The organism is Nocardioides sp. NPDC127514 (assembly GCF_040302125.1).
Taxonomy (GTDB): Bacteria; Actinomycetota; Actinomycetes; order Propionibacteriales; family Nocardioidaceae; genus Nocardioides.
In genome coordinates this window covers 55,348-170,226 of sequence record NZ_JBEORF010000008.1, presented here as the reverse complement: position 1 = coordinate 170,226, position 114,879 = coordinate 55,348, and the positions used below count along the sequence as shown (strand labels likewise).

Sequence of the window (114,879 nt, the reverse complement as noted above, 5' to 3'; positions counted from 1 at the left end):
TGGCCACCTACGACCCGGATGCGCGGGAGTTCGTCATCGAGACGACCCGGGAGGACGCGTACAAGGACTACATCGGCAACGCCGCGGCCCATGGTGAGCTCGCGGTCGTCTTCGCCCAGCTCGTGGTCGGCGGCGAGGAGCGCGGGGTGCACGCGTTCGTGGTGCCGATCCGGGTCGGCGGGGCGCCCGAGCCCGGGGTCCGGATCGCGGACGACGGGCCCAAGATGGGGCTCAACGGCGTCGACAACGGACGGCTGTGGTTCTCGGGCGTGCGGGTGCCGCGTACGTCCCTCCTGAACCGCTTCGCGGACGTCACCGAGGCCGGCGAGTACGTCTCCGAGATCGAGTCGGCCGGACGGCGCTTCTTCACCATGCTCGGCACGCTCGTGCAGGGACGCGTCTCGGTCGGCGGCGCCGCGATCCGGGCGTCGGAGGTCGCGCTGACGATCGCCGTCCGCTACGCGCTGCGGCGCCGGCAGTTCGAGGCGTCGGCGGACGCCGAGGAGTCGCTGCTCCTCGACTACGGCCAGCATCAGCGGCGCCTGCTGCCGCTGGTCGCGCGGACCTATGCGCTGCGCTTCGCGCAGGAGGTCGTACGCGACGACCTGCACGACGTCTTCTCCGGCGTGACGACCTCCGAGCACGCCCGGCGCGAGCTCGAGTCGCGAGCCGCCGGCACGAAGGCCCTGGCGACCTGGCACGCGACCCGGACGATCCAGGAGTGCCGCGAGGCGTGCGGCGGGGCGGGCTACCTGGCCGCCAACCGGTTCGCGGCCCTGAAGGCCGACACCGACGTCTTCACGACCTTCGAGGGCGACAACACGGTGCTGCTGCAGCTGGTCGCCAAGGGGCTGCTCACCGGCTACTCCAGCGAGTTCGAGGAGATGGACCAGCTGGATCTCGTACGCTTCGTGGCCGGTCTCGCCGTCGAGACGGTCCTGGAGCGCACCGCCGTGCACAAGCTGCTCGAGCGGGTCCGCGACGTCGTACCGATCGCCGGGGAGCGCGAGCCGGACATCCTCGACTCCGACTACCACCTGGCGATGCTGCGCTTCCGCGAGGAGCACATGCTCGCCGGCGTCGCCCGGCGGCTCCAGTCCGGCGTCAAGGCCGGGCGCTCCCCGGGCGAGGTGTTCTCGATGGTGCAGGACCACGTCATCGGGGTCGCTCACGCGCACGTCGAGCGGCTGATCCACGAGGCGTTCCGGGAGAAGGTCCGCGTGCTCCCCGAGGGTCCCGTACGCGACCTGATGGACCTCCTCTGCGACCTCAGCGCCCTCTCGGTCATCGAGGCCGACCGCGCCTGGTTCATGGAGCACGGCCGCCTCTCCTCCGAGCGCTCCAAGGCCATCACCGCCGAGGTCAACCGCCTCTGCCGCCAGCTGCGCCCGGACGCGCGGCTGCTCGTCGACGGTTTCGGTGTGCCGGAGGAGCTGCTGCGGTCGGAGGACCTGCTCGGCTGAGGCGGGGCGGCTGGATGCTCACCGAGGTAACTCGGTCGGGTGTCACTTCCTTCGTGGAGTTCCGCGAAGGAAGCGCGCGACTACTGAGTTACCTCGGTGAGCATCCACCGGCGCATCGCGCAACAGCGGGCCGCTGACTATCCACAGGCAACGTTCGGGCCGGAGTTATCCACAGCGAGCCGATTTCTGGTCGGCAATCTCGGCGTCGGGACGAACCCTGGATCGCATGGACCCACTACGAATCATCACCGCCTCTGAAGGCTTCTTCACCCGCCGCGAAGCCAAGAACGCCGGCTACGCAGATCGCGAGATCACCGCGGTCGTCCGTCAGGGTGCATGGCATCGGATCAGACGCGGGGCATACGTGTTCGCCGACGAATGGGCAGCGCTCGACCCGGTTGGACGCCACCGCGTGCATGCCCGGGCCGTGCAGCGTTCGCTGGGCGGCAAGATCGCGTTGAGTCACGCGTCCGGCATGGTCGCTCACGGCATCGACCTGTGGGGTGTGGACCTCGCCAAGGTGCACGTGACCAGGCTCGATGGCGCAGGAAGACCGCTCGAGGGAGACGTCGTCCATCACCTGGGGGCGGTCAGGGACGACGAGGTCGAGACACACGACGGGCTGCGTACGCTGCCTGCGGTGCGATGCGCACTGGAGACGAGCCTTCAGGCCGACGACGAGGTGACTCAGTGTCTTCTCGATGCCGGCCTTCGAGCGAAGGCGTTCACGAAGGAGGAGCTGATCGCCGAATACAAGCGGATGAACCAGTGGCCCTTCAGCCATCCGCTCGGAGTCGCCGTCGCACACGCTGATCCGCTGTCGGGCTCGATCGCCGAGTCGCGATGCCTGTGGCTCTTCCGCGTCGGAGGTCTGCCGCGCCCGGAGCTGCAGGTGCCGGTCTACCGGGCTGACGGTTCGCTGGTGGGCATCGTCGACTGGGCCTGGCCCCAGTTCCGGTTGTTCGGCGAGTTCGACGGCAAGGTCAAGTACGGAAAGCTGCTCAAGCCCGGCCAGTCGCCCAGCGACGCGCTGTTCGAGGAGAAGCGACGCGAGGACGAGATCCGAGAGATCACCGGCTACGGGTTCGTGCGCGTCATCTGGGTCGACCTGGACACTCCGCAGCGGACCTTGGCCCGGTTCGAGTCCCGGATGCGGGTCGCCAGCTGAACAACGCCGGGTGGTTGACTTGCCACGTGGCCAGGCTGATCCTCATCAACGGAATGCCCGGAGTAGGAAAGTCGACGCTCGCCAGGCGCTTCGCGGCCGACCACCCCGGCACGCTGGTCTGCGACATCGATTTGCTGCGCACCTTCGTCAGCGGGTGGAGAGAGGACTTCATCGGTGCCGGCGTACGGATCCGGCCCGCGGCGCTGGGGCTGATCCGTGGTTACCTCAGCGAGTCCGGCGACGTCGTGCTTCCACAGCTGTTCGCCCGAGTCAGTGAGCTCCAACGTTTCGAGAGGGCGGCGCACGACATCGGAGCCGAGTTCGTCGAGGTCATGCTCGCGACCGTCGAGGACGACGCGGTACGCCGCTTCCACGGACGCGATGACGGCGACGACCCCTGGCATCCGATCGTGAAAGAGATCGTGGCGGAGTCCGGTGGCGACGAGCACCTCCGTGCGTACGCTGCCAAGCTCGCCGACCTGGTGGCCCAACGCCCCGCGACGAAGGTCGTCCCGACTGTCGCGGGCGAGGTGGACGCGACGTACGCCTCCTTGCGCGCCGCGCTGGCTGAATGCTGACCGAGTTACCTCGGTAAACGAACACTTCCTTCGCGGCACTCCACGAAGGAAGTGACACTCGACCGAGTTACCTCGGTCAACATTCGCGAGCCCAGACCGAGTTACCCTTCGACAAGCTCAGGACATCGCCTCGGTCAGCAGGCGACAAGCCTCAGTGAGCGGTGTTCTTGAACCGGTCGATGGACGCGGCGATCTCCGACTCCGCAGCAGCCTTGCCGACCCAGTCGGAGCCCTTGACGGACTTGCCGGGCTCGAGGTCCTTGTAGTGCTCGAAGAAGTGCTTGATCTCGTTGAGCGTCCACTCGTCGACATCCGCGAGGTCCTGGATGTGGTCGAAGCGGGGGTCGCAGGGGACGCAGAGGACCTTCTCGTCCTGGCCCTGCTCGTCCTCCATGACGTACATCGCGACAGCCCGGGCCTCGACCAGCACACCTGGGAAGAGCGGGTAGGGGGTGAGCACCAGCGCGTCGAGCGGGTCACCATCCCCACCGAGGGTGTCCTCGATGTAGCCGTAGTCTGCGGGGTACATCATGGAGGTGAACAGCACGCGGTCGAGTCGAAGCCGGTTCGACTCGTGGTCCACCTCGTACTTGTTGCGGGATCCCTTGGGGACCTCGATCAGTACGTCGAACTCCTGCGTCACTTCTCTGCCTCCAGACAAACCCAAAAACGGAATGCCGGACAGTCTGACACCGATCTGCGTCGGATCCGGCATCGAGGAGGATATCCGTGGAGCCCGACACCCCGCCGAAGTGGCCATCAGAGGAGCCCGAGGAGAGCCGCGGAAAGCTCGTGGTCGTGCTGCCGCTGGTGCTCGCGCTGCTGGTGGGAGTCGCGGCTGCGGCGTACGCCTTGGGGTGGGTCCGCTACGCGCGTGGCAACGTCGCGTCGACCCCTCCGCCGGCCCCGCTGAGCATCGCCGCGGTCAGTCCAGCAGCGGTCGCGGGCCAGCAGACCAGGGCTCCGGGAAAGCCTGATCAGGCCGCGCTGGAGCAGGTGATGCGGGAGATGGTCGGCGACAAGCGGCTCGGCAAGCACCTCAAGGCGGCGATCGCGCCGCTCGAGGGCGCGCCGCTGGTGACCCACGGCAGCGGGGCCGCGACCCCGGCGAGCGTCACGAAGGTGCTGACCAGCGTGGCGGTGCTGGAGGCGTACGGCCCGGAGCGCCGCTTCGAGACCAGCGCCACGCTCCAGGGGAGCACCGTCACCCTCGTCGGCGGAGGTGACGCATCTCTCACCACCAGCGACCTCGACGAGCTCGCCGCGGAGACGGCGCGGGAGCTCGGCACCACCAAGTCGGTGACCCTCGCCTTCGACGACACCCTCTTCGGTGGCCCGACCCTGAGCCCCACCTGGCGACGCACCTATCTGGGTGAGGAGGTCGGCGGGATCACCGCGCTGCTGGTCGACCACGGCGGCTCCCAGTCGACCGGCTACAGCCGGGATCCGTCCCTGCAGGCCGCCGAGCAGTTCAAGAAGGCCCTGGTCAAGCGCGGTATCAAGGTGAACGGCAAGCCCGCGCGGGGGACGAAGGCCGGCACCCAGCTCGCCGTACGTCAGGGCGACACCCTGCGCGAGATCGTCGAGTACACCCTGCAGCACAGCGACAACCAGCTCGCCGAGGTGCTCGCCCGCCAGGTCGGGCTCGCGGCGGGCACCCCGACGTTCGACGGCTCCACCGCGGCGATCACGGCCACCCTGAAGGAGCTCGGCATCGACACCACCGGCCTGGTCCTCCGCGACGGCTCCGGCCTCTCCCGGCAGAACCAGATCCCGCCGACGCTGCTGGTGAGCACGCTCCAGACCGCCGCCAGCCCCAACCGTCCCGAGCTCGCCCCGGCGATGACCGGCCTTCCGGTCGCCGGCTGGGTCGGCTCGCTCTCGCGGCGGTTCAACTTCGACGCCGAGCCGGGTCGCGGCCGCGTCCGGGCGAAGACCGGCACCCTCACCGGCGTCTCCGGCCTCTCCGGCATCGCGATCGACGCCCGCGGCACGCCGTTCGTCGTCGTACTCATGGCCGACGGGTTCAAGCCCGAGCAGACCCTGGACGTACGCGACGCCCTCGACGACGCGATCACGGCTGTCGCGACGTGTCGATGCTCGGCATAGGGCAGCCTGCATAGGTTCGGTCGGCTACGGTCGTACGCATGACCCATCGTGCTGAGGACCCCGCCCCGTCCGGAGCGACCATGGTCGACTGGGACCTGGCCGTACGCCTTGGTGCGACGGTCGGTGGAGATGGCCCGATCGTCTCGCGCAGCGAGGCCCAGCACGCCGTCGAGGAGCTGCGCGCGGACGCCGCCAAGGCGACCGAGTTCGTACGCGCCTTCACCGGCCTGGACGCGCCGCGTGACACGGCGCCGGTCCTGGTGGTGGACAGAAGGGGCTGGATCCAGGCCAACGCCGACACCTTCGCCCATGTGATCTCGCCGGTCGTCGACCGGATCACCGCGAAGCGCGCCCCGGGAGCCCTCACCCAGGCAGTGGGCTCCAAGATCAGCGCGGCCGAGGTCGGCGGCCTGCTCGGTTTCATGTCCTCGAAGATCCTCGGCCAGTTCGACCCGTTCTACGGGCCGTCGGGCCGGCTGCTGCTGGTCGCGCCCAACGCCGTCCACGTCGAGCGCGAGCTCGGCCTGGACCCGACCGACTTCCGGCTGTGGGTCTGCCTCCACGAGGAGACCCACCGGGTCCAGTTCACCGCCAGCCCGTGGATGCGCGACCACCTCTTCGCCCAGATCGAGGGCCTCTCCGAAGCGATGGACCCGGCCTCGCTCTTCGACGGCGGGCTGCAGCGCGTCACCGAGGCGCTCAAGGGCAACGGCAGCATCGTGGACGCGTTCGCCAAGCCCGAGCAGAAGGAGATCATCGACCGGGTCACCGGGATGATGTCGCTGCTCGAGGGCCACGCCGACGTGGTCATGGACGATGTCGGCCCCGGCGTGATCCCGAGCGTCACCACGATCCGCAAGGCGTTCAACAAGCGCCGCCAGGGCATCGGCGTCCTCGACCGCCTGCTTCGTCGCCTGCTCGGGCTGGAGGCCAAGATGGCCCAGTACCGCGACGGCGCGAAGTTCGTACGCCACGTGGTCGACCGGGTCGGCATGGAGGAGTTCAACGCCGTCTTCGCCGGCCCCGAGAACCTCCCGACCAAGGCCGAGATCGTCGAGCCGGACACCTGGGTGACCCGGGTCCTGTGAGCCTGCACCCCTCCCTCGCAGCCGTACGCCGCCCCGTCCGCGCCACGCTCGAGCGGCTCGAGCCGGGCGAGAAGGTGATGGTGGCCTGCTCCGGGGGAGCGGACTCGCTGGCGCTGGCTTCGGCCGCGGTCTTCGAGGGCCACAAGCTCGGGCTGCACATCATCGGCGCGACCGTCGACCACGGGCTGCAGGACGGCAGCCAGGCACAGGCCGCGAAGGTCGTGGGTCAGCTCGCCGAGATGGGCGTCGACGAGACCGTGACCGCGACGGTGGAGGTCAAGGCCGACGGTGAGGGTCCCGAGGCCGCGGCGCGGCAGGCCCGCTACGCGGTCCTCGACCAGCTCGCCGAGCGCCTCGGCGCGAGCGTGATCCTGCTCGGCCACACCCGCGACGACCAGGCCGAGACCGTGCTGCTGGGTCTGACCCGGGGCTCGGGCGCGCGCAGCCTCTCCGGGATGCGCGCCAGCTTCGACCGCTATCGCCGTCCGCTCCTGGCGACGACCCGGATCGACACCGAGACCGCCTGCCAGATCGAGGGCCTCGACGTCTGGCAGGACCCGCACAACCGCGACTTCGCCTACACCCGCGCGCGCATCCGCCACCGGGTCCTGCCCACGCTCGAGGAGGACCTCGGCCCGGGTGTCACCGAGGCCCTGGCGAGAACGGCCGAGCAGCTGCGCGAGGACGCCGACTTCATCGACGACATCGCCGAGGCGATGCACCGCGAGCTCGGCGGTTCCCTCCCGGCCGAGACCCTCGCCGGTTACCCGTCCGCCGTCCGCACCAGAGTCCTCCGGATCGCGGCGATCGAGGCCGGCAGCCCGCCGGCGGAGCTCACCCGTGAGCACGTCAAGGCCGTCGACGAGCTGGTCACCGGCTGGCGCGGCCAGCGTTGGATCGACCTTCCAGGACACCTGCGCGCGAGGCGTACGGACGGTCGGATCGTCTTCGAATCGGGACCGTTCACACCGAGCGCTTAGAGTGACGGACATGGACACCGAGTACGTCGGCGACGACCTCGTGAAGACCCTGTTCACCCACGACGAGATCCAGGCCAAGGTCGAAGAGCTGGCCCGCAGGATCGAGAAGGACTACGAGGGCGAGGAGCTGCTGATCGTCGGCGTCCTGCGCGGCGCGGTGATGATCATGGCCGACCTCGCGCGCGCCCTGAACCGCCACGTCGAGATGGACTGGATGGCCGTCTCCTCCTACGGCTCCGGCACCAAGTCGTCCGGTGTGGTGAGGATCCTGAAGGACCTCGACACCGACGTCACCGGAAAGCACGTGCTCGTCGTGGACGAGATCATCGACTCCGGCCTGACCCTGACCTGGCTGACCTCCAACCTCACCAGCCGCGGCCCGGCGAGCATCGAGATCGCCACCCTGCTCCGCAAGCCCGAGGCGGTCAGCATGCCGGTCGACGTGAAGTACGTCGGCTGGGACATCCCTGACGAGTTCGTGGTCGGCTACGGCCTCGACTTCAACGAGAAGTACCGCAACCTGCGCGACATCTCGACGCTCGCGCCGCACATCTACAGCTGAGGCTGGAACTGAGCCGGCGAGCGCCTGCTGTTACGCCAACAGCGGAACCGTGCAGATGGGGTGGGCACGATTTGGCGTGTACCGTCGTTCTAAATGACGTGCACGCTGCCCTGCGTGCGTGTCTGACCCCGTAAACGGTTGAAAGAAGCCTGTGAAGCGCATATTCAAAGGTCCCTGGCTGTGGATCATCGTGGCAGTGCTCGGTGTGATCCTGGCGCTGCAGTACCTCGCCCCCCGCAACGGCGGCGACGAGATCACCACGAGCCAGCTGACGTCGTACATCCAGGACGACAAGGTCAAGGAGATCACGTTCGTCGACGGCGACCAGGAGATCAAGGCGACCTTGGTCAAGGGCACCCGTGATGGCGGCTCCGAGGTCACGACCTCCTGGGTCGACGGTGACCAGGAAGCGCTCATCGAGATGGTGCGCAAGACCCAGGCCGAGGGTGAGAACCTCGAGAAGTTCAACTCCGAGGTGGCCAAGCCCTCCGTGCTCGGCTCGATCCTGAGCTTCCTGCTTCCGTTCGTGCTGATCATCGTGCTGTTCCTGTTCCTGATGAACTCGGTCCAGGGCGGTGGCGGTCGCGGGGTCATGCAGTTCGCCAAGTCCAAGGCGAAGCTGATCACCAAGGACATGCCCAAGACGACGTTCGCCGACGTCGCCGGTGCTGACGAGGCGGTCGAGGAGCTCCAGGAGATCAAGGAGTTCCTGCAGGAGCCCGCGAAGTTCCAGGCCGTCGGCGCCAAGATCCCCAAGGGCGTGCTGCTCTACGGCCAGCCAGGCACCGGTAAGACCCTGCTCGCGCGAGCCGTCGCGGGCGAGGCCGGCGTGCCGTTCTACTCGATCTCCGGTTCGGACTTCGTCGAGATGTTCGTCGGTGTCGGTGCGAGCCGTGTCCGCGACCTGTTCGAGCAGGCCAAGGAGAACGCTCCCGCCATCGTCTTCATCGACGAGATCGACGCCGTCGGTCGTCACCGTGGTGCCGGCATGGGCGGTGGCCACGACGAGCGCGAGCAGACCCTCAACCAGCTCCTCGTGGAGATGGACGGCTTCGACGTACGCGGCGGGGTCATCCTGATCGCGGCGACCAACCGTCCCGACGTGCTCGACCCGGCGCTGCTGCGCCCGGGCCGCTTCGACCGCCAGATCCAGGTGGACGCTCCCGACCTCGCCGGTCGCGAGAAGATCCTGCAGGTCCACGCCCGCGGCAAGCCGCTGGCCGGCGACATCGACCTCGACTCGGTCGCCCGCCGGACCCCCGGGTTCTCCGGTGCCGACCTGGCCAACGTGCTCAACGAGGCCGCGCTGCTGACCGCCCGCAGCGACCAGAAGCTGATCACCAACAAGGCGCTCGACGAGGCCATCGACCGAGTCATCGCCGGCCCGCAGAAGCGCACGCGTCTGATGAGCGAGCAGGAGAAGCTCATCACCGCCTACCACGAGGGTGGCCACGCGCTCGTCGCCGCCGCCCTGCCGGGCCCGGACGTGGTCCAGAAGATCACGATCCTGCCGCGCGGCAAGGCGCTGGGCTACAACCTGGTCATGCCCGACGACGACCAGTACTCGCAGACCCGGTCCTCGATGCTCAACAAGCTCTCCTACATGCTCGGTGGCCGTGCTGCGGAGGAGCTCATCTTCCACGACCCGACCACGGGTGCCGGCAACGACATCGAGAAGGCGACCAACCTCGCCCGCGCGATGGTCACCCAGTTCGGTATGACCGAGCGGCTCGGTGCGATCAAGCTGGGTGAGTCCAACGGGGAGCCGTTCCTGGGCCGCGACATCGGTCACCAGCGCAACTACTCCGAGGAGGTCGCCGCCGTCGTCGACGACGAGACCAAGAAGCTCCTCGCCACCGCGCACCAGGAGGCCTTCGACATCCTCGAGGAGAACCGGGACGTCCTCGACAACCTGGTGCTGCAGCTCCTCGAGAAGGAGACGCTCTCCAAGCACGAGGTCGCCGAGATCTTCGAGCCGCTGCGTCGCCGCGACCCGCGTCCGGCCTGGACCGGCTCCGACACCCGCCGTCCTTCCGACCGCCCGGCGGTCGAGATCCCGCGGTGGATCGTCGAGCGCGACAAGGAGAACCTCGCCAAGGCGATCCGAGCCGCCGGGAAGCAGTCCGGCGCCCAGGCCGGGGCCCAGTCCGCCAACGGTGTCGACCTCGCCAAGCCGACCGAGGCCGGCTCGCCCGAGGGCACCCCGCCCGCCTGATACTGAAGACATGTCCGACAACTTCGATGACGTAGCGCCCGTCCATGTCCCCGAGCGGGACGTGGCGGACGTACCGGTGTTCGACCAGAAGCGGGCCGAGGCGGCCGTGCGTGAGCTGCTCTACGCGATCGGGGAGGATCCCGATCGCGAAGGGCTGCTCGAGACTCCCGCTCGGGTCGCCCGCGCCTACCAGGAGGTGACCCGCGGGCTGCACCAGACGCCCGAGGAGGTCCTCACCACGACCTTCGATCTCGGCCACGACGAGATGGTCCTGGTCCGTGACATCGAGCTGTGGTCGATGTGCGAGCACCACCTGGTGCCGTTCACCGGTGTCGCCCACGTCGGCTACATCCCGGCCTCCTCCGGCAAGATCACCGGCCTGTCGAAGCTCGCCCGGCTGGTCGACGTCTACGCCAAGCGACCGCAGGTGCAGGAGCGGCTCACCACCCAGGTCGCCGACGCGCTGATGGAGCTCCTCGAGGCACGTGGCGTCATCGTGGTGGTCGAGGCCGAGCACCTGTGCATGACGATGCGCGGAGTCAAGAAGGCCGGCGCCCGCACGATCACCAGCGCCGTACGCGGCACGATGCGCTCCAACGCCACCACCCGGGCCGAGGCCATGGCCCTGATCCGGGGCGGGACCCGCTAGCCCGCAGAGCGACCCAGCCGGCGGCGAACCCTCCGGACGAAGCCGCGCAGGCCCGCTCGTTCCTGGTGACGAGCGAGGTCTGCGCGCAGCTCGTCGATCAGGGCTCGCTGGCGGTCCAGGCGGCCGGCCTGCCGTTCGATCCGGGTCTGCTGCTTGCGCGTGGTCGCCTCGAGGGCTGCGATCCGCTTCGCCTGGCTCTTCGCTGACGCGGTGAGCTTCTTCTCGAGCTCCCGCTCGCGACGCCTCGCGGCGGTGTCGGCGTGCTCGGAGGCGGTCTTGAGCGCGTGGATCCGGTCCTCGATGCGCCGGATGGCGTCATCGCCCGGTCCGCGGAGCGTGGCGACAGGTGCCGCGGGCTCCAGCGCGGCGAGCTCGGCGTCGTAGGCCGCACTCGTCTGGCCGGGCTGCGCGACGTTCGCCAGGCCGGCGTCGTCCAGGAACGAGGTCAGCCGCTTCCAGCCGTCGGCCAGGCGGTTGTGGAAGCTGGTGAAGTCGGCCGCCTGGTACAGCTCGTCGACCGTGGTCTCGGCCCTGAACGAGTCGAGCATCCGGTAGGGCAGGCCGTGGTAGTCGCACAGCTCCAGCACGCGTGAGTCATGCGCGACGACCATGGCTGGGGTCCCGGCGAGCACCGCGGCGACGTTGCCGTGGATACGCGTGCCGAAGGCGAACCGCTGGGTGGCCAGGAACCGCATCCAGGAGCCGGCGTCGAGGAACATCCGGGTCCGGTCCTCGGTGTAGAGCCGGTGGTCGCGGTCGATACCCATCTCGGGCTGACGGTGCCGTCCCCACTGGAGCATCGCGAAGTCGTGGTGGGTCTGGCCGACGTACGTCATGTGCGGGTGCCGATCGGCGAAGGCGTCGACGTACGTCTCGAACCAGGGCGCGGTCAGCGGGCTCATCGAGACGGCGATCGGGTCCTCGTCGGCGATCGGGGTGGAGCGCTCGTCGCGGACGGTGAGGTCGGGGCCGTTGAGATAGATCGACGGACAGCCGATGATCTCGACGTGCTCGTCGCCGTAGCCGAGCCGCCGCAGGTAGGCGGCGGTGATCTCGCCGCGTACGCCGACCTTTGAGGACCGCTCGAGGACGCTGTTCATGAATCGGCGGTGGAGGGCGGCCAGCTCGTCGCCGGGAGCGGTGTCGAGGTCGTCGAGGGAGAGCTGTGCGCCGATGCCGACGATGGTGGTCGGGATCGAGAGCTGTTCGATGAAGGCGGTCAACCGGGTCAGCGGGCGGGTGAACTCCGGCCGGAGGGCGTTGGCCAGCGGCACCACGAAGTGGTCGTACTCGTCGTTGGTCGCCGCGACCTCCTCGGCGGTGAACGCGCGTCGCTCATGGACGAAGCCGTTCGGGACGATCTCGGTTCCGGGCACGCTGAGGAGCCGGTGTGTCGAGTCGGCGAAGAGGAGGTTGCCGACGTTCGTGCCGTAGAACCCGATGCCCCACGCACGCGGGTCGCCCGCCTCGATCACGTCGAACGGGTCCCTCGCTGAGCGGAGCAGGATCTTGGCCACGATGCCTCCCTGGGTACATGAGATGCCGGGCAGCCTGGCTGAGCGGGCCCGCCTGGTCAAGTCTGCCCTTCCGGTGTCGCCGGATAGGGTCGTGGCGTGCAGGTCATGGGAATCGTCAACGTCACGCCCGACTCGTTCAGCGACGGCGGACGTTTCTTGGCGACCGATGACGCGGTGGCTCACGGTCACGCGCTCCTGGAGCAGGGGGCCGACCTGCTCGACATCGGTGGCGAGTCGACCCGTCCGGGGGCGACCAGGCCGCTGGTGGCCGACGAGTTGGCCCGGGTGGTGCCGGTCATCGAGACGCTGGCCGAGGAGGGCGCGACCCTCTCGGTCGACACGATGCGTCCCGAGGTAGCCGAGGCGGCGGTGAAGGCCGGGGCGAAGATCATCAACGACGTCTCGGGCGGTCTGGCCGACCCGGGGATCCTCCAGGTCGCGGCCGACCACGGTGCGACGTACGTCGTGATGCACTGGCGCGCGCACGGCGCGGAGATGCAGCACCAGGACCACCTCGTCTACGCCGACGGCGTGGTCGCCACGGTCAAGGCGGAGCTGGAGCAGCGGATCGAGGCGGCGCGGGCGGCGGGGATCCAGGACGACAACATCGTGGTCGACCCCGGCCTCGGCTTCTCCAAGACGGCCGACGACAACTGGCGGCTGCTGGCGGGCGTGGAGGAGTTCCACAAGCTCGGCTTCCCGGTGCTCGTCGGAGCCAGCCGCAAGACCTTCCTCGGCCGCCTGCTGGCCGCCCCCGACGGCACCCTGCGTCCGGTGACCGAGCGTGAGAACGCTCACGACGCGATCACCGTCTTTCTCGCGCAACGTGGTGTCTGGGCCACGCGTGTTCATGACGTACGTGCCGCCAAGGACGCACTCGCGGCGGCAATGAAGTTGGAGACTATTCGGTGAACATCACAGAACCTGCGGACGAAATTCAGATCCTCGGCCTGGAGTGCTACGGCCATCACGGAGTCTTCGACTTCGAGCGCCGCGAGGGGCAGAAGTTCATCATCGACCTGGTCATCGGCACCGACTCCCGCAAGGCGGCGGAAACAGACGACTTGCATGACACCGTGGATTACGGAAGTCTCGCGATGGCGGTCAAAACCAATGTTGAGCGCGACCCGGTGGACCTCATCGAAACGCTTGCCCAGCGGATCGCGGACATTTGCCTTGCAGACATCCGCGCACTTTGGGTACGTGTTACGGTTCACAAACCGGGGGCGCCTATCGAAGCGACGTTCAAAGACGTCACCCTGACGATCACCCGGAGGCAGAGCACGTGACAGAGGTACCCAACCCGTACATCATCGACGCCGACACGCTCACCGGGGAGATGCGGCCGATCCGGCGGGCGGTGCTGTCTCTGGGCTCCAATCTCGGGGACCGGTTGGCAAACTTGCAGGACGCGTTGAACACCCTCGCCGAGACCCCGGACGTCTGGGTGACCACCATCTCTCCGGTCTACGAGACCGAGCCGGTCGACTCGCCCGCGGATGCTGAGCTCTACCTCAACGCCATCGTCCTCGCCGACACCACGCTCACCCCGACGCGCCTGCTCGAGCGTGCGCTCACCATCGAGGATGCGTACGGCCGCTCGCGCAGCGGCATCTTCAACGAGCCGCGCACGCTCGACATCGACGTCATCTCGGTCGGCGACAAGATCCTCGAGGAGGAGTCGCTGACGCTGCCGCACCCGCGTGCGCACCAGCGCGCCTTCGTGCTCAAGCCGTGGCTCGACCTGGAGCCGAGCGCCGATCTTCCGGGCGTGGGTCCGATCGCCGAGCTGCTGGAGCAGTCCGACCAGTCCGGCATCACCCGCCGCGACGATCTCAGCCTCGAGCTCTGAGCGGATCTGAGCACAGCACCCGAGGACCCCGACCAGGGTCCTGAGAAGGATCCCGCCGACGACGAGCGCCGGCTCCACCCGATGTCGGGCGGAGCCATCACGGCGTGGGCCGTCATCGGGATCGTCGGTGGCTGGCTGGCTCACCCCGTGCTGGAGTCCTGGCGCGGGGTGGCCCCGGTCATCACCTGGGCGCAGCCGGTGGTGCTGCTGCTGATCGCGGCGGCCCTGGGCGTGACCGCCTGGATCACCCACCGCCAGCTGCAGGTACGCGGCGAGCGCATCGAGGCTCATCAGGCGGTCAACCGGCTGGTGCTCGCCCGCGCCTGCACCCTGGTCGGCGCGCTCCTCGCCGGCGGCTATCTGGGCTACGCGGTGAGCTGGCTGGGCTACGACGCCAACACCGCGGCAGGGGAGCGGCTGGTCCGTTCGGCCCTCGCGGCCGTGGCCGGGACCGCGATCCTCGTCGCCGCTCGACTCCTCGAACACGCGTGCCGGGTCCGCAAACGCGATGAAAACTAGCCGTACCGTGGAAGCATGCCTTCCCCATCCGCAACTTCAGTCACACGCAGGCGTCAGCGCAGCACACGCCTGACGGTTGCTGTAGGCCTGCTGGCGCTGGCCGCCATCACGATCACCGCCGCGGTGGCCTCCGGGTCCTGGCTGGTCGTCGTGCTCGCAGCCGTTCTCGGGCTCGCCTGTGGCGCTGCCGCAACCAAGATCACCCACTCCGAGCTTCTCCAGACCCGCCGCGACTGGGCGCGTGACCGGGCCGAGCAGGCCCAGGCCTACCGCGTCGAGTCCGAGAAGCGGGCCGAGGAGAACGCCGAGTTCCGCGAGCACATGGATGCCAAGCTCGCCGAACGAGTCCAGGCCGTCGAGGAGCTCGAGGCCGCTCTGGCCGCCGCGCACCAGCGTGCCGCCGAGGCCGTCCGTCGCCGTGGCGAGGAGGCCCGCCGGGCAGCTCAGGCCGAGATGCGCGGCGAGCAGCTCGAGGCGATGCTCCAGGCCGTCGAAGCCGACGCCGCCGAGGCGGCCATCCGGGTCGCCGAGCTGGAGTCCGAGCTGGACGCCGTACGTGCCGAGCTCGAGGCCGAGCGTACGAGCTGGACCGGGGCTCAGTCCGCCTGACCAGCGAACGACGCACAGATGTATGGATGGTGACGAGGCGCCAACAGCGTCATGGCACTTTGCGTCGGCGCGCGTGAAAACGCGCCGCGACGCTCAAATCGATACTCGGGTGGGTAACTGTCGGCGGTCTGGCTCGTTATGATTTTTCCGAACGGGTAACGCGCCTACCGCGTCCCTGCGATCTGTGACGACGCTGCGACGAGGGTCGTTGGAAAGGGGAAGCCGGTGACGTTGATCGCCGAACGGGCAGTCACGATCACTGAAGGCTTCGCCTACCTACGCGACCTGATGACCACGTACGCCAGAAGGGCGCCGGTGAGGTCGGTCGCCGTGCTCGGGAATGCGCCGCTGGGGCCCAGCGACGACCGGGCGCAGGCCATCGACGACTCGGATCTGGTGATCCGGGTCAACAGCTTCGTGCTGGACGTCCCGGGTGGGCCGCGCGCCCAGGGATCGCGGGCCGACGTGGTGATCTGGAACCGGATCACCCGCCCGACCCGGTTCACCTTCGACCGCTACCGCGAGCGCCTCTACCTCCTGGCCGAGCCGATGCGCTTCCACGGCCGCCTCGAGGTGTGGCCGATGTCGTGGCCGCCCGATCTGGGCTTCGTACCCATCCCGAACGGGGAGCTGCTCACCGGCACCGGGAACGACCTCGACATCCCCTGGCGCACCGAGAAGCTGGCGCCGACCACGGGCTTCACCGCCGCATGGCTGGGGGTCAACCTGTTCCCGGAGTCCGACATCCTGCTGTCCGGGTTCTCGTTCGTCGACAACCCCGGGCAGACGGAGTGGACCTATCAAGCCGGCGGCTCCTCGCCCGTGGCGCCGGAGCATCGGATCGAGGCGGAGGCACGCGTCATGACCGGCTGGCTCGAGGAGGAGCGCGTTTCCCTATGGCGATGAACCGACTGCGCGGCAAGGTCAACAGATTGGCCGGCTCCGCGGCCGACCTGGACGAGGCTCGAGCCACCATCGAGGAGCTGCGCGCGATCACGGACCGGCAACGCGTCCGGATCGGTGACCTCGAGCGCGAGCTCGCTCGGGTCAGCCCGCAGGTCGCGGCACTCGAGGCGCGTCTGGAGACCCTGCGTGACACCGTCGAGCGCGGCAACCTCGCGGCCGGAGCGCCGTCGGAGGGCCACGTCGACGCCTCCTCGATCTGGGCCGAGATCCAGCGTCAGCAGGAGCAGGTGCGCGCTCGGATCACCGCGGCCACGCGTTTCGAGGAGCGGTTGCGAAGGCTCGAGGACGGAGCGACTTAAGGTGAGAATGTGCCGCATCCCGCTCTGAGCATCGTCATCCCGTTCCACAACGTGGAGCCCTTCCTGCAGACGTGCCTGGAGTCGCTTCGCGCCCAGACCTTCTCGGATTTCGAGGTCGTCATGGTCGACGACGCGTCCACCGACGGGTCCGCGACGGTCGCCGACCGGTTCGCGTCCAGCGACGCGCGATTCCGGGTGGTCTCCTCGGAGAAGGTCGGTGTCGGGGTGGCCCGAAACATCGGGATCGAGGCGAGCAGGGGTGACCTGCTCGCGTTCGTCGACGCCGACGACTACGTCCCGGAGTACGCGTACCAGCTCATGACGGACACGTTGGCGCGCTCGGGGTCCGACTTCGTGGCCGGCAACGCCCGCCGTTTCGACTCGGTGTCGGTCTGGCAGTCGTGGTCCCACCGGCGCCCGTTCGTCACCACCCGCATCGCCACGCACTGCAGCCGGACCCACATCCTGGGCATCGATCGCTACATCTGGAACAAGGTCTACCGGCGCGACTTCTGGGACTCCGCCGGCCTCGGCTACCCGGACATGCTCTACGAGGACTACCCGGTCGCCCTCGCGGCCCACATCCGCGCCCGCCAGGTCGACATTCTCGCCGAGCCGATCTACTACTGGCGGCACCGCGACGGTGGCGAGGCCTCGATCACGCAGAGCCACTGGAATCTCGACAACCTCAGCGACCGCGTACGTTCGGCCGAGATGCTCTTCGACATGGTCGAGGAGCAGGCTCCCTACCTGTCCGACCTGGTCAAGTCCCACCTCGCGGCGACGGACGTCCAGGTGCTCGCCCGGTCGATCGAGGACCATCCGGCCGACGAGTCCGGGCGCATCTTCGACCTGGCGGAGCGCTACCTGGCGCGCGTCGACGACGCGATCCTCAACCGTCAGGGACCGTTCGAGCGCCTCGTGTTCGACCTGCTGAAGCGCCGGCAGCGTGACGCGCTCACGACGCTGACCCGCTATCGGGCCGAGTACGGGACCCAGGCGCCGCTGGCCCGCCGGCGGGATGGCTGGTACGCCAAGCTGCCGTCCTTCGAGGACGCCGCGGTCGGCGTCCCCGACTCGGTGTTCCGCCTGGCTCCGGCGTACATGAAGGCCAAGGCGGTGGCGACCGAGGCCTGGTGGGACGGATCCCGGGTTGCGGTCCGGATCAACATCGGCATCAACACCCTCGCGCTCGCGCCACGGACCCGCTTCAAGGTGTGGCTGGAGAGCCCCGCCGGCCGCCGGGTGCCGGTGGATCACGTCGCTCGGCCGCGGGCGATCCCGTTCGGCCAGGTGGACAGGTCCACGCTCGAGCTGAGCCTCGACCCGTCGCAGCTGGCGGGCGATCGCCAGTGGCGCCTCATGATCGGCATCCGCAACCGCGACGTGCGCGACGTGATCCAGGTGACGACGTCGGGAGACGGACGTGAGCGGTGGCAGGGCTGGCGCCGCATCGGCAACCGCTGGTGCCGCCCGGGTCGTCTCCCGGGTGGCTTCGGGGTCACCGTTCGGGACCTTCCGGACGCCTGGGTGGATCACACCACCGACCTCGGCGACGAGATCGAGATCCGGGGCGCGTTCCGGGGCGCTGCTCCCGAGCATGCGGAGCTGACCCTCACCGACCGCAGCGGTTCGGTGGTGACCCATCCGTTGACGATCGGCGAGCGGGGCGAGCGAGGCATCACCCCGTGGCGGCTGACGGTACCGGTCGAGGCTGTCCTGGAGAAGTCCGGACTGGACATGCCCATGGAGGAGATCGTGCCGACGCGGGTGAAGCTGTCCCGGAAGGGACGTACGTCTCCGCTGCCGGTGCACCCGGACTTCCTCGGGTCTAGGTCGCTGATGAAGGGGCGCGCGGTGAACGCCACCCGCGACCCGAACGGTTCCTTCGTCATCACCGCGACGCCCGACCGTCCCGTCGTCCACGACGCCTGGTGGCAGGGTGAGGACCTGATCCTGCGTGGTCCGGACGGTCCGCGGCTGGAGTCCACGGGAGCGGTGCTTCGGACCTGGCCGACCCCGGAGAAGCCCCTCGACGTCGCCCTCGACGTGACCGACCGTGACGGGGTCTTCCTGATCACCGTTCCCGTGGGCGCGTTGCGCAGCACCGTGGTCGAGCACGGGGCCGGTGAGAAGTCGCAGTGGTCGTTGCTCGACGGCCGCGAGCACAAGCCGATCGTCGTGGCTCGTGAGCTCTCCGAACGGGTTCCTCAGCCGACCGCCGCCGAGGCGGCGAAGCTCGAGTTCGGCTGGTCCGACGAGATCCACCTGCGGCTCGCGCCGGTCCCGCCCGCCGACGCGTGACCGGCTGAAGCCGCTAGCGCCTGGCCACGCGTCGCATCGCGCGGAGAGCCCTTCTGAGCAGGCGGGCCGCGCGCCGGGCCCCGGGCACGCGTCCGAAGCCGGACCGCGCCTTCCCGGGGACGGATGATGCGCGCTTGGCGACCCGGTTGACGGTCGGGGCCTGCCGAGCGCTCAGCTGGTCCTCCAGCTCCTTGATGCGATCGTTCAGTGCCGCGACGTCGCGCCGGGCCGCCGTGCGTACCTCGTGGGTCATCGTCTGACGCTGACGCATCTGCTGCTTGAACCAGGTCACCTGGCCGCGCAACGCCTCGTTCTCGTCCGCCAGCTTCCGGAGCTCGCTCGGATCGGCCTCCTGCGGCGCCTGCCGTCCGGCGACCACGGGTGTCATGCCGGTCGCGGAGAGCGCGGCCTCTCGCCGTCGGCGTACCTGGTGGACGTCCGCCGGAGTGACCGCGACATCGATGGTGGCCGCGAGCAGGATGGTGAGCTCCTCCCTGCCGCGGCCTGCGGGCCAGGGGTGGCGCCACCCCGTCGCGCAGAGGTACGCCGCGAGCTCGTCCAGCAGCCCCAGGAGGATCTCGTCGGCGGACTCGCCGAGCTTCACCGTCGACTCGTGGACCGGGACGACGTGGCCGGCGTCGAGGCCGATCTCGTCGACCTGAAGACCGCACCAGCGCTCGGGAGCGGCGGCGACCGCGTCGCGCAGCCGGCGCACGTGCTGGCGAAGCCCCGAAGCGTCGCGGCGTGCCGAGTCGTGCAGGGCTTCGATCAGCCAGGACCGCTCGGCAGCGGTCCAGGACGTCTCGTCACCGGTCCGATCGACACCGACGACCGACGAGATCGGGGCGAGGCCGCGGGTGACCAGCCAACCGCCGGCGGCTCCCGCGGCGCCCAACGTGTCCAGCGCCTGGCCCAGCGCCGGCTGGACCTCGCGCAGCGTGGGGGTCTCGGAGGGACGGCCGTGAGCGACCGCGAGCGCCACCGAACAGGCTTCGGGAGCCGCGGCCAGGGTCGGCGCGGCGACGTCGGGCCACAGCGTGTGACCGCGACCGCGGAACCGCGCCCTCGCGTCCGCGAGGCTTCGCGGGTTCGCACGATCATGGACGGGGAAGGACCAGTCAGCGTTCTCGTTGGATGCCTCCGGGTTGACGGCCCGGAGCTGTGCGAGCGGGGATCCCGGGTTGGGAACGACCAGCGCCAGCCGCGAATCGCCTGTCGCGAGGACGGCGAGGTGCTCGGCGATCGCGTGCCAGTCCGCCGGGTCGGCGTCGATCGATGCGACCCGTCCGAACCCGTCCAGCGCGAGCACGGCGTCGGCCGGCTGGTCGGGGGTCCAGGCACGCAGGTCGCCGCAGACGACGTCGACAGCCTGGTGGGCGTACCGCTCGGAGACGAGCTCCGCGTCGGTGTGGGTGCGGAGGACGACGGTCGTGGTCGCGGCCACGTCGACGACCGCGTCGAGCAGGTCGAGGTCGTGCGGGCCGACGACGAGCAGGTGGGAGGCGCCGGTCGCCGTCGCAACGGCGAACCGGGTCAGGACCGGTCCGCGCGGGAGCGTCCGGGCGCCGGCCATGTCGGACCAGTCGTACATGTCTCCCGAGACGACGCGGTAGGCGGCGACCGTCGAAGCCGTGTCGATGTCGTTCATCCTGTGATCTCCCATCCGAAGAGCGCGCGCAGCTCAGCGGGCGACGCCATGGCATCCAGCCCGAGCTCGCGCACGGTCGTGGCGCGTACTTCCTCTGCGTCGGTCTCGACCCCGTGGAACTCGGGGAACAACCGTTTGGCCTGCTCGTTTCCGTCTCTCACGCTGGCGTCCCTGACGTCGGCGAAGGTCATCGGGTCGCCGTAGACAGCGACCTCGGCGCCGACCGAGGCGCCGTAGAAGATCGCCGTGGTCAGACGGTTCGAGGCGACCCGACGGTGGCGGATCTGCTCCGCGTACTGCTTGTGGAGGAAGCGGATGTCGGTGCCCTGACGCAGCGTGCCGCGCTTGCCGTGACAGATGACCCGGAAGCCGGCGTCCTCATAGCGGCGACGGATCTCCGGCATGTCGTACTCGATCCAGTAGAGGCAGACGGTCACCGGACCCTCCTCGGTGTCCCGGATCTCCGCGATCAACCGGTCGTGATCGCCGCTGACCTCACCGTGGTCCCAGGTGTGGAACGGGTAGAAGATCGTTCCCTCGCGCTCGTCGGCCGGGGGTATGGGCTCGACGTCCTTCTTGAGGTCGAGCAGGTAGTTCCACGGAGCGCCGATCACGGCATAGTCGCGCCAGCCGACGGCCTGGCCGCGGCGCAGGTTCGCGTGGGACCAGACGAACTTGGGGAAGCCGTACGGCGGCTCGTGGCCCGGGCCGAACCCGTGAAGGAGGTTCCAGCCGTGCTGGAGCACGCCCCAGATCGGGCGCGGCTGCTCGAACGGGAGTCCGCAGTACTCCGAGAGGATGTGGGCGTGTCCGTACCAGTGATTGCTCGTGTCCACGTCTTCAGTCTCCTTCGACCTTGACCGCGGCGACCAGCACCGAGGACCCGAACGGCAGATCGAGTCTGGGCAGCAGCCGCTGGTCGATGCGGGTGGCGCCGAGCAGGACCTTCTCGATCGCGGGCGAGACCTCGGGGAGCGGTGCGACGCCGCCGTCGGCGAGCTGCTGGGCGCTGGCCGGGCCGCGCTCCTTGACCCGGGTGACCAGGCGTTGAGCGGCGAACATCGGAAACGTGCCGGTGAAGCCGTACGTCGCTCGCACCGGCGAGAGCCCGGCTGCCCTGACCGCCGCCACCGCCCGCCGCAGGGTGTAGCGCCGATAGTGATGGTTGTGGTCGTCGTGGCGGGTCCAGGCCCAGTTGTACGCCGGGACCGACATCAGGAAGCGACCGCCGGGGGCGAGGACGCGCTCGATCTCGGCGAGGGCGGTGGCTTCGGGGTCGCAGTGCTCGATGACGTCGAAGGCGGCGACCACGTCGAAGGAACCGTCGGCGAACGGGAGCCGGATCGCGGAGCCGCAGACGCCGCCGTCGGCGAGGCCACGCGGGTCGACGTCCAGCGAGACGTGATGCTCGGCGGTGCCCTCGAGCCAGGTGACGCTCGGCCCGTCGGCGCTGCCGACGTCGAGGAGGCGGCGGGGGGTCCCGACGTACGGCTTCATGACGGTCTCGAGGATCTGGGTGCGCGCTCGGTACCACCAGTAGTCGCTCTGGGCGATCGAGGGAGAGCCTCCCGTCGTGGTGCCCAGCAGCATGTCCGTTTCGGTCATCGGATCGAGATCTCGCTCACGTGCGTCGGAAGTGCGGAGGTACCAGCAGCGTAGGCCAGTGCGATCTCATCGGCGATGCGACGCACGCCGACCGAGAAGGGTGTTTGGGTCCGTTTGTCGAGCTCCGGCCAGACGACGCTGCGGACCCGCAGATCGCGTGCCTGGCCGGGCGTGCCGGCACCCGGGATGCGCAGTCTCGACCGCCGCCGGAAGACCCGGTTGGTCTCGCCGATGACGGCCGAGAGGGTCGCTCCGGTGCCGGTGGCCAGGATCTTGACGACGGCGTTCGATCCGGCACCGCGGACGTGCTCGTGGAGCCCGTCGAGGGCGTCGACGATCATCTCGGCGCAGTCGCCGACGTAGAGATAGTCCCGGATGGTGTCGAAGGAGACCCAGACCGGCAGCGGCGTGCCGCGCAGCTGGGCCAGGCACAGCTGAGAGACGAGGCCCTGGGGCTTGGAGAGCTTCTGGCCGGGTCCGTAGAGGTTGGTGATCCGGCCGAGCAGCGCCACCGATCCGGTCTCGGCGCAGAACGCGGTCAGGGCTTCCTCCATGGCCAGCTTGGCCCTGCCGTACGCCACCAGCGGGCGAGGTTCGGAGAGCTCGGTGAACGGGGGATCGGCCGAACCGGCGTAGACGCCACCGACGGAGGAGGCGAAGAAGAACGCGAGCCGGGTGGTGGGGCGCAGGGCTGCACGCAGGTCATCGAGTACGTCGCGGAAGAGCGACACCTCGGTCTCGAGCTCGTCCGACGGGGTGGACACCACGCCCGCGCCGGCGCACCAGGCGATGTTGACGCGGCCGTCCGGCGAGGAGTCGACGAAGGCGGCGAGCTCGGATCTCAGGGCGGCGCGGGCCGCGACCGGGTCGTGCCAGGGCACGCTCGTCGTCCGCACGGACGCACCGGAGCGCTCGAGGGTGCTGCGTACGTGGCGGCCGAGCAGACCGCCGCTGCCGACGACGAGCGTGGGCGGTCGGGACGGGCGCTGAGCGCCGGTCACTCGCGGTGACCCGGCTGGGCTGACTCGCGAAGCGGGCCGTTCGCGGGGTCGCTGACGATGACGTAGAGCGGCTTGCCCATCGCCATGTTGACGGAGACGCCGAGGTATTCGGCGATCACTCCGAGGGTGAGCATGATGGCGCCGGAGCAGACCAGCACGGCCGCCATCAACGAGGTCCAGCCCTGCACCGGGACCCCGCCGGCGAGACGGGCGACGACCAGCACGACCGCGAGAACGACGCCGGAAGCGGCGAGCAGGGCTCCGCAGATGCTGACCGCCCGCAGCAGGCGGGTGCCGCCGGTGAGCACCATCCGCCAGAAGTGCGACATCAAGGAGCGGTAGTTGTAGCCGGAGGGCCGCTCACCCTCCTCGCGCAGCTCCACCGGGCACGTGGCCACGTCCGAGATCACCCAGCTCAGCGCGACGTCGAGGTAGACGCCGTTGGCGGCGTAGGCGGACACGCTCCGGCCGTACTCGCCCAGGATCAGCCGGAAGCTGTTGAACTGCCGGGCGCTGCCACCGGGCATGAGGCGGTCGATGACCACCTTCGAGCCGCGCGAGGTCAGGTTGCGCAGCGGACCGTGGGGCGCCGCGTTGGTCGGGCGGGCATAGACGAGGGCGGCACGCTCCCTGAGGGCCGTGTCGAGCATCGGCCCGATGTAGGCCGGGTCGTGCTGGCCGTCCTCGTCCATCGTGACGATCCAGTCGGATCCGGACGAGGCCAGGCCGGCGAGGGTCGCGGCGTGCTGGCCGAAGTTACGGCTCAGCCAGATCGGGCGAACGATGTCGTACTTCTCGGCGAGCTGTCGCATGGCGAGGTCAGAGGTGTCCGGGCCATGGTCGTGGACCAGGAGGATCTCGGTGACACGTCCCTGGTGCCCGTTCGGGGTGACGAACGGTTCGGCGAGGTCGACGACCTCGCTCACCACGTCCGGAAGCGTCTCGGCACCGCGGTAGACCGGGATGACGACGGAGACGGTGTGGGTGGGGGACATTGCAAGGAAAATAGCGCATTCGGAGGGGGTTCGGTGTACTCCGTGTAGGCGTTTTGTTGGCATGATCTCCCGGGTGACTGCAGACCAGGCAACCGTGGGCGCCGCGCCCGACGCGAAGCCTTCCTCGGACCGCATGTTCTCGATCTCCGGCGGGTCCTGGTCGGGACTCCTCCCGGGCGCGCTGGTCGTGGGCGTGACCCTCGTTCTCGCGGTGCGTGTCGCCGGGGTCGGACTCGGTGACGCGCTGCTCTTCACCGGGTACGTCCTGGCGTTCCTCACCTTCCCGGGGACCGTGGTGTGGCGGGCGGTCGCGAAACCGGGACCGACGATCGGCAACGACCTGGTGCTCGGCACCATCCTCGGGCTCGTCCTCGAGCTGCCGCTCTATCTCCTGCTGCGTCTGTTCGATCTCACCCAGCTGATCTACGCCTACCCCGTCGCGGTGCTCGTGGCTGTGGCGGTCGTCGTCTGGCGCCGCCGGCGGATCGCGCCCGTGGTGATCGGTCGGGCGAGCCTGTGGTCGTGGGCCGGCGCGGCGGTGGTGTGCGTACAGCTCCTGCTGGTCGCGAAGCGGGTGTGGTCTCACCGGCCGATCGACGCGTTGCGGTCGCCCTACGTCGACGAGCCGTTCCACCTCGCGATCGCCGGCGACCTGCTGCACCACTTTCCGGCCCAGATGCCGTGGGTGGACGGCACCCCGCTCTTCTACCACTGGCTGGTCTACGTCCACCTCGCCTCGGCGGCGACGGTCACCCACCTCGAGCTCGTCGTGCTCCTGCGCAGCCTGTCGATGGTGCTGCTGGTCGTGCTCGCGGTCGCCGGAGCGTACGCAGCGGCCACCCGTCTCACCGGACGGGCATGGCCCGGCTTCGTCGCCGCTCTCGTCCTCATCACGGGAGCGACCCCCGACTTCTTCGGCTGGACGAGCCTGGTCAGTCCCGCGCAGCTGGCCTTCGACTCCGTCGTCCGTATGTTCAACAGCCCGACGCACGCCTTCGTGATGCCGCTCCAGATGGTCCTGATGGTGCTGATCGTCGAGGTGATCCGGGGCGAGCAGCGGCGATGGCCGGTGTGGCCGCTGATGATCCTCGTCATGATCGCTGTGGCCGGGGCGAAGTCGTCTGCCCTGCCGACGATCATCGCGGGCCTGCTCCTGGCACTCGTGATCTCGGCCGTGCTGCGCCGCAAGCAGACGGTTCTCACCCTGGGCGCTCTGCTCGGCTCGGCTGTCGTCGTCTTCCTGGTCGCGCAGCAGGTGTTCTACGGCGGCGGCACCCGGGCGACGACGATCGATCTCAACGGAAGCACCGTCCAGCGACTGGGCATCCTGATGCTGCCGGAGGGGGAGACCCTCCCCGGGTCCGCGCCGGTGTCGATCTGGATCTCCTTCACCGTCGGCTTCGTCCTCGTCACGGTGCCGCTGATCGTCGGCCTGGTGCGTGGCGGCTGGCGACGGCCCGAGTTCGTGTTCCTGGTCGGTCCCTGGGCCGCTGCTGCCGGCGCGTTCATGGTCCTGAGCCATCCGGCGCTGAGCCAGGCCTACTTCCTGCTGGGAGCCAGCGGGTTCTTCGCCGTCGCGACGGCTGTCGCGCTGTCGGACATCAACCCCGGCCGCCTGTCGCGTCGCGATGGCGTCTGGATCGTCGGCTGCGCCGCGCTCGGCTGGCTCGCGCTCGTGGCGGCGAGACTGTTGGTGGGCGATGAGATGCCGGCGAACGGCTCGGTCTTCACCTCGACCTTGCTGACCCAGCTCGTCGTCGGGCTGCTGGTACTCGCCGTCGCCGTCGTCATCGTGCTCCTCTACGCTCGGCGCTCGGCGCTCGCGGCGCTCCCGGCCGTCGCGGCGTTGATGCTGGGCGTCGTGGTCGCCGGCGCTCCGCAGACCGTCGCTCTCGCGGGAGCCGGCCCCTCGATTCCCCGAGGTGCTCCCACGGACATCATCGGCCCGGGCGGAATCGCCGCCGCACGGTTCGTCCGCGCGCACTCACAGCCGGACGAGCTGATCGCGACCAACGCCCACTGCATCGGGCTGCCCGTGCCCGACTGCGACCGCAGGAACTTCTGGATCGCGGCGTACGCCGAACGTCGGGTGCTGGTGGAAGGGTGGGCCTACATCGACCCGCTGGTGGTCGGGCTGCCGTCCACGGATCTCAACAACTCGGCCTACCTGCCGTTCTGGGACCCCGAGCTGCTCGAGGCCAACGACGCCGCCATCACGCGTCCGTCACCGGAGACGATCAGCACGTTGCGTGACGAGTTCGACGTCGACTGGCTTGTCGTCGACCGCCGCTATCGCGCTGACCTCCCCGGCATCCGCCGCGAGCTCGGTCAGCCGCGCTTCAAGCGCGGGCTGTACTCCGTGTTCGATCTGCGCTGACCGATCACACCTCGGTCAGCGGCGCAGGAGGCGCCGGAGCCGGCCCCGCTGCGAGGCCTCCGCTTCCCGTCGACGGGCGCGGGCGTCCTCGACCTCCTGCTGGATCTCCTCCGGGATCGTGTGCAGGCCCTGCATGACCAGCTTCACGACCGCCATCACCTCGTCGCCGGGGATCTCGGAGTAGTCGCCGATGTTGTAGTCGGGGAAGCTGCTCTGCTCGATCATGTCGGTGAACGAGAAGCCGCCGAGCTTGCCGATGAGGAGGTTGTCGTCGCGGTAGTCCTCGAGCAGCTCCTGCCGGAACTCGGAGGTCATGTAGACCGCGCTGGTGTCGTTCCAGCCGAGCTGGGTGGCCTTGGTGACGAACTCGCCACGAAGGATCTGGATCCACTTCAGACGCGTGGCCTTCCAGGAGTCGGCGCCTCGGAGCCGGCCACGCATCGGTGCGGCGGCCACGATCGGAGCCAGGTGCCGCGCGGTCTCGACCGTCCGCCAGCCGGATCCGACGTTGGTCGACCCCGCCCCCTCGCCCTGGATCGGGAGCTCGCACGTGCTGAGGAAGTCCGCGACCGCGTTCCCATGACGCAGCTCCTTGCGGATGAAGGGGCGAAGCCGCAGGTCGACGTCCGGGATGGCAGTGGTGATGGTGTCCGCGAACTCTCCGTAGCGCAGGAAGCTCATGTCGAGCGGCGACCACTCGCGGAACTCCTCGAAGGGGAGATCGACGAGCTCGGCGTGCTCCGGCCTCATCACCATCAGCCGCTCGACGTAGAAGGCGTTGTAGAACGTGGCCTGATCGCGGACGTAGTGGACCCAACGCACCTTCGCGCCCGCCTGGCGCGCGTACTCGCCGATCGCGCTGATGTGCTCGGGCTTGAGTAGCGAGAACGACTCGCACGAGATCACCGTGGTCTCCGCGGTGCCCGAGGCGATCGACTCGACGAGCTGCTCCCAGGTGCCGAGGGCGGGCGTGAAGAGCACCTCGCCGAGGAGCTGGGAGTAGAGGTTCTGGTGCTGGACGCTGTGCGTGCCTCGGCCGATCGTGGGATAGGCGATCTCCGGAGGGAGCTTCCCCTCGCGGCTGGCGCGGGCAAGGAAGGTCTGGATCGCCGTGCTCCCGGTCTTGAAAGTGCCGGAATGGACGATCAGAGTCTTCTGCATGCAACGCTCCAAGTGTCGCTGCTGGAATGGGGTGCGGCGCGACGTCCCGCGTGGCACGGATCTTACCGGCCGGGGCTTATTGACCGAGCTTCTTCTGCTCGATCTGGGCGTTGATCTCGACCAGCTCGGGATGGGCCTCCAGGAGGGAGACGAGGCCTTGGGTGTCGAGACCGTGCGCGTCGTGGTCCTCGATGAGGATCTGCAGGAGCCGCAGGTCCTCGGGGGTGTCGAGAGTGATCCGGTACGCCGAGGCATCCCGCTCCCACGGCAGGTTGCGCTTGGGCCGGGTGTCGTCGGTGTAGAGCCACGGGGTGACGTGCTCGCGGTGGGGCGTCTCGGTCGCGAGCCGGTCGGCCTCCAGCAGCGCCGCCGCGGAGAAGACCTCGAAGTCGAGCCCTCGCGGGTAGGTGCGCTCCAGGGCGTTGCTGGCATAGAGCGCGGGATCGTCGGCGGCGACCCACGCGTCGATGCCGCGGCGTACGACCTCGCCGTCGATCAGGGGGCAGTCGCTGGTCACCCGGACGACGACGTCGGGCTCGAACTCCCGCACCGCCAGCGCGAAGCGCGACAGCACGTCGGGCTCGCTGCCGCGGACGACGCCGACGCCGAGCTTGTCGGCCAGGACGGCGACCGGGTCGTCGTCGAAGTTGGTGGTCGTCGCGACGATCACCGGGAGACCGGCCGCGGTGAGCCGGGTGAGGTGGTGCTCGAGCATGGTGATGCCCGCCGCCTCCCGAAGCACCTTGCCGGGGAGGCGGGTGCTGGTCATGCGTGCCTGGGTGATGACCGCGGTCTTCACAGGGTCCCGATCAGCGTCTCGACGACCTGGTCGACCTGGTCGTCGGTCAGGTCGGGGTACAGCGGCAGCGAGAGCTCCTCGGCGTAGAACGCCTCCGCGTTGGGGCACATCCCGCGCTGGTAGCCCAGGTCCGCGTAGACCGGGTGCCAGTAGACCGGGATGTAGTTGACCTGTACGCCGATGCCGGCCGCCCGCATCTTCTCGAACACCTCGCGCCGACGGTCCTCGAGGATGCGCACCGGATAGAGGTGCCAGGCCGGGTCGACGCCCTCGCGCTGGACCGGCAGGCGCAGCCCGTCGACGTCGGCGAGCGCGGCGTTGTAGCGCGCGGTGATCTCCGCGCGGCGCTGCTTGAACCCGGCCAGTCTGTTGAGCTGGGAGAGCCCGAAGGCGCACTGCAGGTCGGTGAGCCGGTAGTTGAGCCCGAACTCGTGGACCTCCTGGTGCCACGGTCCCTCGTCCTTGATCCGGAACCGGTCGGCGTCACGCATCAGCCCCACGAAATGGAACTCGTGGGCCCGCTGCGCGATGGCGGCGTCCTTGGCGACGACAGCGCCACCCTCGGCGGTGGTGAGGTTCTTGGTCGGGAAGAACGAGAGTGTGGTCAGGTCGGCCAGGTCGCCGACCGGGCGCCCGCCGGAGGAGCCACCGATCGAATGGGCGGCGTCCCCGAGGGTCAGCGCGCCGACCCGGTCGGCGATCGGCTGCAGCGCGGCGTAGTCGGCCGGGTGGCCGGCGTAGTCGACGGCGGCGATCACCTTGGTGCGGTCGGTGACGAGGGCGTCGACGGCGGCCGGGTCGAGGAGGGCGGTGTCCTCCTCGACGTCGGCGAAGACGACCTTCGCGCCGAGCAGCGAGGCCCCCGATGCGGTCGCGACGAACGTCATCGGCGTGGTGACGACCTCGTCACCGGCACCCACCCCGGCAGCGGCGTAGGCGATGTGGAGGGCAGCGGTGCCGGAGGTGCACGAGACCGCCCGGTGGCCACCGACCAGGTCGGAGAGCGCCTGCTCGAACGCGGCGACCGTCGGCCCGGTGGTGAGCCAGTCGCCACGCAGGATCGCCGTGACTGCCTCGATGTCCTCCTCGGAGACCGACTGGCGGCCGTAGGGCAGCATGCTCAGATCCCCGACTCCAGAACCTTGCGGAGGTCCTCGGCGTCGTACCAGATGTCGTTCTTGTCCGAGGCGCAGTGGAAGCCGTCGGGGACCGGCACGGCGTCCATGATCGGCTTGTAGCCCCACTGCGGGTTCTCGGGCTCGATCACGTAGTACTTCCCGTCGCGGATGCTCACCGCGCGGCGGCCCTCCTCCGGGCTGATCATCTCCTCGTGGAGCTTCTCGCCGGGGCGGAGCCCGATGTCGACGAGCTTCGCTCCCGGCGCGACCGCCTCCGCCAGGTCGACGACCTTGTGGGAGGGGATGTGGGGGACGAGCAGCTCGCCGCCCTGCATGATCTCGAAGGTGTCGAGCACCATCTGCACCGCCTGCGGCAGCGTGATCAGGAACCGGGTGCACCGCATGTCGGTGATGCCGAGCGCCTCGCCGCGCTCGGCCATCGCCTTCCACTTCGGGATGATCGAGCCGCGCGAGCCGGTCACGTTGCCGTAGCGCACCACGGAGAACCGGGTCTCGTAGGAGGAGGCGTAGTTGTTGCCGAGGATGAAGATCTTGTCGGCCGTCAGCTTGGTCGCGCCGTAGAGGTTGATCGGCGAGGAGGCCTTGTCCGTCGAGAGGGCGACGACCTTCTTGACGCCCGCGTCGATCGAGGCCTCGACGACGTTCTGCGAGCCCAGGACGTTGGTCTTGATGAACTCGAACGGGTTGTACTCCCCGGTGTCGACCTGCTTGAGCGCAGCGGCGTGGACGACGTAGTCGACGCCGTGGAGCGCCCGGTGCAGGCGGTCGCGGTCACGGATGTCTCCGATGAACCAGCGGAGCCTCGGGTCGTTGCCGAACAGCTGGCGGCACTCGTACTGCTTCAGCTCATCGCGCGAGAAGACGATCACGCGCCGCGGGTTGAAGGTGTCCAGGAGGTGGCGGATGAACGCCTTCCCGAACGAGCCGGTCCCGCCGGTGACCAGGATGCTGGCGCCATCGAGAGGATGGTTGATCGGGGCGTCGGACTCTTGAACGTCCGAATTGGGCACGGTCACAGGGATGCTCTCTACTCTGGGCCTCACTGGTGCGCCAACGACACGGCGCGCAAAAGGTGACACATGCCGTGCCGTCCGTCGAAACGGACGAATCCGAGAGGTTGCGCATACATGTCCGTGGGATCGGTCGAGGCCGAAGGTCTGTGCGTGGCCATGGTGTGCGATGCCGGTCCCGATGTCGGGATCGGGCACGTCATGCGCTGCCTGGCTCTCGGGGAGGAGCTCGTCGCCCGAGGCGTACGTGTCGTGATGGTCGCGGAGCTGGACCGGGTGCCGTGGGCAGCGGAGCAGGTGCGGCGCCGGGGGATCGAGATCGCGTCGCCGGGACCGGGCGACGTCCGCGACGTTCTCACCCGCCTCGAGCCGTCGTCGGTGGTCGTGGACTCCTATCTCCTCCCGGCCGCGGTCTACACCGACATCCGGGATCGCTGGCCGCTGCTCGCGCTCACCGACGGTGATCCGCGCGGGCGGGTCGCCGACCTCTACCTGGACCAGAACCTCGGCGCGGAGGCCTCCACCTGGGCGCTCCCCGAGGGGTCCAGGCATCTCGGTGGGCTCGGCTACGCCCAGCAGCGACGTGAGATCGTCCGGCGGCGTCCGAGCGCGCCCAAGGCCGCCGCCGACGAGCACACGCCGCTGCGTGTGCTGGCCTTCTTCGGCGGAACGGACGCCTTCGGGGTCGCGCCACGCGTCGTGCGCCTGGTCGCGCGAGCGGGGATCGCCGTGGAGCTGACCGCCATCGCCGCCACCCCGGAGCTGGCCGCGGAGCTCGCCGGCATCGAGCTCGCGCCGGGCCAGGCCGTGCACGTGATCGGGCCGACCGACACCCTGGCCGAGCTCGTCGCCGACGCTGACGTGGTGCTCAGCGCCGCCGGCACCTCGGCCTGGGAGCTCTTCTGCCTCGGAGCGGCAGTCGGGTTCGTCTGCGTCGCCGACAACCAGAAGGACGCGTACGTCCGGATGGACCAGGAGCAACTGGCCGTCGGGATCGCCACCATGGCCGAGCTCGACGGCGACTCCGCGGACGCGGTGGCCCGGATGCGCGACCTGCTGGGCGACGTACGTCTGCGGGAGAGGCTTCGCGCCGCCTGCTGGGCCATGGTCGACGGCCGAGGGGCGGAGCGCGTCGCCGACGCGTTCCTCGCCCTCGACCGCGATCGGGTCCAGACCGCGTTCGGCTCTAGACGAGGTCCCAGCTGAGCGGTGTTCCAGCCGGGGCGTCCTGGGTGAAGGTGCGGCCGAAGACGATGTCGACGTCGGCCGGCGGTAGCCCGTCGGCGGGGCGGACGGAGCGTACGTTGTCCGGCCCGACCTTCTCCCCGGCACGCACGTCGCGGGTGACGAAGAGCGAGCGGCGGAAGCGCAGGCCCTCGCGCTCGGCCGACTTCGGCCCGATCCGGGCCTCGCCGAGCGCCTGCCAGGCGATCTTGGTCTCGCGGACGAGCGAGGCGAACTCGTCCGGCTCGAGGGAGAAGTCGGAGTCGACGGCGCCGTCCTCACGCGAGAGCGTGATGTGCTTCTCGATCACGCAGGCGCCGAGGGCGACGGCGGCGACCGAGGCGCCGATGCCGAGCGTGTGGTCGGAGAGGCCGACGGCGACGTCGAGCCCGTCACGAAGCACCGGGATCCCGCGGAGGTTGGAGGCCTCCGGAGGAGCCGGGTAGGACGCGGTGCACGCCAGCACGACGAGGTCGTCGTTGCCGGTCGCCCGTGCCGTACGCACCGCCGCGTCGATCTCGGCGAGCGTCGCGGTGCCGGTGGAGATGATCATCGGCAGCCCGGTCTCGGCGATCGCGCGGACCAGCGGCAGGTCGGTGATCTCGGAGGAGGCCGACTTCAGCATCGGGACGCCGAGCCCGACCAGGAAGTCGACCGCGGTCGGGTCGAACGCGGCGCTGAACGGCACCATCCCGAGCTCGCCGGCCAGCGAGAAGATCGGCTCGTGCCACTCCCACGGCGTGTGCGCCTCCTCGTAGAGCTCGTGCAGGCGACGGTTGGGCCACAGCGGGTGGTCGGCCGAGAGCCGGAAGGCGGGGGTGTCGACGTCCAGGGTGATCGTGTCGGCGGTGTAGGTCTGGATCTTGAGCGCGTGCGCGCCGGCCTCGCCCGCGGCGCGCACGATGTCGAGCGCCCGCTCCAGGTCGCCACCGTGGTTGCCGGACATCTCCGCGATCACGAACGGCTCGTGGCCGGGACCGATCGCGCGGTCCCCGACGGTGATCTCGTGGTCGGTCATCACTGCTCCTTGCCGGAACGTCGGGTCGGTCGGTCGTCGCGGTGCAGGCTGACCGGGATGGTGGTCACCACGCCGTTGTCGGTGGTCTGCTCGTAGGGCTCGCCCTCGGTGAAGCCGAGCCGGCGGTTCATGGCGCGTACGGATTCGTTGTGCGGGAGGACCTCGCCTTCGAGGAGGTCGATGTCGAGCCCGTCGGGCTCAGGGGCGAAGGCGTACGCCACGGCCTCGCGCATCACCTTGGTCCACGCCAACAGCGCGGTGCCGTCGGCGGTGGTGCCGTCGTGGTCGAGAAAGAAGCCCCAGGAGGCCGACCTGGCGGCGGGATCGTGGTCGAAGAAGGTCACCACGCCGAGGGGGCGGTCGGCGTACTCGAACATCAGCACCCGCCGGGTCGGATCCTGGGCGACCCGGGACCACCAGGCGGCGTGCTCCTCGGCGGTGATCAGATGCTGGTTGATGCTCACCGACCGGTTCGCCTCCTGGTTGCGCCATGCCAGCATGCTCGGCAGGTCGGCGTCGGTCGCCGGTCGTAACATCGGTCTCCTCGGACGTCATGGGATGCGCCCTCACGTTATATGGTCCGAGGCCATGGAGACTCTTGACCGACCGGCGGTCCGCAAGCTCATGGGCGAGGTGCTGGCCGTGCAGGGAAAGACCCTGCCCGCTGACGACACCGCGAAGCTGGCCGACATCGGCTTCCGCTCCCTCGACTTCTCCGAGCTCGCGCTCCGGGTCGAGGACGAGATCGGCGACGAGCTCAACTTCGAGGCGGCCGGACTTCGCTCGATCGAGACGATCGGTGACGTGCTGGACCTGCTCGTGGAGATCCAGGGGCAGTGATCGCCGACAACCTCGTCGTCGATGCCCGGACGGGGAAGCGAGCGACCTGGGGTGAGCTCGCCCAGCAGCAGGCCGCGCCACGGTCGGTGCCGACGGCCCGCGTGGTGGAGCACAGCGTCGATGCGCTGCCGGCGGTCGCCGGTCTGAAGGACGGCGGCGAGCTGCTCGTCGTCGCCGCCGGACGGCTCGACGACGCCCTCGCTGCGGAGCTGCGCGGGGCCGGGTTCGACCTCGTCGCCGGCGACGGCGTGCAGGACGCGACCGATCCCCGTGCCGCCGAGGACGGCCGGGTCTGGTTGCTCACCTCCGGGTCGACCGGCCGGCCCAAGCGGGTCGGTCACACCCTGGAGTCGCTCTCGACGGTGACCGGCGAGCTGGCTCCGCGCACCTGGCTGTGCCCCTACTCGCCTGGCACCTACGCGTGGTGGCAGGTGGTCACCCTCGGCCTGGGCGTGCCCGGTCAGGACCTGGTGCTCGTCGACCCCGCCGACCTGGACGACTGGGTGGCGCCCGCGCTCGAGCACGGCGTCACCGCCGTCTCCGGGACCCCGACGTTCTGGCGACGCACCTTGATGCGCCACGGTGCCGAGCTGCAGAAGCTGCCGCTCGAGCAGATCACGCTCGGTGGCGAACCGGTCGACCAGGCGGTGCTGACGCAGCTCGGCGAGGCCTTCCCGGACGCGCGCGTCTCCTGGATCTACGCCTCTTCCGAGGTCGGCGCCTCGATCGTCGTCCACGACGGCCGGGCCGGGTTCCCGGTGGAGTGGCTGGACCGCGACGTCCCCGGTCGCCCGCGGCTGTCGGTGGTCGACGGCGAGCTGGTGATCACCTCGCCGCACCACGGCACCGACGCCTCGGGCGCGGAGCTGGCCGGGGCCGTACGCACCGGCGATGCCGCCCGCATCGAGGACGGCCGAGTCCTGGTCACCGGTCGCCTGGACCGCGACGAGCTCAACGTCGGCGGCTCCAAGGTGTCGGCCGGTGCCGTACGCGACCTGCTGCAGTCCCACCCCGCGATCGCCTGGGCGGCCGTACGCGGCCGGAAGGCACCGCTGGTCGGCACCATGGTCGTCGCCGACGTGGTCGCCGACCACGACTCGGGCGTGACCGCCGACGACCTGACCCGTTGGGCCGCCGAGCGGCTGCCCGAGTACGCCGTGCCGCGGCGCATCAAGATGCTTGCCGAGATCCCGGCCAAGGAGACCCTGAAGAGCGATGTCTGATTCTCGACCTGTCCCGCCCGCCTCCGTGGTGCTGGTCTCCGGTGCCTCCCGCGGCCTCGGCCTCGCGATCGTCGCCGACCTGCTCGATCGCGGCGTGAAGGTCGCGGCCTTCGCACGCACGGTGACGCCCGAGCTCGAGGCGCTCGCCGCGAAACACCCCGACGCCACCCACTTCGGCTCGGTCGACGTGACCGACGAGAAGGCGGCCCAGACGTTCGTCAAGGAGGTCGAGGCCAGGCTCGGCGTCATCGACGGCCTGGTCAACAACGCCGCGATCGGCCAGGACTCGCTGCACGTGCACACCTCGTCGGACCGGATCGCGCAGATCGTCGAGACCAACCTGACCGCGCCCCTGGTGCTGACCCGGTTCGTGCTGCGGCGCCTGATCGGCAAGGGCCTGAAGGGCCGGGTCGTCAACGTGACCTCCATCTGTGGCCAGCGCGGCTACCAGGGCCTGGTGGCCTACTCGGCCACCAAGGGAGGACTCGACGCGGCGACCCGTTCGCTGGCCCGTGAGCTCGGTGGCCGGGTGCTGGTCAACTCGGTCGCCCCCGGGTTCTTCGCCTCCGAGATGTCCGCGGTGCTCGGTGCGAACCAGCTCGAGTCGATCGCGCGGCGTACGCCGTCGGGTGCGATGACCACACCCGAGGACGTCGTGCCGACCGTACGGATGCTGCTGCTCGAGCAGACCAACATCAACGGTCAGGCGATCGTCATCGACGGGGGCGGCTCGATCTGATGTCCCGGCTTCGCGTCGGCAGCGATGCCGAGCTCGCCGGCTATCGCGCCCGCAGCCACCTCCACGACGGGCGGGTGGTCGCCTGGGCGGGCTCCTACGACGTCCCGGTGGCGGTCGACGCCGAGGTGGAGCGTACGGTCCCGGCGGCGCTCGCGAGGCGGTTCGGCACCGACGGGTTCTGGGAGCGATGGACCCGGGCGGAGTGCGTCGTGAAGCTCACCGGTCGCGGCGTCGCCGATATCGTGGACCTGATGGCAGCCGACCCCGACCGGGGCGGCAGACCCGGTGCGGCGGTGTCCCTGAGCACCGTACGTCTGCCGGGCGCCATCGTGGTGTCGATCGGCACACTCCACCGCGAAGGTTCCCCGAGGGGTATCGGCCGGAGTGCGGGAGACTGTTCGTTCGCCTGTAACCTCTGAGTTCGATCAGATTCGCGGGCGCGTCATCCGGGACGCCCTCGGACCGAGAGGGAATGTGCATGGGTCAGGGAATCGTCGACGTCTTGCGTCGCGCCGAACGAAGGATGCCTCAGGGTGTCCGTCGACTGGCTCGTGACGCCGGGCATCGCGTTCTCGGCCACGAGCGCGGCCCGCTCGTCTCGGTCGTGGTCACGGTGACCGACCAGGACAAGCAGTATCTGGCCGAGTCGCTGCTCTCCGTGCGCGAGCAGACCCACACGACCCTCGAGATCCTCATCGCGCCCTACGGCGAGGCCAGCGTGGTGAGCGACCAGATCCTCGCCGACCTCCCCGACGACTACCGCCTGCGGCTGCTGGACAGCTCCGCGACCCAGGCAGAGGCCCGCGACCGTGGTGGTCGTGCCGCGCGCGGATCCTACGTCTGCTTCCTGCTCGCCGCCGACCTCCTCACCCAGAACGCGATGCGTACGCTGGTGACCTCCCTGGAGGAGAGCGGCTCCGACCTCGCGGTCGGTCGCATCGAGAGCCGCCAGCGGCTCTCCCCGCCGGTGGTGCCGGCCTACGACCTCGTGCACGCCGAGAACCGCTCCGGCCTCACCCTCGACGAGTTCCCGCTGGCACTGAGCGATGTCGGAGTGAGCAACCGGCTCTTCCGCACCTCGTTCTGGCGCCGGAACGGCTTCAGCTTCGGCGGCCGCGGCGGCGCCGACGCGGTCGGTTTCGACGGCTACCTGAAGGCCAACCGCTTCGACGTGGTCACGGCGCCGGTGTGCGTCGACATGGACCGCGCCGATGGCACCCCGGTCGAGCAGCTCCACGACCAGACCCTTGGGATGGAGGAGTGGATCGCGCAGACCCGCTCCACCTGGATCGCGATCGGCGAGCTGGCCTCCGACCTGCGCGACCACTGGGCGCTCGGCGGGCTCGCCGGCCGCGCCAACACCATCCTCGGCGACGTCGAGCGGATGAGCGCCGAGCAGTGGACCGCCCTGCGTGACCTCGTCGTCGAGATCGAGCGGGACGTCTCTCCGGAGGTGTGGCTCAAGCTCCCGGTCGAGGTGCGGGCTCGGCTGACCTACCTCATCGCCGACCGGCGCGTGGAGCTGACCGCGTTCGTCGCGTCGCGCTGGTTCGAGCGCGGCAACCTGCGCACCCGGGTCGTCGGCGGCCAGGTGCGCGGGATCTTTCCCGACACGGACCTGCCCGAGGCCGTGACCACGCTCAACGAGCACGAGACGCCGGCGCGGGTGCTGGTGCGGGACGTACGCCCTCTCGACTCCGACCGGGTCGTGGTCGACCTGGTGGCGCGGATCGAGCTCGTCGACCTCGCCGAGACGACCCCGTTCTTCACCGCCCGCCTGGTGCCGGACTTCGTCAGCACCGCCGACGAGGACGGCGTCGCGAGCGATCCTGACACGGCGCTGCCGGACCCGATCGACCTGACCGTCACGCCGCGGCGCGACCCGCAGGCCAACATGACCATCGGTCACAAGTACCAGGACTACCGCCCCGGCGGCTGCCGCACCGAGATCGACCTGACCCGGCTCACCGCCGGGCGCTGGCACCTCGAGGTCACCGTCGCCGTCGACGGCGTCGTCCGCACCACCAGCGAGGTCCAGATCGACACCCGCGGCCCGGCGGGCAACCTGGCGACGCGCTACCGGCCGCGGGTCCACACCTCCGCCGGCCTGTCGGTGGCCTGCGACCGCTACCTCGATCAGCTCAGCTTCCGCGCGGTCCCGACGACGGCGACCTCCCTGGAGAAGGCGGAGGTCGACGGCCGCACCGTCTCCCTGACCCTCGCCGGCGAGCTGCCGCAGGCCGTGCGGGCGATCGGTGGCGGCGTACGCATCGAGGCGCCCGTCAAGGACGGCAAGGTCACCCTCAGCCTCCCCGCCCACGGTGCCGTCGAGCCCGGGGCGCCCGCCGCCTGGCGGCTGGACACCCTCCAGGACGGGACCTCGGGCCGGATCGTCTGGACCGACCCGATCGGCTCGCCGTGGACCGGCGAACGCGGAGGCAGCGTGCTGGCCTCGCGAGACGGCCGTGGCTACGCCCAGATCATCGAGGTGGCCGACACCGTCGCGATCGACCGCGTCGAGCTCGGCGACGGCCAGATCACGGTGCGGGGCGAGTGGCTCAGCTCGATCCCGAAGCACGCCCGGCTGACCCTCGCCGGATCGCGCCACAGCGAGACCGTCAAGATCGACACCGCTGCCGCCGAGTTCGAGGTCGTCTTCACGCTGCACTGGGACGAGTGGGGCCTGGGCGAGTCCGTCCTGCCCAGCGGCGTCTACCAGTTCCAGCTCACCTGCGGGGCCAAGCGCCGCGGCAACGTACGTCACACGACCGCGTTCCTCGAGCACCAGGCCGAGTTCCAGACCAGTGACGAGGTCCGGCTGCGTCCGGTCAACGGCAACGGCCCGGGAGTCACCCTGCAGCCCCCGATCCCGGTCGACCACGCCGGCAGCTACGCCCACAACCTCGCCCGCGAGCGCGTGCTGGCGGCCGAGGAGCCGCTCGACGAGTCCGCGGTCTATCTCTCGACCTACGCCGGCTCGACCGCTACCGACTCCCAGCTCGCGATCCACGAGCACCTGCGTCGCACCCGGCCCGACCTCACCCTCTACTGGGGCGTTGCCGACCACGCCTCCCGGGTCCCCGAGGGCGGCATCCCGGTCGTGCTGCAGAGCCCGGAGTGGTACCGGGTCATCGGCACCGCGAAGTACCTCGTCCAGAACATCGACTTCGACCGCTGGTGGCGCAAGCGGGAGGGGCAGCGGTTCCTGCAGACCTTCCACGGCTACCCCGCCAAGTCGATGGGCCTGCGGATGTGGCGCGCGAAGATGTTCTCGCCGCTGCGCTGTGACGCCGAGCTCGACCGCACGACCGCCGGGTGGGACCTGATCCTGACCCCGACGCCGGAGATGGACCGCTACTACCGCGAGGAGTACGCCTACGACGGCCCGATCCACAGCGAGGGCTACCCGCGCGACGACGCGCTGGTGCTCCCGTCGGCGGCGGAGGACCGCGAGCGTACGCGCAACCTGCTCGGCATCGGCTCCCACCAGAAGGTCGTCCTCTACGCCCCGACCTGGCGCGACCACCTGGCGCTCAACTACCGCTCGGCGAAGATGGTCGAGCACCTCGACGTGGTCGCGGCCAGCGAGGCGTTGGGCGACGAGTACGTCATCCTGCTGCGCGGTCACCGGTTCAACTCCAAGGGCAGCGAGCGCAGCGAGCGCACCGCCCGGATCATCGACGTCACCGACTACCCGGAGATCAACGACCTGATCCTGGCCTCCGACGCGGCGGTGCTCGACTACTCCAGCCTGCGCTTCGACTTCGCCCTCACCGGCCGGCCGATGGTGTTCCTGGTGCCCGACCTGTCCGACTACACCGGCGGCATCCGCGGCTTCCTCTACGACTACGCCGACACCGCCCCCGGGCCGATGCTCGACACCGCCGAGGAGGTCGTCGCGGCCCTGTCCGACCTGGACCGGCTCGAGGCCGAGCACCACGACCGGATCGCCGAGTTCAACGCCAAGTACCAGTACACCCAGGACGGCAAGGCGACCGAGCGGGTCGTCGAGGCCTTCTTCGACAAGCCCAGCTTCGACAAGCCCTGACGGTCACCAAAGCAGCGATGGCGCGTCCCCTTGCGGGGGCGCGCCATCGCTGCTTGCTACAGCCTCAGGCCAGGATCACGGCAGCCGGGCGAGAGCCGGCTTGGCCACCGAGGTCTTGCCGGGGATCGCGTTCCAGCGCTCCGGCAGGACCGCGCGGTGCGGGCCGACCTCGAGGAGGACCACGTTGCGGTAGGTCATTCCGTACGTCTCGACGTAGGGCGCCAGCGAGGTGAGCAGGTCCTTCGCGCGCCACTGAGCGGCGTCGAGGACGAGCACGTCGATGTCGAAGGCGTCGAAGTCGAAGGCGTGCCGCTGGTGGCCGTCCCGACGCAGCTCGGCCGCCTCGGTGGTGCGCTCGGCCTGCTTGTTGGCGGCGGCGTGGATCTGCTGGAAGCCGCTGACCGCGCGGGTGCCGACGACGTCGGAGGCAGCCAGCAGGTTGCCCTTCAGGTCGGTGTCGGCGAGGCCGGCGATGTCCTCGGTCAGCACGGCCGAGACCGGGAGGATGACGAGCTTGTCGACGTCGGGGAGCAGGTCGGCGACCACGAGCCGCTCGACCTGGCCGATCGGGAGCGTGCTGCCGTCGGGCTGCTTGATGCCGTCGAAGCCGGAGACGTCCAGCGCGCTGAGCGTGATCCCCGGCCGGGCGAGCTCGTCGAGCCGCAGGTCGGTGCCACCGGTCTGGACCCACAGGTGGACCGGACGGGACGAGTAGGCGGCGATGGACTTGATCAGCCGGCGCAGCTTCGGGCGCTGCTTCGGACGGGCCGAGACGGCGACGTGGATCGCGTCGGCCGGGACCTGCTCCGGGGTGCTGACCGTGTTGCTGCGTACGTCGTCAGCGATCGAGCTGACCAGGTCGCCCACCTTGCGGGCGCCGGCCCGGCGCTGACGGGCGATCTCGACGTCGGCGGCGTTCATCTCGCGCCACTGCGTGTAGACCTCCTCGACGCTGGCGCCGGAGAAGATCTTGGTGAGGATCGTCTCGAGCCGGTCGTTCATGCTCTCCCGGATGCCGTCGAACTCGGCAGGGGTGAGCGGGTTGAGGCCGGCGAAGCGCGGGTCGGAGAGGTTCTTCGGGCGGAAGTCGATGTCGATGCCGATGCTGCGACCGGGCAGGTAGCAGTGCAGGCGGCTGGTGACCAGCTTGCGGTGGTCGCGACGGTAGCCCTCGAGCATCGTGATCGCGTCGTCGATGTTCTGCACGAACGGCCGGAAGCGGACCTCGTCGAGGCCGCCCTGGGCGTAGGTCGGGGCGCCCTCGGGGATGCTGCCGTCGAAGACGTCGACGTAGCCGACGGGCGCGTCGGGACCGGGCAGCTCGTCCGCGTCGGGGAAGACGGTCGAGACCGTGGTGGTGAGACAGCCCGAGAAGAAGGCGGGCACGCCGACGGAGAGCAGGATGTCGACGGTCGTCCAGTCGCGGCAGCCGATCGGGGCGTACTTCTTGAGGTACTCGATCGTCTCGTCGGTCATCATGGCGCGGGTGCTGCAGTGGAACGAGACGAAGATCGGGCGCAGGTTCTTGTGGAACGGCATCCCATAGCGCATCTCGAAGATCGGGTGCATGTACCACCCGAAACCGAGCATCCAGGTGTCCTTCGGGACGGGCTGGTACATCGACGCGTCGCGCTGGAGGGTCATCAGCTGGACCTTGGCGGACAGGCCCTCGCGGACGCGCTCGGGGCGGACCCGCTCGCGCAGCCGGTTGGCCAGGTCGTCGAGCTCGGACTCGCCGGTGAACTCCAGGTCCTTGTGGCGCACCACGTGACCGAGCGAGGCGACCGTCTGGACGTGGTCGCCGATGTTGGCCGACGCGCGGGAGCGTCCGGGGTGGCCGTAGTCGACGACGGCGTAGGAGACGGTGCCCTCCGGCGCGGCCGGGGCGTCGGGCTCGTCGTTGTCGGCGGCGACCCACGGGCGCAGCCAGTCACGGCTCTCGACGACCCACTTGGTGTCGCCGTTGGTGCCGTCGCCGACGGCCTCGTCCAGCCGGGCGTAGAGGCTGCGGGCCAGCTCCTGGTCGCCGAAGCCGAAGACACGGCTGGTCATCGCGAGCCATGCGCGGCCCGAGACGTACGACGCACCGGACTCGGCGAGCTCGCGCAGGGTCGCACGGGTCGCGTCGGGGTCTACGTGGAGGCCGGACATGACGTACTCGTCGGCGGCCTTGGCGGCCCACTCCTCGACCGGGATGCCCTGGAAGAGGGCCCAGGCGCGCTCGTAGAAGCCGCCGCCGGCTGCGTTGACCGCACCGTCGAGATCAGCGGCGACGACGAGCGGCTCGACCTCGATGGAGATCGGCGCCGGCTTAGAGTCCTGTGGCGCACCCTCCGAGATGGACGGGACGCGAGCGGTCAGGCTCTGACGCAGGCGCTCGGGAAGCAGCTGGCGAGCGAGTCGTCGAGCTGGGCTGGCCATGGGACTCCTTCATTGATGGTTCGACGCAGTGTCGTCGGGCGGAGCCGCGATGTTCGCGGTCCGTTCACACGTTTCCCCCTATGATCCAGGCCGGATATCCTGCCCGAAGAATCGGCAATCCCCAAAGACGCCGACTAATCTCTGCGCATGCCGATCCCCAACCCCCACGAGCAGGTCGCGTTCCCCGAGGGCCGCTACCTCACGATGTGCAACGAGATCGCGACCAAGTTCGGCGGTCAGACGCGGGCGATGATCATGCGCAACCGCCTGATCACGCAGCACACCGGGATCCCGACCACGCTCCTGACGACCGAGTCGAAGCCCGTCTACGACGAGGTGCGCGAGGTGCTGCGCGACTCGGGCCAGCTGGTCGAGGGCATGGACCTCCTCAACCTCTACGAGTGGTACCGGCTGAACACCCCCACCGACGCGCCGGACGAGTCCGTGGCCGCGCTCGGTGGCCGGCTGGGCGAGGTCGCCGGCACGACCACCTCGGACGTACTCCACCCCGACGGCACCGTCTACTACACCGCCCACTCGCAGTCGGGGAAGGACCTGGCGCGTGACTACCGTCGCGCCGACGGGTCGATCTACCTGCGGGCGCCGGGTCCGGGTGCCCCGGCCGCGTCCCGGGTGCCCTTCATCCTCACCGACGCCGAGGGGCGTCCGATCCGGTCGTGGGAGACCATCGGCGGCTGGCTGTGGCACTGGCTCGAGCTGCTCGCCGGCGACGCCGAGCGGGTCTTCTTCGTGACCGACTCCCGGTTCGCGCTGCGTGACGTCATGCCCCGCCAGGACGACCGCTTCTACTTCCTCCACCTCATGCACAACAACCATGTCGTGAAGGAGCGTCGCTGGAACTCCCAGCTCTCGGGCAAGTACGCCCCGCTGCTCGACAACATCCACGAGTACGACGCGCTGGTGAACCTGACCCACCGTCAGTCCGAGCACATCGCGATGCGCTACGGCTCGACCTCGCACCGGTTCGTGGTGCCCAACCCGGTCGAGCTGCCGGAGCTGCCCGAGACGATGCCCCAGCGGGAGCCGGCGACGTTCGTCACCGTCGCCCGGCTCGAGCCGCAGAAGCGCCTCGAGCACGCCATCAAGGCCTTCGCGAAGGTGATCGAGAAGCGGCCGGAGGCCAAGTTCCAGATCTACGGTGACGGCAAGCTCTACAAGCCGCTCGCCGACCTGATCGAGACGCTCGACGTCGGCAAGAACGTCCAGCTCATGGGTCACGACCCGCGAGCCAAGGAAGCGCTGCTGCACGCCACCGGTTTCATCATGACCAGCGTCAACGAGGGCTACCCGCTGGCGACCCTCGAGTCGCTCTCCTTCGGCTGCCCGGTGATCAGCTACGACATCAACTACGGTCCGCGTGAGCAGATCACCGACGGTGTCGACGGCTTCATCGTGGAGGCCGAGGACATGGACGCGGTCGCCGAGCGCTGCATCCAGATGATCGACGCCCCCGAGAAGGTGGCCGAGATGTCCCGCAAGGCGCTGGAGAAGGCGAGCAAGCACGACTGGCGCGCCTTCCTCGACGACTGGCGCGTCGCCTTCGAGGGCGCCGTCGCCCAGCGGCCGGGCCGGATCGAGAAGGCACGCGCCCGGCTCGACGTCCACGCCCTCGGCTGGGCGCGGCCGATGCCCGAGGGCGTCGCGACCCGGCTGCCGGGTCCGGCCAGCCGGCTGGGTCGCACCCAGGCCAGCTCCGCCGCGTTCCGTGACTCTCGTACGCTCCGCTTCGACGCCATGCTCACCGTGATGGGCGAGTGGCCGAAGGGCGTGATGGCGGACCGCATCGTCACCCTCGACGCCGTCTGCAACGAGACCGGCGAGGTGGCCTCGCTGCCGCTCGAGGTCTCGCCCGAGGGCCGAGGTGAGTTCCGGCTCGCCTCCAGGTTCGACCTCGCGGAGGTCTTCGAGGAGTTCTCGGACAAGGCCCGCAACCTCGACCTACGGCTCCGGTTCACGGTCCACAACTGGAACTGGGAGACCAAGCTCGGCCGGCCCCGCGAGGTGCGCCCGAACTTCGAGGTGTCGTTCGGTCCGAACGACGTCCTTCACCTGCAGCGACGCTGACCGTCCGAGCTGACGGGATACCCGGTTAACCGGGTATCCCGTCACTTCTCAGGCAATGCAATGCCAGAGAAGTGCAGGTTTCACCGGTTAACCGGGTATTCCTACACGTACGACATGCAGCTTCGTACGCCGCTCCAGCCGGAAGCCGGGACGGTCCTGGAAGTACTCGTCGACCGCGTCGCGGCACCCGCTGTAGTGGAAGTAGTCGTCGAGCACGATCCGTCCCCCCACGACCAGGTGGGGGGCGATCCGCTCCAAGCACGTCATCGTCGACTCGTACCAGTCGCCGTCGAGGTGGGCGAAGGCGACCGGCTCGTCGACCTTCAGCGTGTCCTGGAACAGGCCCTGCACCAGCTCGACGTTGTGCTCGGCCGGCTCGATCCCGTGCCTGGTGAATGAGTCGCTCACCTCGTCGTAGAGGTTGTCGCGATAGCCGTAGTAGGTCTCTCCGCCGATGCCCTTGGACGTGCCGCTGACGATCTTCTGGTAGCGCTTGTGCACGTCGTCGCCGTCGCGCTCGGACGGCTCCGGGATCATCCCGAAGACGTCGTAGACCCGCATCGGCCGCTTCGGGTCCTTCGCCGCGGCCATCACGATCGCGGAGCCACCGAGCGCCGCCCCGGTCTCGATGATCAGGCCGGGCCGGTCCTGGATGTCGGCGTCCAGCACCTGGCGGGCGAGCACCTGCAGGTTCTCGGGCTTGAGGTAGGTCAGGTGCTCGGCACGGACACCGTCGAGGACGGTGCGGACCTCGGCCGGAAGCGCGAGATCGACCAGCGGGTCGCGCAGGGACTCCCGGGTGCGTACGGTCTCCATCCTCAGTCTCTCGACCTCGGCCTGGAGCTCCGCCATGGTCGGGGCGGGCTTCGTCCCGGTCTTGGTCCCGGTCTTCGTCTCGGCCTCGGGCTGCTTCGATGCCGGTGACGTCCCGTCGGCGGGCTTGCTCGCGACCACGACGTAGTTCTTCGGCATCCCGCGCTCGAAGCGGCGACCGGAGACCTCCAGCCGCGCATAGAGGCGGCTGAGTCGGACCGCGAGCTTCCGGTTGAGGAGCACGATCGGGGCGACGTAGGCGAGCTTCCAGCGCAGACCGCGCCCGCGGAGCTCACCGACGCTCGCGGGGAGGTTCTTCGCCATCATCTGGTAGCTGTAGGCGACCGTCCCGAAGTAGCCCTCGAGCCAGTTCATCCTGGCGATCTCGAAGCCGGCCTCCTCGAACATCTTCCGCAGCGAGAACTGGGTGTAGCGGAAGAAGTCGTAGGGCTTCTGGTGCTCGGCGAAGAAGAGGGGGGCGGAGAGGAAGATCCGGCCGCCCGGCTTGAGCACGCGGAAGAGCTCGGCGATGGCCTTCTCCGGCTCGGGCACGTGCTCGAGGACCTGGTTGCAGATCACCCGGTCGAAGCTGCCGTCGTCGACCGGGATGTCGGTGATGTCGCAGACGTAGTCCAGCGGCGCGTACGCCGAGCTCAGCTGAGCGAAGTCAGCGGCCTCGTACTGGGCGTGCTTGAACAGCTTCCGGTAGGGCGAACGGCCCGCCCCGGCGTCCAGGACACGCATGCCACGCTTGGTGCCTTTGGCGAAGCGTGCCATCTCCTGACGGAGACGAACGCGGGAGGGATTGATGTGTCGGGGCTGAACCGCAGCGCCGCGATTCTGCCGGCCTCGAGTCAGCATGGAGAGACATTAGCGCTGTTGGAGCGGAGTCTCCCGTAAACCACGCAAGACGGCGTCGCGGACCGGGTCGTGGAGCCGGCGCTCGATGAGGTAGTGGAGCGCGATGGCGAGCACGAGGGCGGTCGAGACGGCAGCGGCCAGGACGACGTACTCGTCGTAGCGGCCGTGGAACTCGTCGATGATCCAGAACGCGAACTGCGCGTGGATCAGGTAGAGCGGGTAGGTCAGCGCCCCGAGCGTGGTCAGGAAGCGCGCCTCGACCCGGCCGAGCGGGCCGGCCGAGACCAGCCAGACGAGCGCCGCGAACCCTACGATCGCCCACCCGGTGATCACCGGCGAGACGGTGGCGCCGACCAGCTCCGTGGCCCGGTCGGCGTACTCCGTCGCCTGGCGGATGCCCAGGATCACGTTGTAGGCCACCGCGAGCCAGGCGATGAACGAGTTGCCGAACCGGTAGATGAGGAACAGCGCCATGCCCATCGCGAAGAACGGGGCGTACTCGGCGAACAGGAGCGAGTTGAGCATGCCGGAGTCGGTCGCGCGGGCGATCTGGGCCAGCAGCGGCCACAGGAACACGACAGCGATCACCCGCTGCTTGGTGATCCCGACGAGCAGGAAGACGCCGATCAGCAGGTAGAACTTGAGTTCGATCCAGAGCGTCCAGAAGGCGCCCTGGGCACTGAGTACGTCCCAGGCGTCCTGCGTCATCGTCATGTTGATCAGGCCGCCGACGAACCCCTGGTCGCGGCCGCCCTTCCAGTACGCCTGGAGGATCAGCGTGATGATGACGGCGACCCAGTAGGCCGGGAACAGCCGGGCGACGCGGGAGGAGACGAAGCGGGGCAGGTCACGACCCCACGCGGTCATCAGGATCACGAAGCCGCTGATGATGAAGAAGAGCTCCACGCCGAGGTAGCCGTAACGGGTGACGTGGTTGAGGGTCGGGAAGACCTCGCGGGGGTCGACGCCCCAGTAGGGGGTCGCGATGCCGGTCAGGTGGTAGCCGACGACGACGGCCGCCGCGATGAAGCGGAGCGCGTCGAGCGCGCCGAGCCGGGAGCGGCGTACGGCCTTCTTCGGCTCGGGGGCGGGCGCGGGGGCGGGGGCGGTGTCCTCGGGGACGGTCGGGGCGCTGGTCATCGGGTCAGTTCCCCGCCGCAGCGTCCAGGGCCTCCTGGATCGGGTCGATGCGGCGCAGGTCGATGACGTGGCCGGTGCTCGAGGCGATCAGGGTGTCGAGCGACGCCCGCGCGACCGCCTTCGACTCCAGCAGCGTGTGGGAGGGCTCCTGGCCGAACGCCTTCGTGCGCATCGGGGTGCCGGTGCGCTCGGGGTTGATCGCGTTGACGCGTACGCCCTGGTCGGCCCACTCGTCGGCGAGGGCCTGGGTCAGGTTGACCGTGGCCGCCTTCGCGGAGGAGTAGAGCGCGTAGCCGCGGCGACCGCGGGTGTAGGAGCTCGAGGTGAAGAAGAGCAGCGAGCCCTTCGCCCGGGCGAGGTAGGGGAAGAACTCCTGAGCGATCAGGACCGGCGCGATGTAGTTGATCTCGGTCGCGCTGTAGATCGTCTCCTCCGAGACCGTGGCGAGCTCGCCGCGCGGCAGCACACCAGCGGTGTTGACCACGAAGTCGATCGAGCCGAAGCGCTTGCCGGCGTCGGCCGCCGCGGCGACGATGTCGGCCCGCTTGGCGACGTCGGTGTTGGTGGCCGAGCGGCTGTAGGAGGCGACGTTGGCACCGTAGGACTCGGCCAGCTCCGCGATGTCGGCACCGATGCCGTAGCTGCCGCCGAAGACCACCATGTTCTTGCCCTCGAGGGCGGCCCGGTAGTCGGCCTCCGCCTTCTGCGGGAACTGCTGGTGAGCGGTGAGCTGGAAGAGCTTGTCGGCGATGTAGACGTCGATCGGCTCGGTGACCTTCATGTTCTGCTCGTGACCGTCGACCACCCAGATCTTGGTGTCGGGCAGGTACTTCAGCACGACGCTGCAGTCGTCGGTCGCCTTGAACTTCGGGTCCTGGTCGGCGATCTCGTAGGCCCGCTTCAGCGTCGAGGCGAGGAAGGCCTGTGGGGTCTGGCCGCGGCGCAGCCGCGAGCGGTCCGGGATCTGCGAGATGGTGTTGTCGTCGTTGAGCTCGATGATCGTGTCCGCGGACGGGATGGCCACGTCGACGGCCTGGTAGGTCACCAGCGCCTTGAAGCAGTCGGTGATCACGTCCTCGCTGAGCAGCGGGCGCACGGCGTCGTGGAGGAGTACGTTGCAGTCCTCGCCCTCGGGGAGGGCGGCCAGGGCGAGCTTGGTCGTCTCGTTGCGGGTGTCGGCGCCCTCGAGGATCTTGGAGACCTTCGGGTAGCGGCCGTCGCGGGTCATCGCGTGCACGGCGTCGAGGTGGCCGGGGGCCATCAGGATGATGATCTCGTCGATCTGCGGGTGGCGGTCGAGCACGCCGAGGGTGTGCTCCATGATCGGCATCCCAGCGATCTTGATGAGCTGCTTCGGGATGTCGAGACCCACGCGGGAGCCCACACCGCCGGCAAGCAGCACGGCAACGTTACGAAGCACTGAACACAAACCCTTAGGTAGATGACGAGGAGGGGTGGATTCTTCCATGTCGCGCGCTGCGGACTCCAATGCTGGGGGTGAGGCGATACCGAGCCGTTGGTTCGGCGTGGGGTCGATGGCCGCCGGGGCTCGTGTGATCGCAGTCACGTCTTCGTGATGTTTCGGAAGAGTGACCGGCGGCGTACCTTTGTTTCGTCTCGGTCACCGTGGCCGAGCTCGCAGGCACAACGTCTGGTACCCATCCCGGCTCCGCTCACAAGGGGGAGTGGTCGGAGGGACTGGAACGAAAGGTCTACCACCATGAACCCACTCAGGGTGGGCGTCGTCGGCGCGGGTCGCGTCGGGGCCGTCCTTGCAGCAGCACTGCGTTCCGCGGGCCACTCGATCGTCGCCGTCGCAGGCGAGTCGGACGCCTCTCGCGGGCGGATCGCCGACCTTCTCCCGGGTGTCCCGGTCGAGAAGCCGACCGCTGTCGCTCGCGCGTGCGACCTCCTTCTTCTCACCGTCCCCGACGACATGCTCGGCAACGTCGTCAAGACGATGACGGACGCCGGTGCCATCCGGCCCGGGATGTACGTCGCCCACACCTCCGGCCGCCACGGTCTGGCGATCCTCGAGCCGGCCGCCGCGATCGGCGCCCACGTGATGGCCGTCCACCCGGCGATGACCTTCTCCGGCACCTCGGTCGACCTCGCCCGGCTCGCCGGCTGTGTCTTCGGTCTGACCGCCGCCACTCCCGCCGACCGGGCCTTCGCCGAGGCGCTGGTCCAGGACCTCGGCGGCAAGCCGATGTGGGTGCCCGAAGAGATGCGGACGCTCTACCACGCCGGCCTCGCCCACGGCGCGAACCACCTGGTCACTCTGGTCACCGAGGCGATGGAGATCCTCGCCGCCGCTGGTGCCACCGACCCCGCGGGCACGCTGCGGCCGCTGCTGACGGCGGCCCTCGACAACGCGCTGGACCACGGTGACGCCGCGCTGACCGGCCCGATCGTCCGCGGCGACGCCGGCACGGTGGCAGCCCACCTCGACGACATCCGCACCAACGCGCCGCAGACCCTGGCGTCGTACGTCTCCATGGCGCGGGCCACGCTCGACCGGGCCGTCTCCGACGGGCGGCTGCTGCCCATCCGGGCGCTCAAGATCAAGAACCTGCTCGACGAGGCGGATCGCGCTGCCGTGCAGCCCCTCCCGCGTCCGATCCACACCTGGAACCAGTGATGACCGTTCTCGCTTCCACGCGCGAGGAGCTCTCCAAGCTTCTCGACCCCGCCCGCCGCGACGGCGTCTCCGTCGGCTTCGTGCCGACGATGGGAGCGCTGCACGAGGGGCATGCGTCGCTGATGCGCGTCGCCCGCGAGCGGGTCGGCGACGGTCCCGTCGTCGTGTCGATCTTCGTCAACCCGCTGCAGTTCGGTGCGGGGGAGGACCTCGACCGCTACCCGCGCACGCTCGATGCCGACCTCGAGGTCTGCGAGCGTGAGGGCGTCGACGTCGTCTTCGCGCCGTCGGTCGACGAGGTCTACCCGGGTGGCGACCCGCAGGTCACCGTGGCCCCCGGGCCGCTCGGCGACGTGCTCGAGGGCAAGACCCGGCCGGGCCACTTCGGCGGCGTGCTCACCGTTGTCGCGAAGCTGTTCGGGCTGGTCAAGCCCGATGTCGCCGTCTTCGGTCAGAAGGACTACCAGCAGCTCGCGCTGATCCGCCGGATGTCGGCCGACCTGTGCCTCGGCGTCGACGTCGTCGGCGCGCCGACCCAGCGTGAGGCCGACGGTCTGGCGCTCTCCTCGCGCAACCGCTACCTCTCGCCCGAGCAGCGGGAGGAGGCGACGACGCTGTCGCGGGCGCTCTACGCCGCACAGCACGAGGCCACCCACGGAGTCGAGGCCGCGCTCCACGCCGCCCGTGCCGAGCTGCGCCGGGCGAAGGGGGTCGACCTCGACTACCTCGTGGTCACCGACCCCGCGCTCGCCGAGCTGCCCGCCCACCCGGAACCAGGCACCGAAGCCCGGATCCTCGTCGCCGCCCGCGTCGGCACCACCCGACTCATCGACAACATGAGCCTCACGATCGGAGCATCCCGATGACCCGTCTGCGCACCATGATGACCGGCAAGATCCACCGCGCCACCGTCACCCAGGCAGACCTCCACTACGTCGGCTCGGTCACCGTCGACGCCGACCTCCTCGACGCCGCGGACATCCTCCCCGGCGAGCTGGTCTCCATCGTCGACATCACCAACGGTGCCCGCCTGGAGACCTACGCGATCGCGGGCGAGCGCGGCAGCGGCGTACTCGGCATCAACGGCGCCGCCGCCCATCTGGTCCACCCCGGCGACCTGGTCATCCTGATCGCGTACGCGCAGATGACCACCGAGGAGGCGAAGGCTTTCGAGCCGCACGTCGTCCATGTCGACGAGGCCAACCACATCGTCGCGCTCGGCTCCGACAGGAGCGAGCCGGTTCCAGGGACCGACCAGATGCGTGGGCCGCTCGTTCTCACGCAGTAGCGTGCGGGCATGAACATGCAGCTGCTCTCCGCTCGCGATCCGGGCTGGACCGAGTGGGCGGACGTGATCGTGGTGGGCTCGGGGATCGCCGGGCTGACCGCGGCGCTGCGGCTGAAGGACCAGGTCGAGCGGGTCGCCGTCGTCACCAAGGACGAGCTCAAGGCCGGCTCGACGCAGTGGGCCCAGGGCGGCATCGCGGCGGCTCTCGGCGAGGGCGACACCCCTGCTCAGCACGAGGTGGACACGCTCGTGGCCGGTGCCGGGGCGTGCGACCTGGAGGCCGTACGCGTCCTGGTCGGTGAGGGCGCCGAGGCGGTCCGCGAGCTGATCGAGTGGGGCGCCGAGTTCGACAAGGACCCCGCCGGCAACCTCTCGCTCACCCGCGAGGGTGGACATCGGCGGGACCGGATCGCGCACGCCGACGGCGACGCGACCGGCGCCGAGATCCAGCGCGCGCTGATGGAGGCCGTACGCCGCGCCCCCGAGATCCTGGTCTTCGAGCACGCGATGGTCGTCGACCTGCTGACGGCCGCCGACGGCGGCGTGGCCGGGCTGACCATCCACGTGATGGGCGAGGGCGACGCCGACGGCGTCGGGATCGTGCGTACCCGTGCCGTCGTGCTCGCCTCCGGCGGCCTCGGCCAGGTCTTCTCGCAGACCACCAACCCCGCCGTCGCCACCGCCGACGGGATGGCGATCGCGCTGCGGGCCGGTGCGACCCTGCGCGACCTCGAGTTCGTCCAGTTCCACCCCACGGTGATGTATCTGGGCGAGGACTCCCGCGGTCAGCAGCCGCTGATCTCCGAGGCCGTACGCGGCGAGGGGGCCTTCCTGGTCGACTGGGACGGCAACCGGCTGATGGAGGGTGTGCACGAGCTCGGCGACCTGGCTCCGCGCGACATCGTCTCCAAGGCGATCATGAAGCGGATGCTCGAGACCGGACACCCCAACATGTGGCTCGACGCCCGTCACCTCGGTCGGGAGTTCTGGGAGAAGCGGTTCCCCAACATCCTCGCCTCGTGCGAGCAGCACGGCGTCGACCCGTCCGTCGATCTGATCCCGGTCGCTCCGGCGTGCCACTACGCCTCGGGCGGCGTACGCACCGACCTGTGGGGGCGTTCGGACGTACCCGGGCTCTACGCCACCGGCGAGGTCGCCTGCAGCGGCGTCCACGGCGCCAACCGGCTCGCCTCCAACTCGCTGCTCGAGGGGCTGGTCTTCTCGCGCCGGATCGCCGAGGTCCTGCCCGGCGAGCTGCGGCAGCTGGAGGACCCGGCCCCGGGTCTCGGCGCCGGGCGCGCGCTGGTCCCAGGCACCGCGCTCAAGCAGCTGCAGGAGACGATGACGACCAAGGTCGGAGTCCTCCGCAACGCGACCGGCCTCGCCGAGGCGATCGACGAGCTCGAGCAGCTCGGGAGCACCCCGGCGACCGAGATCGACCCGGCCGCCTGGGAGACGACCAACCTGCTGACCGTCTCGCTCGCGCTGGCGACGTCCGCGCTGCTGCGGGAGGAGACCCGTGGGTCCCACTGGCGCGAGGACTTTCCCGAGCGTGACGACGCCGGGTTCGCCGGCCACTTCGACCTGAGACTCCGGGACGGCGAGACTGTCGCCATCTTCACCCCGGCCCCAGCGACCGACCCGACCCAGAAAAATTCAACGCAGTCCACCATGGCAGGAGCCTGATGACCATCCGACGCGTGCCCTTCGACGAGATCCCGCAGCCGCTGCGCGACGAGCTGACCAACGCCGGCCTGGACGCCGGCGAGGTCTACGACGCCGTCGAGCTCGCTCTCGACGAGGACCTGCCCACGTCCGCTCCCGGTGAGATGCCCAGCGAGGACGTCACCTCGGTGGCCACCATCGCCCCCGACTCGACGGGGATCGGCGTCTTCGCCGCTCGGGAGGACGGCGTCGTGGCCGGCCTCGGCGTGGCCGAGCTCGTCTTCGCGTACGTCATGGGTGACTCGGTCACGGTCACCGACCGCGTCAAGGACGGCTCGAAGGTGAAGGCCGGGGACGTCATCATGCGGATCGCCGGGCCGACCCGCGGGCTGCTGACCGCGGAGCGTACGGCACTCAACTACGCCTCCCACCTCTCCGGCGTCGCCACCGGTGTCGCGGCCTGGACCGAGGCGCTGGAAGGGACCGGCGCGCAGGTCCTCGACACCCGCAAGACGCTGCCCGGCTTCCGGGCGCTCGAGAAGTACGCCGTACGTTGCGGCGGCGGCGCCAACCACCGGATGTCGCTCTCCGACATGGCGCTGGTCAAGGACAACCACATCGTCGCCGCGGGTGGCGCGGTGCAGGCGTACGAGGCCGTGAAGTTCGCCTACCCGGACGTGCCGATCGAGGTCGAGGTGACCACGCTCGAGGAGCTCACGGCGCTTCTCGACGCGGGCTGCGGCCGGATCATGCTCGACAACATGTCGACCGTGATGATGAAGGAGGCCGTCGAGATCACCGCCGGGCGTGCGGTGCTCGAGGCCTCCGGCGGACTGACCCTGGACCGGGCCCGCGAGGTCGCCGAGACCGGAGTCGACTATCTCTCCGTCGGTGCGCTGACCCACTCGGTGAAGGTCTTCGACATCGGCTTCGACCTGTCCGAGGGCTGAGGCGGCCCGCCATGTCCCTGCTCGCTGTCAACATCGGCAACAGCCATACGGTTCTCGGGCTGATCGCCGACGGCGTCGTGTCCGCGGACTGGCGGGTCTCCACGCTCGAGCATCGCACCGCCGACGAGTGGTGGGCGCTGCTGCGGGGGATTCTCGGCGACGCGTTGGTGGCGAGCGTGGACGGTGTGGTCGTGTGTGCGACGGTGCCGTCGGTCCTGCACGAGTGGCGCGAGATGATGGCCCGCCATCTCGGCTCGGTCGAGAGCGTGGTGGTCGAGCCCGGCGTACGCTCCGGCATCCCGATCCTGATGGACAACCCGCGCGAGGTCGGCACCGACCGGATCGCCAACGCGGTCGCGGCGGTGGCTCTTCACGGCGGCCCCGCGATCGTGGTCGACTTCCGCGGCACGGCGACGACCTTCGACGTGGTCAACGCCGCGGGGCAGTACGTCGGTGGCGCGATCCTGCCCGGGATCGAGCTGTCGCTGGAGGCGCTGGGTCGGCGCGGTGCGCAGCTGCGCAAGGTCGAGCTCGCCCGCCCGCGGTCGGTGATCGCCAAGAACACGGTCGAGGCGCTGCAGTCCGGAATGGTCTTCGGAGTCGCCGCGCAGGTCGAAGGTCTGGTCGCTCGGATCATCGCCGAGCTGGGTGCCTCCGCCGAGGAAGTGACCGTGATTGCGACCGGCTATCTGGCGGAGTTCGTTCTCGACGAGAGTAAATGCTTCTCGTTGCATTCTCCGTGGCTGACGATGCAAGGACTGGAACTCATATTCCAGCGAAATGCCGTTCGTTAGTCTTTTCAGTATGGCGACCTGTTGATTCATCCGGATCGTATGTAATGCTATGGGCATCTCGCTTAACGGCGATGGCTATATTCGGCCCGTTTCCGGGTGAAGAAGAGCAGTGAAGGTAGGAACATGGCTAAGAAGGTTCAGATCATCCTCGAGGATGACATCGATGGCTCGGAAGCTGCTGAGACGGTGTCTTTTGCCCTGGACGGCACGTCCTACGAGATTGATCTCAGCGATGCCAATGCGGCAAAGCTTCGTGATTCTCTCGCGCTCTTCATCGGTCACGCCCAGAAGGTGAGCGGCCGTCGCGGCGGCGCCAAGAAGGCGCCCGCCGCCGGTGGCTCGACCCCGAAGGTCATGCGCGAGTGGGGGAAGGCCAACGGTTACACCGTTCCCGACCGTGGCCGCATTCCGGCCGACGTCCGAGCGGCTTTCGAAGCGGCTCACTGACAACTGGTCTCACCGCACCGAACGTCCGGCTGTCGCGCCCTCCGGGGCGCGGCAGCCGCCTTTGTGTGAGGTCGGCTGTGACCAGGCGTCTGTCCGGCGTACGGAACGCGTGTTCGCTCTCAGCGCACGGATCGCGTTGTGTTGTCGGGAACGCGTAGGCTGTCTGCGGGGTTGAATCTTGGTGACGCCCCAGAATTCTTAGGAGAGATGCGTACATGTTCGAGCGGTTCACTGACCGAGCCCGCCGGGTGGTCGTGCTGGCCCAGGAAGAGGCCCGCATGCTCTCCCACAACTACATCGGGACCGAGCACATCCTGCTCGGCCTGATCCACGAGGGAGAAGGCGTCGCTGCCAAGGCCCTCGAGTCCCTCGACATCTCGCTCGAGGCGGTGCGCAACCAGGTCGAGGAGATCATCGGCCAGGGCCAGCAGGCACCGTCCGGGCACATCCCGTTCACGCCGCGTGCCAAGAAGGTGCTCGAGCTGTCCCTGCGCGAGGCGCTGCAGCTCGGCCACTCCTACATCGGCACCGAGCACATCCTGCTCGGCCTCATCCGTGAGGGCGAGGGCGTCGCCGCCCAGGTGCTGCAGAAGCTCGGCGCCGACCTCAACCGGGTCCGTCAGCAGGTCATCCAGCTGCTCTCGGGCTTCCAGGGCAAGGAGGGCCAGGCCGGCACCTCCGGCGCGACCGCGTCGACCGGCACGACCTCGACCGAGGCGCCGTCCTCCAGCCTCGTGCTCGACCAGTTCGGCCGCAACCTGACCCAGGACGCCCGCGAGGGCAAGCTCGACCCGATCATCGGTCGCGAAGGCCAGATCGAGCGCGTGATGCAGGTGCTGTCGCGGCGTACGAAGAACAACCCGGTCCTCATCGGCGAGCCCGGCGTCGGCAAGACGTCGATCGTCGAGGGCCTGGCCCAGGACATCGTCAAGGGCAACGTTCCCGAGACGCTCAAGGACAAGCAGATCTACACGCTCGACCTGGGCGCGCTCGTGGCCGGTTCGCGTTACCGCGGTGACTTCGAGGAGCGCCTCAAGAAGGTGCTCAAGGAGATCAAGACCCGCGGCGACATCGTGCTGTTCATCGACGAGATCCACACCCTCGTCGGTGCCGGTGCGGCCGAGGGCGCGATCGACGCGGCGAGCATCCTGAAGCCGATGCTGGCTCGTGGTGAGCTGCAGACCATCGGTGCGACGACGCTGGACGAATACCGGAAGTACCTCGAGAAGGACGCCGCTCTCGAGCGTCGTTTCCAGCCGATCCAGGTGCCGGAGCCGACGATCGCGGTCGCGATCGAGATGCTCAAGGGCATCCGCGACCGCTACGAGGCCCACCACCGGGTCACGATCACCGACGAGGCCCTGGTCGCCGCGGTCACGATGGCCGACCGCTACATCTCCGACCGGTTCCTGCCGGACAAGGCGATCGACCTGATCGACGAGGCCGGCTCGCGCCTGCGCATCCGCCGGATGACGGCCCCCGCCGACCTGCGGGAGTACGACGACAAGATCGCCGACGTGCGCCAGCGCAAGGAGGCCGCGATCGACGGCCAGGACTTCGAGGCCGCGGCCCGTCTGCGCGATGAGGAGAAGCAGCTCATCGCGAAGAAGGCCGAGCGTGAGAAGGCTTGGCGTGCCGGCGACATGGACGAGGTCGCCGAGGTGGATGAGGAGCTCATCGCCGAGGTTCTCGCTGTCGCGACCGGTATTCCGATCGTGCAGGTCAACGAGGAGGAGTCCCAGCGCCTGCTGCGCATGGAGGACGAGCTCCACAAGCGCGTCATCGGCCAGGACCAGGCGGTCAAGGCCCTGTCGCGTGCGATCCGGCGTACGCGTGCCGGCCTGAAGGACCCGAAGCGCCCCGGCGGTTCGTTCATCTTCGCCGGTCCGTCCGGTGTCGGTAAGACCTGGCTGTCCAAGACGCTCGCCGAGTTCCTCTTCGGCGACGAGGACGCGCTGATCCAGCTCGACATGTCGGAGTTCGGCGAGAAGCACACCGTCTCGCGACTCTTCGGTTCGCCTCCGGGCTACGTGGGCTACGAGGAGGGCGGCCAGCTCACCGAGAAGGTGCGGCGCAAGCCGTTCTCCGTGGTCCTCTTCGACGAGGTCGAGAAGGCTCACCCGGACATCTTCAACTCGCTGCTGCAGATCCTGGAGGAAGGTCGCCTGACCGACTCCCAGGGCCGCGTGGTCGACTTCAAGAACACCGTCATCATCATGACCACCAACCTCGGCACGAGGGACATCGCGAAGTCGGTCAACCTGGGCTTCTCCCAGGCCAGCGACGTCGCGGGCTCCTACGAGAAGATGAAGTCGAAGGTCTCCGACGAGCTCAAGCAGCACTTCCGTCCTGAGTTCCTCAACCGTGTCGACGAGGTCATCGTGTTCCCGCCGCTGTCGCAGGAGCAGATCATCGCGATGGTCGACAACATGATCGCTTCCGTCGAGACCCGTCTCAAGGACCGCGACATGGGCATCGAGCTCACCACGGCTGCGAAGAAGGTGCTCGCCGAGCGCGGCTTCGACCCGGTCCTGGGCGCTCGACCGCTGCGCCGCACGGTCCAGCGCGAGCTCGAGGACGTGCTCGCCGAGAAGATGCTCTACGGCGACATCGGCCCGGGCGAGATCGTGCTGGTCGACGTCGACGGTGAGGGTCCTGCCGCGCAGTTCACCTTCACCGGCCAGAAGCGCTCGGTCGTCCCGGACGTACCGCCGCTGGAGGGCGCGACCGTCTCCGATATCGAGCTCCCCGACCAGGACGAGCCGACGAACATCGAGAAGCCCAAGCCGGACTCCGAGTAGTCCGACAAAAGCAACGCCCCGGCCGCTACGGCCGGGGCGTTGCTTTTCTTTTCCTCGAGTAGTGGGAAATGGCGGCCGAGTCGTTAGTTGTGGCGGACGAAAGTAGAGTTTCGTCCGCCATTTCTGCGGTTTCGGCGGTTGGTTAGGGGAGGGCGAAGAAGTCTGGTTCCACCTCGGTGGCCAGATTGTCTTTCAGGAGGCCTTCCAGAGCCCGTCGTCGTTGGGTGTCGTCGGACCAGACGACATCGAGAAGGCTGCGGTGGACGGGGGAGTCGGCGTCGCGGAGAACGGCCATCAGGCGGCCGCGGCACTGGCGGTCGGTGCCGGCCCAGGTCTGGACCTTGCGAGGCGGTCCGTCGTACGCCGGGTGGCCGGCCGCGCGCCAGGCGCACTGGTCCGCCACCGGGCATCGGGTGCAGGACGGGTTGGCGGCGGTGCAGACGAGGGCGCCGAGCTCCATGACCGCGACCGACCACGTGGCGGCGGTCGGCTCGTCCTGGGGGAGTACGCCGGCGGCGAGCTCGCGCTCGGCCTTGTTCACCGACTGCGCGGGGAACTCGACGCCGCTCAGGGTCCGGGCGAAGACGCGGCGTACGTTCGTGTCGAGGACCACGTGGCGCTTGCCGTAGGCGAAGGTCGCGATCGCTGCCGCGGTGTAGTCGCCGACGCCGGGGAGCGCGATCAGCTCGTCGTACGTGGCCGGCACCTCGCCATCGTGCTGCTCGACGATCGCGGTGGCGGCCGCGTGCAGCCGCAACGCCCGACGGGGGTAGCCGAGGCGGCCCCAGGCGCGTACGGCCTCGCCGGTCGGCTCCGCGGCCAGGTCGGCCGGGGTCGGCCAGCGCTCCATCCAGGCCTCGTGGACCGGGAGCACGCGGGAGACCGGCGTCTGCTGGAGCATGAACTCGCTGACCATCACCGACCACGGTGTCGCGGTCGCGGAGCGCCACGGGAGGTCGCGGGCGTTGGCGTCGTACCAGTCCAGGACGGCGTCGTGGAGAACTGTCACACCCAGATTGTGCCGTGCGACAGGTATTGCCACGGAGTGGCACCCCGAAACCTGGGCACGGGATCATTACGGTGTCGCCTATGGCCCGCTCGAGAAGGACTGGAGGACGGCTGCCGGCCTCGGTCTACTGGCGCCGGCGGCTCGCGGTGCTCGGCATCGTCCTGCTCCTGATCGTCGGGATCTCGCGGTTCTTCCTCAGCGGTTCCGACGGCGCGGACGACACCGCGACCCCCGTGGCCGACGAGCCCACGGCGACCGTGACGGTCACGCCGACGCCCAGCGCGAAGCCGTCGAAGGAGGCGGGCAGCGCGGGCGGCAACAACAAGCCCAAGAAGCCGAAGAGCAGCGCACCGCCGGAGCCGACCGGCGAGTGCTCGCCCTCCGACATCGTCGTCGAGCCTGCGGTCACCGACGCCTACTCCTACGACAACGTGACCATCCCGCTGCAGCTGCGCACCGTGAAGGCGTCCGCGTGCACCTGGAAGCTGTCCGCGGACGCGCTCCAGGTGCGGATCTCGCAGAAGGGCGGCGACCTGGTCTGGTCGACGGTCGACTGCGCCAAGGCGGTGCCGACCAAGGAGATCGTCGTACGTCGCGACGTCGTCACCACGCTGCCCCTGACCTGGAGCGGCCGCCGCGTCGTCGCCGGCGAGTGCACCGGCCACGGCCCGTGGGTCAAGCCGAACTTCTTCGTGATCGTCGCCGCCGCCCTCGGTGGCGAACCGTCATCGGCCACCTTCGGCCTCTACAAGCCGGGCACCGCCCTGTCGCGTACGGAACCGGACACCCCGGCCCACTGACCCGAGGCGTCGCTCCCGTCGGCCGAGATGGCACCGGCGTGCCGACTCGGCCGACCTAGCTGACGCCTCGGCAGAGGTCAGACGTAGCGCTCGAGGATGGTGGACTCCGCGAGGCGGGAGAGGCCCTCGCGTACGGAGCGGGCGCGGAGCTCGCCGACGCCCTCGACGGCCTGGAGGTCGTCGACGCTGGCGGAGAGGAGCTTCTGCAGGGTGCCGAAGTGGTCGACCAGGCGGTCGACCACGGCGGGTGGGAGGCGGGGGACCTTCGCCAGGAGGCGGTAGCCGCGCGGGGCGACGGCGCCGTCGAGAGCGTCGGAGGTGGTGAGGCCCAGGACCCGGGCGGTGGCGGCGGGGTCGACGAGCTCGGCGGAGTTGAGCGCCTCGAGCTCGGCCAGCAGCTCCTCGGGGCTGCGGGCGCGGCGGCCGCGGGGAAGGTAGTCGCGGATGACCATCTCGCGCTCAGCGTCGACGCCGGTGATGAGCTCCTCCAGCTGGAGGGACAGCAGCCGGCCGTCGGTGCCGAGCTCGAGCACGTAGTCCTCGATCTCGCGGGCGATGCGGGTGACCATCTCCAGGCGCTGGGCCACGACGGCCACGTCGCGCACGGTCACCAGGTCCTCGATCTCGAGCGCGGACAGGGTGGAGGCCACCTCGTCGAGGCGCAGCTTGTAGCGCTCCAGGGTCGCCAGCGCCTGGTTGGCGCGGGAGAGGATCTGGCCGGAGTCCTCCAGGACGTGGCGGGTCTCCCCGACGTACGCAGCGATGATCTGCATCGACTGGGAGACCGAGATCACCGGGTGACCGGTCTGCTTCGCGACCCGGTCGGCGGTGCGGTGCCGGGTGCCGGTCTCGGTCGAGGGGATGGTGTGGTCGGGCATCAGGTGGACTGCGGCCTGCACGATGCGACTCAGCGAGTCGTCGACGATGATCGCCCCGTCCATCTTGGCGAGCTCACGCAGGCCGGTGGAGGTGAACGGAACGTCGAGCGTGAAGCCACCGGTCGATATCCCATCGACCATCTTGTCGTAGCCGAGCACGATCAGTGCGCCGGTGCGGCCGCGGAGGATGCGCTCGAGCCCGTCACGCAGCGGTGTCCCGGGCGCGATCAGAGCAAGCGTCTCGCGCAGTCGGATGGAGTCCGCGGTGCGGTCGGCGGGCACGAGATTCCTTTCGGAGTGGGATGGGGTGATTCTAACCGTGGATCCAACCGTAATGCCGAGAACGTTCGGCCACGAGTCACCAAGCCGATCACACCAAGCGGAGGAATTCCAGCGCAGCACTGATGCTGTGCACCTCAAAGACACGCATCCCGTCGACTTCGCGCTCATTGGGACGGTTGGGCACAGGGGCTCCCGGATCGGCCGGGACGACGGCCACGGTGAACCCGAGTCGTGCCGCTTCGGAGAGCCGCTGGTCGAGATCGCGCACCCGGCGCAGCTCGCCCGCGAGGCCGATCTCGCCGAGCGCGACCACCCCGCGCGGCGTCGGCGTGCCGGTATGGCTCGAGGCGACCGCGAGCGCCATCGCCAGGTCGGCGGCCGGGTCACTGATCCGGGCCCCACCCACGGTCGAGGCGAACACGTCGCGACCGGAGAGACCGACCCTCGCGTGGCGCTGCAGCACGGCGAGGATCATCGCGAGCCGAGAGCCGTCCAACCCCGAGGTCGTACGCTTCGCCCGCTCCTCCGCGCCCAGCACGGTCAGCGCCTGGATCTCGGCGAGCAGCGGTCGGCGACCCTCCATCGTCACGGTGACGCACGTGCCGGGCACCGAGACGTGATGGGTCTCCACGAAGAGCCCCGACGGGTCGGTGACCGCGACGATGCCCTCCGAGGACAGGTCGAAGCAGCCCACCTCGTCGACCGGGCCGAAGCGGTTCTTCATCGCCCGCACCATCCGGAACCGTGAGTCGCGCGCGCCCTCGAAGTGGAGGACGACGTCGACCAGGTGCTCCAGCACCCGCGGCCCGGCGATCGCCCCGTCCTTGGTCACGTGGCCGACCACGACGGTCGTGATGTTGCGGGTCTTGGCCACCCGGATCAGCGCCGCCGCCACCTCGCGCACCTGGGTCACTCCGCCCGGTACGCCCTCGACGCCGGAAGCGCCGATGGTCTGCACCGAGTCGACCACGATCAGCTCGGGCCGGCTCTCCTCGATGTGGGTCAGCACGGCGCCGAGATCGGTCTCGGCGGCGAGGTAGAGCTCGTCCTGGATCGCGTTGGTCCGGTCGGCCCGCAGCCGCACCTGCGACGCGGACTCCTCACCCGTCACGTACAGCGCCCGGCGTCCGTAGCGCGCCGTCTGCGCCGCCACCTCGAGCAGCAACGTCGACTTCCCGACGCCCGGCTCGCCGGCCAGCAGGATCGCGGCGCCCGGCACCAGCCCGCCACCGAGGACCCGGTCGAGCTCCGGCACTCCCGACGTACGCCGCTCCGACTCGGTCACCGACACGGTCCCGATCGGCACCGCCGCGGTGGAGACCGGGGCTGCCTGCGTACGTCCGATCGGGGCCGCCGCCTCGGCGACCGACCCCCACGCCTGGCACTCGCCGCAGCGGCCGACCCACTTCGCGGTCTCCCAGCCGCACTCGGAGCAGCGGTAGGTGGCGCGTTTGGACGAGCGAGCGGTAGCCATGCCCAGCAACTTAGAGCACGGCACCGACATTCGAGCCTGCGTCGCCGCGAGGCACGAGCGGCGGCGCAACGCGAGAAGGTCGAGCGAGCGCAGGGGGTGAGCTCGCGAACCCGCGAAGCGGGTCGAGACCGACATAGGGGTGAACGCATCATGCGGGGTCAGGCTTCGTTACCATGGCTTGGAACGATCCAGAGTTCCACATCGGCATCAAGGGAGGCAGAGCGTGGCGGTGCCGCGTTCCGGCGGTCATATCTCGGCCGCTCCGCCGACCCTGGCGGACGTCGCGGAGCTGGCCGGCGTGTCCCGGCAGACGGTCTCGAACGCGGTCAACAACCCCGATCTGTTGCGTGCCGACACGCTGGCCAGGGTGCAGGACGCGATCGACAAGCTCGGCTACCAGCCCAACCGCGCCGCGCGCAGCCTCCGGACCAGAGCCAGCCATCTGATCGGACTCAGGATGCCCGCCCTCCAAGAGGGCACGGCCAACGCGATGATGGACCGGTTCGTGCACAGCTTCGTCGAGGCCGCGGCCGAGACCGGCTACCACGTGCTCCTCTTCTACGGTGACCCCGCCGACCCGCTCGACGGCTACGACGAGCTGCTCAGGTCGACCGCGGTCGACGCGTTCGTCGTGACCGACACCCACCTCGGCGGGCAGCAGACGACCTGGCTGCAGTCGCGGCGGGCGCGGTTCGTCTCCTTCGGGCGGCCGTGGACCCAGCCCGACGCGAAGCATCCCTGGGTCGACGTCGACCTCGCCTACGGTGCCGAGATCGCCACCGAGCACCTGATCGAGCGCGGCCACTCCAAGATCGCCTGGATCGGCTGGCACAAGGACTCCCTCCTCGGTGAGGAGCGGAGGAGCGGCTGGATCCACGCGATGCACACCCACGGCCTCTCGACCACCGGCCTGGCCTCGCGCACCGAGGACTCGATCAGCTCGGGCAAGGCCGCCGCCGACGCGATCCTCGACGAGACCGAGCCGACCGCGCTCGTCTGCGCCTCCGACACGCTCGCCATGGGCGTGCTCCACTCCCTCTTCGAGAGGCGTCTCCGCCTCGGTGAGGACATCGCGGTCGTGGGCTTCGACGACTCCCAGGTCGCGCAGACGGTGCCGCCCGGAATCACCTCCGTACGTCCTCCGCTGGAGGAGGCCGCGCGCGAGCTGGTCAAGGCACTCGAGGAGCTGCTCGCCACCCCGTCCTACGCCGCGCCCGGCGTGATGCTGAAACCCGCCCTGACGGTGCGAGGGTCTTCATAGAAGCCGAGATCCGCGCGACGATGGCGTCATGGGAACTGAGGAGATCGTCGTCATCGGTGCTGGTCTCGCAGCGGTCAGCGCCATCGAAACCCTTCGTGACGAGGGGTACGCCGGCCGCCTGACCCTGGTCGGGAAGGAACCGGAGCTGCCCTACGAGCGACCGCAGCTCTCCAAGGACTTCCTGGCCGGCGCCAAGGAGTTCAAGCTCTCCCACGACGAGGCGTGGTACGCCGAGAAGGACGTCACCGTCCTCACCGGCACCACCGCGACCGCCCTGGACCTGGACAACGGGACCGTCACGCTCGACAACGGCGAGCGGCTGCCCTTCGGCACATTGCTGCTGGCCACCGGCGCCGAGCCGAAGACGCCGCCGATCCCCGGCATCGAGCACGCGACGACCCTCCGCACCGTCGAGGACGCCCGCCGCCTCAAGGATGCGATCGCACCCGGCACCCGGGTCGTCACGGTCGGTGGCGGCTGGATCGGGCTCGAGGTCGCCGCGTCGGTGACCGCGCTCGGGGGAGAGGCGATCGTGCTCGAGGCGGCCGCACAGCCGCTCCTCAACGTCCTCGGCCCGGTGCTCGCCGAGCACGTCGCCGTTCTCCACACCCGCCACGGCGTCGAGATCCACACCGGGACGACCGTCGAGGCGATCGAGCCGGGAGCCGTACGCACCAGCGACGGCGAGATCCCCGCCGACATCGTCCTGGTCGCCGTCGGTGCGGCACCGGCCACGGAGCTGGCCGCTGACGCCGGCCTCGAGGTCGGTAACGGCATCGTGGTCGACGAGGGGCTGCGTACGTCTGATCCTCGGGTCTTCGCCGCGGGCGACGCCGCGCTCGCGACGCACACCGTGCTCGGCCCGCTGCGCGTCGAGCACTGGGACAACGCGATCAAGCAGGGCCGGCTGGCGGCGCGGTCGATGCTGGGCAAGGGCGGCGCCTACGATTGGCAGCCCTACTTCTTCACCGACCAGTTCGAGTTCTCGATGGAATACGTCGGCCACTCCGCGCCCCAGGACGAGGTGCTCCTCCGCGGCGACACCGACGGTGACGAGTTCATCGCCTACTGGCGGCGTGGTGCGACCGTGACCGCCGGGATGAACGTGGGCATCTGGGACGTCAACGACAAGCTCCGCGAGCTGGTCGGGACCGACGCCGATCCCGACCAGCTCACCGACATGTCCTGAGGACTCAGCCGAGCGCCCTCACCAGCGCATCGGTCGTGGTGCGGACCACGCCTCCTCTGCGGGTGCCGGCGTACAGCCATCTGCCGTCCTGGCTGACCGCGAGATCACGGATGTCCAGCGCGGTGAGACCGCCCGATGCAGGCTGCCAGGTCTTGCCCGCATCGGTGCTGACGAAGGCCCCAGCGCCTGAGGCGAGCACTCCGTCGCGGACGAGATCGGTGCTCCCGGCGACGAGCACGCGACCGGCCTTGCCCGGCCTGCCGGAGGAGTCGGCTGCGACCTGGACCGAGACCGAGGCGACCGCGCCGACCGCCGCGCGCAGGTTCGGGATCACCGACCTGCGGAAGCTCCTCCCGCCGTCCGTGCTGACCAGCACGCCGCCATCGGTGCCTGCGATCACGACGTCCTTCTCGACGGACAAGGAGCGGACGGGACCGTCGCCCACCTTCACGAGCGTCGCACCGAGGTCGTCCGATCGGTACAGGCCCTCGCTGGCGGCGATCCACAGCCGCTCGGGCCGGGACGCGTCGAACTCCACCGTGCGGACCGCTAGGTCGTACGGGTGTGTGGTCCACGTGGCGAACCCGTCGGTCGAGACGAGGATGCCCGTCTCGGGCTCTGCGCCGTACGTCATCGCGACGGTGCCCTCCCGCACCGGTGACACCGCGACGTCTCCGACCTCGACGTGGGGGCCGACACGCGTGTCGGTGCCATCGAGCGTGCGGCGGATCAGCTGCGTGCCGAGGAAGCCGTCCTGCCGGACCCACCACACGTTGCGTGCGCCGACGGGCGACTGCTCGACGTCCAGGGCCGACAGGCCGATCCAGCCCTCGTCGCCCGTCAGGCCCCAGTCGAGTGCCGGGCCGGTGCCGAGATCTCCCTGCCGGCGCTCCTTGATCCCTTCGGCGTCGCCGGCGCGCAGCACGGGCTCCTTCGCGGCATCGGCGCCGACCGCCAGGCTCCACGAGTTGCCGCCCGCCAGCGGGTACCTCGTCCAGGTGTCGCGGTCGCCACCCCAGACGCCGGCGCTCGTGGTCACCACCAGCCCGTCCCCGCCCTGCCAGACGTCGACGTCGCGTACGTCGCGCGTCCCCTCGGGCAGCGCGACCGGCTTCGCGGTCGCGCCGTGGTCGGTGCTGGCGTACACACGGCCGAAGAAGCGCAGGTACGTGGTGTCGCCCGCCACCGACAGGCCGAGGGAGTAGGCGCCGGGCACCGGCTGCGACGACTTCCAGGTGGCTCCGGCATCAGACGACCGCAGCACGGTCGCATCCTCGGCGTTCCATACGGTCGCGATCACCGTGTCTCCCGCGACCGCCACGTCGGAGAGCGAGCTGATGCTGCTGTCCGGCGTGACGACCTGCGTGACCGTCCCGGGCGTCTGACCGGTCAGATCGACCCGCCACAGCCCGTCGAACGTCTGCACGTACACCCGTCCGTCAGCCACCGCCAGGTGATCGACCGATCCTGACCAGCCGGTCGGCACGAGGTCCCAGGTCCGGCCGTGGTCGCGGCTGAACCGCAGCCCTGCGGCGGTCGCGACGGCGACCGTGGAGCGATCGGCGCCCAACGCCTGGATGTTCTCGTCCGGCAGCGACTGCACGTCCCAGCTCTTCCCGCCGTCCGCGCTGTGCAGCAGGCGGCCCTGGTACGTGGCGTCGAGCACGTCGCGCCCGGCCATGCCGTTGACGGCGAGCCAGAAGCCGCCGGGTACGGCCGGGTCAGCCGCGGGCAGGCCTACGCCGGCAGCGACGGGCATCGAGCGCACGCGCGTCCAGGTCTTGCCGCCGTCGCTCGTCCAGAACGGGCTGATGCCGTCTTGGACGACATGGATCGCCGTGCCGGCACGATCCGGTGAGGTCACCGTGAGCCCGCCTGTGAAGATCGGGCCCACCTGCTCCCAGTCGCCGCGCCGGTCGGCCCCCAGCGACACGAGGGACCCGGTCCCGCCGAGTCGCCGTCCTTCGGCAGTGGTGCCGGTCGCATCGATCCGGTGGACCCCTGCCTCCCGCACCTCGAGGTCAGCGGCGTACCAACCGGGGCGCCCGTCCTGGGGCGACAGCTGCACGGTCGTGCGCCGGCCCGAAGGGGCCACGACGTCGGCGGACGGACGCTCGAGCGCCGCGGGCGCCTGCACGACGACGCGCGTCGCGCCGTCGGCGACATCCGGTGTGGCGCGTACGACGAGCGGGCGCACCAGCAGTGCGTACGGCACGCGCACGCGCGCGGCGTCCTTGCCGGTGCCGGTGGCGACGAGCACACCCGACACCTCGCCGGGCCGGTCGCGGTGAGCGGGGGTGAGGGTGATCGTCACCTCGGCCCGGCCACCCGGTTTGAGGGTGGCCGACCTGGCCGACAGATCGATGCGGCCGTCGCTGACCTTCGACCCCTCGACGTGCAGCTTCAGCTTCTGCGTCGTCCTGCCCGAGTTGGTCAGCGTGACGGTGGCAGTGCGCGAGCGGGCGTCGCCCACCGTGTCGGCAAGGCCCAACGAGAGTGCGTCGGGCGAAGCGGTGACGTCTTGAGCCACTGCTCGGTCGACCGCGAGCGCCCCGGCGCCCTGCGTGAACGGGCTGACGCCGGCATCGGTGCTATCGAGCTCCCGCGCCGAGCCGATCAGCCGGGCGCGGACCTTCAGGGCCGTCTCGTCGGGGTGAGCCTGACGTACCAGTGCCGCGGCACCTGCGACGTGCGGTGCCGCCATCGACGTTCCGGACAGCCGGTACGCGTTGCCCTCGATCCCCTGCCAGGCGGGGATGTCCGAGCGGATCTCGACGCCGGGGGCGACGATCTCGGGCTTGACCGTCGTACCGGCCGGGCCCCGGGAGCTGAACGAGGCGATCAGGTCGGTCGCGTCCTCGCCCGTGATCGTCGCGGTGACCTTGCCGTCGAGCACGGCCCGACGGATGTTGCCGTAGTCGCCGGCGTAGAGCGACATCATCACGAGCCTCGCTCGGCGCTGGTCCCAGCCCGCCTGGGCCGCGAGCTCGCCGCCGTCGCTGGCGTGGGTCTCGAAGCCGCCCATCGGGGTGTCGCTCGGCCCGTCGCCGACCCCGGGGTCGGCGTTGGTGGGCTGGTAGACGAGTGCTCCGACCGCGCCGTTCTGCTCGGCGAGCTCGGAGAGGTACATGTCGTAGCCCGTGACGGCCTGGGCCGTCGGGCTCTGGTACACGACGATCGCACCCGTCACATCACCGACGCGCTCGTAGTCCTCGGGGGTGCCGGAGCCCACGTCGATGACGCGCGCGGTGACGGCCTTCGGGCCGGGATTCGCGGAGAGCGAGTAACGGCGCATCGACCCGGCCGGCAACGTGGCACCGCGGAGGGTGATCGACGGCGTACGGATGCCGGTGGTCGAGGCGCCGACCGCGATCACGTCGGGCGCGATCGCGGGGGAGCCGACGGTCTCGTCACCCGGACCGGCGTTGCCCGCGGCGGCGACCACCACGGTGCCCGCCTCGACCGCGGCCGTCGCGGCGCGCGCGAGGGGGTCGTTGTCCTCCACCGGGCCGCCCAGGCTCATGTTCACGACGTCGGCGGGGTGGGAGCCTGTCGGGTCGACCGCGGCCTCGAAACCGGCGAGGACGTCGGACATCATGCCCGAACCGTCGGCGTCGAGAACTCGCCACGCGGTGATCGAGGCGTCGGGTGCCACGCCGGTGGTCGTCTCGGCTCCTGTTCCGGCGACGATGCCGGCGACATGGGTGCCGTGGTAGTGCTCGTCCATCGGGTCGTCGTCGTCGGAGACGAAGTCGTAGCCACCGACGACCTTGTGCCCCTCGCCGAAATCGCCGCCCAGGTCGGCGATCCCGTAGTCGACGCCCGTGTCGATCACGGCCACGGTCATGCCCTTACCGCGCAGCGGGGTGCCGTCGGCATCCTTCTTCTCCCAGACAGCAGGTGCGCCGGTGGACGGGACGGAGTCGACGGTCAGCGCGCGCATCCGCACGTCGCGGGTCACATGCGCGACACCGTCCGCCGCGGCGAGCTCGTCGAGGCTGCGCTCGGGCACCTCCGCCATGACCGCGTTGATCAGGCCCGCGACGCTCCCGGTCTCGTCGACCGGGATGCCATCCGCCCGAAGACGGTCGACAGTCGCCTCCTGCTCGGTGGCGATGTCGTCCGCGATCGCACGGTAGGTGGCTGACAGATCGTTCTGGGTGCCGACGTCGCCGTCCGCGGATCGCGACTCGGCGATCCGGTCGGCGCCGACGCGCTGCACAGCACCGGGGCTGTCGAGCTCGATGATGACGGCGACGGACTCGCCGGGGTCGGCCGCGGCGCTCAGGGGTACGAGGGCCGAGCCGGCGAGCACGGCGGGCACCGCCAGCGCGACGGTGACGCCGCGACGGGAAATGGGGGACATGGGTGACCTTCCGGTGAACTTTCTGAGATCCGCGCAAGACGGCTCAGTGCTCATGAAAGCGCCCAGATGTTTCGACCGCACGTGTGCGAGAGTCCGGCAGCGGCCAACTGGCCGCAGGCGGCCATCTCGAGGTTGCGCGCCGTCCTTGAGACCCCGTCGGCCGAGGTCAGACCCAACCGCGACGCGCTGCCTGCACCCCTGCCTGGAACCGGTTCGCGGCGCCGAGTCGCCGTAGGAGCAGCTGGCTGCGCCGACGTACCGTCCGGGTCGAGACGTGCAGCTCGCGCGCTATCACCTCGTCCTTCGCTCCGGACGCGAAGAACGCGAGCAGCGCCCGCTCCTCGGCTGTCGGGCCGCGTCGCTCGACCGGGACGGGGCCGCGCTGCGCGGGCTCGTCGCGCGGCACGTCGGCGGCCTGCTCCCAATGCGCCTCGAACACCTCGCACAGCAGCGCGACGAGCGGTTGGGAATCGGTGAGGATCGCCTCGGGCCGCAGGCCGTCGAGACGTGTCGACACGAGCGCGGCCCGCCGGTCGGCGATCGCGAGCTTGACCGGCAGATCGCTCGTGAGCCGCGCCTGCTCACCCGCCTCGACGGCGCGGCGCACCTCGTCCCACGCGCCGGGGCGATCCAGCGCCGCGGCCGCGTAGACAGCTCGCCAGCGCACACCGCGCGCGATGACCACGGGCTCGAGCGGGTTCAGCGGCGCGAGCACGTACGGCGGCCGGTCGAACGCCATGAACTCCTCGACGGCTTGATGCTCCAGCCTGTTGTACGCCGCGCCCACGGCGTCGGGCCCCACCAGCACGCCGACGCTCGAGCCTGGTCGCTCCGCCGCACCACGGTTCTCGTAGACCTCGGCCAGCAGCGGGATGGCGGCACGGAGCCGGGCGAGACCGTCCTCCGCGCGTTCCGCGACCGCGCGCAGCGCGACCCGCGGATCGACGGCGGCGAACCGCCCGTCGCCCGCCGCCCGGTTGACCAGCCCGGCCGCGCGGAGCTCGTCCAGCGTGCGCGCGGCCGCCTCCGTGCTGATCCCGAGGGTGCGGGCGACCTCGGCGTCCTCGATCGCTCCGGCGGCGAGGACCGCCCCGTAGACCGCCTCGGCCTCCGCGTCCAGGCCGGCTACGGCGAGCCCTCCGTGGGGGCCCAGCGTGGCTGCCCGTGACGTGGGGAGGGGAGGTTCGAGGTTCACGGCACAACGATGCCATGCGGTGAGCTCGTCGGACCGATCCCGATCCCGACCACCTCACCGACGCCCCGAGGGCCGAGTCGGCTCGTTCCGACCAAGAACCGCGCCGAGTCGGCTCGTCATGACGAGCCGACTCGGCGGAGTTTTCTGTCAGTTTGAGCCGACTCGGCGACTCAGAAGCACTGCGAGGCGCTGTGGAAGACGCTCGACTGGATGCCGAGGTGGATGTGGTCGCTGTGGTCGGGGTAGCCCGGCCCGAGCACCTGCGGGAACGACTGGCGTGAGGCACGCGCGATGCCGCACATGGTCGTCGCGCTGCTGCCGGGCACCAGATCCATGGCCCGGCCGTAGAGGTGGTTGCTGTTGGCGGCACCGCCGACGGCGTCGTTGCACGCCTTGGAACGGTAGGCCGAGGTCACCCGCAGCGGGTTGTCGCCGAGCCGGTGCCGGATCGCCTCGGCTCGCCACATCGCCTGCATCAGGTTGGCCTTGACCTGTGCGACCGTCACTCCGGAGATCGGCGTCGGCCAGCCGCCGTAGCAGACGTCGTCGACCTCGCTCCACGCGAAGTGGACCGGGGTGCAGTCGTCGTCCTGGAGCGCGTAGATCTTGTTGAACGTGTTCGCGCCGGCGACGCCGTCGGCGGCGAGCCCGTAGGCGGCCTGGAAGTTGCGTACGGCGGTCGTCGTCGCCGGGCCGTAGGACCCGTCGATCGAGAAGACCGTGCCGGAGGCCGCCCATCCGGCGACCCGGATCTGCAGCTGGGTGACCGCGCTGCCCGAGGAGCCCTGCTGCAGGGTGCCGCTCCAGGTGTAGCAGGCGTCGGCGTGAGCCGGCGCGGCAGTGACGCTGACCGCGGCGAGGGAGGCCGCGACCGTGAGAAGGAGGGTGCCGATGACCGTGCCGAGCCGACGCCCGAGACGTGGGAAATGGTGCATGGTGAAACTCCTTTCCTTGGGGGGAGCCTCAATGGTCACGCTTTTTCCGCGGCCGCGTGCGGTGATTCAGAAACGCTTCCACCAGAGGTTCACCGCGTAGTCGACATACGTCCCCTGGTGTTCTTCGAGGATCGCCGCCGCGGTGGTGGGGTCGAACTCGATGCGTACGACCGCCTCCAGGTCCGCACGTGATCCGAACGACCAGTCCATGTCGACGGGGACGCGCGTCCAGCCGTGCCTCGACCAGAACCGCTCCTGCTCCTCGGGCGGTGGAACCTTCGGGTATCCGCGGCGGAACCATGCGCCGAAGCTCGACCGGGAGCCGTCGTTGTCGATCACCATCGCCACGCCGCCGCGGCGCATCACCCGGTCGAGCTCGCCGAGCCCCGGCTCCGAGCCCGGGCCGAAGAAGTAGGCCCAGCGGGCGTGCATGACATCGACCGATGCCGGCGGCAGCGGGAGTCGCTGGGCGATGCCGTTGTGGACGGTGACGTTCGAGAGCCGCTTCGTACGCCGTCGGGCCAGCGTCACGAGGTCCGGATGGGGCTCGATGCCGGTGACGGTGCGGGCATCCTCGGCGAAGCGCGGCAGGTAGAACCCGGTCCCGCAGCCCAGGTCGAGGACGTCGCGTCCGGCCCAGGGCCCGGTCTCGGACATGGCTGCCCAGAGTCGCCCGTGCGGGTCGAGCGCACGGTTCTCGATCTCGTACGTCGCGGTGTGGTTCCAGATGTTGGGGGACGGGATCGCGCCCGTCGCCCCCGGCAGGTCGAGCCTGGTCAGATCCGGACCTCGCCGCGCGGGGTGACGAACTGCGCGGCCAGGAGACCGGGGGTGCCGTGCTCGGCGACCCAGTCGATGTGGACGTTCTCGGCGGGCTTGCCGGTCCACGGGTCGACCCGCTCCTTCAGCTCGTCGCCGAGGTAGTCCTTGACCCGCTCGGGGTCGCCGGAGATCTCCAGGCAGGTGAGGGTGATGTCGGAGCCGGCGTTGCCGGGGTGGAGATCAGGGGTCTCCCACTTGATGAAGTAGGGCAGTTGCGGGTCGGCGATCAGGCCGTTGATCCCGATCTGCTGCCAGTGGAGCTCGCGGCCGTCGGGGAGGTGACGGTTGCCGGGGACCGCCTTGCGGCCGAGCCGCTCCTCGATCGGGGTCATGTCGTCGACGCCGATCACGAAGCCGATCCAGCCGCCACCGAGAGCGGAGCGGGCCTTGACCGCCTGCCCGAACGGGGCCTTGTCGCTGGCCGGGTGCTCGAGTGCCTCGACGACCTCGAGGTAGAGGCCGCCGCGCATCGGAAGGATGTAGTTGCGGGTGCCGAAGCGGGGGTGGACGCCGCCGTCGACGAACTCCTGGCCGAGCAGCTCACCGAGCTGCTTGGCGGTCTGTACCAAGCCATCGGGTCCTGCAGCGTACGAAACATGGTCCAGGCGCATGTAACGATTCTGAACTCTCGCTGAGAGAGAGACCAATCCAGGGTCACTATCTCTTGATGTCGAGATACACCCCGGGGTTCAGCGCGGGCTGGCGGGATGGAGCGCCAGGGCGGACCGCGACCGGACGTGCGCCTCGCAGTGGCGGACGAGCTCGGCGTACGCCGCCTTGCCCATCAGCTCGGTCAGCTCGGCCTGGTTGGTGAGGTAGACGGGCTCGACGGCGACGTGGGCCTCGGTGTTGCCGGAGCAGTACCAGTCCAGGTCGTGGCCGCCCGGACCCCAGCCGCGCCGGTCGTACTCGGTGATCGTCACCTCGGTGTAGGTCGTCCCGTCGGTCAGCTCGACATCGCGGAACGTACGCCGGATCGGCAGCTGCCAGCACACGTCCGGCTTCGTCTCGAAGTGCTCCCGGCCTTCGGCCGCGGCCAGGATGTGGAGCGCGCACCCCGATCCGCCGGCGAAGTCCGGCCGGTTGGCCAGGACGCACGACTCCTGGCCGCGAAACTCCGTGACCCGGGTCTTCCGCTCGCCCTCGTCGTCGAGCTCGACCCAGTCGTCGGTCTCCACCTCGCGCCCCGGGTGCTGCTCCCACAGATCCGGGGTCAGCTGCCGTACGAACTCAGCCGTCCGGGCCTCGTCCTCCTCGTCGGCGAAGTGCGCCCCCAGCGTGCAGCACCCCACGTCCGGCGAGCTCTTGAACATCCCCGGGCAGCCGTTGCCGAAGATGCAGGAGTACGCCGACGTCAACCAGGTCAGGTCGCAGCGCATCCGCTCGTCCGGGTCGTCGGGGTTCACGAACTCCACCCATGCACGCGGGAAATCCAGGGGTACCTCAGGCACCTGCCAAGCCTACGTCGCCGAGAGCACACAGCCAGCATGACTGCGCTCCGAGCACGCGACGCCGGCAACGTTGGTCTGCGCATCCTCAGGCGTACCGGACGTAGATTGGGCGCGGAGTCCGCATGTGAGGCGGCGTAAGGAGTCCTCGTGAGTCGAGTGGTCGCATTGTCGTGGGCAGACGTTGACCACCTGAGGTGGGGAGAAGTCGCGGCATTCAACGTCCGTAAGGCCGATCTGACGGCCGCCGGGCTCACGTTCGAGCTCGTGGATTTCGATGGTCTTCAGGTCGAAGTCGCTGCCTTTCAAGTGGCGGCAGGTGAGGTCGCCATGATCGGTAGCGGGGACAACTCACCCAGCCTTCTCAGCCTCGCCGTCGCCGCCGAAGCAGTCTCGGCGCCAGAGGACTTCATGGTTGCTCTCGGCGTCGAGTTCGAATGGTCGGAGTGGCAGCCCTTGCGTTGACTCCGCTACTGAAGTGCCCCGGCGACTGCTGAGCCTGAGGTGCGGATGGCTAGGGCAGAGGGTCCAACTTTGTGAAACTTTCACAAGGGTGGCGTCGATGGGTGCTCTACTACGAAAGGCGATCAGTCTCACGATCGCCGACTGGTTGCAAGCCGAGAGAAGGGATGTCGTGATGGGCGTCGAGTCCGCCGTCTATCAGGTTGTTCCTGCCGCCGGAACCTCTGATGCGTACGTCTCAGCTCTGCTGGACATCGGTGCTGAGAGGCGAGGAGAGCATTACCTGGTGCTGCGAGGGCGGTGTCATTGGATCGACCTGGAGGTCGACATGCCTGCCCCCTCGGTTGGGATACGAGTGTCGTTCACCAACCCGGCTGATGTTGTCTCCGAGATTAGTCAACTGTTCGACACCTTCGCCCGTGTGGGCACGGCGAAGATCTTCGACCCCACGGGGAAGAGGCGCTTCAGCATCGAAGACGGCACGTTGGTTGAGGAGTTGCTCGCGGACTTCGTTCGCCGGCGCGAGGTGTTTCAGCGGTACTTCGGGCCATTCGAGGCTGCCGTCAGTGCCCAAGACGTCTTCAGACTGATGCGCGAACGCTCGGCTGACTCCTGACGTAATTAGGCCCACGGACCGAGCTTCTCGGGGTTGCGTACGGCCCAGATGCGGGTGATGCGACCGTCGGCGATATCGAAGGCGTAGACGGAGACGGTGGCGCCGTCGAGCTCTCCGACCAGGCCGGGTTGGCCGTTGACCACGCATTCCCGCAGCGTCACCTCAGGGGCGAGGGTGGCGATATCGATCCAGGCGCGGGCGATCTGGTCGGCGCCGCTGATCGGTTCGAGGAAGGCCAGGGCCAGGCCGCCACCGTCAGCGGTCGCGACCGCCGACGGGTCGAGGAGGCCGACGAGGGCCTCGATGTCGCGGGACTCCCAGGCCTGCTTGAAGCCCCGGACCAGGTCGGCGCGCTCGGTGGTCGACGGGTCCTGTGAGGTGTCGATGCGGCGGCGTGCGCTGGAGGCGAGCTGGCGGCAGGCAGCGGGGGTGCGGCCGACGACGTCGGCGATCTCGGCGAAGGTGTAGCGGAAGATGTCGTGCAGGACGAAGGAGACCCGCTCGGCGGGGGTCATGGAGTCCAGCACCACCAGGAAGGCCATGCTGATCGACTCGTCGAGGGTGACCCGGTCTGCGGGGTCGGCCGGAGCGGAGCCGTCGAGCCAGCCCCCGGGCACCGGCTCCGGGATCCAGTCGCCCACGTAGTGCTCCCGCCGGGCCCGTGCGGAGCCGAGCAGATCCAGACAGATCCGGCTGGCGACCGTCGTCATCCAGGCGCCGGGATTTTCGATCTTCTCCCGCTGCTTCTCGGGCAGGGCGTACCAGCGGGTGTAGGTCTCCTGCGCGACGTCCTCGGCCTCGGCGAGCGAGCCGAGCAGGCGGTAGGCGAGGTTGATCAGCTGGCGGCGCTCGCTGATCACCTCGGCGAGGTGCGGGTCGGGCATGGCGGCTCCTTCGGTCTTCATGTCTACCGGTCCGACGAAACAGCGACCCGATCTGTGAGACCGCCTGACATTCCGTACGCCTGCGTCGTCGGAGGGGCAGCAGACCGACCTCAGCTTCAAAGGAGTCCGGAACATGATCAGCATCGGCATCATCCTCGGCAGCACCCGCCCCAACCGTGTTGGCCCACAGGTCGCCGGGTGGGTCCACGACCAGGCCTCGCGCCGCGAGGACGCGACCTTCGAGCTCGTCGATCTGCGCGATCACCCGCTCCCGCACCTGGACGAGCCGGTGCCTCCGATGTTCGGGCCCTCGGCCAACCAGCACACCCGCGACTGGGCTGAGCGAATCGCGCCGTTCGACGGCTTCGTGATCGTGACGCCGGAGTACAACGGCGGCATGCCCGGAGTCCTGAAGAACGCCATCGACCACGCCTGCGCGGAGTGGACGAACAAGGCGGTCGGCTTCGTCTCGTACGGCGTCAGCGGCGGCGCCCGGGCGGTCGCCCAGCTGCGTACGGTCTGCGGGGCGCTGGGCATGGCCGACGTGAGCCGGCCGGTGGAGCTCTCGCTCTTCACCGACTTCGAGAACCACGCCACGTTCGTCCCCGGGGAGCGGCACGAGGCTGCGTTGGCCGCAACCCTGGACCAGGTCATCTCCTGGAGCACCGCGCTCGCGCCGCTGCGCGAGGGCAGCCTCGTCGGGGCCGAGGGAGGCGCGTCATGAGCGCTGCGGAGGAGACCGCGATCCGCGGCCAGATCGAGAAGGTCATCGACGGACTGCGGGCCAAGGACCTCGAGGCCCTGCGAGAGCCGTACGCCTCCGATGTCGTGTCCTTCGACGTCGAGCCGCCGCTCCAGCACGTCGGGATCGAGGCCAAGCTCGCCAACTGGGAGCGGGTCTTCCAGGTCTTCGAGTCCGTCGACTACGAGCTCCGGGACCTGACCCTCACCATCGGTGACGACGTCGCGTTCGGGCATGCCTTCGGCCGGCTCAGCGGGACGATGAAGAACGGCGTCGCCACCGCCGGCATGTGGGTGCGGGTCACCTACGGGCTGCGCAGGATCGACGGCACCTGGAGGATCGCGCACGACCAGGTGTCGGTGCCGTTGGACATCCTCAGTGGCAACGGGATGGTCGATCTCGAGCCCTGACCGGCGCCCACCTCGGCGATTCGGGTGGCCGGGGTGAGCGGCGTATTCTTGTAGGTACGGAGCCACCGCTCCGTATCCATTGTGTGTATCACCTCGCGCTGGCCCCGCCGGCGGACCAAGGCGGCACAGAGCCGCGGTTCGCAGCGGGAGGTTCGAAAGAGATGTCAGTGCAGAGCGAGCAGAGTCTGGTGCGCTCGGTCGGAGGGACGTACTTCCCACTCGCGCTGGTCGCGCGGATGCCGTACGCGATGATGGTCGTCGGTGTGCTGACACTGGTCGTCGCGGGCCGTGACTCGCTGGCGCTGGGCGGTCTGAACTCGGCGATGGTGGGGATCGGAGCCGCGTCGTGCGGCCCGCTCCTCGGCGCCGCGGTCGACCGGTTCGGCCAGCGGCGCGTGCTGCTGGTGGTCGGCGCCGCGAGCAGCGCGATGCTGGCCGCGATGGCCTGGGTCGTCTACAGCCCGCTGCCCGACGCGGCCGTGCTGGCGGTGGCGTTCCTGGTCGGTGCGACCGCCCCGCAGATCGCGCCGTTGTCGCGGTCGCGGCTGATGGCGATCATCTCCGCGTGCATCGCCCCGGGACGTCGCGTGCGGGTGATCAACTCGACCATGGCCTACGAGTCGGCGGCCGACGAGATCGTCTTCATCGTCGGTCCTGTCGTGGCAGGCGTCCTCGCCGTCACGATCGACCCCTGGGCGCCGGTCGTCGCCGCCGCGGTGCTCACCCTGATCTTCGTCTCCGCCTTCGCCCTCCACCCGAGCGCCGCGACCGCACAGGCCTCGTCCGGCCGTACGCCCGCTGCCGGCTCCGTGCGCGAGCTCGCTCGTCCGCGCGTGGTCGTCATCGTGGTCGGCATCCTCGGTGTCGGGCTCTTCTTCGGCTCGATGCTCACCTCGCTGACCGCGTTCATGGCCGACCACGGGCGTCCCGAGGAGGCCGGCCTGGTCTACGCCGCGATGGGCGTCGGATCGGCCGCGCTGGCGCTGGGCGTCGCCGCCTTCCCGGTCGGCTTCACCTCGGCCGCGCGCTGGCTCGTCTTCGGCGGGCTGATGCTCGCGGGCGCCCTCGCGCTGCCGGCGGTGTCGTCGGTGACTGGGATGGTCGTCGCGCTGCTCGTCATCGGTCTCGGGATCGGCCCGACGCTGGTCACCCAGTACGGCCTCGGTGCCCGCCGCAGCCCGGTCGGCCGGTCGGCCACCGTGATGACCATGCTCGGCTCCGCGGTGATCCTCGGCCAGTCCCTGGCCTCCGCGGTCACCGGCGGCATCGCCGAGCGCTGGGGCACCGACGCGGCACTCCTGCTGCCCGCCGCTGCCGCGCTCGTGGTCGTGGTCGCCGGTGCGGTCAACGCCCGGATCGGGGAACCGTCCGTCACCGTCGTCGCCAGTCCGGATCGCGAGGCGGCTACCGCCGGCCGCTGAGCACCTCGGCGACGCGGCGCCGCAGCTCGGGCAGGACGTCGGACACGAACCAGGGGTTGCGTGACTGCCACCGGAAGTTCAGCGGTGAGGGGTGGACGAGCGGGAACCGCTCCGGGAGATAGTCGCGGAAGCTGCGTACCCGCTCGGTCAGCGAGCTCTTCCCGCCGAGGTAGTGGCGCTGCGCGTAGTCGCCGACGACCAGCGTGAGGCTGATCTGCGGCATCAGCTCGAGCAGAGGAGGGTGCCACCTCGGCGCGAAGTCGGCCCGCGGCGGCAGGTCGCCGGTCGTGGCCTTGCCGGGGTAGTAGAAGTCCATCGGCAGGATCGCGAACGCCGTCGGATCGCGGAAGGTCGCCTCGTCGACGCCGAGCCACTCGATGAGGCGTCGCCCGCTCGCGTCGTTCCACGGTATGCCGCTCTGCTGAGCCTTGATGCCCGGGGCCTGGCCGATGATCAGGCACCGAGCATCCGGATGAGCCACGTAGACAGGCTCGAACCCTGCCGCGACGGCCCAGGTGTTGCTCGGGTGAGCCGCGATGTCTCGGCGGATGCTGTCGAGTTCCTTCACGAGGTCATCTTCGTCTTCTTCTCCAGCGGAGTTCCGCTCGGGGAACGGCGAGCCACTAAAGTCGAACCTATGCGTCTGGGCGTACTCGACATCGGATCGAACACGGGACACCTGCTCGTGGTCGACGCCCACGGCGGGGCGGCCCCGTTACCGGCGTACTCCTTCAAGCAGCCGTTGCGGCTGGCCGAGCACCTCGACGAGGCCGGCGATGTGACCGAGGCCGGGATCGAGGCGCTGACCGCCTTCACCCGTGAGTCGGTGGCGGTGGGGGAGGAGAAGGGTGTCTCGGAGATGCTGGCGTTCGCGACCTCGGCGGTGCGCGATGCCGGCAACTCCCAGCAGGTGCTCGACCGCGTACATGCCGAGACCGGGGTCGAGATCGAGGTCCTTCCCGGCGACGACGAGGCGCGGCTGACCTTCTTGGCCGTACGCCGTTGGTTCGGCTGGTCCGCCGGACGGCTCGCCGTCTTCGACATCGGCGGCGGTTCGCTGGAGATCGCGGCCGGACTGGACGAGCAGCCGAACGTCGCCTGGTCGCTGCCGCTGGGCGCCGGCCGGCTCGCGCGCAGCTACTTCGGTGACCGCCCGACGGAGGAGGAGCTGCGTGAGCTGCGCCGGTCGATCCGCGCTGCGATCGCCGAGGACGCGGGCAAGATCCTGCGCGACGGTCAGCCGGACATGGCGGTGGCGACCTCGAAGACGTTCCGCTCGCTGGCACGCATCTGCGGTGCCGCGCCGAGCGGCGAAGGGCTACGGGTGCGCCGCCAGCTGCCGCTGACCGAGCTGCGCGACTGGATCCCGAAGCTGCTGGAGATGTCGCTCGAGGAGCTCTCCGACCTGCCCGGGGTCAGCCCGTCACGGGCCCATCAGATCGTGCCCGGTGCGCTGGTCGCCGAGGCATGCCTCGACATCTTCGACGTGCCCGCCTTCGAGATCTGTCCGTGGGCTCTGCGGGAGGGTCTGATCCTCGACCGTCTCGACCACCTGTCCTTCATCGACAGTTCCGATCTCGGAAGGTCCGACTAGGAGGCCCGCGATGATCTCGTTGTCGACGTCCTCGACGTACCCCGAGTCGACCGCCCGCGGCTTCGCCTATGCGGCCGAGGTGGGATACGACGGGGTCGAGGTGATGGTCGGCATCGACGCGCTCTCCCAGCAGACCCACGCGGTCAAGCAGCTCGCCGAGCACCACGGCATCCCGATCGTCGCGATCCACGCGCCGACGCTGCTGTTCACCCAGCAGGTCTGGGGCTTCGAGCCCTGGGGCAAGCTCGAGCGGTCGGCCGAGATGGCCGCCGAGGTCGGCGCGGGGGTGGTCGTCGTACATCCGCCGTTCCGCTGGCAGCGCGAGTACGCGGCCGGGTTCGTGGAGGGGATCGCCACGCTGGAGCGCTCGACCGGGCTGAAGTTCGCGGTGGAGAACATGTATCCGTGGCGGGCGGCCAAGCGCTCCACGCCGATGTACCTGCCCCACTGGGACCCCTCGACCGAGGACTACGCCAACACCACCATCGATCTCTCCCACGCCGCGATCGCCAACGACGATGTGATCGAGATGGCGAAGCGGCTCGGGCCGCGGCTGCGGCACATCCACCTCACCGACGGCACCGGCTCGGCCAAGGACGAGCATCTCGTGCCCGGGCGGGGCCACATGGGTGCCGACCGCTTCCTACGCCACCTGGCCGCCTCGGGGTTCGACGGCGAGATCGTCCTCGAGATCAACACCCGCCGAGCCCGGTCGCGCGCCGAGCGCGTCGCCGATCTCCGCGAGTCGCTCGAGTTCGCACGGAAGCACTTCCAGGCCTGACGCCACTGCTGGTCGAGCCGCCCCTCAGTCGTGGGCGGCGAGCCAGGACCAGGTGAGCGAGGTCAGGGCGAGGACGAGGACGGCGGTGGCGACGCCCCACCAGCCGGCGACGTACGCATAGCCGAGCAGCCAGCCGAAGAGGCTCGAGCCGCCGTAGTAGAAGAGGTTGTAGAGGGCGCTGGCCTGGGCCTTTCCGACCCGCGCGCGGGCGCCGACCCAGCCCGACGCGACGCCGTGGGCACCGAAGAAGCCGGTGGTGAGGACGAACAGGCCGGTCAGGACCATCGCGAGGTTGTCGGGGAAGGTCATCGCGACGCCGACGATCGTGATGACGACGCAGGTCAGCATGACCTTTCGCCGCCCGTGGGTAGCCGCCAGCCGGCCTGCGACCGACGAGGAGACGGTGCCGCCGAGATAGGCGAAGAAGATCTGGCTCGAGATCGCCACCGGCAGCCCGAAGGGCTCGCGTTCGAGGCGGAACCCCAGATAGTTGTACGTCGCCACGAACCCGCCCATCAGCAGTGCTGCCTGCCCGTAGAGGACGAGCATGCCCGGGTCGCGGAGGTTGGCGAGCACCCCTTCGCGTACGGACGTGGTCGGCCTGCCGACCGGGCGGACCCAGCCCTGGGCGCGCGGGATCAGGGTGATCGCGATGATCGCGGCGATCGCCGAGAGGACGCCGCCGGCGGTGACGCCCAGGCGCCAGCCGCCGAGGTCGGCGAACGGCCCGGTGATGACCCGGCCGAGGAGGCCGCCGACGGTGGTGCCGGAGATGTAGATGGCCGCGGCGAGGCTGACGTGGCGTACGTGGATCTCCTCGGCCAGATAGGCGACCGCGAGCGCGGGTACGCCGCCGAGCGCGAGGCCCTCGAGGCTGCGCAGGACGAGCAGCGTGGTGAAGCCGGGGGCGAGCGGGGTGAGCAGGCCGAGGACGAGGGAGATCGAGAGCGCGATCTTCATCGCCGGTGCCCGGCCGATGCGGTCCGCGACCCACGACCAGCCGAGGACGCTGACTGCGAGGCCGAGGGTCGCGGTGGAGACGGTGAGCGCGGCCGAGGCCTCGTTGACCTCGAGCGCGTGCGCGACGGTGGGGAGGATGCCCTGGGTGGAGTACATCTGCCCGAAGGTCGCGATCCCGGCGGCGAAGAGGCCGATCAGGATCCGGCGGTAGCCGCTGCTGCCGGCATCGTGCCCGACCCAGGGGCGGGTCAGGGAGGCATCGACGGACATCGTTCTCACGGTAAAGCAGGTGTTGTGGGTGGGTGAAGCCGCGGCGTACGTGAGATATCTCTACTCTGGGGGCGATGTCCGCGCTCTCCGATCGACTCTCGACGCGTCTCGTCGGTGTCGACGTGGCGCGATGCCTGGCGTTGCTGGGGATGATGGCGACGCACGTGCTCGACCCGGTCGACGCCTCCGGGGAGCTGACCAGGATCCAGGCCGTCGCCGGTGGCCGGTCCGCGGCGCTCTTCGCCGTGCTCGCCGGGGTCAGCCTGGCGCTGATGACCGGACGTCAGGAGCCGGTGAAGGGGCGGGTGCTCGCGTCCCGGTCGCTGGGACTGGTCGCACGGGCCGTGCTGATTGCCGCGCTCGGGCTGGTGCTCGGTTCGCTCGGCACCAACATCGCGATCATCCTCACCTACTACGGGGTGCTGTTCCTGATCGCAATCCCGTTCCTCGGGCTGCGGGCGCGTTGGCTGTGGCTGCTCGGTGTGCTCTGGGTCGTCATCGGTCCGATGTTGTCGCAGGTCATCCGGCCGATGCTGCCGCCGCGACAGTTCTCCAGCCCGGAGCCGTCGCAGCTGCTGGAGCCGGGCCGGCTGCTCGCCGAGCTGCTCTTCACCGGCTACTACCCGGCCGTCCCGTGGCTTGCCTATGTGCTGATCGGGATGGCCATCGGCCGGGTCGACCTGCGCAACCGGCTCGTGGTCGACATGATCTGGACCAGCGGCATCATCATCTCCGTCTCGGCCACCTGGCTCTCGGGGAGGCTGACCCGGCTGCCGTCGGTGGCTGCGGAGCTGCTGCGCACCTATCCCGAGACCGACATCGACGGGGCGCTGACCGCGATGAGCCACGGTCTCTACGGGCAGACACCGGTCGACGGCGGCTGGCAGTGGCTGCTGGTCGTCGCGCCGCACTCGACCACGCCGTTCGACCTGGCGCAGACGATCGGCACCTCGATGTTCGTCATCGGCGCCTGCCAGATGATCGCGCTGCGGCTGCCGGACCGGTGGCGCGCCGGGATGGCGGTGCTGTTCGGCGCCGGCACGATGACCCTCACCCTCTACACGCTGCACGTGATCATGAAGACCGATGCGGTCTGGCCGCCGGAGACGCCCGACACGTACGTCTTCCATGTGCTCGTCGTGATGGCGATCGGTGCGGTCGTCACCGCATGGGGTCGCCCGGGTCCGCTCGAATGGCTCGTCGGCCGTCCCGCGGCCTGGTTGCGTCGGACGGAGCCTCGCCCCGAGCTGTCGTCGTCGGGTTAGCGTGATCGCATGAGCACGACGGCACCGCGGCGAGGGCGCAGGCCCGGCTCGCCGGACACCCGGGCGGCGATCCTGGCGGCGGCTCGGCAGCGCTTCGCGCAGCAGGGGTACGCCGCGACCTCCGTCCGCGGGATCGCGACCGCCGCCGGGGTCGACTCTGCCCTGGTGCACCACTACTTCGGCACCAAGGAGGACCTCTTCGTCGCCTCGCTGGAGCTGCGGGTCGATCCACGAGACGTCGTTCCCGTGATCGCCGCCGGTGGCCGCGACGGGGTGGGGGAGCGGCTCATCCGCATGCTCCTGAGCATCTGGGACGACGAGGAGTCCCGGCTCCCGTTGATGGCGTTGATGCGCAGCGCTTTCGAGCCGGAGGGGAAGGCGCTGGTGCCGGATGCCTTCGGCCGGCTGATCCTGACGCCGGTCGGCGAGGCGCTCGAGCTCGATGAACCCGAGCGGCGGATCACGTTGGTGGCCTCGCAGCTGGTCGGGCTCGTCGCGCTGCGCTACATCGCCCGGATCGAGCCGCTCGCGTCGGCTCCGGTGGACACGCTGGTGGCGACGTACGCGCCGGTGGTCCAGGGCTATCTGACCGGGCCTTTGCCGTAGTCCTCTTGCGTGCGGCGCCCCGTCGTGCCACATTTCATCATGTGATGAATAACGTGGTGGAGGCGTCCGGTCTCCGAGTCGTGCGCGGGAAGCGTGAGGTCCTCCATGGCCTCGACTTCTCCATCCGGGCAGGTGAGGTCACCGGCCTGCTCGGGCCGTCCGGGTGCGGCAAGACGACGCTGATGCGGGCCCTGGTCGGCGTGCAGGCGAAGGTCACCGGGACCCTCACCGTCCTCGGCCGTCCGGCCGGCTCGGCCGCCCTGCGCGCGCGGATCGGCTACGTCACCCAGGCGGCCAGCGTCTACGACGACCTGACGGTTACCGAGAACCTGAGGTTCTTCACCCGGGTGCTCGGTGCGCCGATGTCGTCGGTCTCCGAGGCCATCGAGACGGTCGACCTCGTCGACCACAAGGACCAGGTCGTACGCGATCTCTCCGGTGGCCAGCGCTCGCGGGTCGGGCTCGCCGCGGCGCTGCTCGGCTCACCGGACCTGCTGGTGCTCGACGAGCCGACCGTCGGGCTCGACCCGGTGCTTCGCGAGCAGCTGTGGGGCACCTTCCGGGACCTGGCCGCCGCGGGGGCGGCGGTCATCGTCTCCAGCCACGTCATGGACGAGGCCGAGCGCTGCGACCGGCTGCTGCTGATGCGCGACGGTGCTTTCCTCGCCGACGGCAGTCCGGCCGAGATCAAGCAGAAGGCTGACGCGGACGACATCGAGCACGCCTTCCTGACGCTGGTGAAGGAGGCAGCGCGATGAGCCTGCGACGAACCCTGGCCGTGACCGGGCGGGTCCTCGCCCAGATCCGGCGCGACCACCGCACCCTGGTGATGCTGGTCGTCCTGCCGACGCTGCTGATGACGCTGCTGTGGTGGATGTACGAGGAGTCGCCCGCGCCGATCTTCGACCGGATCGGTCCGGCCCTGCTGGCGATCTTCCCGTTCATCGTGATGTTCCTGGTCACCTCGGTGACCACGCTGCGCGAACGCTCCTCGGGGACGCTCGAACGACTGCTGGCGATGCCGCTGGGCAAGGGCGACTTCCTGCTCGGCTATGCGCTGGCGTTCGGGCTGCTCGCCGCTGTCCAGTCAGGCGTGGCCGTCGGGGTCAGCGTCGGTCTGCTCGGGCTGGAGATCACCGGATCGGTCGCCCTGCTCGTGGTCGTCGCGATCGTCGACGCCGTCCTCGGCACCGCACTCGGGCTGCTCGTCTCCGCCTTCGCCACCACCGAGTTCCAGGCGGTCCAGTTCATGCCGGCGATCGTGGTCCCGCAGATCCTGCTCTGCGGCCTGCTCGTACCGCGCGAGTCGCTGCCGACCGTCCTGGAGGCCATCTCCAATGTCCTCCCGCTCTCCTACGCCGTCGACGCGATGACCCACCTGGTCACCTCCGCCGACACCGGCGAGGTCTGGACCGATCTGGCCGTCGTCGCCGGGTTCGTCGTCGCCGGTCTCGCCCTCGGGTCGGCGACGCTGCGGCGGCGTACTCCCTGACTGCCGAGTCCGCACTTGTGGGGACCGAGTCTGTAGTTGTGGGCAACGAGACTCCAGTTTCGTCGCCCACAACTACAGACTCGGCTGCCAGAACTACCGACTCGGCGGGATCGGGTTGTGAGGTGGTGAGCGGAAGTTGACGGAAGGGGTACGGAGAGCGGATCGGCGCGAAACCTTGACGCCGGAGAGTAGAGGTCGCCAGTCCCCGACCCGAAACGGTGTGAGTACGCGTGACCGACACCCACTGTCCTTACTGCAGCTTGCAGTGCGGGATGACCCTGTCACGCAAGGGGCCCCGGCTGGAGGTCAGTGCGAGATCGTTCCCGGTGAACGAGGGTGCGCTGTGCCGCAAGGGGTGGACGGCGGCGGGGCTGCGCGGAAGCCGTGAGCGGCTCACCACCCCGATGGTGCGCGACCGGGCGACGGGGGAGTGGAGCGCGGCGACGTGGGACGAGGCGCTCGACCTGGTCGCCTCGAAGCTCTCCGACCTGCGGGACGACCACGGCCCCGACGCGAACGCCGTCTTCGGTGGCGGCGGGCTGACCAACGAGAAGGCGTACCAGCTCGGGAAGTTCGCCCGGGTCGCGCTCGGTACCTCCCAGATCGACTACAACGGCCGCTGGTGCATGTCCTCGGCGGCCTCGGCCGGCAACCAGGCCTTCGGGGTCGACCGCGGTCTGCCGTTCCCGCTGGCCGACATCGAGAAGACCGACGTCTGCGTACTCGTCGGCTCCAACCTCGCCGAGACGATGCCTCCGGCCGCCCGCCACCTCGACCGGCTGCGCGAGAACGGCGGCAAGGTCGTCGTCATCGACCCGCGGCTGACCCCGACCGGCGAGCGCGCCGACCTTTTCCTCCAGCCGGTCCCCGGCACCGACCTGCCGCTCGCGCTCGGCGTCCTGCACCTGCTCGACGCCGCCGGCGCGGTGGACGAGGACTACATCGCCGAGCGGACCACGGGCTTCGAAGACGTACGCCGCTCCGTGGCCGCCTGGTGGCCGGAGATGGTCGAGCGGGTCAGTGGGGTCGAGGCCGCGCAGCTGCGCGAGCTCGCCGACCTCCTCGCCGGCGCGAGAAAGGTGATGGTCCTGACCGCGCGCGGCGCCGAGCAGCACGCCCAGGGCACCGCCACCGTCCTGGCCTGGCTCAACGTGGCGCTCGCGCTCGGCATGCCCGGAAAGGCGTACGCCGGCTACGGCTGCCTGACCGGCCAGGGCAACGGCCAGGGTGGCCGCGAGCACGGCCAGAAGGCCGACCAGCTTCCCGGCTACCGGATGATCGACGACCCCGCCGCCCGGGCGCACGTCGCCGCGGTCTGGGGCATCGACCCCGAGACCATCCCCGGCAAGGGCCGCTCCGCCTACGAGCTCCTCGACGCGCTCGGCACCCCCGAGGGCCCCAAGAGCCTGCTCGTGTTCGGCTCCAACATCGTCGTCTCCGCCCCCAACGCCACCCACATCACGTCGCGACTGGCGGACCTCGATCTCCTGGTCGTCGCCGACATGGTGATGAGCGAGACCGCCGCGCTGGCGGACGTGGTCCTGCCGGTGACCCAGTGGGCCGAGGAGACCGGCACCATGACCAACCTCGAGGGCCGGGTCATCCTGCGCAACCAGGCGATCAGCGCCCCCGACGGGGTCAAGAACGACCTCGACATCATCACCGGACTCGCCACCCGCCTCGGTGCGGCCTCGACCTGGTCGACCGATCCTGAGGAGATCTTCGAGGAGCTCCGCGCCGCTTCGAAGGGCGGCAAGGCCGACTACAGCGGCATCACCTACGACCGCATCCGCGACGAGGACGGCGTCTTCTGGCCCTGCCCCGAAGGCACCGAGGGCACCCCGCGGATGTTCGCCGACTCCTTCTTCCACGCCGACGGCCGGGCCCGCTTCATCGACGTCGCCCACCGTGGACCGGCCGAGCAGCCGACCGCCGACTACCCGCTCCACCTGACCACCGGCCGGGTGCTTGCGCAGTACCAGTCCGGTGCCCAGACGCGACGGATCAAGGACCTCCCCGACGAGGGCGCGTTCGTCGAGCTCCACCCGCTGCTGGCCGACCGGGTCGGGGCCCACGACGGCGACCCGGTCGTCGTACGCACCCCGCGCGGCGAGATGAAGGCGCCCGCGCGCATCGTCACCACGATCCGCCCGGACACGGTCTTCGTACCGTTCCACTGGGTCGGCGCCAACAAGCTCACCAACGACGCCCTCGACCCGTCCAGCCGGATGCCGGAGTTCAAGGTCTGCGCCGCGGCGGTGACGGCATGAGCGAGCCCATGAGCGAGCCCACGAGTGAGAAGCGCATCGTCATCATCGGTGGCGGCATGGCCGCGGCCCGGCTGGTCGAGGGACTGGTCGCGCGCGGCCTCGGCCCGCAGACGACCGTGCTCGCCGAGGAGCAGCACGCTCCGTACAACCGGATCCTTCTCTCCGCCGTGCTCGAGGGCACCCACCGCCCCGGGGCGCTCGCGCTCCGCGAGAAGCAGTGGTACGCCGACAGGGGAGTCGACCTCCGCCTGAACAGCCTCGTCGTCGACATCCACCGTGACCGTCACGAGGTCGAACTCGCCGACCGGACGACGGTTCCCTACGACGCCGTCGTGCTGGCCACCGGGGCCATCCCGACCCTGCCGCCGATCCGCGGCGTGGTGCGGATGGACGGCTCGCTGGACCCGCGCGTGCAGGCGTTCCGCAGCCTCGACGACTGCGCGCGGCTGCTCGACACTCTTCATGACCACCCGCGCAGCGCGGTGATCGTCGGCGGTGGCCTGCTCGGTCTCCAGGTCGCCCGCGCGCTGGCGGTCCGCGGCATCGAGACCGAGATCGTCGAGGGCCGCGACCACCTGCTCAGCAGCCAGGTCGACGCGTCGGCGGGCAAGGTGCTCAAGCGGTCGATGGCCAAGCTCGGCACCCAGGTCTACCTCGGCGCCCGCGCGACCAGGCTGACCGACGAGGGGCTCAAGCTCGACAACGGCTACACCCTCGAGACCGACCTGGTGGTGCTCACCGCCGGCGGCCGGCCGCGCGCCAACCTGGCCCGCCGCGCCGAGCTCACCGTCAACCGGGGCATCGTCGTCGACGACCAGCTACGCAGCGTCGACGACCCGGACGTGTACGCGATCGGCGACTGCGCCGAGCACAACGCGACCGTGACCGGCTTCGTCTCGCCCGCATGGGAGCAGGCCGGCGTCCTCGCCAACGTCCTGGCCGGCGGTCCCGCGACCTATCAGGGACACCGCGTCGTCGCCCGGCTGCGTGCCACCGACCTCGACGTCTGCGTCCTCGGCGAGCCCGAGAACGAGACCGGGGAGGTCGTCGAGATCGCCAACCCGGTCAAGGGCACCCACCGCAAGCTGGTCGTACGCGATGGCCGCATCGTCGCCGGCGCCCTCGTCGGCGACCTGAGCCGGGTCGGCCTGATCACCCAGGCCTTCGACCGGCAGACGGTGCTCGGCGAGCACGAGGCCGGTCAGCTGCTGCTGCCCGAGCCGTCCAACAGTCCGCGTCCGGAGCTCCCCGACGACGCGGAGGTGTGCGCCTGCGCCGGTGTCAGCGCCGGCCGGATCCGGGCGTGCCGGTCCCTCGAGGACGTACGCGACACCACCCGCGCCACCACCGGATGCGGTGGCTGCGCGCCGACCGTACGTCAGCTTCTGGCCACCCGGCCCAGCGGCACCCAGCTCAATGAAACGCAGCTCAGCCTGGAAGGAACTACGTGATGAGCCCTCACCTCCGCAAGAAGGTGGTCGTCGTCGGCCACGGCATGGTCGGTCACCGCTTCGTGACCGCCGCGATCGAGCGCGGACTCACCGAGACCCACGACATCGTGGTCTTCGGTGAGGAGCCGCGCCCGGCGTACGACCGGGTCGCCCTCACCAGCTTCTTCGAGGTCGGCGCCGAGGCACTCTCCTTCCTGCCCTCCGGCGTCTACGAGGACCCGCGGGTCACCCTGCGCACCAGCACGAGCGTCGTCGAGATCGACATCGCCGCCCAGACGGTGATGCTCGCCGACGGCGAGGAGATGGCGTACGACGAGCTGGTCCTCGCCACCGGAGCTGCGCCGTTCGTGCCGCCGGTGCCGGGTTCGGAGCTCGGGAACGTCTTCGTCTACCGGACGATCGAGGACCTCGAGGCGATCCGTGAGGCCGCGAAGACCGCCACGACCGGGGCGGTGATCGGCGGTGGCCTGCTCGGGCTGGAGGCCGCCAACGCGCTGCACCAGCTCGGCGTCAAGACCCACGTGGTCGAGCTCGCGCCGCGGCTGATGGCCGTGCAGGTCGACGACGCCGGCGGCAACACGCTCAAGCGCCACATCGAGAAGCTCGGCCTCACGGTGCACACAGGGGTGATGACGGAATCGATCTCACCGGACTCGGTGGCCGAGATCTCGGTCGTGGACGAGGACGAGAGCGGCGTGCTCGACGGCAAGGTCAGCGCGCTGAAGTTCAAGGACGTCGAGGAGCCGCTGCCGGTCGACATGATCGTCTTCTCGGCCGGTATCCGGCCGCGTGACGCGCTCGCCCGCGCCGCCGGCCTGGACCTGGCCGAGCGCGGCGGCGTGCTGGTCGACGAGCAGTGCCGCTCCTCCGACCCGCACGTGTGGGCGGTCGGCGAGTGCGCGGCGCCCGGCGGGAAGATGTACGGCCTGGTGGCACCCGGCTACGACATGGCCGAGGTCGTCGCCGACGCGCTGCTCGGCGGTGCCGGTACCTTCACCGGCGCCGACATGTCGACCAAGCTCAAGCTGCTCGGTGTCGACGTCGCGAGCTTCGGTGACGCGCACGGCACCACCGACGAGTGCCTCGAGCTGACCTACTCCGACGCCGTCGCCGGTGTCTACAAGAAGCTCGTGATCAGCGAGGACGGCACCCGCCTGCTCGGCGGCGTGCTGGTCGGCGACGCGTCCGCGTACGGGCTGCTCCGCCCGATGGTCGCCTCGGGCATGGTGCTTCCGGAGAACCCGGAGGAGCTGATCCTCCCCCAGTCCAGTGGCGGTGGGGGAGGCATCCAGCTTCCGCCGGAGGCGCAGATCTGCTCCTGCAACAACGTGACCCGCGGTGACATCGAGGCGGCCGTCGACAACGGCTGCGAGAGCGCGGCGGACGTCACCAAGGAGACCAAGGCCGGGTCGACCTGTGGTTCCTGCAAGGTGCAGGTGAAGAAGATCGTCGAGGACTACTTCACCGCCCAGGGCAAGACCGTCGACACGAGCCTGTGCGAGCACTTCAAGATGACCCGCGCCGAGCTCTTCGACGTGGTCCTGATCCACGGCTACAAGACCTTCGACCAGATCATCGAGGCCCACGGCACCGGCCGCGGCTGCGACCTGTGCAAGCCCGCGGTCGCGAGCATCCTGGCGAGCCAGCTCAACGGGCACGTGCTGGCCAAGGAGAACCGCAAGCTCCAGGACACCAACGACGCCTACCTGGCCAACCTCCAGAAGAACGGCTCCTACTCCGTCGTCCCGCGCATCCCCGGTGGTGAGATCACCCCGGAGGGCCTGATCGTGATCGGTGAGGTGGCCAAGGAGTTCGGCCTCTACACCAAGATCACCGGCGGCCAGCGCATCGACATGTTCGGCGCCCGGATGGAGGACCTGCCCGCGATCTGGAAGCGGCTGGTCGACGCCGGGTTCGAGTCCGGCCATGCCTATGGGAAGTCGCTCAGAACCGTGAAGTCCTGCGTCGGCTCGACCTGGTGCCGCTACGGCGTCCAGGACTCCGTCGGCCTCGCGATCATGCTCGAGACCCGCTACCGCGGGCTGCGCTCGCCGCACAAGCTCAAGGGTGGCGTCTCCGGCTGCGCCCGCGAGTGCGCGGAGGCCCGCGGCAAGGACTTCGGCGTCATCGCCACCGAGAAGGGCTGGAACCTGTACGTCGGGGGCAACGGTGGCGCCATCCCGGCCCACGCCCAGCTGCTCGCCGGTGACCTGAGCACCGAGGAGCTGGTCCGCTACCTCGACCGTTTCCTCATGTACTACGTACGCACCGCCGACCGCCTCCAGCGCACCTCGACCTGGATCGACTCCCTCGACGGCGGCCTGGACCGGGTCCGTGAGGTCGTGGTCGACGACGTCCTCGGCCTGGGCACCGAGCTCGAGGCGGCGATGGCGCGGCACACCGAGACGTACTTCGACGAGTGGAAGGCCACGCTCGAGGACCCGGAGAAGCTGCGCCGGTTCGTCTCCTTCGTCAACGCCCCCGACATCCCGGACCCCAACATCTCCTTCGGATCCACGCGCGGCCAGATCGTCCCGGAGGTCGGCGAGGAGCCGGCCGCTGTCGGCCCGGTCTCGCTCGGTGCCTCGATCCCTGTCGGAATGCCCACCATGGAGGAGTCGCGATGACCCAGACCCAGACCGTGACCTACATCGCCGTCTGTCGCCTCGACGACATCGACCCCGAGACGGGCATCGCCGCGCTGGTGCGCGGGGAGGCCGTCGCCGTCTTCCGGACCCTCGACGACCGGGTCTTCGCGCTGTCGAACTTCGACCCGTACGGCCACGCCTCGGTGCTCGCCCGCGGGATCGTCGGGACGCGTGGTGAGGTGCCGTTCGTGGCCTCGCCGCTGCTCAAGCAGCCGTTCTCGCTGGAGAGCGGTCAGTGCCTCGACGACCCATCGGTGTCGGTCGCGACCTACGAGGTCGACGTCGTCGACGGAGAGATCCGGGTCGGCGCTCGGCGATGACGAACGCGGCACAAATGATCCAGGGGACCTACGATTCCGATGTGGACAGTGGCGCGCTGAGCGGCTTCCGCGTCGGCGTGACCGCGGCGCGGAAGGCCGAGGAGCAGATCAATCTGCTCGAGAGGCGGGGAGCACACGTGGTGTGGGCCCCCGCGCTCTCTGTCGACCCCAACCGGGTCGACGCCGGCGCGCTGCGTGCCGTGACCGAGCAGATCATCGGCCAGAAGATCGACATGTTCCTGGCGACGACCGGTATCGGAACCCGCACGTGGTTCGACGCCGCGGAGGAGTGGGGACTGCTCGATCGGCTCCTGGAGACGCTTCGCGGCGCCGAGATCCTGGCCCGCGGACCGAAGTCGGTCGGTGCGATCCGGCGGCGCGGGCTGCGGGAGCTGTGGGCGCCGGAGTCGGAGGAGTTCGACGACGTCCTGGAGCATCTGCGCGGCCGCGACCTGACCGGCAAGCGGATCGTGGTGCAGGAGCACGGGCAGTCGCTGTCGATGGTCGTGCATGCGCTGACCCGGCAGGGTGCCGAGGTCATCAACGTGGTCGTCTACCGGGTCGAGTCGGCCGCCGACCCCGAGCCGATGTTCCGGCTGGTCGAGGCGCTGGCCGACGGCGAGCTGGACGCGGTCACCTTCACCTCCGCTCCCGCCGTGGCCGCGTTCATGCAGGCCGCCGGGTCGGTCGGCCTGCGCGACGAGGTCGTGGCGGCGTTCCAGGCCGATGTGGTCGCGGCCTGCGTCGGTCCGGTGACCGCCGCCGCCTTCGAGATGTGGGGCGTACCCACCATGATCCCCGACCGCTCCCGCACCGCGGCCATGGTCAAGATGCTCGAGACCGAGCTGCCGCTGCGGCGCGAGGGTCTGCTCATCGAGCTCGCCGGCGGTCATCAGCTGCTGCTCCACGGCGACGCGGTGATCCTCGACGGCGCCGAGGTGAAGCTCTCGCCGGCGCCCGCCGCCGTCCTGGGCGCTCTCGTCGCCAACCCCGGCATCGTCGTCTCCCGGCAAGCCCTGCTCGCCATGCTGCCCTCCGGCACCGCCGGCTCCGAGCACGCGGTCGAGATGGCGGTCGCCCGGCTCCGCTCGGCGCTCGGCACCAAGACCATCCAGACCGTCGTGAAGCGCGGCTACCGGCTGGCGGTGGACTCATGAGGCTCGTCGTCGTCGCCCACGGCACCCGGCAGCTGCTCGGCAACGCGGTCGCCTCGATCATCGCCAAGCGCGCCGGCCGCGTGCTGGGGATGGAGTCGAAGGCTGCGTACGTCGAGCTCTGCGAGCCGCTGCTCACCGACGTCCTGGCCGACGGCCAGCCGTCGGTCGTGGTCCCGCTGCTGCTCTCGACCGGCTACCACATCAAGGTCGACCTGCCGCAGGCCGCCGAAGGGCTGCCGGTGGCGATGGGCCGCGCGCTCGGACCGGACCCGCTGCTCGCCTCCGCGCAGGTCTCCCGGCTGGTCGCCGCGGGCGCGGTCCCCGGCCAGTCCGTCGTCCTGGTCGCCGCCGGCTCCAACGACCCGTCCGCCCGAGCCGACATCGCGGCTGCCGGTCAGATGCTGGAGAAGGCCTGGGGCGGTCCGGTCAGGGTCGCCACCGTCTCCGGCTCGGGCGCCCCGCCCATCGACCAGGTCGTACGTCCCGGCGACGCCGTCTCTCCCTACCTGCTCGCTCCCGGCTTCTTCTCCGACCTCGTCCGCTCGCGCTCCTCTGCGGCGGGTGCGGAGACCGTCGCCGACGTCATCGGCCCGCACCCCGACGTGATCGAGCTGGTCGTACACCGCGCCGCGGCGCTCCTCGCCGCCGACGACGGTGACCGGGCCGAGGTCGGCTGACCAGCGGCGGGCGGCTCAGGTGGTGTAGTCGGCGTTGATGCGGATGTAGCCGTCGGTGAGGTCGCAGCCGTAGACAGTGAACTCACCCGAGGCGATGCCGAGGTCGACCCCGATGGAGACTTCATCGCCAGACAGATAAGTCGACAAATCCGCCAATAGATTTGCCGAGACCTGGGCAGGGTAGGTCTCGGTGCCGCCGAAGGCGATGCGTACGTTCTCGGGGGAGATGTCGGTCTCCTCGCGGAGCTTGCCGATGGCCATCGCGACGCGGCCCCAGTTGGGGTCGGCGCCGTGGACGGCGGTCTTGACCAGGGGCGAGTTGACGATGGCCTTGCCGACCCGCTTGGCCTGGGCGTCGTCGCGGGCGCCGCCGACCGAGACCGTGATCAGCTTGGAGGCGCCCTCCCCGTCGGAGGCGATCTTCTTCACCAGCGCGAGCGCGGCGTCGTAGAGCGCTGCCTCGAACTCGCCCAGGTCGACGGCGCCGGCCGTGCCGGAGGCGAAGATCGCGGCGGTGTCGGAGGTCGAGGTGTCGGTGTCGATCGAGACGGCGTTGTAGGTGCGGTCGACGACCCGGCGGAAGGCCGCGTCGAGCTCGGCGGCGGGCACCGCGGCGTCGGTGAAGAAGTAGGTCAGCATCGTGGCCATGTCGGGCTCGAGCATCCCGACGCCCTTCGCGATCCCGGTGATCGTCGCGTCGCCGACGGTCCGGGTCTCGATCTTGGCGATCGTGTCGGTCGTCATGATCGCCGCCGCGGCGGCGTCGAAGTCGGCGTCGCCGGCGGTCCCGGCGAGCTTCTCGAGCGCGGGCGTGAGGACGTCCATCGGGTACTGCACGCCGATCACGCCCGTCGAGGCGACCAGCAGCTCCTCGGGGCGCACGCCGACGACCTCGGCCGCCAGGCGGCGTACCTCCAGGGCGTTGGCCTCGCCCGTCGGCCCGGTCGCGACGTTGGCGTTCTTCGAGATGGTGACCATCCCACGGAGCGCGGAGAGGTCGGAGGCTCGGGAGAGCAGCACCGAGGCGCCGGCGAATCGGGATCGGGTGAAGACCGCGGCGCTCGTGACCGGGCCCGAGGGGGCGGCGACGACGGCGAAGTCGTCAGCGCCCTCCTTGAGTCCGAGGTTGGCGGTGACTCCGACGAATCCGGCTGGTTGAGGCATGCGGACAGCCTAGGCTGTGTTCGATCCTTGGGGTCAGAGCGTCTTGCGCCCTATGTCCGCAACCACGCGAACGCGGCGGCTTCCAGGATCATCCAGGACCGAAGTACGCGGCCCACGAACGTGATCGCGACGAAAAGCATCAGGTTGGCCTTGAGCGTGCCGTAGACCACCGCCAGGATCGCCAGCGGCGGAAGGCCGCTGAGCGCGGCGACCGCGAGCAGCCCGCCGGCGTAGGCGGGCCGGCCCTGCGTACGTCGCTCCCACTTCTCCATCCGCTGCTGCCACTTCTCGCACGCCATCTTCTTGCGGACGAAGGGGAGTGAGGTGGTGCCGTGGCCGGCGTAGTACCAGACGACCTTGGAGCTGGTCTGGCCGATTCCCGCCACCAGCGCGAGCACCAGGGCGGAGAAGGTCAGGTTCGAGGCGGCCACCGCGAGGTAGGTCTCGAAGTTGATGACGGGGAAGAGTCCTCCGGCGAAGGAGGCGGCGAAGGTCCCGAGAATGAGGTCCATCAGGCGACCTCTGGACCGTTCGGGAATTGAAACAATTCAACGTCTGTGTGTTGGGGGATCACCCGCGAAACCTTAGATGTAATTCGTGCCACAGTGCGACATCGGCGTCACATCCACATTACGGACCACTCGCCGAAATGAGGCGATTCTCACTTAAACATGGGGGTCACAGGGGTCTCAGGACCGGCTATCGGAACATCGCCTGCAGTTGGATCGATCAATTGTCCAGGCCCGTGATCGATGACCCACTCTGGTGCACGGTACCCCGGTTGGAGGCCTCTTCAACTGGGGTAACGTGCCTGCAATCGGCGAAACTTTTGAAGGGTGTCGGAATGGTTGACGTGGACAAGGTCCTCGATGAGGCGGGGCTGACGAATCCTCATGTGCGGGAGTATGTCTCCTACTGGGCAGGGGTGACCGGAGCCGAGCAGATCGAGGTTGTCAGCGCAGCCGACGACGAGCGGCTCCTCCAGGAGTCCCTGGCAGCGGGCGAGCTTCTCCCGGTGACGGGCGGCCGCTACTACAGCCGTTCCTACAGCAAGGACACCGCGCGGTCCGAGGAGCGCACCGTGGTCGCCACCTCCAACCCGGAGGACAAGGGCGTCTACAACAACTGGAAGCCGGCCGACGAGACCGTCAAGACGCTCACCGAGCGGATGACCGGCGCCTCGGCGGGCAAGACGATGTACGTCATCCCCTACCTGATGGCTCCGGCCGGCTCGCCGCTCGAGGCGTACGCCGCGGGTGTCGAGCTCACCGACAGCCGTCCGGTCGTGCAGCAGATGATCCGGATGGCCCGCGTCGGCATCGACTACATCAACAACCTCGCCGACCCGAACTCCTTCGTCCGTGCCGTGCACGTGACCGGCGACCTGCCCAACCTCGGGCAGGGGACCGACAAGGACCAGCGGCTCTTCGCGACGGTCGCCGACCAGCGTACGATCCTCCACTTCGGCTCCTCCTACGGTGGCAACGCGCTGCTGGGCAAGATCGCCCACGGCCTGCGCCAGGCCTGCTACGACGGCCGCGCCTCCGGCAAGTTCCTGGCCGAGCAGTTCCTGCTGCTGGGCATCAAGGACAAGGAGACCGGCGAGGAGTTCCACGTCGTCGGTGGGTTCCCGTCCGCCTCCGGCAAGACCAACCTCTCGATGACGCTCTCGCCCGACGCCCTCGGTGAGCGTTACGAGGTCACCTTCTACGGCGACGACATCGCCTGGATCTGGGTCGGCGAGGACGGCAAGCTCTACGCCTTCAACCCGGAGAATGGTGTCTTCGGCGTCGCCAAGGACACCAACGAGAAGACCAACCCGGGCGCCATCCAGGCGATCCTGCCGGGCTCGGGTGCGATCTTCACCAACGTCGCCTACAACGAGAAGACCCAGGAGGTCTGGTGGGAGGGGCTCACCAAGCACCACCCGGACGACCTCGACGGCTGGATCGACTGGAAGGGCGAGCGCATCGCCGACCGGATCGACGACGAGCTGGGCGACCCCTGGGCCCACCCCAACTCCCGCTTCACGACGCCGATCTCGCAGGTCCCGAACGCGGCCCCCGACTTCGACAGCCCGGCCGGCGTGCCGGTCGACGCGATCATCTTCGGTGGCCGCACCCGTGACCGCGAGCCGCTGATCCGCGCGATCACCGACGTGGCCGAGGGCGTCTACGACGGCCTCACCCTCGGTGCCGAGGCGACCGCCGCGGCCGACGGCCTCGAGGGCGTGCTGCGCTACGACCCGATGTCGATGCGTCCGTTCCTCGCCTACGAGGAGGGCGACTACGCCCGCCACTGGCTGAAGATCATCGGCGAGGCCACCGACAAGCCGGTCTTCGCCCACGTCAACTGGTTCCAGCGTGACTCCGAGGACGGACACTTCCTGTGGCCCGGCTACCGCGAGAACGTGCGCGCGCTGCTGTGGCTGCTGCAGTTCAAGAAGGGTGAGGTCAAGGGCCAGCAGAGCCCCGTCGGCGTCATCCCGACCGAGGACGAGCTCGACCTGCGCGGCCTCGACCTGCCGCAGAGGGACCTCGACCGGATCCTCTCCCTCGACCTGAACCGCTGGAAGCAGGAGATGGGCTTCCGCGAGGAGCACCTCAAGCAGTTCAAGCTGCCCGAGGAGATCTGGGAGGCGCACAAGCGCGTCGCTGCTGCCATCGACGAGGCTGCTCAGGCCTGATCGAGACCACAGCCGGGGGCGGCGTACGGAATTTTCTTTCCGTACGCCGCCCCTGTTGTTTTCGTCTGCTTCCGTTTCCTACGGGAAGATGAACTTTGTTCGTATCTGGAACAGATGCCCGGCCAGACATTTACGTAGCCGATGTCCCCCACCTAAGGTTCCTGCCCGTGACGATCCCCTTGAGCCAGCCGCTTCGTGCGGCCTCGATCACCGAGGCGTACGCGCGGTTCTGGAAGAAGTACGCGACATTCTCGGGTCGCGCCAGCCGCACTGAGCTGCTCTGGCCGATGCTCGTGAACCTTCTGATGCTCATCGTCCTCGTACTGGCGCGGGACGAGGTGGTGAGCCTCGTGATCGGTCTCTACGGACTGGTGGCGTTCGTTCCGACCATCGCACTCGGTGCGCGGCGGCTGCACGACATCAACCGCTCCGGGTGGTGGCAGCTGATCCTGGTCGTACCCGTGATCGGTGACATCGTCCTCGCAGTGCTCTGGTTGACCTTCCCGAGCCCCGAGGGCGTCAAGTACGACCTGGCCGCATGAGCGGTCGTAAGATTCCCCTAGTTGTTCTCGGGGTTGTCCCGGAATGGCAGGCTATTGGCATGAAGTCCCTCGCAGGAGCAGCAGCGAAGCGGCTCGCCTACGAGACCGTTGGGTGGCTGCTCGTGGTCGCCGGTATCGCCGCGATGGTGTTGCCGGGGCCGGGGCTGTTGATGCTCTTCGGTGGGCTGGCTGTGCTCTCTCGCCAGTACGCCTGGGCTCGCCGCTACGTCGAGCCGGTCCGCCTCCGCGCCCTGCGCGGGGCTGCCGAGGGCGTCGAGACCTGGCCGCGCATCGTGGCCTCGACCCTCGGGGCGCTCTCCATCGGTGCGGTCGGCGTCGTCTTCCTGATCAACCCGCCTGCGCCCCACTGGTGGCCCCTCGAGGCGTCCTTCTGGCTCCTCGGCGGCGACTGGACCGGTGTCACGCTGTTGGGGTCGTGCATCATCGCCCTCGCCATCCTGGGCTACTCCTACCGCCGCTTCCACGGCCACCCCGACGCCCGTCACCAGCTCGACGAGGACATCGAGCACACGGGTGAGATGAACAAGGTCGCCTAGCGGGCCGTCAGCCGGACGTCATCCGGAAGTCGTACGCAGGTGGCACCGGCTCTCCGGGATGAACGGCGAGCCAGAGCGTGTCCAAGGCCGCCTCGCCCTCGCGGAGGTTGTCGACCGTGATGCCCTCGTCGAGAAGTCTGCGAACCCGGTCGAGGTCGCCCAGGGCGAGCGCCGCTTGTGCGGTGCACAGTCGGATCCGACCATGCTCACGGTCCGCGCCGGAAAGGGCGGCGACCACTTCGAGTGCTTCAGCGGGGCGGCCGGCGGCGGTCAGCGATTGGAGCAGCTCGATGGTGAGCTCGCGCAGGTCGGGACGGACGCGGTGGGCCTCGAGCAGGAGGTCCGCAGCAGGCGGGTCCTCCGGTTCGGCGAGGTGCGCGAGGGCGCGCAGGGCCCAGGGGTTGGGACGGTCGGCGACCGACCGCTCCAGGACTTCGCGCGCTCCGCGGCGGTCGTCGTCGGCCAGCAGGAGCAGGCCGAGGTGGTACCACGCGTGCCAGTCGTCGGCCGAGGCCTCCAACAGCTCGCGCCAGTGCGTACCGAGGATCGGAGCCGCGGGTGGATCGCTGATCGGCAGCCGGCCGTGCTGCAGCAGCTCCAGCCAGGGCTTCTGATCGTCGCCGCAGGCCCCGAACGGGCGCAGCGGGTCGGCCGGCACAGAGCCCGCCGAGACCTCGAGCGCGCCCCACCCGGACCCGCGGGCGAGCAGGTCTGCGGGCGGTTCGAAGCGTCCCGCCTCGCCGAGCGCGGCTTCCAGCTCGGCCCGCGGGACGAGTAACTCGACCGCCTCGTTCACGGCCGCACGGGCCGAGTCCCATGAGCCGTGCACCTGCTCGGGGTCGACCTCCAGCAGGCCGAACGCCTCGGCCCACTCCCAGGTCTCGCCGCCGGGCAACGCGAGGTGCTCGAGCTGCGTACGCGCCAGGCCCGCCTGGATCTCGATGTACGCAGCACCCGGCCCGGACAGCCACTCCTGCCACCGCTGTCCGCCGGCACCGGTGCCCCACTGGAAGATCTTGCGGCCGATGAGTCGGTCGGTGGAGGTCTGGACGAGCCCACGCCCGTCGCCGTCGAGCGCGGCGATCCAGCGGCGCTCGTCGCCCGGGACGTCCATGAAGAAGTCGGCCGCCTGCGGGAACCTCGCCGGATAGCTCTGGTCGCCGCCCGCCGTCTGCGGAAAGTCGATCAGCCTCAGCTGCTCCGTGTAGTCGAAGTGGAACGCCCGCTCGGCCGGGGCGACGACACGTACGTCCGGCCTCTGGGGCACTGCGATGTTCGTCCACCAGTAGACCGGTGTCGGGTTCGGCGCCGGGTTGTGGAGCGAGACGTGCACCAGCAGCACCGGGGATCCTGCTGGCAGCCAGGCGTCGATCGTGACCACGACCCGCCGCATCCGCTCGAACTCGAACATCCGCAGTACCGGGGTGCCGTCCGGGGCGGTCAGGCTCACGGCGTGCAGCGGGGAGCAGGTGAGTGGCCAGTGCCCCGTGGCCCCGAGATTCCACTCCACCCCGCCGGCCAGCCAGGCGTCGCGCAGCGCCAGGTTGGCGGGCTGCAGGAGGGGGTTGCGGTGCAGCAGCTCCCGGCCCGACGGCCGGTGCACCAGCGACCACAGCCGCCCACCGTAGCCGGGCAGGAAGGTGGCAGAGAGCAGCTCGTTCTCCAGCACCAGGCTCGGCAGATCGCGCGGGCCACGTCGGCGCGTGTAGCAGTCCTGGGCCGTGTACGGCAGCAGCGTGCTCGGCCTGCCGTACTCGAGGTTGGCGGCCATGTCCGGATACGGCGCGGTACCGGTCTCGAACCCTGGCCGGGGCACGCCGTGCAGCAACGGCAGCGGCCCGTCGATCGGGTCCTCAGCGCCCTCGATCGAGAGCCGGTCGATCCTCAGCGTGGTCATCGCGACCATCCAACCAGGCTGAGGACGCTGCCACCCGGACAATGCGAGCGTCGTTCCTACGAGGGCTTGCGGCCGTTCTTGTCGGCGCTGGAGGCGTCGTCCTGTGGTGCGTTCGGAGTCCAGCCCCGGGACGCATTGGGATCCAGGACGTCGCTCGCCGTCTCGGTCCAGTCGTCGGTGTAGTCGGCCTGCCAGTCCTGGTTCTGGCCGTTCCTCTTGTCGTCCTTCTTCCCGCCGCGGCCGCCGGCACCGCCAGCTCCGCCGCGTCCGGCACGGCTGCCCGCTCCCGTCGCACCGCCTCGGGCGCCACGCCCACCAGCGCCGCGAGCACCTGCTCCGGCACCAGCACCGCGTGCGCCGGCCCCGGCACCTGCGCCGCGAGCTCCGGCGCCGGCTCCGCCGCCCGCGCGGGCACCGGCGGCGCCGGCCCTGGCGGTTGCAGACCTCGACGTCGCGCTGGCCGTCGCCGCCTTGGCAGACGCTCCGGCAGCGAACTTGTTGGCAAGCGCTTTGGCCACGCCAGCACCGAGCAGAGCCCCTCCGCCACCGATCGCGAGCGCGGCCATGCCACTCGTCCCGCCCCCAAGCGGGGCCAGCCCGTCAGCCGTCTCGACCATCGCGTACGACGTCGAGGGCGCCGGAGTGCCGTCCGCGTTGATCCACTGTCCGTCGCGCAGTTCTGGCTTGTTTTCGGCTAGGTGCGCCTCGATGTTGGCCTTTTCCTGAGCGATGAGCTCGTGGCCCATTCCGCCGGGATAGAGGGTCCCGGAGTTGTACTGCGCCATCCGTGCGCGAGATGCCGCTACCTCGCTGTACGAACCAGGGGACGATGGACTTACCGGCTTGTTGCTGCCCTCCGTGTTCGGCTCGTCGGTGATCTCACGGACCGGAGGGTCGGCAATGTAGTTGGCACGGTCGATCTGTTTGATCTCTTCCGCTGCGGCCCGCTCTGCATCGGCGATTGCTTGCTCTCGTGCGGCGTGGGCGGCGCGGTCTTCTTGGAGAGCCTTCTGGTTTCGGGCCGCTTGGGCAGTGTCAACGCCTGGGCCGGACTGGGCGTACGGGGGAGACGAGGAGTCTGGGGCCGGACCATGGTTGGCCGGGAGGGAGGCTTCAAGTTGCTTGTGTGCTTCTTGGGCGCGCTGCGTAGTGTTCTGAGCCGAAGTCAGAGCCTCGATAGCGGCATTAAGCTGGTTGACTTTCGTGTTCAGCTTCTCCGAAGCGGTGCGGAAGGCCCGCGTCGCTGCTTCGGTGGTGAAGGATGTCTCCTCGAATGCTTCCGGCAGCTTGCCGCTTGCTAGCTCCAAGTCACGGCTAGTGTCCATCATGACTTGGCGGGCCTGGATCCAGTCTTTGAGCCTTGCTTTGACCTCTTCGGGATTCGCTGTGGCGACATATTCCTTCAGAATGACCATCATGGGGCCCTTGACGACGCCACCACCCGTAGCGATTGCGTTCATGCGTTAGCCATCCTTGTCTTGACCAAACTCGGAACGCGATGCGATCTCTTGCAACGCGTCGGGAGACAACGGGAAGAACGGCAACTGGATGCCCGGCATGTCGGGGCGGTCATCCTTTACCAGATTCTCGAAGAAGGGCTTGCGGATCAGGCCAACTGCATCGTCCATCAGACGGGTGGCATCGGCACGGGCACCCTCGTCGGCATCCTTGACCGCGCGTACCGCATTGTCCAAACCATCGACGAACTTGATCAGAGCGTCCGACGTCTCCGACAGGGTCGAGTTGATCCGCTCTGTGGCTACATTCATGAGCCCAGCAAGTGAATCCGCAGTCTGGCTGCCGCCGAGGTGTCCAGCAGCAGGCTTGTCGACATGTACCTTGTCCACGTCGACCTTGGAGTCGATAAGTACCTGCTTGATCTTGTTAACCAGGGTCTCGTCGACTCCTGTTGATTGTGGACCTGCCATGTCGGCCTCCCCGAGGGTGTGTGCATGCGGTGCCCAAAGTGTAAACACGATGCCCCGGATCGTCACTGCCAATGACTCTCGCCTCGAGCCACTATCCTCTGGGGCATGACTGGATCTCGGACGGGGTTCTCCCGATCCCTCACCGCAATCGCTGTGTCGGCCATCACTGCTCTGGTGCTTTGCTCCTGTGGTGGAGGGGACGAGCCGTCCGGACCTGATGCGTCATCCTCGCCGAGTAGCCCGGAGACATCGGAGTCATCGACCGCGGCAGGTGAAGGTGGCGGGACGGCAGAGATCAATGGCGCCACGCTCACAGCCCCCGCGGGGTGGGAGGTCGAGTTCGAGGACTCGAGTTACGTACTCAGCGCGCCAGACGACGATCATCCGACTGGCTCGGGGATCTTCAACGCAGATGTCACCCTTGCATCCGACGTCGACGAGCTGGCGGAGGCTGCAATGCCGGGCGTGAAGGAGTTGTTTCCAGACGCGAAGCGCCTCAAGGACGTGACGTACGGCGGCACCGTGTTCTTCCATCTTCGTGGATCCAACAACACCGAGGTGTATGACCTCTACGGCGCTGTGTTGGGTGAATCTGAGGCCGAGGTTGCTTGGTCGTTCAACCCCGAGTGGGTCACGCGCGACGAAGCTGACGAGCTCATCAACCAGGTAATGCCGTCGTTCAAGTTCGACGCCTGATCGATATCCGTGCCCTATAGCCGGAAGCTTCGAGGCGGGAGACTGAACGATCTCAGTAGGTGGGCGCCGAGTCCAAGGATCTGATGTCGGCGGTGCCCGATAGGTTGCGGTCTGTGGTCGTACATCTGCACCGCGCGCCGCGGACCGATCTGCTCGCCGACTCGCTCGGCGAGCTGTTGTCGGTGCCGTTGGGGGATCCGTTCGCGACGGAGGTCGTCGTGGTGCCGGCGCGGGGGGTGGAGCGGTGGTTGTCGCAGCGGCTCTCGCATCGGCTGGGGGCTGCTGAGGGGCGTGCGGACGGGATCTGTGCGGGGGTCGACTTCCGGTCTCCCTGGTCGCTGTTCGCGGAGGTCGCGGGCACGGGGGATGAGGATCCCTGGGCGCCGGAGTCGCTGACCTGGCCGGTGCTGGCGGCGATCGACGCATCGCTGGACGAGCCCTGGGCGAGGCCGCTCGCGCAGCACCTGGGACACGGGGACACGTCGGAGGAGGGCGTACGTCGGCGGGGGCGGCGGCTGGCTCTGGCCCGGCGGCTGGCGCGGTTGTTCGCTGCGTACGCGGACCAACGGCCGGCTGTGGTCGCCGACTGGAGCGCAGGGCTGGACACGGACGGGCTCGGGGCGAAGATCGCCGAGGATCTGGCATGGCAGCCGCCGCTGTGGCGGACCGTCGCCGGGCTGGTCGGCGGGCCGACACCGGTCGAGCGGCAGGCGGCGACGGTCGCCCGGCTGAAGGAGGCACCGGGCGCGTTCGAGCTGCCGGAGCGGGTCTCGTTGTTCGGGCACACTCGGCTCTCGGCCACCGACATCGAGCTGGTCGCGGCGCTGGGCGAGCACCGCGACGTGCATCTGTGGTTGCCGCACCCTTCTGAGGCCCTGTGGCAGGCGCTCGCTGGGATGGACGGGAAAATGGCGCGTACGGCCGACCGGTCGCACGACGAGGTCGGGCATCCGCTGCTGGCGACGTTGGGGCGGGATACGCGGGAGCTGCAGCGAGGTCTGGCGGAGCTTGCCGCTGTGGACGACTGTGTTGGTTTCGACACGCCTTCGCCCGGCGGCTCAACCAGCGGCCGGCTGCTCGGGTGGCTGCAGGAGGACATCCGGCACAACACCCTCGGCGATCGCGCGGGCCGGGTGTTGGAGCCCAGGGACCGCTCGATCCAGGTGCATGCCTGCCACGGCGAGGCGCGGCAGGTGGAGGTGCTGCGCGAGGTGCTGCTGGGGCTGCTCGAGGACGATCCGACGCTGGAGCCGCGGGACGTCCTGGTGATGTGCCCCGACATCGAGACCTTCGCGCCGCTGATCGAGGCCGGGTTCGGGCTGGGGGAGATGACCGGCGAGACCGGACACCCCGCTCACCGGCTGCGGGTGAAGCTGGCGGACCGGTCGTTGACGCGTACGAATCCGCTTCTGGACGTGGCCACGAGGCTGCTCGACCTCGCCGGCGGCCGGGCGGGGGTGAGCGACGTACTCGATCTTGCTCATCTCGACCCGGTGCGGCGCCGGTTCGGGCTCAACGACGACGCCCTGGAGCAGCTCGAGGACTGGGCCAAGGACGCCGGGATCAGGTGGGGCTTCGACGCGCAGCACCGCGAGCCCTTCGGGCTGGAGACGTACGTCGCCAACACCTGGCGCTTCGGGATGGACCGGATTCTCACCGGGGTCGCGATGTCGGAGGACTCGGCGACCTGGCTGGATACGACGCTGCCGTTGGATGACGTGGGGAGTGGAAGCGTCGAGCTGGCGGGGAAGTTCGCCGAGCTCGTCGATCGGCTCGAGCAGGTGACCGACGAGCTGGCCGGGGTGCATCCGCTGAAGCACTGGCTGAAGGTGATCGAGGAGGGTGTCGCCGCGCTGACGTCGGTCTCGACCAACGACGAGTGGCAGTCGGGCCAGGTGACCAGGGAGCTGTCCCGGGTGCGGGACGCCGCCGCGGGGCAGGAGGTCGACGAGCTGCGTCTGCCGGACGTGCGCGCGCTCCTCGGCGCACGGTTGGCTGGCCGGGCGACGCGTGCCAACTTCCGCACCGGCACGCTGACCGTCTCCACGCTGGTGCCGATGCGGTCGGTGCCCCATCGGGTGGTCTGCCTGCTCGGCATGGACGACGGGGTGTTCCCGAGGGTCGGGATCACCGACGGCGACGACCTGCTGGCCCGCGACCCGCAGACCGGGGAGCGCGACCTGCGCAGCGAGGACCGGCAGCTGTTCCTTGACGCACTGCTGGCGGCGACCGAGACGCTGGTGGTGACCTACACGGGCGCCAACGAGTACTCGGGCCAGCCGCGGCCGCCCGCGGTGCCGCTGGGGGAGCTGCTGGACACGCTGGACGCGACCGCCGTCTCCGCGGACGGCAGGCCGGTCAAGGAGGTCGTGACGACCAGGCACCCGCTGCAGCCGTTCGACCCGCGCAACCTGACGCCCGGTGCACTGGTGCCCGGACACTCCTTCTCCTTCGACAAGGCCGCCGAGGCCGGCGCCCTCGCCGCGGTGTCCGACCGTGTCGAGCCGGCGGAGTTCCTGCCCGGCCCGCTGGCGCCGGCCGCCACCGGAGACCTGACGCTCGAGGAGCTGCTGGCCTTCTACCGCGCGCCGGTGCGCGCCTTCTTCCGCGACCGGCTGGACCTGGCGTTGCCGCGTGATGACGACCCGCTCTCCGACGGTCTCCCGGTCGAGCTCGACGGCCTGGGGCAGTGGTCGGTGGGCGACCGGCTGCTCCACGACCTGCTCGCCGGGATGTCGGAGGAGCAGGCGACCCAGCAGGAGTGGCGCCGCGGCGTACTGCCTCCGAAATGGCTGGGCTGGCGCATTCTCACCGACGTGATCACCAAGGCGAAGCCGATCGCGGCCGAGGCCCTGCGGGTGCGGCAGGCGGGCATCTCCACCGGGCAGGCGCGGGCTGTCGACGTCGAGGTCGACCTCGGTGACGGTCGGCGCCTGACCGGCACCGTCCCACAGGTCTACGGCGACCGGCTCGCTCCGGTGACGTACTCCCGCCTGGGCGCCAAGCAACGGATCGAGTCGTGGGTGCAGCTGGTCGCGCTGGCCGCCTCCGACGAGGACCGGGCCTGGAGCGCGTGGACGCTGGGTCGGCCGGGCAACTCCCGGTCGCGTACGCCGTTCGGGCTCTCCCAGCTCGGGCCGCTCGACCACACCGCGGTCGATGTGCTGCGTGACCTGGTGCGGTTGCGCGACCGAGGGCTGTCCGCGCCGCTGCCGCTGCCGCTGAAGACCTCGCTCGCGTACGCGCGCCAGCGGCGGACTCAGGCCGGGGTGGACGACGCGCTCTACAAGGCCGGCTGGGAGTGGAACGACGGACGGTTCGAGGGCGAGGAGTCCGATGTGGAGCAGGTGAGGGCCTGGGGCAAGGGGTCCGGGATCCCTGGTCTGGTTATCCCGCCGGAGGCCGGTGAGGAGTTCGACGGGGAGACGACCCGCTTCGGCGCGCTCGCGATGCGGGTGTGGTCGCCGTTGCTCACCGCCGAGCAGGGGAGCTGGTGATGGACGGATTCAACCTGACCGGTCCCCTCCCGACCGGCACCACCCTGATCGAGGCATCGGCCGGCACCGGGAAGACCTTCACCATCGGCGCCCTGGTCACCCGCTACGTCGTCGAGGGCGAGGCGACCCTCGACGAGATCCTGGCGATCACCTTCGGCCGCGCCGCCTCCCAGGAGCTGCGCGACCGCGTGCGCTCCCACCTGGTCGAGGCCGAGCGAGCCTTCGCAGCCGCGGTCGCCGGGCAGCGTCCGACCCCAATCGACGCCCACCTCGAGCTGCTGCTGGACGTGTCCGACGACGAGATCCGGGTACGCCACGAGCGCGTGCGCGACGCGCTCGCCTCCTTCGACGGGGCCACGATCGCGACGACCCACCAGTTCTGCCAGCTCGTGCTGCGCTCGCTGGGCGTGGCCGGCGACACCGACGCCGGCGCCGAGCTGGTCGAGTCGCTCGACGAGCTGGTCGTGGAGGTCGTCGACGACCTCTATCTGAAGTGGTTCGGCGAGGCTCGGGAGCGACCGCCGTTCGACCGCGACGACGCGCTGGGGCTGGCGCGCACTGCGGTCGAGGACCCGCAGTCGGTGCTGGCCCCGGCGCCGGCCGAGGACCCGGTCGCGGGCGCGCGGGTGCGGTTCGCCGAGGCGGTCCGGGACGAGGTCGACCGGCGCAAGCAGATGCGTGGCGTCCTGTCCTACGACGACCTGCTCTCCCGCCTCGCTTCCGCGCTGGCCGACTCATCAGCTCCGGCCCGGGCACGGATGCGCCAGCGGTGGCGGATCGTCCTGGTCGACGAGTTCCAGGACACCGACCCGGTGCAGTGGCAGGTGCTCTCCCGGGCCTTCGAGGGCCACGCCACCCTCGTGCTCATCGGTGACCCGAAGCAGGCGATCTACGCCTTCCGCGGCGGCGACGTCTTCACCTACCTGACCGCCGCCCGAGCGGCCGAGACGCAGGCGACGCTCGACACCAACTGGCGCAGCGACGCCCCGCTGGTCGAGCGGCTCCAGGTGGTCCTGCGCGGCGCGGCTCTGGGCTCGCCCGAGATCGTCGTCCATGACGTCAAGGCTCACCACGCGGGGTCAAGGCTGGCCGGGGCCCCTCATCCGGCGCCGTTCCGGATCCGCCGGGTCGGTCGCAGCGGCTTCAAGCTCACCCGCGGCGGGATGATCACCGCCGGTGACGCCCGTACCCACATCGCCCGGGACCTCGCCGGAGACATCGCCGAGCTGCTCGGCTCCGGGGCCACCTGGTGCGATGCCCCGGTCCAGGCAGGGGACGTCGCGGTCATCGTCGCGGTGCGCTCCCACGGGCTGCTCGTCCAGCGGGTGCTGCAGGAGCACGGCATCCCGGCGGTGATGGCCGGCGGCGGTGACGTCTTCCTGACTCCCGCCGGCGAGGACTGGCTCGCGCTGCTGCAGGCGCTCGACTCGCCGCATCGGACGCCGCTGGTGCGAACGGCCGGGCTGAGCGTGTTCTTCGGCTACACCGCGACCGAGCTCGACGCGGGCGGCGAGGCGCTGACCTCGCGCATCGCCGACACGCTGCGCGGCTGGGCGCTGCTGCTGCGCGGCCGAGGCGTCGCGGCCCTGATCGAGGCGGCGGAGGAGCGCGGGCTCACCGCCCGCGTGCTGCGGCGCACCGACGGGGACCGGCTGCTCACCGACGTACGTCATCTGGGGCAGCTGCTTCACGACATCTCGGTGCGCGACTCGCTCGGACTGCCTGCGCTGCTCGCCTGGTTCCGTGACGAGCGGCGGCGTTCTGCCGCCGCCGAGCGGCCGCGGCGGCTCGACTCGGACGCCGCGGCGGTGCAGATCGTCACGGTGCACGGGTCCAAGGGGCTGCAGTACCCGATCGTCTACCTGCCCTTCGCCTACGACTTCTTCGTCCGCGACCCGGAGGTCGCCCGGTTCCACGACGCCTCGGGGCAGCGGACGATCGACGTCGCCCGGACCGGCGCGCAGTGGGCCGAGCACCTGGCCCGACACCAGGCCGAGGAGCTCGGGGAGGAGCTTCGAGACCTGTACGTCGCGCTGACCCGGGCGCAGTCCCAAGTCGTCGCGTGGTGGGCACCGACGGCCAACACGGCCACCGGAGGCCTGCACCGGCTGCTGTTCGGGCGAGGTCCCGGCCAAGCGGTGGTTCCTGACAGCGTCGCCGTGCCGAGCGACGAGGACGCGGCAACGCTGCTGAGCAATGTCGCGCGCCACGGCGGTCCGGTGGCCGAGGAAGCAGTGCCGGTGACGGCAGCTCCGACGGTGCGAGAAGCGCCGCCCGGCATGCTCGCCGCGCGGCCGTTCACCCGTGAGGTCGACGCCGAGTGGCGGCGTACGTCCTATTCAGGGCTCATCCGGGTCGACGAGGGCGTCGCGGCGACCTCGGAGCCGGAGGTCGAGGGGAAGGACGACGAGCCCATCGCCGAGGACGTCGATCTCATCGAGCCTCCCGCGGAGGAGGAGCACCTCTCGCCGATGGCCGAGCTGCCCAAGGGCGCCGGCTTCGGGTCGCTGGTCCACGCGGTCCTGGAGCACACCGACCCGCAGGCCCCCGACCTGGGCGAAGAGCTGCTGACGAGGACTCGCGAGCAGCTCCGCTGGTGGCCGGTGCCGGCCTCGGCCGAGGACCTCGCGACCGCGATCCTGCCGCTCAACCTGACCTCGCTCGGCCCGCTCGCCGATGGGCTGACGCTGGCCGAGATCCCGTTGCGCGACCGGCTGCGCGAGCTCGACTTCGAGATCCCGCTCGGCGGCGGTGACACCCGCGGGCCCGAGGATCCCGACGTGTGCCTCCGCGACCTCGCGCCGCTCCTGCGCGCTCATCTTCCGGCGGACGACCCGATGGTGACGTACGCCGACCGGCTGGAGGCTCCGCCGCTGGGGGACCAGTCGCTGCGGGGCTACCTGACCGGTTCGGTGGACGTGGTGCTGCGGCTGCCGAGCGGACGGTTCGTGGTGGTCGACTACAAGACCAACTTCCTGGGCGTGGAGGCGATGGACTACACCCAGCCGAAGCTCGCTGAGGCGATGCTGCACTCCCACTACCCGCTGCAGGCGCTGCTCTACTCCGCGGTGGTGCACCGCTTCCTGCGCTGGCGCCTGCCCGGGTACGACCCCGAGAAGCATCTCGGTGGCGTGCTCTACCTCTACGTGCGCGGGATGCTCGGCCCGGACACGCCCGTCGTCGACGGCATCCCGACCGGCGTCTTCACCTGGCAGCCGCCCGCGCCCCTCGCGGTCGCGCTGTCCGACCTGCTGGACGGAGCAACCGCATGATCGAGCGCTGGGAGTCCGAGGACCCCTTCGACGCACGGCTGGCCAGGTCCGCCACCGGCCTGCTCGCGTCGTTCAACCGCGAGGGTGTGTTGACTGCAGCCGACGTACACGTCGCGACCCGGGCGGCCGCGCTCGCCGGAGAGGAGCGCGACGAGGTGCGACTGGCGGTGGCGCTGGCGGTCCGCGCGGTCCGGCACGGGTCGGTCTGCGTCGACCTGGCCACGCTGCGGGAGACCGAGGAGACGCTGCCCTGGCCGGCTGCCGACGGCTGGCTGGACGCCGTCGCCGACAGCCCGCTGGCGGCGCAGTCCCTGGTGCAGGTCGAGGACGGCCTGCTCTACCTGGACCGCTATCACCGCGAAGAGGGACAGGTACGCGACGACCTGCTCGCCCGGCTGGCCTCGCCGCGCCCCGTGGCCGACGAGGCCCTGCTGGAGGCGACCGCGGCCCGGCTCTTCCCGGGCGAGGGCTACGCCGAGCAACGTGCCGCCGCGCTTGCCGCCGCCCGGCAGTCGACGACCGTGCTCACCGGCGGTCCCGGCACCGGCAAGACGACGACCGTGGCCGGGCTGCTGGCGCTGCTCACCGAGCAGTCCTCGACCCCGTTGCGGGTCGCACTGACCGCCCCGACGGGCAAGGCGGCCGCGCGGCTTCAGGAGGCCGTCGAGGGTGCCCAGCGGGCGTCGCAGTTCACCGCCGAAGACCGCGGCCGCCTCGCAGGTCTCACCGCGTCGACCCTTCACCGCCTGCTCGGCTGGCGACCCGGCTCGTCGACGCGGTTCAAGCACCACCGCACCAACCGGCTGCCGCACGACGTGATCGTCGTCGACGAGACGAGCATGGTCTCGCTGACGATGATGGCCCGGCTCCTCGAGGCCGTACGCCCGGAGGCGCGGCTGATCCTCGTCGGCGACCCCGACCAGCTCGCGAGCGTCGAGGCGGGCGCGGTGCTCTCCGACCTCGTCGCCGGGCTCGCCGTGCGCTCGCCCGACGCCGTCGCCGCCCTCCGCATCACCCATCGCTTCGGTGGCGCGATCGGCGCCCTCGCCGAGGCGCTGCGGGTCGGCGACGCCGATGCGGCACTCGACGTGCTGAAGTCCGGCGACCCCGCGGTCGAGCTCGTCGACCCGGCCGACGAGGCCCGGATGGCGGAGGTCGAGCGCGGCCTGGTCGCCCACGCCGCCGCTCTTCACGAGGCCGCGCTCGCGGGCGACGCGGAGCGCTGCGTACAGATGCTCGACGAGTCGCGCCTCCTCTGCGCCCACCGCGACGGGCCCTGGGGCGTCGCCCACTGGAACCGGCAGATCGAGCGCGGCCTCGCCGAGACCACCGGTGAGCCGCTCGGCATCGGCTGGGGTCACGAGTGGTATCCGGGCCGCCCGGTCCTCGTCACCGCCAACGACTACGGCCTCGGACTCTTCAACGGCGACACCGGGGTCACCTACACCGACGCCGGCGGCGATCTCCGCGTCGCGATCGCGGGCGGCGCGACGTACGCACCCTCACGGCTCGGCGACATCGAGACCCTGCATGCGATGACCGTCCACAAGTCCCAGGGCAGCCAGGCCAGGTCCGTCACCGTCCTGCTCCCACCCGACGACTCACCCCTGCTCACCCGCGAGCTCTTCTACACCGCGGTGACCCGAGCCCAGGAGCGCGTACGCATCGTCGGCACCCCCGACGCCGTCACCGCCGCGATCACCCGCCGAGCCCAGCGCGCCTCCGGCCTCCGCCAACGCCTCGGGAACTGAGCTGCGTCAGGACCGCGCGATGGAGGTGGCGAGGGAGGCGAGGTGGCCGAGGCGGGCGAGCTCGGAGTCGAGGAAGTCGGGGCCGCCGCGGCGGCCGATGATGACGATCTCGTTGCCGTCGATGCGGGCGCCGGCGAACATGTTCTCGTCCTCACCTTCAACCTCGATCCGCTCGGGGCGGTCGAGCTCGATGAAGGGGACGTTCTCGGGCGAGCCGTCGGTGGCTCGGCCGATGCCCTTGACTCGGTGGACGCGGATGGCCCAGTCGGCACGGAAGGTCAGGGGCAGCACGTCCACGAGCCGGTCGAGCGCCTCGAGGGCGTTCTCGGTGAGGTCCTCGACGGCCTCGAGGTCGAGGAAGAGGTTACCGCCGGCGGCATAGCGGGAGATCCAGACGACGTGCACGCCGTCGAGCTCGTTGCACGCCGACACGATGGAGTCCGGCATCGTTCCCGGTTGGGTCTCGAGGAGCACATCGTCGACGGCTCTGCCGTCGACCTTGTTCTTCTCGACGATCTCGATCGCCTCGATGTCGCCACCGGCTTCACCGATGGCAGAGGCGAGGCGACCGAGGGAACCCGGGACATCGGGCAGCTCGACGCGTAGCAGGAACGGCATGGCCATAGACCCTAGCGTCGCGAACCGACAGCCGTGGCACTGTCCCGGTTACACACCCGTCAATTGGCGAGCTGATCGCCTGCCGGCTCCAGCAGGAAGAGCGGGAAGATCCGGGACGTGTTGGGCTGGTATTCGCCGTAGGTCGGCCAGGTCTTCACGGCGTAGTCCCACCACTCGTCGCGCTCGGCGCCGGAGAGCTCGCGGGCGACGTACGCCTTCTTGGTGCCGCCGTCCTGGAGCACCATGTCGGGGTACTTGCGGAAGTTGGCCACCCAGGCGGGGTTCTTGTCGCTGCCGCCCATCGAGGCGACCGCGAGGTAGCGGCCGTCGCGCTCGACGCGCATCAGAGGGGTCTTGCGGATCGCGCCGGTCTTCGCGCCGCGGTTGGTGATCAGGATGATCGGCTTGCCGTCGCGCTCGAGGACGTTGGCCTCGGCGCCGTTGGAGGCTTCGAACGCGGCCACCTGCTCGCGCACCCAGTCGGCCGTGCTCGGGACGTATTCACCTTGCAGTTCGGTCATGCCCACTACAACACGCCACGGCGACGCCTATTCCGAGAGGCCCGGATCAGGCGAGCGCCTTGTCGATCTCGCGGTCGAGATGCGACTTCGGCCGCGCCCCGACCAGCTGGAGCACGAGCTCCCCGCCCCGGAAGAGCAGCATCGTCGGCACCGCCATGACCCGGTAGTCGGCGGAGGTGGCCGGATTCTCGTCCTGGTTGAGCTTCACCACCCGCAGGCTCCCGACCCGCTCCGCGGCGATCTGCTCGAGGATCGGTGCGAGCTGGCGGCACGGCGGGCACCACTCGGCCCAGATCTCCACCAGCACCGGCGTCTCGGACATGAGTACGTCCTCGGCGAACCGGGCATCGGTGATGTCCTCGATCACGGCGGTCTGACTCATCGCTTCTCTCCTTCGGGGTTCGGTCGACCCGGGTTCGGTCGATAGGACTCGGCTTCGTGCAGCAGCCCGGCGAGCTCGCCGCGCAGGGCGGTCAGCTCGGTCACCCGCCGGTCGATCTCGGCGATGCGCTGCCGATAGGCCTCGAGCGAGGCCGGGCACAGGTCGGCACGGTCGTTGCCGGCGCGCAGACAGTCGACGAAGGGCAGCGTCTCCTCGGCCGTGAGGCCGAGCGACAGCAGGGCGCGGATCTCCCGCACCACCTGCACGTCCACCTCGGCATAGTCCCGATATCCGTTGCCTGCTCGCCGTGGCGTGAGCAGCCCACGCGACTCGTAGTAGCGCACGGCCTTCACCGTCACGCCGGCCTGATCCGCGAGCTCCTTGATCTGCACGCGTACGACCGTAGACCTTGACCCTGGGGGCAAGGTCAAGCCTGTGATCAGCGGGCCGGATAACCTCAGGGCCATGAGCGCCATCGAGGGAGTCTCCGACACGTTCGACCCGACCCGTTGGGACGCGGTGAAGGGCTTCGAGGATCTGACCGACCTGACCTATCACCGGGCCAAGGAGCACGGCACCGTACGCATCGCCTTCGACCGCCCCGACGTACTCAACGCCTTCCGCCCGCACACCGTCGACGAGCTCCTCCGCGTGCTGGAGCACGCCCGGACCTCCGCCGACGTCGGCTGCGTGCTCCTGACCGGCAACGGGCCTTCCGAGAAGAACGGCAAGCACTCGTTCTGCACCGGCGGCGACCAGCGCATCCGAGGCAAGGCCGGCTACCAGTACGAGGAGACCGAGGCGTACGCCGCCGGCCGGACCGGCGCGGAGGAGCCCACCCCGATCGACAAGGCCAAGCTCGCCCGGCTGCACATCCTGGAGTGCCAGCGACTGATCCGCTTCATGCCCAAGGTCGTCATCTGCGTCGTCCCCGGCTGGACCGCCGGCGGCGGCCACTCCCTCCATGTGGTCTGCGACCTGACGCTCGCGAGCGCCGAGCACGGGCGCTTCAAGCAGACCGACGCCGACGTCGGCTCCTTCGACGGCGGCTACGGCTCCGCCTACCTCGCCCGCCAGGTCGGCCAGAAGTTCGCCCGCGAGATCTTCTTCCTCGCCGAGGAGTACTCGGCCGAGGACGGCGTACGCATGGGCACCGTCAACCGCGCCGTCCCGCACGCCGAGCTCGAGGACGTCGCGCTCGAGTGGGGCCGCAAGATCAACGGGAAGTCGCCCACGGCCCAGCGGATGCTGAAGTACGCCTTCAACCTCCTCGACGACGGTCTCGTCGGCCAGCAGATGTTCGCCGGCGAGACCACCCGCCTGGCGTACATGACCGACGAGGCCCAGGAGGGCCGCGACCAGTTCCTGGAGAAGCGCGAGCCCGACTGGTCGCCCTACCCCTGGTACTACTGATACGACGCGACCACCCGGCGTCACCTGCCGGCCGACCTCAGACGCGTCACACAAGCTGCGTGATGCCAAAGACGGGCACGTGAGGTCACATGGACCGATGAGCTCGATCGAGACCCAGGCACGTCGGCCCCACCACCTCACCCTGGCGGAGCGGGCGTCGTTGGGCCGAGGGGTACGAGCGAAGGTCCCGCGTTCGGCGCACGGCGAGTGGCATCCGGCGCCCGACCGGGCCGACCCTGTCCGTCTCCTCGAGGAGCAGGGAAGCAGTCGGTTGCAGGAGCTCGTGCCGCTCCGCTACGGCCGGATGCTGGCGGACCCGTTCACGTTCTACCGTGGTTCCGCCTACCTGATGGCGGCAGATCTGGCGAGTGCGCCGCGTACGGACCTGACGGTCCAGCTGTGCGGCGATGCGCACCTGTCGAACTTCGGGTCGTTCGCAGCACCGGACCGGCGCCTGGTCTTCGACCTCAACGACTTCGACGAGACCTTGCCTGGCCCCTTCGAGTGGGACGTCAAGCGCATGGTGGCCAGCTTCGCGGTCGCGGGGCGTGACCGCGAGTTCGACGATGCCGAGCGCAGGACCATCAACCTGACGGCGGCCTCGTCCTACCGACAGGCGATGCAGGATCTGGCGCGGATGCGCAAGCTCGACGTGTGGT

At 69.7% G+C, this 114,879-nt stretch carries 100 protein-coding genes (2 of these 100 cut by a window edge); 62 read left to right on the top strand and 38 right to left on the bottom strand.

The genetic code is table 11. From position 1 onward, the window contains the following. The 3 genes from ABTX24_RS08630 to ABTX24_RS08620 all read left to right on the top strand — a co-directional run. Positions 1-1,463, top strand: the 3' portion of a protein-coding gene (locus ABTX24_RS08630) for an acyl-CoA dehydrogenase family protein (RefSeq protein WP_350838856.1). Its footprint begins 451 nt before the window's first position; the window shows 1,463 of its 1,914 coding nt (coding positions 452-1,914); its start codon lies beyond the left edge, outside the window; it ends in the stop codon at positions 1,461-1,463. Between the two features lie 226 nt (positions 1,464-1,689). Continuing rightward, on the top strand, positions 1,690-2,631 hold the full coding sequence (locus tag ABTX24_RS08625) for a type IV toxin-antitoxin system AbiEi family antitoxin domain-containing protein (RefSeq protein ID WP_350838855.1): 942 nt from the start codon (positions 1,690-1,692) through the stop codon (positions 2,629-2,631). A gap of 26 nt (positions 2,632-2,657) precedes the next feature. Next, a complete protein-coding gene (locus tag ABTX24_RS08620) occupies positions 2,658-3,209 on the top strand; it encodes an AAA family ATPase (protein WP_350838853.1) in 552 nt (183 codons plus the stop codon). A 151-nt stretch (positions 3,210-3,360) separates the two neighbouring features. Here ABTX24_RS08620 and ABTX24_RS08615 read toward each other — a convergent pair whose 3' ends face one another. Next, complete coding sequence (locus ABTX24_RS08615; protein WP_160026373.1) at positions 3,361-3,852, bottom strand: inorganic diphosphatase; 492 nt, start codon at positions 3,850-3,852, stop codon at positions 3,361-3,363. Positions 3,853-3,938: 86 nt separating this feature from the next. On the opposite strand from ABTX24_RS08615, the gene dacB reads away from it, so the two are divergent. From dacB to folE, 6 genes are all read left to right on the top strand, one after another. Next, positions 3,939-5,318: a D-alanyl-D-alanine carboxypeptidase/D-alanyl-D-alanine endopeptidase gene (gene dacB / locus ABTX24_RS08610; protein ID WP_350838851.1), complete on the top strand. Its 1,380-nt coding sequence runs from the start codon at positions 3,939-3,941 to the stop codon at positions 5,316-5,318. 38 nt (positions 5,319-5,356) lie between these two features. Further along, a complete protein-coding gene (locus ABTX24_RS08605) occupies positions 5,357-6,406 on the top strand; it encodes an Rv3626c family coenzyme F420 biosynthesis-associated protein (RefSeq protein ID WP_350838849.1) in 1,050 nt (349 codons plus the stop codon). Next, entirely contained in the window at positions 6,403-7,386 is a 984-nt protein-coding gene (tilS, locus tag ABTX24_RS08600) for a tRNA lysidine(34) synthetase TilS (protein ID WP_350838847.1), read from the top strand. The genes ABTX24_RS08605 and tilS overlap by 4 nt, the downstream gene beginning before the upstream one ends. Before the next feature lie 10 nt (positions 7,387-7,396). After that, positions 7,397-7,948, top strand: coding sequence for a hypoxanthine phosphoribosyltransferase (gene hpt, locus ABTX24_RS08595; RefSeq protein ID WP_160026376.1), 552 nt, complete (start codon positions 7,397-7,399; stop codon positions 7,946-7,948). A 151-nt stretch (positions 7,949-8,099) separates the two neighbouring features. Next, positions 8,100-10,163, top strand: coding sequence for an ATP-dependent zinc metalloprotease FtsH (ftsH, locus tag ABTX24_RS08590; protein ID WP_350838844.1), 2,064 nt, complete (start codon positions 8,100-8,102; stop codon positions 10,161-10,163). A 10-nt stretch (positions 10,164-10,173) separates the two neighbouring features. After that, positions 10,174-10,812: a GTP cyclohydrolase I FolE gene (gene folE, locus ABTX24_RS08585; protein ID WP_201451186.1), complete on the top strand. Its 639-nt coding sequence runs from the start codon at positions 10,174-10,176 to the stop codon at positions 10,810-10,812. Here folE and ABTX24_RS08580 read toward each other — a convergent pair. Next, a complete protein-coding gene (locus ABTX24_RS08580) occupies positions 10,809-12,329 on the bottom strand; it encodes a polysaccharide pyruvyl transferase family protein (RefSeq protein ID WP_350838842.1) in 1,521 nt (506 codons plus the stop codon). The genes folE and ABTX24_RS08580 overlap by 4 nt on opposite strands. A gap of 105 nt (positions 12,330-12,434) precedes the next feature. Here ABTX24_RS08580 and folP point away from each other — a divergent pair, with 105 nt between their 5' ends. The 8 genes from folP to ABTX24_RS08540 all read left to right on the top strand — a co-directional run bounded on the left by folP (position 12,435) and on the right by ABTX24_RS08540 (position 18,878). Next, on the top strand, positions 12,435-13,241 hold the full coding sequence (gene folP, locus ABTX24_RS08575; protein ID WP_350838881.1) for a dihydropteroate synthase: 807 nt from the start codon (positions 12,435-12,437) through the stop codon (positions 13,239-13,241). Continuing rightward, the gene (gene folB, locus ABTX24_RS08570; protein ID WP_160026379.1) at positions 13,238-13,618 is read left to right on the top strand and encodes a dihydroneopterin aldolase; all 381 of its coding nucleotides are present in this window, start codon (positions 13,238-13,240) and stop codon (positions 13,616-13,618) included. Before folP ends, folB begins: the two co-directional genes overlap by 4 nt. Continuing rightward, positions 13,615-14,181: a 2-amino-4-hydroxy-6-hydroxymethyldihydropteridine diphosphokinase gene (folK, locus tag ABTX24_RS08565; protein WP_160026380.1), complete on the top strand. Its 567-nt coding sequence runs from the start codon at positions 13,615-13,617 to the stop codon at positions 14,179-14,181. Before folB ends, folK begins: the two co-directional genes overlap by 4 nt. Before the next feature lie 81 nt (positions 14,182-14,262). Next, complete coding sequence (locus ABTX24_RS08560) at positions 14,263-14,700, top strand: DUF3180 domain-containing protein (protein WP_350713662.1); 438 nt, start codon at positions 14,263-14,265, stop codon at positions 14,698-14,700. A gap of 15 nt (positions 14,701-14,715) precedes the next feature. Continuing rightward, positions 14,716-15,309: a hypothetical protein gene (locus ABTX24_RS08555; protein ID WP_160026382.1), complete on the top strand. Its 594-nt coding sequence runs from the start codon at positions 14,716-14,718 to the stop codon at positions 15,307-15,309. Positions 15,310-15,534: 225 nt separating this feature from the next. Next, complete coding sequence (locus ABTX24_RS08550; protein WP_350838840.1) at positions 15,535-16,215, top strand: hypothetical protein; 681 nt, start codon at positions 15,535-15,537, stop codon at positions 16,213-16,215. Next, positions 16,206-16,574, top strand: a complete 369-nt coding sequence (locus ABTX24_RS08545; RefSeq protein ID WP_350838838.1) for a hypothetical protein — start codon at positions 16,206-16,208, stop codon at positions 16,572-16,574. Before ABTX24_RS08550 ends, ABTX24_RS08545 begins: the two co-directional genes overlap by 10 nt. Positions 16,575-16,583: 9 nt before the next feature. Next, on the top strand, positions 16,584-18,878 hold the full coding sequence (locus tag ABTX24_RS08540; RefSeq protein WP_350838836.1) for a glycosyltransferase: 2,295 nt from the start codon (positions 16,584-16,586) through the stop codon (positions 18,876-18,878). 13 nt (positions 18,879-18,891) lie between these two features. Here ABTX24_RS08540 and ABTX24_RS08535 read toward each other — a convergent pair whose 3' ends face one another. Genes ABTX24_RS08535 through ABTX24_RS08515 form a run of 5 tightly spaced genes read right to left on the bottom strand, consistent with a single transcriptional unit; the run spans position 18,892 to position 24,127 of the window. Continuing rightward, positions 18,892-20,526 (bottom strand): hypothetical protein, encoded by a 1,635-nt coding sequence (locus ABTX24_RS08535; RefSeq protein WP_350838834.1) that lies wholly within the window; start codon positions 20,524-20,526, stop codon positions 18,892-18,894. Beyond that, positions 20,523-21,362 carry a hypothetical protein gene (locus ABTX24_RS08530; RefSeq protein WP_160026386.1) on the bottom strand — a complete coding sequence of 280 codons (840 nt, stop codon included), beginning with the start codon at positions 21,360-21,362 and terminating at the stop codon, positions 20,523-20,525. The genes ABTX24_RS08535 and ABTX24_RS08530 overlap by 4 nt, the downstream gene beginning before the upstream one ends. Positions 21,363-21,366: 4 nt before the next feature. Further along, positions 21,367-22,131, bottom strand: a complete 765-nt coding sequence (locus ABTX24_RS08525; protein WP_350838832.1) for a class I SAM-dependent methyltransferase — start codon at positions 22,129-22,131, stop codon at positions 21,367-21,369. Beyond that, a complete protein-coding gene (locus ABTX24_RS08520) occupies positions 22,128-23,132 on the bottom strand; it encodes an NAD-dependent epimerase/dehydratase family protein (RefSeq protein ID WP_350838830.1) in 1,005 nt (334 codons plus the stop codon). Before ABTX24_RS08520 ends, ABTX24_RS08525 begins: the two co-directional genes overlap by 4 nt. Next, entirely contained in the window at positions 23,129-24,127 is a 999-nt protein-coding gene (locus tag ABTX24_RS08515) for a glycosyltransferase (RefSeq protein ID WP_350838828.1), read from the bottom strand. Before ABTX24_RS08515 ends, ABTX24_RS08520 begins: the two co-directional genes overlap by 4 nt. 73 nt (positions 24,128-24,200) lie before the next feature. Between ABTX24_RS08515 and ABTX24_RS08510 the strand changes: the two genes are divergently transcribed. Next, a complete protein-coding gene (locus ABTX24_RS08510; RefSeq protein ID WP_350838826.1) occupies positions 24,201-26,504 on the top strand; it encodes a hypothetical protein in 2,304 nt (767 codons plus the stop codon). Between the two features lie 15 nt (positions 26,505-26,519). Here the strand turns inward: ABTX24_RS08510 and ABTX24_RS08505 are convergent, their stop codons facing one another. The 4 genes from ABTX24_RS08505 to pseB all read right to left on the bottom strand — a co-directional run bounded on the left by ABTX24_RS08505 (position 26,520) and on the right by pseB (position 30,619). Then, positions 26,520-27,665 (bottom strand): hypothetical protein, encoded by a 1,146-nt coding sequence (locus ABTX24_RS08505; protein ID WP_350838825.1) that lies wholly within the window; start codon positions 27,663-27,665, stop codon positions 26,520-26,522. Positions 27,666-27,741: 76 nt separating this feature from the next. After that, a complete protein-coding gene (locus ABTX24_RS08500) occupies positions 27,742-28,464 on the bottom strand; it encodes a cytidylyltransferase domain-containing protein (RefSeq protein ID WP_350838823.1) in 723 nt (240 codons plus the stop codon). Further along, a complete protein-coding gene (pseC, locus tag ABTX24_RS08495) occupies positions 28,461-29,582 on the bottom strand; it encodes a UDP-4-amino-4,6-dideoxy-N-acetyl-beta-L-altrosamine transaminase (RefSeq protein WP_350838821.1) in 1,122 nt (373 codons plus the stop codon). The genes ABTX24_RS08500 and pseC overlap by 4 nt, the downstream gene beginning before the upstream one ends. A gap of 2 nt (positions 29,583-29,584) precedes the next feature. After that, entirely contained in the window at positions 29,585-30,619 is a 1,035-nt protein-coding gene (pseB, locus tag ABTX24_RS08490; protein ID WP_350838819.1) for a UDP-N-acetylglucosamine 4,6-dehydratase (inverting), read from the bottom strand. A 111-nt stretch (positions 30,620-30,730) separates the two neighbouring features. Here pseB and ABTX24_RS08485 point away from each other — a divergent pair, with 111 nt between their 5' ends. Next, positions 30,731-31,819 (top strand): PseG/SpsG family protein, encoded by a 1,089-nt coding sequence (locus tag ABTX24_RS08485; protein ID WP_350838817.1) that lies wholly within the window; start codon positions 30,731-30,733, stop codon positions 31,817-31,819. On the opposite strand, the gene pseI is transcribed toward ABTX24_RS08485, so the two are convergent. Next, positions 31,800-32,855: a pseudaminic acid synthase gene (gene pseI, locus ABTX24_RS08480; RefSeq protein ID WP_350838815.1), complete on the bottom strand. Its 1,056-nt coding sequence runs from the start codon at positions 32,853-32,855 to the stop codon at positions 31,800-31,802. The two genes, ABTX24_RS08485 and pseI, sit on opposite strands and share 20 nt — an antisense overlap. After that, positions 32,855-33,391, bottom strand: a complete 537-nt coding sequence (locus ABTX24_RS08475) for a GNAT family N-acetyltransferase (protein ID WP_350838813.1) — start codon at positions 33,389-33,391, stop codon at positions 32,855-32,857. The genes pseI and ABTX24_RS08475 overlap by 1 nt, the downstream gene beginning before the upstream one ends. Before the next feature lie 52 nt (positions 33,392-33,443). On the opposite strand from ABTX24_RS08475, the gene ABTX24_RS08470 reads away from it, so the two are divergent. Genes ABTX24_RS08470 through ABTX24_RS08450 form a run of 5 tightly spaced genes read left to right on the top strand, consistent with a single transcriptional unit; the run spans position 33,444 to position 39,705 of the window. Then, on the top strand, positions 33,444-33,695 hold the full coding sequence (locus ABTX24_RS08470; protein ID WP_008354901.1) for a phosphopantetheine-binding protein: 252 nt from the start codon (positions 33,444-33,446) through the stop codon (positions 33,693-33,695). Then, positions 33,692-34,918, top strand: a complete 1,227-nt coding sequence (locus tag ABTX24_RS08465; RefSeq protein ID WP_350838811.1) for an AMP-binding protein — start codon at positions 33,692-33,694, stop codon at positions 34,916-34,918. The genes ABTX24_RS08470 and ABTX24_RS08465 overlap by 4 nt, the downstream gene beginning before the upstream one ends. Then, entirely contained in the window at positions 34,911-35,657 is a 747-nt protein-coding gene (locus ABTX24_RS08460) for an SDR family NAD(P)-dependent oxidoreductase (RefSeq protein WP_350838809.1), read from the top strand. The genes ABTX24_RS08465 and ABTX24_RS08460 overlap by 8 nt, the downstream gene beginning before the upstream one ends. After that, positions 35,657-36,076: a 4'-phosphopantetheinyl transferase family protein gene (locus tag ABTX24_RS08455; protein ID WP_350838807.1), complete on the top strand. Its 420-nt coding sequence runs from the start codon at positions 35,657-35,659 to the stop codon at positions 36,074-36,076. The genes ABTX24_RS08460 and ABTX24_RS08455 overlap by 1 nt, the downstream gene beginning before the upstream one ends. A 59-nt stretch (positions 36,077-36,135) precedes the next feature. Then, positions 36,136-39,705, top strand: coding sequence for a bifunctional glycosyltransferase/CDP-glycerol:glycerophosphate glycerophosphotransferase (locus ABTX24_RS08450; protein WP_350838805.1), 3,570 nt, complete (start codon positions 36,136-36,138; stop codon positions 39,703-39,705). Between the two features lie 75 nt (positions 39,706-39,780). On the opposite strand, the gene ABTX24_RS08445 is transcribed toward ABTX24_RS08450, so the two are convergent. Next, positions 39,781-42,126: a glycosyltransferase family protein gene (locus ABTX24_RS08445; RefSeq protein ID WP_350838803.1), complete on the bottom strand. Its 2,346-nt coding sequence runs from the start codon at positions 42,124-42,126 to the stop codon at positions 39,781-39,783. Between the two features lie 147 nt (positions 42,127-42,273). Between ABTX24_RS08445 and ABTX24_RS08440 the strand changes: the two genes are divergently transcribed. Next, positions 42,274-44,211 carry a glycosyltransferase gene (locus ABTX24_RS08440; RefSeq protein ID WP_350838801.1) on the top strand — a complete coding sequence of 646 codons (1,938 nt, stop codon included), beginning with the start codon at positions 42,274-42,276 and terminating at the stop codon, positions 44,209-44,211. A gap of 87 nt (positions 44,212-44,298) precedes the next feature. Here ABTX24_RS08440 and ABTX24_RS08435 read toward each other — a convergent pair whose 3' ends face one another. The 3 genes from ABTX24_RS08435 to ABTX24_RS08425 are packed head-to-tail and all read right to left on the bottom strand — an operon-like array spanning position 44,299 to position 48,445. Then, the gene (locus tag ABTX24_RS08435; RefSeq protein WP_350838799.1) at positions 44,299-45,885 is read right to left on the bottom strand and encodes a TylF/MycF/NovP-related O-methyltransferase; all 1,587 of its coding nucleotides are present in this window, start codon (positions 45,883-45,885) and stop codon (positions 44,299-44,301) included. Between the two features lie 9 nt (positions 45,886-45,894). After that, positions 45,895-47,025, bottom strand: a complete 1,131-nt coding sequence (locus ABTX24_RS08430) for an acyltransferase family protein (protein ID WP_350838797.1) — start codon at positions 47,023-47,025, stop codon at positions 45,895-45,897. A 4-nt stretch (positions 47,026-47,029) separates the two neighbouring features. Continuing rightward, the gene (locus ABTX24_RS08425) at positions 47,030-48,445 is read right to left on the bottom strand and encodes an SDR family NAD(P)-dependent oxidoreductase (protein WP_350713639.1); all 1,416 of its coding nucleotides are present in this window, start codon (positions 48,443-48,445) and stop codon (positions 47,030-47,032) included. 300 nt (positions 48,446-48,745) lie between these two features. Between ABTX24_RS08425 and ABTX24_RS08420 the strand changes: the two genes are divergently transcribed. From ABTX24_RS08420 to ABTX24_RS08385, 8 genes are all read left to right on the top strand, one after another. Continuing rightward, on the top strand, positions 48,746-49,666 hold the full coding sequence (locus ABTX24_RS08420) for a Rossmann-like and DUF2520 domain-containing protein (RefSeq protein WP_350838795.1): 921 nt from the start codon (positions 48,746-48,748) through the stop codon (positions 49,664-49,666). After that, a complete protein-coding gene (panC, locus tag ABTX24_RS08415; protein ID WP_350838793.1) occupies positions 49,666-50,532 on the top strand; it encodes a pantoate--beta-alanine ligase in 867 nt (288 codons plus the stop codon). Before ABTX24_RS08420 ends, panC begins: the two co-directional genes overlap by 1 nt. Further along, complete coding sequence (panD, locus tag ABTX24_RS08410) at positions 50,529-50,954, top strand: aspartate 1-decarboxylase (RefSeq protein ID WP_350838791.1); 426 nt, start codon at positions 50,529-50,531, stop codon at positions 50,952-50,954. The genes panC and panD overlap by 4 nt, the downstream gene beginning before the upstream one ends. Positions 50,955-50,963: 9 nt before the next feature. Further along, the gene (locus ABTX24_RS08405; RefSeq protein WP_350838789.1) at positions 50,964-52,640 is read left to right on the top strand and encodes an L-aspartate oxidase; all 1,677 of its coding nucleotides are present in this window, start codon (positions 50,964-50,966) and stop codon (positions 52,638-52,640) included. After that, the gene (gene nadC / locus ABTX24_RS08400; RefSeq protein WP_160026409.1) at positions 52,640-53,569 is read left to right on the top strand and encodes a carboxylating nicotinate-nucleotide diphosphorylase; all 930 of its coding nucleotides are present in this window, start codon (positions 52,640-52,642) and stop codon (positions 53,567-53,569) included. Before ABTX24_RS08405 ends, nadC begins: the two co-directional genes overlap by 1 nt. Before the next feature lie 11 nt (positions 53,570-53,580). Then, complete coding sequence (locus ABTX24_RS08395) at positions 53,581-54,363, top strand: type III pantothenate kinase (protein ID WP_160026410.1); 783 nt, start codon at positions 53,581-53,583, stop codon at positions 54,361-54,363. Between the two features lie 123 nt (positions 54,364-54,486). Beyond that, positions 54,487-54,810: a histone-like nucleoid-structuring protein Lsr2 gene (locus ABTX24_RS08390; RefSeq protein ID WP_160026411.1), complete on the top strand. Its 324-nt coding sequence runs from the start codon at positions 54,487-54,489 to the stop codon at positions 54,808-54,810. Positions 54,811-55,025: 215 nt separating this feature from the next. Continuing rightward, a complete protein-coding gene (locus ABTX24_RS08385) occupies positions 55,026-57,611 on the top strand; it encodes an ATP-dependent Clp protease ATP-binding subunit (protein WP_160026412.1) in 2,586 nt (861 codons plus the stop codon). Between the two features lie 142 nt (positions 57,612-57,753). Here the strand turns inward: ABTX24_RS08385 and ABTX24_RS08380 are convergent, their stop codons facing one another. Continuing rightward, positions 57,754-58,626, bottom strand: a complete 873-nt coding sequence (locus ABTX24_RS08380) for an HhH-GPD family protein (RefSeq protein WP_502891073.1) — start codon at positions 58,624-58,626, stop codon at positions 57,754-57,756. Between the two features lie 74 nt (positions 58,627-58,700). On the opposite strand from ABTX24_RS08380, the gene ABTX24_RS08375 reads away from it, so the two are divergent. Beyond that, a complete protein-coding gene (locus ABTX24_RS08375; protein ID WP_160026414.1) occupies positions 58,701-59,420 on the top strand; it encodes a hypothetical protein in 720 nt (239 codons plus the stop codon). 77 nt (positions 59,421-59,497) lie between these two features. On the opposite strand, the gene disA is transcribed toward ABTX24_RS08375, so the two are convergent. Further along, positions 59,498-60,580 carry a DNA integrity scanning diadenylate cyclase DisA gene (disA, locus tag ABTX24_RS08370; protein WP_141801687.1) on the bottom strand — a complete coding sequence of 361 codons (1,083 nt, stop codon included), beginning with the start codon at positions 60,578-60,580 and terminating at the stop codon, positions 59,498-59,500. Between the two features lie 88 nt (positions 60,581-60,668). Beyond that, positions 60,669-62,054, bottom strand: a complete 1,386-nt coding sequence (radA, locus tag ABTX24_RS08365) for a DNA repair protein RadA (RefSeq protein WP_160026415.1) — start codon at positions 62,052-62,054, stop codon at positions 60,669-60,671. A gap of 223 nt (positions 62,055-62,277) precedes the next feature. On the opposite strand from radA, the gene ABTX24_RS08360 reads away from it, so the two are divergent. Continuing rightward, a complete protein-coding gene (locus tag ABTX24_RS08360; protein WP_160026416.1) occupies positions 62,278-63,315 on the top strand; it encodes a LacI family DNA-binding transcriptional regulator in 1,038 nt (345 codons plus the stop codon). Positions 63,316-63,343: 28 nt separating this feature from the next. After that, positions 63,344-64,504 carry an NAD(P)/FAD-dependent oxidoreductase gene (locus ABTX24_RS08355; protein ID WP_350838784.1) on the top strand — a complete coding sequence of 387 codons (1,161 nt, stop codon included), beginning with the start codon at positions 63,344-63,346 and terminating at the stop codon, positions 64,502-64,504. 4 nt (positions 64,505-64,508) lie between these two features. On the opposite strand, the gene ABTX24_RS08350 is transcribed toward ABTX24_RS08355, so the two are convergent. The 6 genes from ABTX24_RS08350 to ABTX24_RS08325 form a co-directional block, all read right to left on the bottom strand. After that, complete coding sequence (locus ABTX24_RS08350) at positions 64,509-68,870, bottom strand: S8 family serine peptidase (RefSeq protein WP_350838782.1); 4,362 nt, start codon at positions 68,868-68,870, stop codon at positions 64,509-64,511. Positions 68,871-69,036: 166 nt separating this feature from the next. Further along, positions 69,037-70,065: a LuxR C-terminal-related transcriptional regulator gene (locus tag ABTX24_RS08345; protein WP_350838780.1), complete on the bottom strand. Its 1,029-nt coding sequence runs from the start codon at positions 70,063-70,065 to the stop codon at positions 69,037-69,039. Positions 70,066-70,235: 170 nt separating this feature from the next. Then, positions 70,236-71,000 (bottom strand): D-Ala-D-Ala carboxypeptidase family metallohydrolase, encoded by a 765-nt coding sequence (locus ABTX24_RS08340; protein ID WP_350838779.1) that lies wholly within the window; start codon positions 70,998-71,000, stop codon positions 70,236-70,238. A gap of 66 nt (positions 71,001-71,066) precedes the next feature. After that, complete coding sequence (locus tag ABTX24_RS08335; RefSeq protein WP_350838777.1) at positions 71,067-71,657, bottom strand: class I SAM-dependent methyltransferase; 591 nt, start codon at positions 71,655-71,657, stop codon at positions 71,067-71,069. A gap of 119 nt (positions 71,658-71,776) precedes the next feature. Next, positions 71,777-72,433 carry a VOC family protein gene (locus ABTX24_RS08330; protein ID WP_160026421.1) on the bottom strand — a complete coding sequence of 219 codons (657 nt, stop codon included), beginning with the start codon at positions 72,431-72,433 and terminating at the stop codon, positions 71,777-71,779. 78 nt (positions 72,434-72,511) lie between these two features. Beyond that, positions 72,512-73,273: a DUF3109 family protein gene (locus tag ABTX24_RS08325; protein ID WP_350838775.1), complete on the bottom strand. Its 762-nt coding sequence runs from the start codon at positions 73,271-73,273 to the stop codon at positions 72,512-72,514. Positions 73,274-73,420: 147 nt separating this feature from the next. Between ABTX24_RS08325 and ABTX24_RS08320 the strand changes: the two genes are divergently transcribed. Then, the gene (locus ABTX24_RS08320) at positions 73,421-73,735 is read left to right on the top strand and encodes a hypothetical protein (protein WP_350838773.1); all 315 of its coding nucleotides are present in this window, start codon (positions 73,421-73,423) and stop codon (positions 73,733-73,735) included. A 97-nt stretch (positions 73,736-73,832) separates the two neighbouring features. After that, positions 73,833-74,348 carry a hypothetical protein gene (locus tag ABTX24_RS08315; RefSeq protein ID WP_350838771.1) on the top strand — a complete coding sequence of 172 codons (516 nt, stop codon included), beginning with the start codon at positions 73,833-73,835 and terminating at the stop codon, positions 74,346-74,348. Positions 74,349-74,353: 5 nt separating this feature from the next. Here the strand turns inward: ABTX24_RS08315 and sigJ are convergent, their stop codons facing one another. Beyond that, positions 74,354-75,232, bottom strand: a complete 879-nt coding sequence (gene sigJ / locus ABTX24_RS08310) for an RNA polymerase sigma factor SigJ (protein ID WP_350838769.1) — start codon at positions 75,230-75,232, stop codon at positions 74,354-74,356. Positions 75,233-75,365: 133 nt separating this feature from the next. Between sigJ and ABTX24_RS08305 the strand changes: the two genes are divergently transcribed. From ABTX24_RS08305 to ABTX24_RS08295, 3 genes are all read left to right on the top strand, one after another. Beyond that, complete coding sequence (locus ABTX24_RS08305) at positions 75,366-75,956, top strand: NADPH-dependent FMN reductase (RefSeq protein WP_350838767.1); 591 nt, start codon at positions 75,366-75,368, stop codon at positions 75,954-75,956. Next, positions 75,953-76,384 carry a YybH family protein gene (locus tag ABTX24_RS08300; RefSeq protein WP_160026427.1) on the top strand — a complete coding sequence of 144 codons (432 nt, stop codon included), beginning with the start codon at positions 75,953-75,955 and terminating at the stop codon, positions 76,382-76,384. Before ABTX24_RS08305 ends, ABTX24_RS08300 begins: the two co-directional genes overlap by 4 nt. Before the next feature lie 161 nt (positions 76,385-76,545). After that, the gene (locus ABTX24_RS08295) at positions 76,546-77,805 is read left to right on the top strand and encodes an MFS transporter (protein WP_350838765.1); all 1,260 of its coding nucleotides are present in this window, start codon (positions 76,546-76,548) and stop codon (positions 77,803-77,805) included. Here the strand turns inward: ABTX24_RS08295 and ABTX24_RS08290 are convergent. Next, positions 77,789-78,373, bottom strand: a complete 585-nt coding sequence (locus tag ABTX24_RS08290; RefSeq protein WP_350838763.1) for a uracil-DNA glycosylase family protein — start codon at positions 78,371-78,373, stop codon at positions 77,789-77,791. The genes ABTX24_RS08295 and ABTX24_RS08290 overlap by 17 nt on opposite strands. A 69-nt stretch (positions 78,374-78,442) precedes the next feature. Here ABTX24_RS08290 and ABTX24_RS08285 point away from each other — a divergent pair, with 69 nt between their 5' ends. Both ABTX24_RS08285 and ABTX24_RS08280 read left to right on the top strand, forming a co-directional pair. After that, positions 78,443-79,399: a Ppx/GppA family phosphatase gene (locus ABTX24_RS08285; protein ID WP_160026432.1), complete on the top strand. Its 957-nt coding sequence runs from the start codon at positions 78,443-78,445 to the stop codon at positions 79,397-79,399. Positions 79,400-79,409: 10 nt separating this feature from the next. Further along, entirely contained in the window at positions 79,410-80,180 is a 771-nt protein-coding gene (locus ABTX24_RS08280; protein ID WP_350838761.1) for a sugar phosphate isomerase/epimerase family protein, read from the top strand. Between the two features lie 24 nt (positions 80,181-80,204). Here the strand turns inward: ABTX24_RS08280 and ABTX24_RS08275 are convergent, their stop codons facing one another. Then, positions 80,205-81,410 carry an MFS transporter gene (locus ABTX24_RS08275; protein WP_350838759.1) on the bottom strand — a complete coding sequence of 402 codons (1,206 nt, stop codon included), beginning with the start codon at positions 81,408-81,410 and terminating at the stop codon, positions 80,205-80,207. A gap of 74 nt (positions 81,411-81,484) precedes the next feature. On the opposite strand from ABTX24_RS08275, the gene ABTX24_RS08270 reads away from it, so the two are divergent. The 10 genes from ABTX24_RS08270 to ABTX24_RS08225 all read left to right on the top strand — a co-directional run bounded on the left by ABTX24_RS08270 (position 81,485) and on the right by ABTX24_RS08225 (position 93,296). Further along, complete coding sequence (locus tag ABTX24_RS08270; protein WP_160026435.1) at positions 81,485-82,675, top strand: heparan-alpha-glucosaminide N-acetyltransferase domain-containing protein; 1,191 nt, start codon at positions 81,485-81,487, stop codon at positions 82,673-82,675. 9 nt (positions 82,676-82,684) lie between these two features. Beyond that, positions 82,685-83,281, top strand: coding sequence for a TetR/AcrR family transcriptional regulator (locus ABTX24_RS08265; protein ID WP_350838756.1), 597 nt, complete (start codon positions 82,685-82,687; stop codon positions 83,279-83,281). A 44-nt stretch (positions 83,282-83,325) separates the two neighbouring features. Further along, positions 83,326-84,039: a heme ABC exporter ATP-binding protein CcmA gene (gene ccmA / locus ABTX24_RS08260; protein WP_350838754.1), complete on the top strand. Its 714-nt coding sequence runs from the start codon at positions 83,326-83,328 to the stop codon at positions 84,037-84,039. Then, entirely contained in the window at positions 84,036-84,773 is a 738-nt protein-coding gene (locus ABTX24_RS08255; RefSeq protein WP_160026438.1) for an ABC transporter permease, read from the top strand. Before ccmA ends, ABTX24_RS08255 begins: the two co-directional genes overlap by 4 nt. A 230-nt stretch (positions 84,774-85,003) precedes the next feature. Beyond that, complete coding sequence (locus tag ABTX24_RS08250) at positions 85,004-87,043, top strand: molybdopterin oxidoreductase family protein (RefSeq protein ID WP_350838752.1); 2,040 nt, start codon at positions 85,004-85,006, stop codon at positions 87,041-87,043. 8 nt (positions 87,044-87,051) lie between these two features. Beyond that, positions 87,052-88,494: an FAD-dependent oxidoreductase gene (locus tag ABTX24_RS08245; protein WP_160026440.1), complete on the top strand. Its 1,443-nt coding sequence runs from the start codon at positions 87,052-87,054 to the stop codon at positions 88,492-88,494. Further along, on the top strand, positions 88,494-91,121 hold the full coding sequence (gene nirB / locus ABTX24_RS08240) for a nitrite reductase large subunit NirB (RefSeq protein WP_160026441.1): 2,628 nt from the start codon (positions 88,494-88,496) through the stop codon (positions 91,119-91,121). The genes ABTX24_RS08245 and nirB overlap by 1 nt, the downstream gene beginning before the upstream one ends. Further along, entirely contained in the window at positions 91,118-91,462 is a 345-nt protein-coding gene (gene nirD, locus ABTX24_RS08235) for a nitrite reductase small subunit NirD (protein ID WP_160026442.1), read from the top strand. The genes nirB and nirD overlap by 4 nt, the downstream gene beginning before the upstream one ends. Positions 91,463-91,503: 41 nt before the next feature. Beyond that, positions 91,504-92,619: a uroporphyrinogen-III synthase gene (locus ABTX24_RS08230; RefSeq protein WP_350838749.1), complete on the top strand. Its 1,116-nt coding sequence runs from the start codon at positions 91,504-91,506 to the stop codon at positions 92,617-92,619. Next, complete coding sequence (locus tag ABTX24_RS08225; RefSeq protein ID WP_350838747.1) at positions 92,616-93,296, top strand: sirohydrochlorin chelatase; 681 nt, start codon at positions 92,616-92,618, stop codon at positions 93,294-93,296. Before ABTX24_RS08230 ends, ABTX24_RS08225 begins: the two co-directional genes overlap by 4 nt. A 15-nt stretch (positions 93,297-93,311) precedes the next feature. Here ABTX24_RS08225 and argJ read toward each other — a convergent pair whose 3' ends face one another. Both argJ and ABTX24_RS08215 read right to left on the bottom strand, forming a co-directional pair. Further along, positions 93,312-94,460, bottom strand: a complete 1,149-nt coding sequence (argJ, locus tag ABTX24_RS08220) for a bifunctional glutamate N-acetyltransferase/amino-acid acetyltransferase ArgJ (protein WP_350838745.1) — start codon at positions 94,458-94,460, stop codon at positions 93,312-93,314. Positions 94,461-94,510: 50 nt separating this feature from the next. Then, positions 94,511-94,972 carry a hypothetical protein gene (locus ABTX24_RS08215; RefSeq protein WP_160026446.1) on the bottom strand — a complete coding sequence of 154 codons (462 nt, stop codon included), beginning with the start codon at positions 94,970-94,972 and terminating at the stop codon, positions 94,511-94,513. A gap of 332 nt (positions 94,973-95,304) precedes the next feature. Here ABTX24_RS08215 and ABTX24_RS08210 point away from each other — a divergent pair, with 332 nt between their 5' ends. From ABTX24_RS08210 to ABTX24_RS08200, 3 genes are all read left to right on the top strand, one after another. Then, positions 95,305-97,146 (top strand): phosphoenolpyruvate carboxykinase (GTP), encoded by a 1,842-nt coding sequence (locus tag ABTX24_RS08210; protein WP_350838743.1) that lies wholly within the window; start codon positions 95,305-95,307, stop codon positions 97,144-97,146. Positions 97,147-97,313: 167 nt separating this feature from the next. Beyond that, entirely contained in the window at positions 97,314-97,688 is a 375-nt protein-coding gene (locus ABTX24_RS08205; protein WP_160026448.1) for a DUF805 domain-containing protein, read from the top strand. A gap of 59 nt (positions 97,689-97,747) precedes the next feature. Then, entirely contained in the window at positions 97,748-98,245 is a 498-nt protein-coding gene (locus ABTX24_RS08200) for a PGPGW domain-containing protein (protein ID WP_160026449.1), read from the top strand. 7 nt (positions 98,246-98,252) lie between these two features. Here ABTX24_RS08200 and ABTX24_RS08195 read toward each other — a convergent pair whose 3' ends face one another. From ABTX24_RS08195 to ABTX24_RS08185, 3 genes are read right to left on the bottom strand one after another with little or no spacing between them, the layout of a single operon-like run. Beyond that, on the bottom strand, positions 98,253-100,142 hold the full coding sequence (locus tag ABTX24_RS08195; RefSeq protein WP_350838741.1) for a DUF5107 domain-containing protein: 1,890 nt from the start codon (positions 100,140-100,142) through the stop codon (positions 98,253-98,255). Between the two features lie 56 nt (positions 100,143-100,198). Next, positions 100,199-101,602 (bottom strand): hypothetical protein, encoded by a 1,404-nt coding sequence (locus tag ABTX24_RS08190; RefSeq protein WP_350838739.1) that lies wholly within the window; start codon positions 101,600-101,602, stop codon positions 100,199-100,201. 3 nt (positions 101,603-101,605) lie between these two features. Continuing rightward, positions 101,606-102,142 carry a hypothetical protein gene (locus tag ABTX24_RS08185; protein WP_350838737.1) on the bottom strand — a complete coding sequence of 179 codons (537 nt, stop codon included), beginning with the start codon at positions 102,140-102,142 and terminating at the stop codon, positions 101,606-101,608. A gap of 33 nt (positions 102,143-102,175) precedes the next feature. Here ABTX24_RS08185 and ABTX24_RS08180 point away from each other — a divergent pair, with 33 nt between their 5' ends. The 4 genes from ABTX24_RS08180 to recD all read left to right on the top strand — a co-directional run bounded on the left by ABTX24_RS08180 (position 102,176) and on the right by recD (position 111,286). Next, complete coding sequence (locus tag ABTX24_RS08180) at positions 102,176-102,766, top strand: hypothetical protein (protein ID WP_350838735.1); 591 nt, start codon at positions 102,176-102,178, stop codon at positions 102,764-102,766. Positions 102,767-102,879: 113 nt separating this feature from the next. Beyond that, a complete protein-coding gene (gene recC / locus ABTX24_RS08175; protein WP_350838733.1) occupies positions 102,880-106,263 on the top strand; it encodes an exodeoxyribonuclease V subunit gamma in 3,384 nt (1,127 codons plus the stop codon). Then, positions 106,263-109,535, top strand: coding sequence for a UvrD-helicase domain-containing protein (locus ABTX24_RS08170; protein WP_350838731.1), 3,273 nt, complete (start codon positions 106,263-106,265; stop codon positions 109,533-109,535). The genes recC and ABTX24_RS08170 overlap by 1 nt, the downstream gene beginning before the upstream one ends. After that, positions 109,532-111,286: an exodeoxyribonuclease V subunit alpha gene (recD, locus tag ABTX24_RS08165; protein ID WP_350838729.1), complete on the top strand. Its 1,755-nt coding sequence runs from the start codon at positions 109,532-109,534 to the stop codon at positions 111,284-111,286. The genes ABTX24_RS08170 and recD overlap by 4 nt, the downstream gene beginning before the upstream one ends. A gap of 6 nt (positions 111,287-111,292) precedes the next feature. Here the strand turns inward: recD and ABTX24_RS08160 are convergent, their stop codons facing one another. From ABTX24_RS08160 to ABTX24_RS08145, 4 genes are all read right to left on the bottom strand, one after another. After that, positions 111,293-111,895, bottom strand: a complete 603-nt coding sequence (locus tag ABTX24_RS08160; RefSeq protein WP_457166071.1) for an ACT domain-containing protein — start codon at positions 111,893-111,895, stop codon at positions 111,293-111,295. Between the two features lie 68 nt (positions 111,896-111,963). Then, positions 111,964-112,425, bottom strand: a complete 462-nt coding sequence (locus tag ABTX24_RS08155; protein ID WP_350838725.1) for a nitroreductase family deazaflavin-dependent oxidoreductase — start codon at positions 112,423-112,425, stop codon at positions 111,964-111,966. A gap of 46 nt (positions 112,426-112,471) precedes the next feature. Then, on the bottom strand, positions 112,472-112,807 hold the full coding sequence (gene trxA, locus ABTX24_RS08150) for a thioredoxin (protein ID WP_350838723.1): 336 nt from the start codon (positions 112,805-112,807) through the stop codon (positions 112,472-112,474). Further along, the gene (locus ABTX24_RS08145) at positions 112,804-113,199 is read right to left on the bottom strand and encodes a MerR family transcriptional regulator (RefSeq protein WP_350838721.1); all 396 of its coding nucleotides are present in this window, start codon (positions 113,197-113,199) and stop codon (positions 112,804-112,806) included. Before ABTX24_RS08145 ends, trxA begins: the two co-directional genes overlap by 4 nt. Positions 113,200-113,272: 73 nt before the next feature. Between ABTX24_RS08145 and ABTX24_RS08140 the strand changes: the two genes are divergently transcribed. Both ABTX24_RS08140 and ABTX24_RS08135 read left to right on the top strand, forming a co-directional pair. Further along, a complete protein-coding gene (locus ABTX24_RS08140; protein ID WP_160026462.1) occupies positions 113,273-114,220 on the top strand; it encodes a 1,4-dihydroxy-2-naphthoyl-CoA synthase in 948 nt (315 codons plus the stop codon). Positions 114,221-114,317: 97 nt separating this feature from the next. Then, a protein-coding gene (locus ABTX24_RS08135; RefSeq protein ID WP_350838719.1) for a DUF2252 domain-containing protein crosses the window boundary here: on the top strand, positions 114,318-114,879 show its start. 857 nt of this gene lie beyond the right edge of the window; only the first 562 of its 1,419 coding nucleotides appear in the window; it begins with the start codon at positions 114,318-114,320; the stop codon falls past the right edge of the window.

Excerpts from the sequence above, each read along its gene's own strand:
- ABTX24_RS08195 (WP_350838741.1), bottom strand. The coding sequence starts at position 100,142 with ATGACCACGCTGAGGATCGACCGGCTCTCGATCGAGGGCGCTGAGGAC.
- ABTX24_RS08545 (WP_350838838.1), top strand. The coding sequence starts at position 16,206 with ATGGCGATGAACCGACTGCGCGGCAAGGTCAACAGATTGGCCGGCTCC.
- ABTX24_RS08210 (WP_350838743.1), top strand. The coding sequence starts at position 95,305 with ATGGTTGACGTGGACAAGGTCCTCGATGAGGCGGGGCTGACGAATCCT.
- argJ (WP_350838745.1), bottom strand. The coding sequence starts at position 94,460 with ATGCCTCAACCAGCCGGATTCGTCGGAGTCACCGCCAACCTCGGACTC.
- ABTX24_RS08225 (WP_350838747.1), top strand. The coding sequence starts at position 92,616 with ATGAGGCTCGTCGTCGTCGCCCACGGCACCCGGCAGCTGCTCGGCAAC.
- nirD (WP_160026442.1), top strand. The coding sequence starts at position 91,118 with ATGACCCAGACCCAGACCGTGACCTACATCGCCGTCTGTCGCCTCGAC.
- ABTX24_RS08255 (WP_160026438.1), top strand. The coding sequence starts at position 84,036 with ATGAGCCTGCGACGAACCCTGGCCGTGACCGGGCGGGTCCTCGCCCAG.
- folE (WP_201451186.1), top strand. The coding sequence starts at position 10,174 with ATGTCCGACAACTTCGATGACGTAGCGCCCGTCCATGTCCCCGAGCGG.
- ABTX24_RS08515 (WP_350838828.1), bottom strand. The coding sequence starts at position 24,127 with ATGTCCCCCACCCACACCGTCTCCGTCGTCATCCCGGTCTACCGCGGT.
- ABTX24_RS08525 (WP_350838832.1), bottom strand. The coding sequence starts at position 22,131 with ATGACCGAAACGGACATGCTGCTGGGCACCACGACGGGAGGCTCTCCC.
- ABTX24_RS08340 (WP_350838779.1), bottom strand. The coding sequence starts at position 71,000 with ATGCACCATTTCCCACGTCTCGGGCGTCGGCTCGGCACGGTCATCGGC.
- ABTX24_RS08455 (WP_350838807.1), top strand. The coding sequence starts at position 35,657 with ATGTCCCGGCTTCGCGTCGGCAGCGATGCCGAGCTCGCCGGCTATCGC.
- ABTX24_RS08475 (WP_350838813.1), bottom strand. The coding sequence starts at position 33,391 with ATGTTACGACCGGCGACCGACGCCGACCTGCCGAGCATGCTGGCATGG.
- ABTX24_RS08275 (WP_350838759.1), bottom strand. The coding sequence starts at position 81,410 with ATGTCCGTCGATGCCTCCCTGACCCGCCCCTGGGTCGGGCACGATGCC.
- ABTX24_RS08395 (WP_160026410.1), top strand. The coding sequence starts at position 53,581 with ATGTCCCTGCTCGCTGTCAACATCGGCAACAGCCATACGGTTCTCGGG.
- ABTX24_RS08245 (WP_160026440.1), top strand. The coding sequence starts at position 87,052 with ATGAGCGAGCCCACGAGTGAGAAGCGCATCGTCATCATCGGTGGCGGC.
- ABTX24_RS08215 (WP_160026446.1), bottom strand. The coding sequence starts at position 94,972 with ATGGACCTCATTCTCGGGACCTTCGCCGCCTCCTTCGCCGGAGGACTC.
- ABTX24_RS08170 (WP_350838731.1), top strand. The coding sequence starts at position 106,263 with ATGGACGGATTCAACCTGACCGGTCCCCTCCCGACCGGCACCACCCTG.
- nadC (WP_160026409.1), top strand. The coding sequence starts at position 52,640 with ATGACCATCCGACGCGTGCCCTTCGACGAGATCCCGCAGCCGCTGCGC.
- sigJ (WP_350838769.1), bottom strand. The coding sequence starts at position 75,232 with ATGCCCGACCCGCACCTCGCCGAGGTGATCAGCGAGCGCCGCCAGCTG.
- ABTX24_RS08470 (WP_008354901.1), top strand. The coding sequence starts at position 33,444 with ATGGAGACTCTTGACCGACCGGCGGTCCGCAAGCTCATGGGCGAGGTG.
- ABTX24_RS08485 (WP_350838817.1), top strand. The coding sequence starts at position 30,731 with ATGTCCGTGGGATCGGTCGAGGCCGAAGGTCTGTGCGTGGCCATGGTG.
- ABTX24_RS08305 (WP_350838767.1), top strand. The coding sequence starts at position 75,366 with ATGATCAGCATCGGCATCATCCTCGGCAGCACCCGCCCCAACCGTGTT.
- pseI (WP_350838815.1), bottom strand. The coding sequence starts at position 32,855 with ATGACCGACCACGAGATCACCGTCGGGGACCGCGCGATCGGTCCCGGC.
- ABTX24_RS08430 (WP_350838797.1), bottom strand. The coding sequence starts at position 47,025 with ATGACCAGCGCCCCGACCGTCCCCGAGGACACCGCCCCCGCCCCCGCG.
- hpt (WP_160026376.1), top strand. The coding sequence starts at position 7,397 with ATGGACACCGAGTACGTCGGCGACGACCTCGTGAAGACCCTGTTCACC.
- ABTX24_RS08190 (WP_350838739.1), bottom strand. The coding sequence starts at position 101,602 with ATGAACGCAATCGCTACGGGTGGTGGCGTCGTCAAGGGCCCCATGATG.
- ABTX24_RS08420 (WP_350838795.1), top strand. The coding sequence starts at position 48,746 with ATGAACCCACTCAGGGTGGGCGTCGTCGGCGCGGGTCGCGTCGGGGCC.
- ABTX24_RS08180 (WP_350838735.1), top strand. The coding sequence starts at position 102,176 with ATGACTGGATCTCGGACGGGGTTCTCCCGATCCCTCACCGCAATCGCT.
- ABTX24_RS08535 (WP_350838834.1), bottom strand. The coding sequence starts at position 20,526 with ATGAACGACATCGACACGGCTTCGACGGTCGCCGCCTACCGCGTCGTC.
- ABTX24_RS08450 (WP_350838805.1), top strand. The coding sequence starts at position 36,136 with ATGGGTCAGGGAATCGTCGACGTCTTGCGTCGCGCCGAACGAAGGATG.
- ABTX24_RS08270 (WP_160026435.1), top strand. The coding sequence starts at position 81,485 with ATGTCCGCGCTCTCCGATCGACTCTCGACGCGTCTCGTCGGTGTCGAC.
- radA (WP_160026415.1), bottom strand. The coding sequence starts at position 62,054 with ATGGCTACCGCTCGCTCGTCCAAACGCGCCACCTACCGCTGCTCCGAG.
- ABTX24_RS08505 (WP_350838825.1), bottom strand. The coding sequence starts at position 27,665 with ATGCAGAAGACTCTGATCGTCCATTCCGGCACTTTCAAGACCGGGAGC.
- ABTX24_RS08140 (WP_160026462.1), top strand. The coding sequence starts at position 113,273 with ATGAGCGCCATCGAGGGAGTCTCCGACACGTTCGACCCGACCCGTTGG.
- ABTX24_RS08355 (WP_350838784.1), top strand. The coding sequence starts at position 63,344 with ATGGGAACTGAGGAGATCGTCGTCATCGGTGCTGGTCTCGCAGCGGTC.
- ABTX24_RS08385 (WP_160026412.1), top strand. The coding sequence starts at position 55,026 with ATGTTCGAGCGGTTCACTGACCGAGCCCGCCGGGTGGTCGTGCTGGCC.
- ABTX24_RS08350 (WP_350838782.1), bottom strand. The coding sequence starts at position 68,870 with ATGTCCCCCATTTCCCGTCGCGGCGTCACCGTCGCGCTGGCGGTGCCC.
- ABTX24_RS08300 (WP_160026427.1), top strand. The coding sequence starts at position 75,953 with ATGAGCGCTGCGGAGGAGACCGCGATCCGCGGCCAGATCGAGAAGGTC.
- recD (WP_350838729.1), top strand. The coding sequence starts at position 109,532 with ATGATCGAGCGCTGGGAGTCCGAGGACCCCTTCGACGCACGGCTGGCC.
- panC (WP_350838793.1), top strand. The coding sequence starts at position 49,666 with ATGACCGTTCTCGCTTCCACGCGCGAGGAGCTCTCCAAGCTTCTCGAC.
- ABTX24_RS08435 (WP_350838799.1), bottom strand. The coding sequence starts at position 45,885 with ATGCTGACTCGAGGCCGGCAGAATCGCGGCGCTGCGGTTCAGCCCCGA.
- ABTX24_RS08285 (WP_160026432.1), top strand. The coding sequence starts at position 78,443 with ATGCGTCTGGGCGTACTCGACATCGGATCGAACACGGGACACCTGCTC.
- ABTX24_RS08605 (WP_350838849.1), top strand. The coding sequence starts at position 5,357 with ATGACCCATCGTGCTGAGGACCCCGCCCCGTCCGGAGCGACCATGGTC.
- ABTX24_RS08390 (WP_160026411.1), top strand. The coding sequence starts at position 54,487 with ATGGCTAAGAAGGTTCAGATCATCCTCGAGGATGACATCGATGGCTCG.
- folP (WP_350838881.1), top strand. The coding sequence starts at position 12,435 with ATGGGAATCGTCAACGTCACGCCCGACTCGTTCAGCGACGGCGGACGT.
- panD (WP_350838791.1), top strand. The coding sequence starts at position 50,529 with ATGACCCGTCTGCGCACCATGATGACCGGCAAGATCCACCGCGCCACC.
- ABTX24_RS08330 (WP_160026421.1), bottom strand. The coding sequence starts at position 72,433 with ATGCGCCTGGACCATGTTTCGTACGCTGCAGGACCCGATGGCTTGGTA.
- ABTX24_RS08265 (WP_350838756.1), top strand. The coding sequence starts at position 82,685 with ATGAGCACGACGGCACCGCGGCGAGGGCGCAGGCCCGGCTCGCCGGAC.
- ABTX24_RS08280 (WP_350838761.1), top strand. The coding sequence starts at position 79,410 with ATGATCTCGTTGTCGACGTCCTCGACGTACCCCGAGTCGACCGCCCGC.
- ABTX24_RS08405 (WP_350838789.1), top strand. The coding sequence starts at position 50,964 with ATGAACATGCAGCTGCTCTCCGCTCGCGATCCGGGCTGGACCGAGTGG.
- ABTX24_RS08445 (WP_350838803.1), bottom strand. The coding sequence starts at position 42,126 with ATGGCCAGCCCAGCTCGACGACTCGCTCGCCAGCTGCTTCCCGAGCGC.
- ABTX24_RS08560 (WP_350713662.1), top strand. The coding sequence starts at position 14,263 with ATGTCGGGCGGAGCCATCACGGCGTGGGCCGTCATCGGGATCGTCGGT.
- nirB (WP_160026441.1), top strand. The coding sequence starts at position 88,494 with ATGAGCCCTCACCTCCGCAAGAAGGTGGTCGTCGTCGGCCACGGCATG.
- ABTX24_RS08155 (WP_350838725.1), bottom strand. The coding sequence starts at position 112,425 with ATGACCGAACTGCAAGGTGAATACGTCCCGAGCACGGCCGACTGGGTG.
- trxA (WP_350838723.1), bottom strand. The coding sequence starts at position 112,807 with ATGAGTCAGACCGCCGTGATCGAGGACATCACCGATGCCCGGTTCGCC.
- ABTX24_RS08460 (WP_350838809.1), top strand. The coding sequence starts at position 34,911 with ATGTCTGATTCTCGACCTGTCCCGCCCGCCTCCGTGGTGCTGGTCTCC.
- ABTX24_RS08335 (WP_350838777.1), bottom strand. The coding sequence starts at position 71,657 with ATGTCCGAGACCGGGCCCTGGGCCGGACGCGACGTCCTCGACCTGGGC.
- ABTX24_RS08625 (WP_350838855.1), top strand. The coding sequence starts at position 1,690 with ATGGACCCACTACGAATCATCACCGCCTCTGAAGGCTTCTTCACCCGC.
- ABTX24_RS08555 (WP_160026382.1), top strand. The coding sequence starts at position 14,716 with ATGCCTTCCCCATCCGCAACTTCAGTCACACGCAGGCGTCAGCGCAGC.
- ABTX24_RS08315 (WP_350838771.1), top strand. The coding sequence starts at position 73,833 with ATGGGTGCTCTACTACGAAAGGCGATCAGTCTCACGATCGCCGACTGG.
- pseC (WP_350838821.1), bottom strand. The coding sequence starts at position 29,582 with ATGCTGCCCTACGGCCGCCAGTCGGTCTCCGAGGAGGACATCGAGGCA.
- ABTX24_RS08440 (WP_350838801.1), top strand. The coding sequence starts at position 42,274 with ATGCCGATCCCCAACCCCCACGAGCAGGTCGCGTTCCCCGAGGGCCGC.
- ABTX24_RS08375 (WP_160026414.1), top strand. The coding sequence starts at position 58,701 with ATGGCCCGCTCGAGAAGGACTGGAGGACGGCTGCCGGCCTCGGTCTAC.
- ABTX24_RS08200 (WP_160026449.1), top strand. The coding sequence starts at position 97,748 with ATGAAGTCCCTCGCAGGAGCAGCAGCGAAGCGGCTCGCCTACGAGACC.
- ccmA (WP_350838754.1), top strand. The coding sequence starts at position 83,326 with ATGAATAACGTGGTGGAGGCGTCCGGTCTCCGAGTCGTGCGCGGGAAG.
- ABTX24_RS08295 (WP_350838765.1), top strand. The coding sequence starts at position 76,546 with ATGTCAGTGCAGAGCGAGCAGAGTCTGGTGCGCTCGGTCGGAGGGACG.